General features: G+C 56.3%; 100 protein-coding genes (2 of these 100 cut by a window edge). 60 read left to right on the top strand and 40 right to left on the bottom strand.

Translation table 11 applies throughout. The features are described 5' to 3' along the window. On the bottom strand, positions 1-44 hold the 5' portion of the coding sequence (gene rhtA / locus SB719_RS09340) for a threonine/homoserine exporter RhtA (protein WP_314686518.1). 847 nt of this gene lie to the left of the window's left edge; only the first 44 of its 891 coding nucleotides appear in the window; its start codon is at positions 42-44; its stop codon lies beyond the left edge, outside the window. Positions 45-414: 370 nt separating this feature from the next. Between rhtA and ompX the strand changes: the two genes are divergently transcribed. Continuing rightward, the gene (ompX, locus tag SB719_RS09345; protein WP_065649761.1) at positions 415-927 is read left to right on the top strand and encodes an outer membrane protein OmpX; all 513 of its coding nucleotides are present in this window, start codon (positions 415-417) and stop codon (positions 925-927) included. A gap of 140 nt (positions 928-1,067) precedes the next feature. Here the strand turns inward: ompX and SB719_RS09350 are convergent, their stop codons facing one another. After that, positions 1,068-1,259, bottom strand: a complete 192-nt coding sequence (locus SB719_RS09350; protein WP_412159163.1) for a hypothetical protein — start codon at positions 1,257-1,259, stop codon at positions 1,068-1,070. A 224-nt stretch (positions 1,260-1,483) separates the two neighbouring features. Between SB719_RS09350 and mntR the strand changes: the two genes are divergently transcribed. The 8 genes from mntR to SB719_RS09390 all read left to right on the top strand — a co-directional run bounded on the left by mntR (position 1,484) and on the right by SB719_RS09390 (position 11,895). Then, complete coding sequence (mntR, locus tag SB719_RS09355; protein WP_065649759.1) at positions 1,484-1,942, top strand: manganese-binding transcriptional regulator MntR; 459 nt, start codon at positions 1,484-1,486, stop codon at positions 1,940-1,942. Positions 1,943-1,963: 21 nt separating this feature from the next. Further along, the gene (locus SB719_RS09360) at positions 1,964-3,073 is read left to right on the top strand and encodes an SLC13 family permease (protein ID WP_304233674.1); all 1,110 of its coding nucleotides are present in this window, start codon (positions 1,964-1,966) and stop codon (positions 3,071-3,073) included. Positions 3,074-3,245: 172 nt separating this feature from the next. Next, positions 3,246-4,403, top strand: coding sequence for an HlyD family secretion protein (locus SB719_RS09365; protein WP_065649757.1), 1,158 nt, complete (start codon positions 3,246-3,248; stop codon positions 4,401-4,403). Continuing rightward, positions 4,400-5,968, top strand: coding sequence for a DHA2 family efflux MFS transporter permease subunit (locus SB719_RS09370; protein ID WP_065649756.1), 1,569 nt, complete (start codon positions 4,400-4,402; stop codon positions 5,966-5,968). Before SB719_RS09365 ends, SB719_RS09370 begins: the two co-directional genes overlap by 4 nt. A 1-nt stretch (position 5,969) precedes the next feature. Beyond that, positions 5,970-7,490: an efflux transporter outer membrane subunit gene (locus tag SB719_RS09375; RefSeq protein ID WP_065649755.1), complete on the top strand. Its 1,521-nt coding sequence runs from the start codon at positions 5,970-5,972 to the stop codon at positions 7,488-7,490. 243 nt (positions 7,491-7,733) lie between these two features. Continuing rightward, positions 7,734-9,212 carry a sugar porter family MFS transporter gene (locus tag SB719_RS09380; protein ID WP_065649754.1) on the top strand — a complete coding sequence of 493 codons (1,479 nt, stop codon included), beginning with the start codon at positions 7,734-7,736 and terminating at the stop codon, positions 9,210-9,212. Positions 9,213-9,617: 405 nt separating this feature from the next. Next, positions 9,618-10,019: an H-NS family nucleoid-associated regulatory protein gene (locus SB719_RS09385; RefSeq protein WP_065649753.1), complete on the top strand. Its 402-nt coding sequence runs from the start codon at positions 9,618-9,620 to the stop codon at positions 10,017-10,019. 283 nt (positions 10,020-10,302) lie between these two features. Further along, on the top strand, positions 10,303-11,895 hold the full coding sequence (locus SB719_RS09390; RefSeq protein ID WP_039383434.1) for an ABC-F family ATPase: 1,593 nt from the start codon (positions 10,303-10,305) through the stop codon (positions 11,893-11,895). Positions 11,896-11,949: 54 nt separating this feature from the next. Here SB719_RS09390 and moeB read toward each other — a convergent pair whose 3' ends face one another. Then, entirely contained in the window at positions 11,950-12,705 is a 756-nt protein-coding gene (moeB, locus tag SB719_RS09395; protein ID WP_412159164.1) for a molybdopterin-synthase adenylyltransferase MoeB, read from the bottom strand. Beyond that, positions 12,705-13,940 (bottom strand): molybdopterin molybdotransferase MoeA, encoded by a 1,236-nt coding sequence (moeA, locus tag SB719_RS09400; RefSeq protein WP_412159165.1) that lies wholly within the window; start codon positions 13,938-13,940, stop codon positions 12,705-12,707. The genes moeB and moeA overlap by 1 nt, the downstream gene beginning before the upstream one ends. A 284-nt stretch (positions 13,941-14,224) precedes the next feature. On the opposite strand from moeA, the gene SB719_RS09405 reads away from it, so the two are divergent. The 6 genes from SB719_RS09405 to SB719_RS09430 all read left to right on the top strand — a co-directional run bounded on the left by SB719_RS09405 (position 14,225) and on the right by SB719_RS09430 (position 21,121). Continuing rightward, complete coding sequence (locus tag SB719_RS09405) at positions 14,225-15,175, top strand: isoaspartyl peptidase/L-asparaginase family protein (protein ID WP_292969826.1); 951 nt, start codon at positions 14,225-14,227, stop codon at positions 15,173-15,175. A gap of 12 nt (positions 15,176-15,187) precedes the next feature. Continuing rightward, positions 15,188-17,023, top strand: coding sequence for a dipeptide ABC transporter ATP-binding protein (locus tag SB719_RS09410; RefSeq protein ID WP_065649749.1), 1,836 nt, complete (start codon positions 15,188-15,190; stop codon positions 17,021-17,023). A 61-nt stretch (positions 17,024-17,084) separates the two neighbouring features. Then, complete coding sequence (gsiB, locus tag SB719_RS09415; RefSeq protein ID WP_293006525.1) at positions 17,085-18,620, top strand: glutathione ABC transporter substrate-binding protein GsiB; 1,536 nt, start codon at positions 17,085-17,087, stop codon at positions 18,618-18,620. A gap of 48 nt (positions 18,621-18,668) precedes the next feature. After that, the gene (gene gsiC / locus SB719_RS09420) at positions 18,669-19,589 is read left to right on the top strand and encodes a glutathione ABC transporter permease GsiC (RefSeq protein WP_304233653.1); all 921 of its coding nucleotides are present in this window, start codon (positions 18,669-18,671) and stop codon (positions 19,587-19,589) included. Positions 19,590-19,599: 10 nt separating this feature from the next. Then, positions 19,600-20,505 (top strand): glutathione ABC transporter permease GsiD, encoded by a 906-nt coding sequence (gene gsiD / locus SB719_RS09425; RefSeq protein WP_065649746.1) that lies wholly within the window; start codon positions 19,600-19,602, stop codon positions 20,503-20,505. 166 nt (positions 20,506-20,671) lie between these two features. Continuing rightward, positions 20,672-21,121 (top strand): DUF4385 domain-containing protein, encoded by a 450-nt coding sequence (locus tag SB719_RS09430; protein WP_065649745.1) that lies wholly within the window; start codon positions 20,672-20,674, stop codon positions 21,119-21,121. On the opposite strand, the gene rimO is transcribed toward SB719_RS09430, so the two are convergent. Beyond that, positions 21,118-22,443 carry a 30S ribosomal protein S12 methylthiotransferase RimO gene (gene rimO / locus SB719_RS09435; protein ID WP_065649744.1) on the bottom strand — a complete coding sequence of 442 codons (1,326 nt, stop codon included), beginning with the start codon at positions 22,441-22,443 and terminating at the stop codon, positions 21,118-21,120. The genes SB719_RS09430 and rimO overlap by 4 nt on opposite strands. A 305-nt stretch (positions 22,444-22,748) precedes the next feature. Between rimO and SB719_RS09440 the strand changes: the two genes are divergently transcribed. Beyond that, positions 22,749-23,384: a carbonic anhydrase gene (locus SB719_RS09440; RefSeq protein ID WP_065649743.1), complete on the top strand. Its 636-nt coding sequence runs from the start codon at positions 22,749-22,751 to the stop codon at positions 23,382-23,384. Between the two features lie 105 nt (positions 23,385-23,489). After that, complete coding sequence (locus SB719_RS09445) at positions 23,490-24,623, top strand: PQQ-dependent sugar dehydrogenase (RefSeq protein WP_065649742.1); 1,134 nt, start codon at positions 23,490-23,492, stop codon at positions 24,621-24,623. On the opposite strand, the gene SB719_RS09450 is transcribed toward SB719_RS09445, so the two are convergent. Next, a complete protein-coding gene (locus SB719_RS09450) occupies positions 24,624-25,280 on the bottom strand; it encodes an HAD family hydrolase (protein ID WP_065649741.1) in 657 nt (218 codons plus the stop codon). 272 nt (positions 25,281-25,552) lie between these two features. On the opposite strand from SB719_RS09450, the gene SB719_RS09455 reads away from it, so the two are divergent. Next, positions 25,553-26,755 (top strand): serine hydrolase, encoded by a 1,203-nt coding sequence (locus tag SB719_RS09455; protein WP_075050747.1) that lies wholly within the window; start codon positions 25,553-25,555, stop codon positions 26,753-26,755. A gap of 800 nt (positions 26,756-27,555) precedes the next feature. Here SB719_RS09455 and ybjG read toward each other — a convergent pair. The 3 genes from ybjG to SB719_RS09470 form a co-directional block, all read right to left on the bottom strand. Continuing rightward, a complete protein-coding gene (ybjG, locus tag SB719_RS09460; RefSeq protein ID WP_065649740.1) occupies positions 27,556-28,161 on the bottom strand; it encodes an undecaprenyl-diphosphate phosphatase in 606 nt (201 codons plus the stop codon). After that, positions 28,148-28,903, bottom strand: a complete 756-nt coding sequence (locus SB719_RS09465; RefSeq protein ID WP_412159166.1) for a phosphatase PAP2 family protein — start codon at positions 28,901-28,903, stop codon at positions 28,148-28,150. The genes ybjG and SB719_RS09465 overlap by 14 nt, the downstream gene beginning before the upstream one ends. 202 nt (positions 28,904-29,105) lie before the next feature. Further along, positions 29,106-30,794, bottom strand: coding sequence for an aspartate:alanine antiporter (locus SB719_RS09470; protein ID WP_065649738.1), 1,689 nt, complete (start codon positions 30,792-30,794; stop codon positions 29,106-29,108). A gap of 251 nt (positions 30,795-31,045) precedes the next feature. On the opposite strand from SB719_RS09470, the gene ybjM reads away from it, so the two are divergent. Further along, a complete protein-coding gene (ybjM, locus tag SB719_RS09475) occupies positions 31,046-31,414 on the top strand; it encodes an inner membrane protein YbjM (RefSeq protein ID WP_065649737.1) in 369 nt (122 codons plus the stop codon). Between the two features lie 26 nt (positions 31,415-31,440). On the opposite strand, the gene SB719_RS09480 is transcribed toward ybjM, so the two are convergent. Then, positions 31,441-31,704: a GrxA family glutaredoxin gene (locus SB719_RS09480; protein WP_065649736.1), complete on the bottom strand. Its 264-nt coding sequence runs from the start codon at positions 31,702-31,704 to the stop codon at positions 31,441-31,443. A gap of 196 nt (positions 31,705-31,900) precedes the next feature. Here SB719_RS09480 and SB719_RS09485 point away from each other — a divergent pair, with 196 nt between their 5' ends. The 10 genes from SB719_RS09485 (at position 31,901) to rlmC (ending at position 40,722) form a co-directional block, all read left to right on the top strand. Next, positions 31,901-32,152: a DUF1418 family protein gene (locus SB719_RS09485; RefSeq protein ID WP_065649735.1), complete on the top strand. Its 252-nt coding sequence runs from the start codon at positions 31,901-31,903 to the stop codon at positions 32,150-32,152. A gap of 12 nt (positions 32,153-32,164) precedes the next feature. Next, positions 32,165-32,887, top strand: a complete 723-nt coding sequence (nfsA, locus tag SB719_RS09490; protein ID WP_065649734.1) for an oxygen-insensitive NADPH nitroreductase — start codon at positions 32,165-32,167, stop codon at positions 32,885-32,887. Positions 32,888-32,904: 17 nt separating this feature from the next. After that, positions 32,905-33,807 carry a 30S ribosomal protein S6--L-glutamate ligase gene (gene rimK / locus SB719_RS09495; RefSeq protein WP_304233626.1) on the top strand — a complete coding sequence of 301 codons (903 nt, stop codon included), beginning with the start codon at positions 32,905-32,907 and terminating at the stop codon, positions 33,805-33,807. Positions 33,808-33,894: 87 nt separating this feature from the next. Next, positions 33,895-34,374, top strand: a complete 480-nt coding sequence (locus SB719_RS09500; protein ID WP_065649732.1) for a YbjN domain-containing protein — start codon at positions 33,895-33,897, stop codon at positions 34,372-34,374. A gap of 460 nt (positions 34,375-34,834) precedes the next feature. Further along, positions 34,835-35,944, top strand: a complete 1,110-nt coding sequence (gene potF, locus SB719_RS09505) for a spermidine/putrescine ABC transporter substrate-binding protein PotF (protein WP_412159167.1) — start codon at positions 34,835-34,837, stop codon at positions 35,942-35,944. Between the two features lie 120 nt (positions 35,945-36,064). Further along, positions 36,065-37,198, top strand: a complete 1,134-nt coding sequence (gene potG / locus SB719_RS09510) for a putrescine ABC transporter ATP-binding subunit PotG (RefSeq protein ID WP_065649730.1) — start codon at positions 36,065-36,067, stop codon at positions 37,196-37,198. 10 nt (positions 37,199-37,208) lie between these two features. Next, the gene (potH, locus tag SB719_RS09515; RefSeq protein ID WP_065649729.1) at positions 37,209-38,165 is read left to right on the top strand and encodes a putrescine ABC transporter permease PotH; all 957 of its coding nucleotides are present in this window, start codon (positions 37,209-37,211) and stop codon (positions 38,163-38,165) included. After that, complete coding sequence (potI, locus tag SB719_RS09520) at positions 38,162-39,007, top strand: putrescine ABC transporter permease PotI (protein ID WP_065649728.1); 846 nt, start codon at positions 38,162-38,164, stop codon at positions 39,005-39,007. The genes potH and potI overlap by 4 nt, the downstream gene beginning before the upstream one ends. A 66-nt stretch (positions 39,008-39,073) precedes the next feature. After that, positions 39,074-39,538: a YbjO family protein gene (locus SB719_RS09525; protein ID WP_065649727.1), complete on the top strand. Its 465-nt coding sequence runs from the start codon at positions 39,074-39,076 to the stop codon at positions 39,536-39,538. A gap of 41 nt (positions 39,539-39,579) precedes the next feature. Then, entirely contained in the window at positions 39,580-40,722 is a 1,143-nt protein-coding gene (gene rlmC / locus SB719_RS09530; RefSeq protein WP_304233617.1) for a 23S rRNA (uracil(747)-C(5))-methyltransferase RlmC, read from the top strand. Between the two features lie 24 nt (positions 40,723-40,746). On the opposite strand, the gene artJ (SB719_RS09535) is transcribed toward rlmC, so the two are convergent. The 6 genes from artJ (SB719_RS09535) to SB719_RS09560 form a co-directional block, all read right to left on the bottom strand. Next, positions 40,747-41,478: an arginine ABC transporter substrate-binding protein gene (gene artJ / locus SB719_RS09535; protein WP_304233806.1), complete on the bottom strand. Its 732-nt coding sequence runs from the start codon at positions 41,476-41,478 to the stop codon at positions 40,747-40,749. Between the two features lie 150 nt (positions 41,479-41,628). After that, the gene (artM, locus tag SB719_RS09540) at positions 41,629-42,297 is read right to left on the bottom strand and encodes an arginine ABC transporter permease ArtM (RefSeq protein WP_065649725.1); all 669 of its coding nucleotides are present in this window, start codon (positions 42,295-42,297) and stop codon (positions 41,629-41,631) included. 3 nt (positions 42,298-42,300) lie between these two features. Beyond that, positions 42,301-43,014 (bottom strand): arginine ABC transporter permease ArtQ, encoded by a 714-nt coding sequence (gene artQ / locus SB719_RS09545; RefSeq protein ID WP_065649724.1) that lies wholly within the window; start codon positions 43,012-43,014, stop codon positions 42,301-42,303. Between the two features lie 6 nt (positions 43,015-43,020). Beyond that, on the bottom strand, positions 43,021-43,752 hold the full coding sequence (artJ, locus tag SB719_RS09550; RefSeq protein WP_304233612.1) for an arginine ABC transporter substrate-binding protein: 732 nt from the start codon (positions 43,750-43,752) through the stop codon (positions 43,021-43,023). A 15-nt stretch (positions 43,753-43,767) separates the two neighbouring features. Beyond that, positions 43,768-44,496 (bottom strand): arginine ABC transporter ATP-binding protein ArtP, encoded by a 729-nt coding sequence (gene artP, locus SB719_RS09555; RefSeq protein ID WP_293004870.1) that lies wholly within the window; start codon positions 44,494-44,496, stop codon positions 43,768-43,770. A 235-nt stretch (positions 44,497-44,731) separates the two neighbouring features. Next, positions 44,732-45,271 carry a lipoprotein gene (locus tag SB719_RS09560; RefSeq protein WP_412159168.1) on the bottom strand — a complete coding sequence of 180 codons (540 nt, stop codon included), beginning with the start codon at positions 45,269-45,271 and terminating at the stop codon, positions 44,732-44,734. A gap of 109 nt (positions 45,272-45,380) precedes the next feature. Between SB719_RS09560 and SB719_RS09565 the strand changes: the two genes are divergently transcribed. Together SB719_RS09565 and SB719_RS09570 are read left to right on the top strand one after the other, a co-directional pair. Continuing rightward, complete coding sequence (locus SB719_RS09565; protein ID WP_039383506.1) at positions 45,381-45,701, top strand: heavy metal-binding domain-containing protein; 321 nt, start codon at positions 45,381-45,383, stop codon at positions 45,699-45,701. Then, positions 45,701-46,525 carry an N-acetylmuramoyl-L-alanine amidase gene (locus SB719_RS09570; protein ID WP_313065767.1) on the top strand — a complete coding sequence of 275 codons (825 nt, stop codon included), beginning with the start codon at positions 45,701-45,703 and terminating at the stop codon, positions 46,523-46,525. The genes SB719_RS09565 and SB719_RS09570 overlap by 1 nt, the downstream gene beginning before the upstream one ends. Before the next feature lie 3 nt (positions 46,526-46,528). On the opposite strand, the gene ltaE is transcribed toward SB719_RS09570, so the two are convergent. The 3 genes from ltaE to SB719_RS09585 form a co-directional block, all read right to left on the bottom strand. Continuing rightward, the gene (gene ltaE / locus SB719_RS09575) at positions 46,529-47,536 is read right to left on the bottom strand and encodes a low-specificity L-threonine aldolase (RefSeq protein WP_065649719.1); all 1,008 of its coding nucleotides are present in this window, start codon (positions 47,534-47,536) and stop codon (positions 46,529-46,531) included. Between the two features lie 68 nt (positions 47,537-47,604). Next, on the bottom strand, positions 47,605-49,326 hold the full coding sequence (gene poxB / locus SB719_RS09580) for a ubiquinone-dependent pyruvate dehydrogenase (protein WP_065649718.1): 1,722 nt from the start codon (positions 49,324-49,326) through the stop codon (positions 47,605-47,607). Positions 49,327-49,438: 112 nt separating this feature from the next. Next, the gene (locus SB719_RS09585) at positions 49,439-50,335 is read right to left on the bottom strand and encodes a lysine exporter LysO family protein (protein WP_292972345.1); all 897 of its coding nucleotides are present in this window, start codon (positions 50,333-50,335) and stop codon (positions 49,439-49,441) included. Between the two features lie 141 nt (positions 50,336-50,476). Between SB719_RS09585 and SB719_RS09590 the strand changes: the two genes are divergently transcribed. Further along, positions 50,477-52,105, top strand: coding sequence for a DUF2813 domain-containing protein (locus SB719_RS09590; protein ID WP_412159169.1), 1,629 nt, complete (start codon positions 50,477-50,479; stop codon positions 52,103-52,105). A 75-nt stretch (positions 52,106-52,180) separates the two neighbouring features. Here SB719_RS09590 and cspD read toward each other — a convergent pair whose 3' ends face one another. Further along, positions 52,181-52,402 carry a cold shock-like protein CspD gene (gene cspD, locus SB719_RS09595; RefSeq protein ID WP_065649715.1) on the bottom strand — a complete coding sequence of 74 codons (222 nt, stop codon included), beginning with the start codon at positions 52,400-52,402 and terminating at the stop codon, positions 52,181-52,183. 323 nt (positions 52,403-52,725) lie between these two features. Between cspD and clpS the strand changes: the two genes are divergently transcribed. Both clpS and clpA read left to right on the top strand, forming a co-directional pair. Next, on the top strand, positions 52,726-53,046 hold the full coding sequence (gene clpS / locus SB719_RS09600) for an ATP-dependent Clp protease adapter ClpS (protein WP_039385772.1): 321 nt from the start codon (positions 52,726-52,728) through the stop codon (positions 53,044-53,046). Positions 53,047-53,101: 55 nt separating this feature from the next. After that, positions 53,102-55,381, top strand: coding sequence for an ATP-dependent Clp protease ATP-binding subunit ClpA (gene clpA, locus SB719_RS09605; RefSeq protein WP_065649714.1), 2,280 nt, complete (start codon positions 53,102-53,104; stop codon positions 55,379-55,381). Positions 55,382-55,470: 89 nt separating this feature from the next. On the opposite strand, the gene infA is transcribed toward clpA, so the two are convergent. From infA to trxB, 5 genes are all read right to left on the bottom strand, one after another. Continuing rightward, positions 55,471-55,689, bottom strand: a complete 219-nt coding sequence (gene infA, locus SB719_RS09610) for a translation initiation factor IF-1 (RefSeq protein ID WP_002211347.1) — start codon at positions 55,687-55,689, stop codon at positions 55,471-55,473. A gap of 345 nt (positions 55,690-56,034) precedes the next feature. Then, positions 56,035-56,727 (bottom strand): leucyl/phenylalanyl-tRNA--protein transferase, encoded by a 693-nt coding sequence (gene aat / locus SB719_RS09615; RefSeq protein ID WP_293005049.1) that lies wholly within the window; start codon positions 56,725-56,727, stop codon positions 56,035-56,037. Positions 56,728-56,759: 32 nt separating this feature from the next. After that, entirely contained in the window at positions 56,760-58,475 is a 1,716-nt protein-coding gene (gene cydC / locus SB719_RS09620; protein ID WP_412159170.1) for a heme ABC transporter ATP-binding protein/permease CydC, read from the bottom strand. Then, positions 58,463-60,244, bottom strand: coding sequence for a heme ABC transporter permease/ATP-binding protein CydD (gene cydD, locus SB719_RS09625; protein ID WP_412159171.1), 1,782 nt, complete (start codon positions 60,242-60,244; stop codon positions 58,463-58,465). The genes cydC and cydD overlap by 13 nt, the downstream gene beginning before the upstream one ends. Before the next feature lie 143 nt (positions 60,245-60,387). Beyond that, positions 60,388-61,353: a thioredoxin-disulfide reductase gene (gene trxB / locus SB719_RS09630; protein WP_065649710.1), complete on the bottom strand. Its 966-nt coding sequence runs from the start codon at positions 61,351-61,353 to the stop codon at positions 60,388-60,390. A 519-nt stretch (positions 61,354-61,872) separates the two neighbouring features. Here trxB and lrp point away from each other — a divergent pair. The 5 genes from lrp to serS all read left to right on the top strand — a co-directional run bounded on the left by lrp (position 61,873) and on the right by serS (position 69,551). Further along, a complete protein-coding gene (gene lrp / locus SB719_RS09635; RefSeq protein WP_006118610.1) occupies positions 61,873-62,367 on the top strand; it encodes a leucine-responsive transcriptional regulator Lrp in 495 nt (164 codons plus the stop codon). A 119-nt stretch (positions 62,368-62,486) separates the two neighbouring features. Then, on the top strand, positions 62,487-66,017 hold the full coding sequence (locus tag SB719_RS09640; protein ID WP_412159172.1) for a DNA translocase FtsK 4TM domain-containing protein: 3,531 nt from the start codon (positions 62,487-62,489) through the stop codon (positions 66,015-66,017). A 178-nt stretch (positions 66,018-66,195) separates the two neighbouring features. After that, the gene (gene lolA / locus SB719_RS09645; RefSeq protein WP_065649708.1) at positions 66,196-66,807 is read left to right on the top strand and encodes an outer membrane lipoprotein chaperone LolA; all 612 of its coding nucleotides are present in this window, start codon (positions 66,196-66,198) and stop codon (positions 66,805-66,807) included. 7 nt (positions 66,808-66,814) lie between these two features. Beyond that, on the top strand, positions 66,815-68,161 hold the full coding sequence (locus SB719_RS09650) for a replication-associated recombination protein A (protein WP_412159173.1): 1,347 nt from the start codon (positions 66,815-66,817) through the stop codon (positions 68,159-68,161). A 97-nt stretch (positions 68,162-68,258) separates the two neighbouring features. Next, positions 68,259-69,551 (top strand): serine--tRNA ligase, encoded by a 1,293-nt coding sequence (serS, locus tag SB719_RS09655; RefSeq protein ID WP_293005059.1) that lies wholly within the window; start codon positions 68,259-68,261, stop codon positions 69,549-69,551. 175 nt (positions 69,552-69,726) lie between these two features. Here serS and SB719_RS09660 read toward each other — a convergent pair whose 3' ends face one another. Continuing rightward, positions 69,727-69,855 (bottom strand): hypothetical protein, encoded by a 129-nt coding sequence (locus SB719_RS09660; protein WP_292972300.1) that lies wholly within the window; start codon positions 69,853-69,855, stop codon positions 69,727-69,729. Between the two features lie 13 nt (positions 69,856-69,868). On the opposite strand from SB719_RS09660, the gene SB719_RS09665 reads away from it, so the two are divergent. After that, positions 69,869-71,020, top strand: coding sequence for an MFS transporter (locus tag SB719_RS09665; RefSeq protein WP_292972297.1), 1,152 nt, complete (start codon positions 69,869-69,871; stop codon positions 71,018-71,020). 42 nt (positions 71,021-71,062) lie between these two features. On the opposite strand, the gene pflA is transcribed toward SB719_RS09665, so the two are convergent. From pflA to ycaO, 4 genes are all read right to left on the bottom strand, one after another. Continuing rightward, the gene (gene pflA / locus SB719_RS09670) at positions 71,063-71,803 is read right to left on the bottom strand and encodes a pyruvate formate lyase 1-activating protein (RefSeq protein ID WP_304233570.1); all 741 of its coding nucleotides are present in this window, start codon (positions 71,801-71,803) and stop codon (positions 71,063-71,065) included. Positions 71,804-71,949: 146 nt separating this feature from the next. Further along, positions 71,950-74,232: a formate C-acetyltransferase gene (gene pflB, locus SB719_RS09675; protein WP_065649703.1), complete on the bottom strand. Its 2,283-nt coding sequence runs from the start codon at positions 74,230-74,232 to the stop codon at positions 71,950-71,952. A gap of 61 nt (positions 74,233-74,293) precedes the next feature. After that, entirely contained in the window at positions 74,294-75,154 is an 861-nt protein-coding gene (gene focA / locus SB719_RS09680) for a formate transporter FocA (protein WP_065649702.1), read from the bottom strand. Positions 75,155-75,411: 257 nt separating this feature from the next. Beyond that, positions 75,412-77,175: a 30S ribosomal protein S12 methylthiotransferase accessory factor YcaO gene (ycaO, locus tag SB719_RS09685; RefSeq protein WP_304233566.1), complete on the bottom strand. Its 1,764-nt coding sequence runs from the start codon at positions 77,173-77,175 to the stop codon at positions 75,412-75,414. Positions 77,176-77,487: 312 nt separating this feature from the next. On the opposite strand from ycaO, the gene serC reads away from it, so the two are divergent. From serC to kdsB, 10 genes are all read left to right on the top strand, one after another. Further along, complete coding sequence (gene serC, locus SB719_RS09690) at positions 77,488-78,573, top strand: 3-phosphoserine/phosphohydroxythreonine transaminase (RefSeq protein WP_065649700.1); 1,086 nt, start codon at positions 77,488-77,490, stop codon at positions 78,571-78,573. Between the two features lie 79 nt (positions 78,574-78,652). Continuing rightward, the gene (gene aroA, locus SB719_RS09695) at positions 78,653-79,939 is read left to right on the top strand and encodes a 3-phosphoshikimate 1-carboxyvinyltransferase (RefSeq protein ID WP_065649699.1); all 1,287 of its coding nucleotides are present in this window, start codon (positions 78,653-78,655) and stop codon (positions 79,937-79,939) included. A gap of 197 nt (positions 79,940-80,136) precedes the next feature. Further along, positions 80,137-80,817 carry a (d)CMP kinase gene (gene cmk / locus SB719_RS09700; protein WP_065649698.1) on the top strand — a complete coding sequence of 227 codons (681 nt, stop codon included), beginning with the start codon at positions 80,137-80,139 and terminating at the stop codon, positions 80,815-80,817. A gap of 121 nt (positions 80,818-80,938) precedes the next feature. After that, the gene (gene rpsA, locus SB719_RS09705; RefSeq protein ID WP_052246478.1) at positions 80,939-82,612 is read left to right on the top strand and encodes a 30S ribosomal protein S1; all 1,674 of its coding nucleotides are present in this window, start codon (positions 80,939-80,941) and stop codon (positions 82,610-82,612) included. Positions 82,613-82,700: 88 nt separating this feature from the next. Then, positions 82,701-82,985, top strand: coding sequence for an integration host factor subunit beta (ihfB, locus tag SB719_RS09710; protein ID WP_010618275.1), 285 nt, complete (start codon positions 82,701-82,703; stop codon positions 82,983-82,985). Between the two features lie 202 nt (positions 82,986-83,187). After that, the gene (locus SB719_RS09715; protein ID WP_412159174.1) at positions 83,188-85,446 is read left to right on the top strand and encodes a DNA internalization-related competence protein ComEC/Rec2; all 2,259 of its coding nucleotides are present in this window, start codon (positions 83,188-83,190) and stop codon (positions 85,444-85,446) included. Positions 85,447-85,480: 34 nt separating this feature from the next. Next, the gene (msbA, locus tag SB719_RS09720) at positions 85,481-87,229 is read left to right on the top strand and encodes a lipid A ABC transporter ATP-binding protein/permease MsbA (RefSeq protein ID WP_065649696.1); all 1,749 of its coding nucleotides are present in this window, start codon (positions 85,481-85,483) and stop codon (positions 87,227-87,229) included. Next, positions 87,226-88,209 carry a tetraacyldisaccharide 4'-kinase gene (gene lpxK / locus SB719_RS09725; RefSeq protein WP_304233554.1) on the top strand — a complete coding sequence of 328 codons (984 nt, stop codon included), beginning with the start codon at positions 87,226-87,228 and terminating at the stop codon, positions 88,207-88,209. The genes msbA and lpxK overlap by 4 nt, the downstream gene beginning before the upstream one ends. Positions 88,210-88,271: 62 nt before the next feature. After that, on the top strand, positions 88,272-88,454 hold the full coding sequence (locus SB719_RS09730) for a Trm112 family protein (protein ID WP_039383570.1): 183 nt from the start codon (positions 88,272-88,274) through the stop codon (positions 88,452-88,454). Beyond that, the gene (kdsB, locus tag SB719_RS09735) at positions 88,451-89,200 is read left to right on the top strand and encodes a 3-deoxy-manno-octulosonate cytidylyltransferase (protein WP_304233550.1); all 750 of its coding nucleotides are present in this window, start codon (positions 88,451-88,453) and stop codon (positions 89,198-89,200) included. Before SB719_RS09730 ends, kdsB begins: the two co-directional genes overlap by 4 nt. Positions 89,201-89,263: 63 nt before the next feature. Here the strand turns inward: kdsB and elyC are convergent, their stop codons facing one another. Further along, complete coding sequence (gene elyC, locus SB719_RS09740; RefSeq protein WP_304233548.1) at positions 89,264-90,049, bottom strand: envelope biogenesis factor ElyC; 786 nt, start codon at positions 90,047-90,049, stop codon at positions 89,264-89,266. Positions 90,050-90,173: 124 nt separating this feature from the next. On the opposite strand from elyC, the gene cmoM reads away from it, so the two are divergent. The 7 genes from cmoM to SB719_RS09775 all read left to right on the top strand — a co-directional run bounded on the left by cmoM (position 90,174) and on the right by SB719_RS09775 (position 100,837). After that, entirely contained in the window at positions 90,174-90,944 is a 771-nt protein-coding gene (gene cmoM / locus SB719_RS09745) for a tRNA uridine 5-oxyacetic acid(34) methyltransferase CmoM (protein WP_292972261.1), read from the top strand. An 11-nt stretch (positions 90,945-90,955) separates the two neighbouring features. Beyond that, on the top strand, positions 90,956-92,278 hold the full coding sequence (gene mukF / locus SB719_RS09750; protein WP_065649691.1) for a chromosome partition protein MukF: 1,323 nt from the start codon (positions 90,956-90,958) through the stop codon (positions 92,276-92,278). Then, positions 92,259-92,999 (top strand): chromosome partition protein MukE, encoded by a 741-nt coding sequence (gene mukE, locus SB719_RS09755; RefSeq protein WP_065649690.1) that lies wholly within the window; start codon positions 92,259-92,261, stop codon positions 92,997-92,999. The genes mukF and mukE overlap by 20 nt, the downstream gene beginning before the upstream one ends. Then, on the top strand, positions 92,996-97,462 hold the full coding sequence (mukB, locus tag SB719_RS09760; protein WP_412159175.1) for a chromosome partition protein MukB: 4,467 nt from the start codon (positions 92,996-92,998) through the stop codon (positions 97,460-97,462). Before mukE ends, mukB begins: the two co-directional genes overlap by 4 nt. A 155-nt stretch (positions 97,463-97,617) precedes the next feature. Beyond that, a complete protein-coding gene (gene ldtD, locus SB719_RS09765; RefSeq protein ID WP_065649688.1) occupies positions 97,618-99,432 on the top strand; it encodes a L,D-transpeptidase in 1,815 nt (604 codons plus the stop codon). 187 nt (positions 99,433-99,619) lie between these two features. Further along, positions 99,620-100,171 (top strand): YcbK family protein, encoded by a 552-nt coding sequence (locus SB719_RS09770; protein ID WP_039383591.1) that lies wholly within the window; start codon positions 99,620-99,622, stop codon positions 100,169-100,171. Positions 100,172-100,207: 36 nt separating this feature from the next. Beyond that, entirely contained in the window at positions 100,208-100,837 is a 630-nt protein-coding gene (locus tag SB719_RS09775) for an MBL fold metallo-hydrolase (RefSeq protein ID WP_314689526.1), read from the top strand. A gap of 54 nt (positions 100,838-100,891) precedes the next feature. On the opposite strand, the gene SB719_RS09780 is transcribed toward SB719_RS09775, so the two are convergent. The 4 genes from SB719_RS09780 to pncB form a co-directional block, all read right to left on the bottom strand. Then, complete coding sequence (locus SB719_RS09780) at positions 100,892-102,082, bottom strand: amino acid aminotransferase (RefSeq protein ID WP_304233537.1); 1,191 nt, start codon at positions 102,080-102,082, stop codon at positions 100,892-100,894. 201 nt (positions 102,083-102,283) lie between these two features. Beyond that, positions 102,284-103,393, bottom strand: coding sequence for a porin OmpC (ompC, locus tag SB719_RS09785; RefSeq protein WP_065649685.1), 1,110 nt, complete (start codon positions 103,391-103,393; stop codon positions 102,284-102,286). Positions 103,394-103,693: 300 nt separating this feature from the next. Next, on the bottom strand, positions 103,694-105,094 hold the full coding sequence (asnS, locus tag SB719_RS09790; RefSeq protein ID WP_412159176.1) for an asparagine--tRNA ligase: 1,401 nt from the start codon (positions 105,092-105,094) through the stop codon (positions 103,694-103,696). 212 nt (positions 105,095-105,306) lie between these two features. Next, positions 105,307-106,512 carry a nicotinate phosphoribosyltransferase gene (pncB, locus tag SB719_RS09795; protein ID WP_412159208.1) on the bottom strand — a complete coding sequence of 402 codons (1,206 nt, stop codon included), beginning with the start codon at positions 106,510-106,512 and terminating at the stop codon, positions 105,307-105,309. A gap of 270 nt (positions 106,513-106,782) precedes the next feature. Here pncB and pepN point away from each other — a divergent pair, with 270 nt between their 5' ends. Beyond that, positions 106,783-109,398 carry an aminopeptidase N gene (gene pepN, locus SB719_RS09800; RefSeq protein WP_412159177.1) on the top strand — a complete coding sequence of 872 codons (2,616 nt, stop codon included), beginning with the start codon at positions 106,783-106,785 and terminating at the stop codon, positions 109,396-109,398. 179 nt (positions 109,399-109,577) lie between these two features. Then, the gene (gene zinT, locus SB719_RS09805) at positions 109,578-110,219 is read left to right on the top strand and encodes a metal-binding protein ZinT (protein ID WP_314686617.1); all 642 of its coding nucleotides are present in this window, start codon (positions 109,578-109,580) and stop codon (positions 110,217-110,219) included. A gap of 44 nt (positions 110,220-110,263) precedes the next feature. On the opposite strand, the gene ssuB is transcribed toward zinT, so the two are convergent. From ssuB to ssuE, 5 genes are read right to left on the bottom strand one after another with little or no spacing between them, the layout of a single operon-like run. Continuing rightward, positions 110,264-111,055 (bottom strand): aliphatic sulfonates ABC transporter ATP-binding protein, encoded by a 792-nt coding sequence (gene ssuB / locus SB719_RS09810; protein ID WP_412159178.1) that lies wholly within the window; start codon positions 111,053-111,055, stop codon positions 110,264-110,266. Beyond that, on the bottom strand, positions 111,052-111,843 hold the full coding sequence (gene ssuC, locus SB719_RS09815) for an aliphatic sulfonate ABC transporter permease SsuC (protein ID WP_065649680.1): 792 nt from the start codon (positions 111,841-111,843) through the stop codon (positions 111,052-111,054). The genes ssuB and ssuC overlap by 4 nt, the downstream gene beginning before the upstream one ends. A gap of 9 nt (positions 111,844-111,852) precedes the next feature. Beyond that, on the bottom strand, positions 111,853-112,998 hold the full coding sequence (ssuD, locus tag SB719_RS09820; RefSeq protein ID WP_292972237.1) for an FMNH2-dependent alkanesulfonate monooxygenase: 1,146 nt from the start codon (positions 112,996-112,998) through the stop codon (positions 111,853-111,855). Positions 112,999-113,012: 14 nt separating this feature from the next. Then, positions 113,013-113,963: a sulfonate ABC transporter substrate-binding protein gene (locus tag SB719_RS09825; RefSeq protein WP_065649678.1), complete on the bottom strand. Its 951-nt coding sequence runs from the start codon at positions 113,961-113,963 to the stop codon at positions 113,013-113,015. A gap of 12 nt (positions 113,964-113,975) precedes the next feature. Next, positions 113,976-114,527 carry an NADPH-dependent FMN reductase gene (ssuE, locus tag SB719_RS09830; protein ID WP_304233521.1) on the bottom strand — a complete coding sequence of 184 codons (552 nt, stop codon included), beginning with the start codon at positions 114,525-114,527 and terminating at the stop codon, positions 113,976-113,978. Between the two features lie 333 nt (positions 114,528-114,860). Here ssuE and SB719_RS09835 point away from each other — a divergent pair, with 333 nt between their 5' ends. After that, positions 114,861-115,343, top strand: the beginning of a protein-coding gene (locus SB719_RS09835; RefSeq protein WP_065649676.1) for a lipopolysaccharide biosynthesis protein. It continues 1,038 nt past the right edge of the window; 483 of the gene's 1,521 nt are visible here — the first part of the coding sequence; the start codon lies at positions 114,861-114,863; its stop codon lies off the right edge, out of view.

Below are 115,343 nucleotides of genomic sequence, written 5' to 3' on the forward strand. Positions count from 1 at the left end.
AGCCATACGGGAAAGCTATTTTTGCGAGAAAGAGGCGCAGACATCCTGTTGTCGATTCCGGAAATAAGGGGTGAGCGAAGGGGAGTAGCTTAAAGCAAATACTGGCGGACAGGGAGAAAATAAGGCCAGTTACGCTTCAGAAAATGGCTAAAAAAGAGCCATTTGCAGGGCCAATTTTGTAAAGAATTGTCAGATTACTTTAGGAATTTACTTAAAGGCATTTTTTGTTTGCAGAATTATTGAACTAAATAACTGCGTATTTTATAAGTAAAATGAATGACATAGGAAACTTCATTAACTTTCTGTTACACCAAACAATCTCTTGGACAACAAAATCCGGGCAGAGTTTCTCCCTAACTTTTGTTATATTTTTAGCGTTGTCAGGAGAGAAGTATTTTCACATTTGAGGTGGTTATGAAAAAAATTGCATGTCTTTCAGCACTGGCTTGTGTACTGGCAGTTTCTGCTGGTTCAGCCATGGCACAGAGCACCGTTTCTGGCGGTTACGCACAGAGCGATTATCAGGGCGTTGCTAACAAAGCTAACGGCTTCAACCTGAAATACCGCTACGAAGACGGTTCCAACCCACTGGGCTGGATCGGTTCTTTCACCTACACCGAAAAAGATCGTACTGAAGATGGTGTTTACAACAAAGGCCAGTACTACGGCTTCACCGGTGGTCCGGCTTACCGTCTGAATGACTGGGCGAGCATCTACGGTGTTGTAGGTATCGGCTACGGTAAATTCCAGCAGAACGAAACTGCCGGTCAGTCTAAATCTGACAGCAGCGACGTAGGCTTCTCTTACGGCGCAGGTCTGCAGTTTAACCCAATTGAAAACGTTGCGCTGGACGTGGGCTACGAGCAGAGCCGCATCCGCAACGTTGACGTAGGCACCTGGATCGCTGGCGTCGGTTACAGCTTCTAAGTTTAGCTTAGACCAGAGTTGCACATGAAACGGTCCCGCAGGGGGCCGTTTTTTTTTGCCTGCATGTTGAGTTGCAGCAGAGCAGGGCAGAAAAACAAAAACCCGCCATTGGGCGGGTTAAGCAGTAGCCTTGCGGACGTTCAGCCGCGCCAGATAATCTGCTCGCACGGGCGTTCACACTTTTTGCCTGCGAGCTTTTCCAGCAGCATCAGACGGAGCGCAAAAGGCGAGCGGCTGAACAGGCAGAGCAGCGATTTGATATCAAAAGCGGGCTTGCGCTGAGCGGCTTGCGGGCATTTGCCACAATCAATGCAGTTTTTCAGGGTGCTCATCTTCACCTCCCCATGAATAACAGATGATGCGTAAGCGCGGCTGCGTACCGGACACTGCTGCCTTTTCACGCTTTTCGCTTACATCATGTACAAAGATAGCATTGGCTATACTCTTTAGCCAACACTATTCATGAAAAATTTGTGCTTATTTGCGCCTGGTTTACAATGAGCGCAGCCAGTCCGCACGGCAGGTAAGGTGCGGCAGATAATAAAGAGGAAGCTTAATGAGTCGTCGTGCGAAAAATGCCATCAATACCCCTCAGGGGCCGCTTAAGGATATTGAGGAGCATGTTGAAGGCTTTCGTCAGGTGCGCGAAGCTCATCGTCGTGAATTGATTGATGATTACGTCGAGCTGATTTCCGATCTCATTCGTGAATTTGGTGAGGCGCGTCAGGTGGATATGGCGGCGCGTCTTGGCGTATCGCAACCCACTGTGGCAAAAATGCTGAAGCGTCTGAGCACGACAGGCCTGGTAGAGCAGGTACCCTATCGTGGCGTCTTCCTGACGCCTGAAGGCGAAAAACTCGCGGAGGCAAGCCGCGTTCGCCACCATATCGTTGAAACATTTTTGCTGGCATTAGGCGTCAGCCCGGAGACCGCACGACGCGACTCTGAAGGGCTGGAGCATCACGTCAGTGACGAAACCCTGGCTGTCTTTCAGAAATTTTATGAGAGTCGTTAACTTATAAGGCCTGCCGCTATCATGCCCATTGTGCTTCGATCCTTAATGCGTGACCGTATTTTGCATTTGTTGTTACTGTTGGGTGTGATACTGCTGCCGCTGGCAGAGTATCGCTGGCCACAGCTGCCGGCTTCCGTAGACTGGCAGACCATTATGACGCTGACCGGCCTGCTGATGCTGACGAAAGGGCTGGAAAACAGCGGCTATTTTGACGTCCTGGGCGCACGACTGATTCAGCGCTTTCAGCATGAACGCGCGCTGGCGCTGTTTATGGTCTGCGCTGCCGCGCTGCTTTCAACCTTCCTGACCAATGATGTCGCACTGTTTATCCTGGTCCCGCTGACGCTGACGCTGCGTAAATTCTCCCATCTGCCGGTTTCGCGGCTCATTATCTTTGAAGCGCTGGCGGTCAATGCCGGATCGCTGCTGACGCCGGTCGGGAATCCGCAAAATATCCTGCTGTGGAGTCACGGTTCGCTGAGCGTGGGTGGATTTGTCCTGCAGATGCTGCCGCTGGCGGCCGTGCTGATGATAACGCTGATCGCGCTGACCTGGTGGAGCTTCCCGGCGCAGCATATAGACAAGCACAGCGATGCTGCTGCGCAACAGTGGAGCCGGCGTCTGTTCAGCGTAAGTCTGCTGCTCTATATCGTATTTATCGTGGCGCTGGAGCTGAAGATGACTGGCTGGGCGCTGCTGCTGGTCGCGGTCTGTTTCCTGATGATGGCGCGAGGCGTACTGGCCGCAATTGACTGGAGTCTGCTGCTGGTCTTTGTCGCGATGTTTATCGACGTTTTTCTGCTCATGCATCTGCCTGCACTGCAGCCGTGGTTCGCCCGCATCGGGCAGCTGGGGGAGGGCGGTATCTATTTACTGGCTATCGGCCTGTCGCAGTTTATCAGTAATGTTCCGGCCACTATTCTGCTGCTGCAAAAAACCGATCCCTCTATGGTGCTCGCCTGGGCGGTCAATATAGGCGGCTTTGGGCTGCTGCCGGGATCGCTGGCAAACCTGATTGCGCTGCGCATGGCGCAGGACAAAGCAGTCTGGTGGCGTTTTCATCTCTACTCACTGCCGATGCTGGCATGGTCAATGCTCTGCGGCTGGCTACTGCTGCAGTGGCTTCACTAGGTTTCTCTCGTCTGCGGGCGCTCTCTGTTTAGCGCCTTTTCAGCAACTGTGGCAGAACGTGCCGCCTGTCTCTGCTTATGTAAAGTTACACTGGAATTTGTCAATTTATTATCTAATGTTAAGTTGACCGTTTGTGCCCGGGGAACGGGCTTTCAGCCAGTGATGACAAATTATGAGCGAAAATCAGCAGCAGGATCCGCAAAAACCGTCAGAAAACGACAACGAATCGCAGCAGGATAAGAACCAGCCGCAGCAGCAGGATAAAGATAACCAGGATGAAGAGCAGCCGCGCAAGCGTCCCGGTAAAAAGCCGCTCATCATTCTCGCGATTGTTGTGGTGATTATGCTGATAGTGGGTTTCTGGTTCTGGTTTACCACCCGCAATATTGAAACCACCGATGACGCCTTTACGGAAGGCAATGCGGTCACCGTGGCACCTAAAGCCTCGGGCTATGTGGTGCAGCTGCTGGTTAAAGATAATCAGCGGGTGAAGAAAGGCGATCTGCTGGTGGTGATCGACCCGCGCGATAGCGCTGCACAGCGCGATCAGGCTAAAGCGCAGCTGGGTCTGGCGCAGGCGCAGCTGCATCAGGCGCAGGCGCAGCTGGCACTCTCGCGCGTGCAGTATCCGGCGCAGCGCGACCAGGCGCTGGCGCAGCAGGCGAGCGCGCAGGCCAGCTTACTGAATGCGCAGGCGGATTATCGCCGTCAGCGCGGTGTGGATCCCCGGGCAACGTCCCAGCGTAATATCGATACCGCGGCGGCGCAGCTGCGTTCGGCTGAAGCACAGCTGCAGAGCGCTAAAGCGCAGGTTGAAGTCGCCTCGCAGGTAAAACTGCAGATCCGGCAACAGGAAACGAACGTTGAAGCGCGCCAGCAGCAGGTAGAGCAGGCGCAGGCGCAGCTCAATACTGCAGAGCTGAACCTCTCTTATACCGAAGTGCGTGCGCCTTACGACGGGTTTGTCACCAAACGTAACGTGCAGCTCGGTACGCTGGTGCAGGCGGGGTCAGCCCTGTTTTCGCTGGTGTCACCCGACATCTGGATCACCGCTAATTTCAAAGAGTCGCAGCTGGCGCGCATGAACCCGGGTGACAAAGTGGAAATCAGCGTGGACGCATGGCCTGATATGAAACTGCATGGCCACGTCGACAGTATTCAGATGGGGTCAGGCTCACGTTTCTCTGCCTTCCCGTCGGAGAACGCCACCGGTAACTATGTGAAAATTGTGCAGCGCGTTCCGGTTAAAATCGTAATCGATAGCGGACTGGATCCCGAGCATCCGCTGCCGCTTGGGCTCTCGGTAGAGCCTGAGGTGACGGTAGAATGAGTGCAGGCGAGAGCTGGCGCCCGGCCAGCAACCCCTGGCTGGTCGCCATCACAGTAACGCTGGCGGTGTTCATGGAGATTCTGGACACCACTATCGTTAACGTTGCGCTACCGCATATTGCGGGTTCACTCTCTTCCAGCTATGACGAATCCACCTGGGTGCTGACCTCCTATCTGGTGGCAAACGGTATTGTATTGCCGATATCTGCTTTTTTCAGTCGCCTGTTTGGCCGCAAGCAGTTCTTCCTGATCTGTATTGTGATGTTCACTATCTGTTCATTTCTCTGCGGCATTGCCACCGAGCTGTGGCAAATCATCCTGTTTCGCGTGCTGCAGGGCTTTTTTGGCGGTGGCCTGCAGCCGGTGCAGCAATCAGTGCTGCTGGACTACTTCAAGCCTGCCGATCGCGGTAAAGCCTTTGGCCTCTCCTCTATTGCAATTATTGTGGCGCCGGTGATCGGCCCCACGCTGGGCGGCTGGATCACCGATAACTACAGCTGGCGCTGGGTCTTCTTTATTAATATCCCGGTGGGCATTTTAACGGTGCTGGCGATTTACCAGCTGCTTGAAGATCCGCCGTGGGAGCGCAAGTGGGCCAAAGGCCGGCTGAAAATTGACTATATCGGCATCAGCCTGATCACACTTGGCCTGGGCTGTCTGCAGGTGTTTCTCGATCGCGGTGAAGATGAAGACTGGTTCGCTTCCCATTTTATCCGTCTGTTCGCCATGCTGGCAGCGGTGGGGCTGGTGGGCGCCGTCTACTGGCTGCTCTATGCGCGTAAGCCGGTGGTGGATATTCGCGTGATGAAAGATCGCAACTTCTGGGTTGCCGGTCTGCTGATGGCCGGTATGGCCATGATCCTCTACGGCAGCTCAGTGGTGCTGCCGCAGCTGGCGCAGCAGGACCTGGGCTATACCGCCACCTGGTCAGGACTGGTGCTGTCGCCTGGTGCAATACTGATAGTCCTGACTATTCCACTGGTGCTCAAGCTGATGCCAATAGTGCAGACGCGCTATATTATCGCCTTTGGCTTCAGCTGCCTGGCGCTGGCCTTTTTCTACTCCAGTACGCTGACGCCGGACGTTGACTTTAAAACCCTGGTTATGATGCGCAGCGCGCAGTCTATCGGACTGGGCTTTCTGTTTGTTCCGCTTACCACCATTGCGTTTGTCACAATTCCGCAGAAGCTCAACGCCGATGCGTCCGCGCTGTTTACCATGTTTCGTAACGTGGCCGGCTCGATCGGTATCTCACTGGCCACCGCCGGCATCACCGAGCGCGAACAGGTGCGGTCTGCGCACATGGTGCACAACATGTCGCCACTGAACGAACAGTTCAACCTGACATTGCAGCAGTGGGCTCAGGCGATCCGCGATTTTACGCAGGTAGCTGGCGATCCGCTGCAGCTTGCCGCGGGCCAGCTCTATCAGGAGATGATCGCTCAGGCGCGCATTCTGGCCTATATCGACGTGTTCACGGGACTGAGCATTGTCGCGATGATATTGATCCCTCTATGTTGGTTACTTTCGCCGATCAAGAGCGAAGGCAGTGCAGGAGCACACTAAAATGAGAACCTTTTCACGCGTTGCGCTGCCGCTGACGCTGACGACGCTGCTGGCGGGCTGTGCCGTTGGCCCCGACTATCAGCCCCCGCGTCCGCAGACGCCCGGCAGCTTTCACGCACTGTCATCACAGGAAACCTCTAAGCCACTGGCTGCCGCACCCAACCCTCTCTGGTGGCGCAGCTTTAACGATCCGCAGCTCAATAGCCTGATCGATCGCGCAATCAGCGGTAATCTCTCACTGCAGCAGGCGGTATTACGTATCGCCGGTGCACGCGAGCAGCTGGCGCAGGCGCGCGGGGGGCTGTTTCCCGCTCTGAATGGCTCAGCCAAAGTCACGCGCCAGCAGCTGGGTCTGAAAGGCCTGCTTAAATCCAATGGCGTATACGATCGGGTGGATAATGATATCGCCGGACAGCTGGATGGACTGAATCACTCTGTAACGCTCTATCAGGGCAGCTTCGATGCCAGCTGGGAGCTGGATATCTGGGGCAAGGTACGCCGGCAGATGGAAGCCGCCGATGCGCAGCAGCAGGCGGCTGTTGCACAGCGTGACGACGTGCTGATTTCAGTGGAAGCTGAAGTGGCGCGTGCCTATCTGCAGCTGCGCGGAGCGCAGGCGGTGCTGGCGACGCTGCAGACGCAGATCAACGTTGCGCAGGAGACCTGGGAACTGACACAAAGCCAGCAGCAAAACGGTCTGGCACCGGCAACAAATGTGGAAAATGCCCGGGCGCAGCTCGCCTCGCTTAATGCACAGCTGCCACAGTATGAGGCGCAGGCGCGGCAGGCGATGAACGGTCTGGCGGTGCTGCTCGGCAAAACGCCCGGCGCGCTGGATAATGAGCTGATGCCGGTAAAAGCGCTGCCGGCCTTGCCAGGCCTGGTACCGGTAGGGATCCCGGCGACGCTGGCGCGCCGGCGGCCCGATATTCGTCAGGCTGAAGCCACGCTGCATGCGCAGACCGCCAATATTGGCGTCTCAGTTGCCAGCCTCTTTCCGGATCTCTCCCTGACCGGTCAGCTCGGCGTCCGTAACACCGATGCCAGCTATCTTGACGACTGGAGCAGCCATTTCTTCAGCATTGGTCCGTCACTCTCTATTCCGATCTTCCAGGGCGGGCGGCTGGTGTCCAGCGTGAAGCTGGCCCGGGCTCAGCAGGCCAGCGCTGCGCTGGATTACCGGCAGACAGTGCTGACGGCGCTGCAGGATGTAGAGAATGCGCTGGTCAGCTACCGGGCAGATCAGCAGCAGGTTACCGCACTGGATGAAACCACCGGCGCGCTGCAGCGGACATTTGATCTGGCCAGCGACAGCTATAAGCAGGGTCTGACCACCTTTCTTGACGTTCTGGATGCGCAGCGGCAGCTGGCGCAGGCGAAAGCACAGTCGGTACAGGCCCGTACGCAAAGCGCGCTCGATCTGGTGGCGCTCTACAAAGCACTGGGCGGCGGATGGGAAAATTATCAGCAGGTTACCCTGCCAGATTATGCGGTATTTGGCCCGGCCACGCAGGCAAACTGACCGTCAGGTCGTCCTGTCACCGGGGCGACCTGATAATTGAAATAAATATTCCTTTTTATATAAGAATTTAAATTTACGCTTTCCGCAGCTGACATAAACAGACAAGCGGGCTGGTTTTATGTGATCGGTATCTAATTTCCTGTCATCAGTTATGATGAACACGGCAAAACTAAAATTTCATATTTAATTTTTATGGCAAAAATACTCTATTTTTGATGCATCTTTTCAGAAATGGAGTTAGTTATGCCTCGTGAAACCTGGCTTACCCTCAATAAAGCCTCAGGACCGAACAGTAATACGCGTACAGAACCCTTCGTTAAAGTGATTGCGGCCGTTGCCACGCTGGGCGGACTGCTTTTCGGCTATGACACCGGCGTCATCTCCGGGGCGCTGCTGTTTATGGGGGATGATATACATCTGACGCCTTTAACCACCGGTCTCGTTACCAGTAGCCTGCTGCTGGGCGCGGCATTTGGCGCACTGATATCGGGGCATTTTGCCGCGGCGGTCGGGCGGAGAAAAATCATTCTGGTACTGGCAACCATTTTTGCTGCCGGCGCGCTGGGAACGGCGCTGGCGCCAGACGCTGAGTGGATGATTTTCTTCCGCCTGGTCCTCGGGGTCGCCGTCGGCGGTGCTTCCGCTACTGTTCCGGTCTACATTGCGGAAATGGCACCCGCCAATAAACGCGGTCAGCTGGTGACGATGCAGGAGCTGATGATCGTCTCCGGCCAGATGCTGGCCTACATCTCTAATGCCGGATTCCATGCCGCCTGGGGCGGTGAGAGTACCTGGCGCTGGATGCTGGCGGTGGCGACGCTGCCTGCTGTCCTGCTCTGGTTTGGCATGATGTTTATGCCGGATACGCCGCGCTGGTATGCGATGAAAGGACGTCTGGCTGAAGCCCGCAAAGTCCTGGAGCGGACCCGCGCACGTGAAGACGTAGAGTGGGAAATGACCGAAATCACCGAGACGCTGGAAGAGGAGCAGCAGCAGCGTCCGCGTCTGCGCGAGTTGCGTCAGCCCTGGCTGCTTAAGCTCTTTTTTATCGGCACAGGTATAGCAGCAATCCAGCAGCTTACCGGCGTCAACACCATCATGTACTATGCGCCGGTGATGCTGAAGGCGGTAGGCATGGATGATAATGCCGCGTTGTTTGCCACTATCGCCAATGGGGTTATCTCAGTACTGATGACATTTGCCGGGATCTGGCTGCTTGGACGTATTGGCCGCCGTACCCTCACGCTTATCGGACAAATAGGGTGCACTGCCTGCCTGGTCTTTATCGGATCCGTCAGCTACTTTATGCCGGACACGTTAAACGGTCAGCCTGATATGCTGCGCAGCTATATGGTCCTGCTGGGTATGCTGCTGTTTTTAAGTTTTCAGCAGGGGGCGTTATCACCGGTCACCTGGCTGCTATTATCCGAAATTTTCCCGACGCGGCTGCGCGGTATATTTATGGGCGGGGCGGTATTTGCCATGTGGCTGACGAATTTTACTATCTCATTACTGTTTCCGTTGCTGCTCGCATGGGTGGGTTTGTCAGGTGCCTTTTTTATTTTTGCGGCAGCCGGCCTGTTCGGTACGCTGTTTGTTTTCTGCTGTGTACCGGAAACCCGTAATCGTTCACTGGAACAGATTGAGCATTATCTGCGCGACTGGCTGACGGAAACATCACCGCGTCAGGTAATGAGGCCATCAGCCCAGAAAAGCGGATAAAAAATAGATTTCTCTGATAAAACCGGCGCTCGCCGGTTTTTCTTTTTAGGCGATAGTCAGGCTGACTTCCACATCAATAAAAAAGTACAATAAATGTGAATAAGAGCGACATGATTAATTATTTTTACGCTTCGCCTGCAGGATGTCACAAACTAAAATTTTGCTAACTACTTGTTTCACTCGTGGGATCGGCAAATGAAATCGATATCAATGCAACAAGTGGCGGGAAACTTTATCAGTTTATTAACGCTTAATGTTAACCGATACGGCTTATCCTGACTGAACAATAACAATAAGCGAACCTGTTAAGAATAATCCGGTCTGCAAAATTAATTTATTTTTTTATTTGAATTGGGTAATCTTGCCGCTACAGTTTATTAATACCCCTTAAACAAGGACATTGTGATGAGTGACGCATTTAAAGTACTGAACAACATTCGCACATTACGTGCGCAGGCGCGTGAACTGCCGCTGACCGATCTGGAAGAAATTCTGGAAAAATTAACTGTCGTTGTGACAGAACGTCGTGAAGAAGTTGAAGCCGAAGAAGCGCAAAATCGCGAAAAAGAAGAGAAGCTGTCTAAATATCGCGAAATGCTGCTGGCTGACGGTATCGATCCTAACGAATTACTGGGCGCACTTGAAACCGGTAAAAAACGCGCCAAGCGTGCACCGCGTCCGGCTAAATATACCTATACCGACGAAAACGGTGATGAAAAATCCTGGACCGGCCAGGGACGCACGCCAGCAGCGATTAAAAAAGCGCTGGATGCCGGCAAGAGCCTGGACAGTTTCCTGATTAAATAAGCGACGCAATCCTTGTATATGGGAGCCGGGGACATATTGTCCCCGGCTTTTTTATTGGCTGATGTTTTTATCTTATGTAACAAACTGCGCTAACTGATAACGATGACGTAACGTCAGCAGGGCAGAATCGCCTGATACGGATGCTGTTAACACTATTTTGCATCTGCTAACAGCCTGTTTGCGGAAAAGCTGCGCCATTGCCCGGCGCAGACTGGCTCATATAGCCCATCTCTGGCATAATGCCCGCTGTTTTTTCATCCACCGTGTAACAAAGGTCAATGCCGTGTTAGTTTCCAGCAATATCACTATGCAGTTCGGCAGCAAGCCGCTGTTTGAGAATATCTCCGTTAAGTTTGGCGGAGGTAACCGTTACGGTTTAATCGGTGCAAACGGCAGCGGTAAATCGACCTTTATGAAAATACTGGGCGGCGATCTCGTGCCTACCAACGGCAATGTCTCACTCGATCCCAATGAGCGTATTGGTAAGCTTCGTCAGGATCAGTTTGCCTTTGAACAATATAGTGTGCTGGATACGGTCATAATGGGGCATCAGGAACTCTGGGCCGTAAAAGAAGAGCGCGACCGTATTTACGCTCTGCCAGAAATGAGTGAAGCAGAAGGCTACAAAGTTGCCGATCTCGAAGTCGCCTACGGTGAAATGGATGGATATAGCGCGGAATCACGTGCGGGCGAGTTATTGCTGGGCGTGGGTATTCCGGTTGAACAACATTACGGGCCAATGAGCGAAATTGCACCGGGCTGGAAACTGCGTGTACTGCTTGCGCAGGCGCTGTTCTCTAATCCCGATATTCTGCTGCTTGATGAGCCGACGAACAACCTGGATATTGATACCATCCGCTGGCTTGAACAGGTACTGAACGATCGTAACAGTACGATGATCATCATTTCGCATGACCGTCACTTTTTGAATATGGTCTGCACGCATATGGCGGATCTCGATTATGGCGAGCTGCGCGTTTATCCGGGCAATTACGATGAGTACATGACCGCAGCAACGCAGGCGCGCGAACGTCTGCTGGCTGATAACGCGAAAAAGAAAGCGCAGATTGCTGACCTGCAATCTTTTGTCAGCCGCTTTAGTGCCAACGCCTCTAAATCCCGTCAGGCAACATCGCGTGCGAAACAGATTGATAAAATCAAACTGGATGAAGTTAAAGCGTCCAGTCGTCAGAACCCTTATATTCGCTTTGAGCAGGATAAGAAATTATTCCGTAATGCGCTGGAAGTGGAAGCGCTGACGAAAGGATTTGATAACGGCCCACTCTTTAATAAGCTGAATCTGATGCTGGAAGTGGGCGAGAAGCTGGCAATTCTGGGTGCCAACGGTATTGGTAAATCCACGCTGCTGAAAACGCTGGTGGGCGAATTAACTCCGGACAGCGGCAGCGTTAAATGGTCTGAAAATGCGCGCATCGGCTATTACGCGCAGGATCATGCCGAAGATTTTGCCGAAGACCTGAGCGTGTTCGACTGGATGAGCCAGTGGAAGCAGGATGGCGATGATGAACAGGCCGTACGCAGCGTACTGGGCCGTTTACTGTTCAGCCATGACGACATCAAAAAACCGGCCAAAGTGCTGTCGGGCGGTGAGAAAGGGCGGATGCTGTTTGGCAAGCTGATGATGCAGAAGCCTAACATTCTGATTATGGATGAGCCGACCAACCACCTGGATATGGAATCGATCGAATCACTCAACATGGCGCTGGAGATGTATGAAGGCACGCTGATCTTTGTTTCACATGACCGTGAATTTGTCAGCTCGCTGGCCACGCGCGTGATGGAGATGAAAGGCGAGCGCATCGTTGACTTCACCGGTAACTACGAAGATTACCTGCGCAGCCAGGGTATTTCATAACCCTGATCTTTCTGTCTGCTTAACAGGCCGCCCGACCGGGCGGCCTGTTTGCATTCAGGGGGCACCACACACGTCACACTGTGCGTCCTGCACTACTTTCATACTGCGGAATTCAGCACGCATTGCGTCATACATCAGCAGGCGTGAGCGGGGGGGTTCACCAAACGCGGTAAGCAGTTTCAGCGTCTCCATCGCCTGCATTGCGCCAATGACGCCCACCAGCGGGGCCATCACGCCGGCTTCCACGCAGCTCAGCATCTGTTCTCCGAACAAACGGCTGATACAGCGGTAACAGGGCTCGCCAGGCTGCCAGGTAAAAACGCTCAGCTGGCCTTCCATGCGGATCGCTGCACCGGAAATCAGCGGGACTTTTTGCCGGAAGCAGAGGCGGTTCAGCTGTTCACGTGTAGCCACATTATCTGTGCAGTCCAGCACCGCATCATGCCGCGCAATCAGCGCACTCAGGGCTGCGTCATCAGTCTGCATGTCACAGGTTTCAATCACGCAGTGCGGATTCATGGCGGCTAACTGCGCGCGCGCAGAGTCGACTTTGGGCTGGCCAATCGTTTCATCGCGATGCAGGATCTGCCGCTGCAGATTGCTCAGGCTGACGGTATCAAAGTCGAGCAGCGTCAGATGTCCGACGCCAGCGGAGGCGAGCCAGGGTGCGGCCGCGCATCCCAGCCCCCCCAGGCCCGTTATCAGCACGCGTGACTCTGCGAGCTGCTCCTGAGCGGCGAAGTCGAAGCCGCGCAGTACAATCTGCCGGTTATAGCGCAGCATCTCTTCATGCGTAAGTTCGCGTGTCATTACCCCTCCAGCAGAGGGTTAAAAGGCTCAACTTCAACCCATTCACCCGCTTCTGCCGTACCGCGTTCGCGCTCCAGCACAATAAAGCAGTCGGCCTGCGCAAACGAACTGAAAACGTGAGAGCCCTGTGCACCGGTGGAGCGAACTTCCAGCACACCTTCGCTGCTGCGGCTGAGCACCCCGCGCTGAAAATCGAGGCGTCCCGGTGATTTTTTCAGACGGTCCAGCGTCCGCGCACGCTGGCGCAGCGGCATTGCCGGTGTTGTCTGACCGCTCAGCCTGACCAGCAGCGGCTGGACCAGCTGATAAAAGGTCACGGCGGCAGAGACCGGGTTGCCCGGCAGCCCGCAGAACAGACTATTGGCCAGCTGGCCAAACGCGAAAGGTTTGCCCGGCTTGATCGCCAGTTTCCAGAAGCCTATGGTGCCGAGTTCGTCGAGGATCTCCCGGGTAAAATCCGCTTCACCCACTGAGACGCCCCCGGTGCTGATAACCACATCGGCCTGACTGTCTGCTGCCATAAAGGCCTGACGCAGCGCGAGCGGGTCATCAGCGATAACGCCGAGATCGATAACCTCGCAGCCCAGCTTGCTGAGCATCAGCGAGACGGTAAGGCGATTGGTGTCATAAATCTGGCCCTCTGCCAGCGGTTCCCCCACGGCCTGCAGCTCATCTCCGGTCGAGAATATTGCCACCCGCAGCCTGCGCCGCACCGATACCCGGGCAATACCCAGCGAGGCGAGCAGCGGCAGCTCAGCGGCACCCAGCCGCACACCCGCTGCCAGAACCTGATGTCCGGCGCGAATATCTTCACCGATGCGGCGGATATTCTGACCCGCGTTTACCGGTGCGGTGATCGCGATACCGTCTGCGTGCGGTTCCGTTTGCTCCTGCATGACCACCGCGTCACAGCCTGCCGGTACCGGGGCACCGGTCATGATGCGGATAACGCTGCCTGCCGGCCATGCGCCCCGCCAGGGGGCACCGGCAAAGGCTTTGCCCGCGACGGCGAGCTGCCCGTCAGCACTGAGATCGCTCAGCCGCACCGCATAGCCATCCATTGCAGAGTTATCGAATGAGGGCACATCCAGCGGTGAGATCACCGCCTCTGCGGTAATGCGTCCGGCAGCATCAGCGAGGGTAACCTGTTCGGTTCCGCTCACAGGTTGCAGCGTTTGCAGCATCATCTGCTGCGCCTCTTCCAGCGAAATTAAGCCAGCGGTATTGGGTTCCATATCTCTCCCGGACGGATAAATGTCAGATGTAACCTATTATGGGTTAAGGCGCTGGCGTAAGGCCAGACCCGTTTGATCCGGCCGCACAGATCGCGCGGTGGGCATTTAACAAGGTCTGTCGCGAAAGGAAAAAGCTATAAAGCCTGAGAAGAGGTTATGAGGGCAGATGCACTTTCTGCTTTACAAGCTGCCGGGTGCTTCCTATAGTCGAAAATTGTCTGAAAATGATGAAAACCATTCTAAATCAGTGTTTTTTCTGCTGATAATCCTGACAGGTGCAGCTAATGACGAAAGCAGTAATCGCTATCCATGGCGGAGCAGGCGCGCTTTCCCGCACGACTATGAGCGCGGCGCGCGAGCAGCATTACCGGCAGCAGCTGCACGACATTATCGCAGCGGGGCAGCAGATTCTGGCTGCCGGCGGAAGCGCACTGGATGCGGTGACTGACGCAGTGCGACGGCTGGAGGCGTGTCCGCTATTCAATGCCGGGCGGGGCGCAGTTTTCACCCATCAGGGCACACACGAGCTGGATGCCAGCATCATGGATGGTCGTACGCTGCAGGCGGGCGCAGTAGCAGGCGTCAGTCATATTGAACATCCGATCCTTGCCGCGCGTAAAGTACTGGAGGCGAGTCCTCACGTGCTGCTGATCGGTGCCGGCGCAGAAGCTTTTGCCGTGGCACAGGGGCTGGAGCCCGTTGCCGCTGACTTTTTCTCAACGCCAGAACGTCTGGCGCAGCTGCTGCGCGTGCGCGACAGCGACGCTACGCCGCTGGATCACGATGTGGCCGCGACGCCGCTGGATGAGGATCGCAAACTGGGTACCGTGGGTGCGGTCGCGCTGGATCTGCACGGCAATCTTGCCGCGGCGACCTCCACCGGGGGCATGACCAACAAGCAGGCTGGCCGCGTGGGCGACTCGCCGCTGATTGGCGCCGGCTGCTATGCCAGCAACGACAGCGCTGCGGTCTCCTGTACCGGCACCGGTGAAGTCTTTATGCGTACGCTGGCGGCTTATGATGTCGCCGCACAGATGAAATATGGCGGACGCTCGCTGCAGCAGGCGACCGCCAGCGTCATCCACGATACGGTATCGGAGCTGGAAGGCAGCGGCGGTCTGATTGCGGTTGACGCACACGGCAATCTTGCACTGCCGTTTAACAGCGAAGGCATGTACCGGGGCTTTGCTTACGTTGAGGGTCCGGTTGAGGTAGCCATTTACCGCGACAGCTAAGGAGCAGGCAGAATGGAACAGCAGCAGGTGCTGGCGGTACGCGATCTGTGCGTCACTTTTCAGCATGAAGAGAGCAAAACTGAAGCGGTCCGGCATCTTTCGCTCGATCTGTTGCGGGGTGAAACCCTGGCGCTGGTTGGCGAATCCGGCTCAGGTAAATCAGTGACGTCACTGGCGCTGATGCGCCTGATTCAGCAGGCGGGCAGCGAGATAAGCGGTGAGATAAAGCTGCGCCGCAGAAACGGGGAGATCCTGGACGTGATGCGTGCGTCAGCCGGTGAGATGCGGCAGGTGCGCGGCGCTGACATGGCGATGATCTTCCAGGAACCGATGACCTCGCTGAACCCGGTGTTTACCGTGGGCGAACAGATTGCTGAATCCGTGCGCTTACATCAGAAAATGAGTCACCAGCAGGCGCTGGCTGAAGCGCGTCGCATGCTGGACCTGGTACGCATTCCGGATGCGCACGCTATTCTGTCGCGCTATCCGCATCAGCTCTCTGGCGGCATGCGCCAGCGCGTGATGATTGCGATGGCGCTCTCCTGCCGGCCGGCGCTGCTGATTGCCGATGAGCCGACTACGGCTCTGGATGTCACTATTCAGGCGCAGATCCTGCAGCTCATCCGCGTGCTGCAAAAAGAGATGCAGATGGGCGTGATTTTTATCACGCACGATATGGGCGTCGTTGCTGAGATGGCCGATCGGGTACAGGTGATGTATCGCGGCGATGTTATCGAACAGGCGCCGGTGCAGCAGCTGTTTAACGCACCGGTTCAGCCCTATACCCGCGCGCTGCTGGCGGCCGTACCCCGGCTGGGTGCAATGAGCGGGCAGCCACTGCCGGCAAAATTTCCGCTGCTCCACCCCGGCGGGCAAGAGGTGCCGGCTCTGCCGCAGGATACCGTGCGCCGCGATCGGCCTCCGGTGCTGCAGGTGCGCGACCTGGTCACCCGCTTCGATCTGCGTGGCGGTCTCTTTAACCGGGTCACGCGCCGGGTGCACGCGGTAGAGAAGGTGAGCTTTGATCTCTATGCCGGTGAGACGCTGGCACTGGTTGGTGAGTCGGGATGCGGTAAATCGACCACCGGTCGTTCACTGCTGCGGCTGGTCGCCAGTCAGGGCGGCAGCATTACCTTTGACGGCCAGCGCATCGACGCGCTGCAGGGTGCCGCCCTGGCGGCGCTGCGGCGCGATATTCAGTTTATTTTTCAGGACCCTTACGCCTCACTCGATCCGCGCCTTACCGTGGGCTTTTCTGTGATGGAGCCGCTGCTGGTGCACCGGGTGATGAGTCGTGCGCAGGCAGAGAAGCGCGTTGCCTGGCTGCTGGAGCGGGTAGGGCTGCAGCCGGAGCATGCGCAGCGCTATCCGCATGAGTTTTCAGGCGGGCAGCGCCAGCGCATCTGTATTGCGCGTGCGCTGGCGCTGAATCCCAAAGTGGTGATTGCGGATGAATCGGTGTCAGCGCTGGATGTATCGGTCCAGGCGCAGATTATCAATCTGATGCTTGATCTGCAGCGGGAAACCGGCATCGCGTTTCTGTTCATTTCCCATGATATGGCAGTGGTGGAGCGGATCAGCCATCGTGTAGCCGTGATGTATCTGGGACAGATCGTTGAGATAGGACCACGCCAGGCGGTGTTTGAGCAGCCACGTCATCCTTATACCCGCAAGCTGATGGCGGCGGTACCGGTGGCCGATCCGGCACACCGGCACCGTGAACGGGCGTTAATGGTTGATGAGATCCCCAGCGCCGTACGTCCGCTGGGAGATGAGCCGGAAATCGCGCCGCTGCTGGAGGTCGCGCCGGGACACTTTGTGGCACGCCACGCGATCAGCGGCGCCTGACAAAAACAGAGCGTCCTGAACCCAGGACGCAGCAGACAGGGACTACAGGAGAACCACCATCATGCACCAGATTATGCGTAACGGAATTATGACGGCTGGCGTGCTGAGCGCTGCGCTGTCGCTGCCCGCCTGGGCGGCAAAAGATGCGGTCATTGCCGTGGGCTCGACCTTTACCACGCTGGATCCTTATGACGCCAACGATACGCTATCGCAGGCGGTTGCCAAATCCTTCTATCAGGGGCTGTTCAGCTTTGATAAGGAGATGAAGCTGGTTAACGTGCTCGCCGAAAGCTCTCAGGCCAGCGATGACGGGCTCACCTACACCATCAAACTGCGTTCCGGCATCAAATTTCAGGATGGTACCGATTTCAACGCTGAGGCGGTGAAGGTCAACCTCGATCGCGCCAGTAATCCCGACAACCATCTCAAACGCTATAACCTGTTCAAATATATTGCGACCACGGAAGTGGTCGATCCGCTTACGGTAAAAATTACGCTGAAGCAGCCGTTCTCGGCGTTTATCAACAATCTGGCGCATCCGGCGGCGGCGATGATTTCGCCCACCGCGCTGAAAAAATATGGCAAAGAGATTGGCTTCCATCCGGTCGGCACCGGACCCTATCAGTTTGACACCTGGAACCAGACCGATTTTGTCAAAGTGAAAAAGTGGCCGGGCTACTGGAAGCCGGGCTATCCAAAACTCGATACCATCACCTGGCGGCCAGTCGTGGATAACAACACCCGCGCGGCCATGCTGCAGACCGGTGAGGCGACGTTTGCGTTTCCGGTTCCTTTTGAGCAGGCCAAACGCCTTGAAAGCAACGGTAAGCTGAACGTAGTGACCACGCCTTCTATCATGCAGCGTTACATCAGCCTCAACGTGACGCAAAAGCCGTTTGATAACCCGAAAGTGCGTGAAGCGCTGGAATATGCCATTAACCGCGAGGCGCTGGCAAAAGTGGCGTTTGCCGGTTATGCCACCCCCGCTACCGGTATCGTGCCGCCCTCTATCGATTTCGCTCAGCGTTATCCGGCTATCAAATATGATCCGGCAAAAGCGCGCGCGCTGCTGAAAGAAGCGGGCTACGCCAGCGGTTTTGAGACCACGCTCTGGTCCTCGCATAACCACAGTACGGCGCAGAAGGTGCTGCAGTTTACCCAGCAGCAGCTGGCTCAGGTAGGCGTGAAGGTAAAAGTCACCGCCATGGATGCCGGACAGCGGGCCGCGGAAGTGGAAAGCAAGGGGCAGAAAGAGAGCGGTGTGCGCATGTTCTACACCGGCTGGTCCGCCTCTACCGGTGAAGCCGACTGGGCGCTGACGCCGCTGTTCGCCACCACCTCATGGCCGCCAGCGATCTTCAATACTGCGTTTTACAGTAACCCGCAGGTGGATAAAGATCTGGCTGATGCGTTAAAGACCACCGACCGTGAACGCAAAGCGCAGCTGTATAAAGATGCGCAGGATCGCATCTGGAACGATCGCCCGTGGATCCCGCTGGTGGTAGAGCAGCTGCTCTCTGCCAGTAACAAAAACCTGACCGGGTTTTATGTCATGCCGGATACCTCGTTTAATTTCGACGAAGCGGATCTGAAGTAACCAGACTGGCCAGCCGTTCAGGCTGGCCACTGCTGCGCAGGATGTTGCATGCTCAACTACTTTTTTAAACGATTGCTGGGGCTGATCCCCACGCTACTGATTGTTGCCGTACTGGTGTTCCTGTTCGTGCATCTGCTGCCCGGCGATCCGGCACGTCTGATTGCCGGACCCGAAGCCGATGCGTCCGTTGTTGCGCTGGTACGCAGCGAGCTGGGGCTGGATCAGCCTCTCATCCGGCAGTTCGGGCACTTTATTTTCAACGCGCTGCAGGGCGATTTCGGCCAGTCGCTGGTCTCCAGACGCCCGGTCGCGGATGAAATTGCGATGCGCTTCTATCCGACGCTGTGGCTGACGCTGGCCAGTATGGCGTGGTCAGTGCTGCTGGGTATGGCGCTGGGGATTGTTTCTGCCGTATGGCGCAATCGCTGGCCCGATCGTATCGGCATGACGCTGGCGGTTTCCGGCATCTCGTTTCCGGCCTTTGCGCTGGGCATGCTGCTGATGCAGATTTTCTCCGTGGAGCTGAGCTGGCTGCCCACCGTCGGCGCGGATAGCTGGCAGCACTATATTCTGCCCTCTGTCACGCTGGGCGCTGCCGTCGCGGCGATCATGGCGCGCTTTACCCGCGCCTCCTTTATAGAGGTTTTGCAGGAAGATTACATGCGCACCGCCCGGGCCAAAGGCGTACGCGAATCGGTGGTGGTGGTAAAACATGGGCTGCGTAACGCTCTGATCCCGGTGGTCACGATGATGGGCCTGCAGTTTGGTTTCCTGCTGGGGGGATCTATCGTCGTGGAGGTGGTGTTTAACTGGCCTGGTCTGGGTCGCCTGCTGGTGGACTCCGTGGAGATGCGTGACTATCCGGTGATTCAGGCGGAAGTCCTGCTGTTTTCGCTGGAGTTTATTCTGATCAACCTGATTGTCGATATGCTTTACGCGGCGATTAATCCGGCTATTCGCTACAAATAAGGAGTCGCAATTGAACAACTGGCGACGCGATGCGGCGGTGAAACAGCTGCCGCACCTGACGGAAAACCGGGTGCGTACCCCGTGGCGTGAGTTCTGGCGCCGTTTTCGCCGGCAGCATGTGGCGCTGCTGGCAGGCAGTTTTGTCCTGCTGCTGATTGTGGTGGCCTGTATTGCACCGTGGATCGCGCCTTTCGATGCGGAAAACTATTTCGACTACGATCGCCTGAATGAAGGGCCATCCTGGCTGCATCTGTTTGGCGTGGACTCGCTGGGGCGCGACATATTCAGCCGGGTGCTGGCTGGTACCCGTATCTCGCTGATGGCGGGCTTTTTCTCTGTGATTATCGGTGCGTTTATCGGTACGCTGCTGGGTCTGCTGGCGGGTTACTATGAGGGCTGGTGGGATCGCCTGATTATGCGCATCTGCGACGTACTGTTCGCGTTTCCCGGTATTCTGCTGGCGATTGCGGTCGTCGCCATTATGGGCAGCGGGATGAGCAATGTCATTGTGGCGGTAGCGATTTTCAGCATACCCGCGTTCGCCCGGCTGGTGCGGGGTAACACGCTGGTGCTGAAGCAGCAGACTTATATCGAATCGGCGCGCAGTATCGGTGCTTCAGACCGGACCATTATTTTACGGCATATTCTGCCCGGCACGATCTCATCAATCATGGTCTATTTCACGATGCGGATTGGCACCTCAATTATTACTGCCGCCAGCCTCTCTTTTCTGGGGCTCGGTGCACAGCCACCCACGCCGGAGTGGGGAGCGATGCTGAATGAAGCGCGGGCAGATATGGTGATGGCACCCCACGTGGCTATTTTTCCCAGTCTGGCGATTTTCCTGACCGTACTGGCATTTAACCTGCTGGGTGATGGTCTGCGCGATGCGCTGGATCCAAAACTGAAAAGCTGAGCAGCGGACCGGTCCGGGCCACTAAATGTGTCTAATATTAAAGGAGCAGCAATAACGCTTTCACAGATTTCCCCCGGCCCGTTTCGCAGGACGTTGCTCCGCCGGTAAGCATGCTGCCGGCGCAAAGCAGTTCCGGTCACAGGTCAGGGCGCAAAGGAGAAAAGAGATGGAACCGTTTGACTATCAGCAGGATTATAAAAATCTCGATTTGCGACAGCATCCTGAACTCTATCGCGTAGGGCGGGGTGAGCAGGGCGTACTGATGGTAGAGCCTTACAAAAGCGAGATTCTGCCCTGGTGGCGTTTTCGCACCGTCGAGGTGGCGAAAGAGTCGTCTGAAAAAATCATGCAGCTGTTTGAAGACTATCGCGAGAAAGATGATTTTGTCGGTATGGATATGGCACGCAAATTTATTCAGATGGGATATACGCGCGCCCGACGCTACAGCAATCATCAGGGCGGACGTAAATATGATGCTGATGGCAAAGAGCTGCCGCGGACGGTAGAGAAAGAGAAGGCCGCCGCGGCGGCCATCTTTAAAGCGTGCTGGGATAAATTACGCGCTGATGAAGATTATCTGGCGCGTAAAAAAGCGCATCAGAAGAAATATGGTTAGATGCGGCTGCCCCACAGATCGTATTCGTCGGCGTGTTCCACTTTCACCCGCACCACATCACCTGCTTTTACCTGCCGGTCGCCGTTGAGATAGACGGCACCGTCGATTTCCGGTGCGTCTGCCATGCTGCGTCCGACGGCACCTTCTTCATCTACTTCATCGATGATCACCAGTATTTCGCGGCCGACTTTCTCCTGCAGACGTTCGCTGGAGATCTGCTGCTGCAGCTGCATAAAGCGGTCAAAGCGCGCCTGTTTTACCTCTTCCGGAACCGGATCCGGCAGCTGATTAGCGGTAGCGCCTTCTACCGGGCTGTACTGGAAGCAGCCTACGCGATCGAGGCGCGCTTCTTTCAGGAAGTCGAGCAGCATCTGGAAATCTTCTTCGGTTTCACCGGGGAAGCCCACGATAAACGTAGAGCGCAGCGTCAGCTCCGGGCAGATCTCGCGCCAGCGCTTGATGCGCTCCAGCGTACGTTCCACAGCGCCCGGGCGCTTCATCAGCTTCAGAATACGCGGGCTGGCGTGCTGCAGCGGAATGTCGAGGTAGGGCAATATTTTGCCTTCTGCCATCAGCGGGATGACATCATCCACGTGCGGATAGGGATAAACATAGTGCAGACGCACCCAGACGCCGAGCTTCGCGAGCTGTTCGCACAGGCTCACCATGCTGGTTTTTACCGGCGCGCCGTTCCAGAAACCGGTACGATGTTTCACATCAACGCCGTAAGCCGAGGTGTCCTGTGAGATCACCAGCAACTCTTTCACGCCCGACTCAGCCAGACGCTTCGCCTCATCCAGCACGCTGCCAATCGGGCGGCTGTCGAGATCGCCACGCATGGACGGAATAATGCAGAACGTACAGCGGTGGTTGCAGCCTTCTGAGATCTTCAGATAGGCGTAGTGGCGCGGCGTCAGTTTCACGCCCTGCTCAGGCACCAGGCTCAGAAACGGGTTATGCACAGGTTTAGGCACGTAGGTATGCACGTGCTCAAGTACCTGCTCATAGCTGTGCGGACCGGTGATCTCCAGTACTTTCGGGTGCACTTCGCGGATCTGATCCACTTTGGCACCCAGACAGCCGGTGACGATCACTTTGCCGTTCTCATTCAGCGCTTCACCAATCGCTTCCAGAGATTCCTGAACCGCGCTGTCAATAAATCCGCAGGTGTTAACGATAACGATCTCCGCGTCATCGTAGCGTGGTACCACGTCATAGCCTTCAGTACGCAGTTCCGTCAGGATACGTTCTGAGTCAACGAGGTTTTTAGGACAACCGAGTGAGACGAAGCCCACGCGTGGCGGATTAGTGACATGGCTCATAAGGATAAAAATTCATCATAATTAGTATGGACAGGAGCGCGATTGTACAGAGGTTGCAGCGGAAAATGTATAGCTGAAGCGATAATCTGCCTGACAGCAAAATATGAATGCAGCGCTATGCTTAGAGTGCGCGGCGCCGCCTGACGCCGGGTATTTCAGCCTGTAGCGGGTTGTGCGGTGGCTGCGATTTTGCTTAAATGACGGGTTGTTGAAGGTAACTTATTCTCAACGCTGAAGAATTTAAACGCATGCGCTGGCAGGCTACGAGATGACAGCGCAGCAGTGCATAGAGTGAGAGCAGACAAATGCAAGAGATCGTCAAAGGTTTTCTGAATTTTCAACAGAACGTATTCCCTGAAAGGAAGGATCTTTTCAAGAGTCTGGCTTCCAACCAGAATCCTAAAGCGCTGTTTATCTCCTGTTCAGACAGCCGTCTGGTACCGGAGCTGGTCACCCAGCAGGAGCCGGGTCAGCTGTTTGTGATCCGCAACGCCGGCAACATTGTGCCGCCCTTTGGCCCGGAGCCAGGCGGCGTCTCTGCCACTATCGAGTATGCGGTACTGGCGCTGGGCGTAACGGAAATTATCATTTGCGGCCACTCTAACTGTGGCGCGATGAACGCTATCGCTTCTAATGCCGATCTGGAAAACATGCCGGCGGTCGATCACTGGCTGCACTACGCTAACGCCGCGAAATCTGTGGTTGATGAACGTAACTACGATTCTGTTGAGGTGCGCCTTAATGAGATGGTGAAAGAGAACGTTATTGCGCAGCTGAACAATATCAAAACGCATCCTTCTGTCTCTGTCGCGCTGCGTAAAGGCAAGCTGCGTCTGCACGGCTGGGTTTACGATATCGAAACGGGCAAAATCAACGCCCTGACGAAAGGCGGCGCAGAGTTTATCTGCCTGTCTGATAACCCTGAAACCTGCTTCGAATAATTCCCTCCAGCCCGGCTTCCGCCGGGCTTAATGTTTTGTAAATTTCATCCGCTGCTGCGCGCGCGCTGTCTACCCTTAACGGCAGAGTGAACACAGGAGCAACCTATGCATATCTGGCGAACAGCGCTGATTTCCGGCGCACTAAGCGGTTCTTCCCTGGCGCTGGCCGCGGATGTGACGGTACAGGTGCTGCAGGATAAACTCTCTCATCCCTGGGCCGTGGCCTTTTTACCGGATAATCGCACGCTGCTTATCACTGAGCGCACCGGTCAGCTGCGCAGCTGGCAACCTGAAAGCGGTCTGTCGCAGCCGATCCAGGGCGTGCCGCAGGTCTGGGCTGAGCGGCAGGGTGGATTACTGGATGTGGTTCTGGCGCCTGACTTCGCGCAAAGCCGCCGCGTCTGGCTGAGTTATACCACGGCTGACGCCAGCGGGCGCGCCGGCGGGGTCGTGGGGTATGGCCAGCTGAGTGAGGACAGGCAGAAGCTTAACGGATTTCGCGTGGTGCTGGAGCAGACGCCAAAACTCTCCGGCGGTGCGAATCTGGGTACCCGGCTGGCGTTTGACCGGCAGGGCTTTCTCTATGTGGCGTTTGGCGACAATTTTGTCAGCAGCAGCGCCCGGCAGCTGGATAAACTGTCAGGCAAAATTGTTCGGCTGACGCAGGAGGGAAGGGTGCCGCAGGATAACCCGTTTGTCCGCAAAGAGGGTGCCCGTCCGGAGATCTGGAGCTATGGCGTGCGTAACCCTCAGGGGCTGGCGCTGAATCCCTGGACACAGCAGATGTGGGAAAGCGAACACGGGCCCCGCGGTGGCGATGAGGTAAACCGGCTGGAGAAGGGCCACAACTACGGCTGGCCGCTCGCCACCTGGGGCATAGATTACAGCGGGCAGCCGGTACCGGAAGCGCAAGGCACCCATGTAGCCGGAACCGATCAGCCGCTGTTCTGGTGGAAAGTGTCACCGGCTATCAGCGGCATGGCGTTCTACAACAGCACGCGCTTCCCGCAGTGGAAAAATGCGCTGTTTATCGGTGCGTTAAAAGAGAAAAGCCTCATCCGTCTGCGCGTTGAGGGCGATCGGGTTACGGAGGAAGAGCGCCTGCTGACCGATCGCAACGAACGCATCCGTGATGTGCGTCAGGGGCCGGATGGCTGGCTCTATGTACTGACTGATGAGGCCAGCGGTAAACTGCTTCGGGTGGGACCGGAGCCGGAGCAGGCTGCAACACGTAACTAGTCAGCGCGCCCAGCGGCAAATCTGCCAGCCGCGCTGCTCCGCTTCATGCTGCAGACGCGCATCCGGATTGACTGCCCAGGCGTGATCGGCCCAGGTCAGCAGCGGCAGATCGTTAAACGAGTCGCTGTAGGCCCAGGTCCGTGTAAAACTGAGCGCCTGCTGACGGGTCTGCCAGTCGCGCAGGCGCACCACTTTGCCTTCGCGATAGGTTGCGGTGCCGAGAATAGATCCGCTGTAGCGCGCATCAACCACTTCAGCATGGATGGCCAGCGCACCGTCCACGCCCAGACGCTCAGCAATAGGAATGGCAAGGTGGTCGCCGCTGGCGGTAACGATTAGCACCTTATCGCCGCGCTGCTGATGCCACTGAATACGCTCCCGCGCGGCAGGAAAGACACGCGGCAGGATGTCGCGGTGGATAAAGCGTCTTATCCAGCCAGCCACGGTCGGCGTGGCCATGCCAGCCAGCGGCGCCAGCGTGGTGTGCATATACTCTTCAATGGGCAGCTCACCGGCGTGATAACGCTGCATCAGCCTGCGATCCTCATCAATCACTGTTTCAGGCGCAAATCCCTGTGAGACAAGCCAGCGTAACCAGAGGCTGGTGCTGTCTTCGCTTATCAGGGTTTCATCGAGATCGAACACGGCAAGATCCATAACGCTCTCCTCAGGCTGGCTGGTTTCAGCGTAGCGGAGTTTTGTGACAGGCTTAGCTTTTTCAGTCAAATTCAGAATTGTGCGCAGTTTTTTTACCGCCGGTGACGGCTTACACTGGGCCTGACAGGAGGCTCGCCTGGATTAATATAAGAAAACTTAATTAACTTTACGATTCAACGGTTTTTTTCGCCCGCGTGAACCGTTAGCGTTTTACACGAGATCTCCCCCGCCCGCGAAAGCCCCGATTTTACAAGGACAATCTGGTTACGCCCATGAAACTACACCTTTGCGCATCGTTATTACGGCCCCTGGCTGCTTCCTCGCTGTTGTTTATTTTTCCTGCGGTTTCTCAGGCCGTTGACGCCCCGGCCGCCCCGCAAATCGAGGCTAAAGCCTGGGTGCTGATGGATTACAACAGTGGCAAAGTGCTGGCTGAGTCGAATGCCGATCAGCGGCTCGATCCCGCCAGTCTGACCAAGATGATGACCAGCTATGTGGTAGGGCAGGCGCTGAAATCCGGAAAGATTAACAACGGGGATATGGTAACGATCGGCCAGGACGCCTGGGCAACCGGTAATCCTAAGCTGCGCGGCTCATCGCTGATGTTTCTCAAGCCTGGCGACCGCATTCCGGTATCAGAATTAAATAAAGGCATTGTTATTCAGTCCGGTAACGATGCCTGTATTGCGCTGGCAGATTACGTTGCCGGCAGTCAGGATGCGTTTATCGGACTGATGAATAACTATGTGAAAGCCTTTGGCCTGCAAAATACCCATTTTATGACGGTGCACGGGCTGGACGCGGAAGGGCAATACAGCACTGCCCGCGATATGGCGATTATCGGCCAGCGGCTGATAAGCGATGTGCCGGACGAGTATGCGCTGAACAGCGAGAAAGAGTTCACGTTTAACAATATTAAACAGCGCAACCGCAACCGGCTGCTCTGGAGCTCTAACCTGAAAGTGGACGGCATTAAAACCGGACATACTTCAGGCGCAGGCAACAATCTGGTCGCGTCTGCCGTTGATGGCGATATGCGACTGGTCTCCGTAGTGCTGGGTGCGCAAACCGATGCCATTCGGTTTCGTGAGAGTGAAAAGCTGCTGACCTGGGGGTTCCGTTTTTATGAGACGGTAACGCCTATCAAGGCCGATAAGCCATTTGCCCGCCAGCGCGTCTGGTTTGGTGACAAGGGAGAGGTAAATCTTGGCGTAGCGAAAGATGCCGCCATTACCGTGCCTAAGGGGCAGATGAAAAATCTGAAAGCGAGCTTTACCCTCAATACGCCGCAGCTGGAAGCACCCATCGCCAAAAATCAGGTTGTCGGCACTATCGATTTTCAGCTGGACGGGAAAACCATTGAGCAACGCCCGCTGGTGGCAATGGAAGCCGTGCCGGAAGGCGGCTTTGTCGGGCGTATCTGGGATTTTATTATGATGAAATTCCACGGCTGGTTCGGGAAGTGGTTTAGTTAGGACGCAGGCGCAGGCGCAGGCGCTGGTTCCGGGTTAAGCGCTGGTTCCGGGTTAAGCGCTGGTTCCGGGTTAAGCGCTGGTTCCGGGTTAAGCGCGGGTTCCGGGTTAAGCGCTGGTTCCGTTCGCCGTCAGCGGCGGCAGCTGCCTTTGCCCCGGCGCGGCGACCGGGCAGAGGACGCCAGGCCGCGCCCTCTGCACTCCCCGGCCCTGCGCCAGCCCCGTCCGCCGCTGCGCGGTTCCCTCGCTCACGCCCGCTTCCCGGGGACCGGCCGCCATTCGCTCCTGCTCACCGCGCCCTTTCGCCGACGTCCTGTCGGCTCATCCCGGAACCGCGCCTTCCCTCGGCGGACCCGGGATGGCGCTTCCCGCCGCTGCTGCTTTTTTCTCTTCAATAAGTGTCTTATGGCTGAAGGTTCTGTAGAGAAGCTTCAGCGCACACCAAATCAATTTTAAAAAAGAAACGAAGAATGTGCAGGCGGGGAGGGGGCGCTATCCGCAGCGCCGGGCGCAGCGTGACGGCCAGGACGAGCCGGCAGGACGCCGGCGAGAGCGCGGGGTGAGCAGGAGCGAATCCGCGCGGTCCGTTAAGGCCGGAGGGATAAGCCCGGGAATTCGCGAGGACGGCGCGGGGCGGGGATTGCTAAGGGGCGCGCCCACCCGCCCCATAGCCCGTCCGCGTGCGGCAATGCCGCTGAAACTGCCAGAAGTCTGGCGGGCGGAATTCCCTTAGAGTCCCGCGCTGCTGAGCCACCCAGCCCCGCGGCGCTGCTCAGCGCCCAGCCCCGCGCTGCTCAGCGCGCTTATTCCCTGATCCAGCCCTTACGAATTGGCATAGCAAACAGCACGCGATAAACCTGATGCGTCATCGCCAGCAGGCGATCGCCATAGAGCTGCCAGGCCATCTGCGAGGCCAGGCAACCCAGCATACCTACCAGGAAACCCCCGATCATATCCAGCGGCCAGTGAACGCCCAGGTAGACGCGTGACCAGGCGATGGCGCTGCCGATGGCCAGCAGCAGGATACCGGACCAGAGCCGGTGCCAGAAAATAAAGGCAAGAGCAAAGGTAAAAATGGTTGTGCCGTGATCGCTCGGGTAGGAGTCGTCTGCGGCGTGCATCAGAAACTGGTGGCCAAAGCCAATGGCAAAGGGGCGCGGATGGGGCAGCAGCTGGCCGGTACACCAGGAGATCAGCAGCGCATAGATAAGCGCCATACCGGTTTTCAGAACCAGAGCACGCTGGGACTGCACCTGCTCACGCGGCCCCCACAGCCAGAGGGCTACGATCAGCAGCGGCACAATCGCAATAAGATCCTTCGCGATAAACGTGGCCAGGTTCAGCAGCCAGAGCGGTGACGCTGGCGTGGCATTAATCCATAAAAAAAGGGTGTGGTTAATCGCTTCCATCCCGTTTAGCTATCCTCGTTTTGTTAACCCAAAAAGAAATACCGGCTACTGTCAGCAGCTGTGCCAGCCAGACCCACCAGCCGGCCCATAAATTGTGTGAAAAAAAGTGCGCACCGCGCATCACCTGACCAAACCCCATCAGCAATCCCAGAGTGACGCCTGCAGACAGCGCCAGCAGCGCGCGGCGTGGATGCTCCGGCCACCAGAGAAAGAACAGCGCCATCACCGCAAAGCCACTCGACGCATGTCCGCCCGGGAAACAGCCGCCGGGTCCGCTGCCGGCGGGGACGCTGCTCAGCAACGGAAAGGAGAGCGCCTTACCGCCAAACATCGCCAGATCCCAGGGGCAGGAGTGCGCGCTATGCGCTTTGATGATCCCCACCACCAGCGGGCCCAGACCAAACAGCAGCGCAACCAGCATCTGTCGCGCATTAAGGGTCCGTATTCCCTGAAACAGCAGCAGCACGGCTCCGGCAATGATCGCATCCTTGGCGATGCGATGATTAATGACATCCAGCCAGCGGCTGTGCTGCCAGGGAAAGCGCTGCGTAAGCGGGTCAAACCAGTACTGACTGATAGCGATATCCAGCTGCTCATCGCGTGAGAAGTAAATAAACAGCGCTGCCAGAATAGCCAGTAAAATGAGGTTGATAGCGTAGAAGCGGGTGGAAAAAGAATAAATAGTCCCGCTCCGATTCCGGTAGCAGGTTGTGGAAGTGTTTAACTTTGATGACAGTTGCATGAAGAGTGATCGCTAAAAAAGTCAGGATCACAGCATGGCGCGATTCGCTTAGCGCAACCTTAAGGCACCACCGGCAGAAATAAAAAAACCCGTCAGTCATAAAAAGACTGGCGGGCTCCTCAATCCGGGGATTTCAAAGAAAAGCAGTGGCACTTATTCAGACGCTGGCGGCCGGTAAAGGTTCCGGGCCGGCAAAAATAATTTATCCCGCCAGCACCGGCCAGATAATCACAATCAGCGTGCCGGCCAGCGTCAGCAGCACATTGGCAATCGCATAGGTGCCGGCATAGCCCAGCGCCGGAATATTACTGCGCGCGGTATCGCTGATAATCTCCATCGCTGGCGCGCAGGTGCGCGCGCCCATAATGGCACCAAACAGCAACGCGCGGTTCATGCGCAGTACGTAAGCGCCAAACAGATAGCAGATAACCACCGGCACCAGGCTGACCAGCAGCCCGCTCAGCAGCATCAGTGCTCCGGCATTACCGAGGCCGTGCTGCAGTCCACTGCCGGCGCTGAGCCCGACGCCTGCCATAAAAACCATTAATCCGAACTCTTTCAGCATGGTCAGAGCGCCCTGCGGAATATAGCCAAAGGTCGGATGGTTCGCGCGCAGGAAGCCCAGCATAATACCGGCAAACAGTAAGCCTGCGGCATTGCCGATACCAAAACTGAAATTGCTGAACTGAAATGTGATCATCCCTATCATCAGGCCGATGATAAAGAAAGCACAGAAAGCCAGCAGGTCAGTTATCTGACTGTGAATGGCGATAAAACCAATGCGATCGGCCAGACTTTTCACACGGCGCGCTTCGCCGCTGACCTGCAGCACATCCCCTTTATTCAGCATAATGCTGTCATCAATCGGCATTTCAATCTGACTGCGGATCACCCGATTCAGAAAGCAGCCGTGATCGGTGAGTTTCAGATGGCTGAGCCGCTTATTTACCGCATTGTGGTTCTTTACCACGATCTCCTCGGTGACGATGCGCATATCGAGCAGATCGCGATCGAACACCTCTTTACCGTTGCGGAAGCTGGCATCAAGCCGCGCGTGAGCGTCAGGGTAACCAACCAGGGAAATCTCATCACCCAGCTGCAGCATGGCATCACCGTCCGGGCTGGCGAGAATGCCGTTACGCCGCAGACGCTCTATGTAGCAGCCGGTCTGGCGATGAATGCCCAGCTCGCGCAGGTTTTTGCCGCCGCTCCAGGCGACCAGCTCCGGGCCGACGCGATAGGCGCGGATCACCGGTAAAAAAACCTTGCGCTGGCTGTCGGCATCCAGCCCGCGCTCGCGGGCGATTTGCTGGGCGCAGGTAGGCAGATCCTGATGCTGCAAACGGGGCAGGTATCGGGCGCCGAAAATCAGGCTGACCAGCCCTACCAGGTAGGTCAGGGCGTAGCCGAGGCTCAGGTTATCCTGCATCATACTCAGCTGACGCGGATCGCTGATGCTCTGCCGCAGCGTATCACCCGCCCCCACCAGCACCGGCGTTGAGGTCATTGAACCGGCCAGCATGCCTGCCGTCAGGCCGATATCCCAGCCAAACAGATTGCCAAGCATTAACGCGACCAGCAGCGCGCTGACCACCATCACAATGGCTAAGAAAAAATAATTTTTGCCGTCGCGGAAAAAGATAGAAAAGAAGTTAGGTCCCGCCTCCACGCCGACACAAAAAATAAACAGCATAAAGCCCAGGCTCAGGGCATCGGTATTTATCGCAAAATGCTGCTGGCCTAAAATCAGGGAGACAACCAGTACACCAATTGAATTACCCAGCTGGACAGAACCAAGACGCAGTTTTCCCAGACACAGGCCGAGTGCGAGTACGACAAATAATAACAGAACGTCATTTTTGCTTAACAATTCTGCGACGTTAATGTTCACAGTTTTAACTTCTTATTCACGTGTAACAGGTTGATAGGAAGAGAATTTTTAGCTATCTTGAACGGAGCGGTCAACACCGGGACTGGCATTTTTGTCCCGCCTGATTCTGAAGCGGCATTATTCTAAACATTATTATTTGCTTCAGCTATCCGCATCGCTCACTCTTTCTGTTTGTAGCTGTTTCTATTTATTTCCACGCAGGTGCGCCAGGCATTAAAAGTTCTGTTTTAACGTTAACGTTGAGGATTGTTATGTTGCAGCGCAGCCATCGCTGGTCCGCATTCGCGTCAGGCGCGACGCTTTATACGCTGGTGTTTATTTTTGCCCACCATTTCTGGAGCGTGCCGCTCCATATGCGGCATGGTCAGCCAGAACTCCTGCTGTTTTTATTACCTGGTGTGGTCATCGCGCTGCTACAGCCCGCCAGTCCGATGGTGTCAACGCTGTGGTCAGCGATAGCGGGAACGCTGCTGGGAATGAGTTGGGTAGTGGTGACAGAGCAGGTCACTCATACGCCGCTGCTGGGTGTGGCCTGGAGTCTGAGCGCGTTGTTCTGGGCAGGATGTGGTGCGCTACTGATCCGTCTGCTGCGTATCATGCTGGCCATGCGTATTAATTAAAAAAAACGGGCCCTGCGGCCCGTTTTTTATGCCTCAATGCCCAGATTTTCTTTGGTCCAGGCGGCAAATTCGGTGTAACCACCAATGTGCCGATCGTCGAGAAAAATCTGCGGCACCGTTGTTACCGGTTTACCGGCACGCGCTTCCAGATCGGCTTTAGTAATGCCGGTGGCCTGGATATCAACATACTGATAGTTGAAACTATCCTGTTCGCTGGTCAGCTTAGCGGCTAACTCTTTAGCGCGTACGCAATAAGGGCAACCTGAACGGCCAAAAATCACTGCAATCATTGCTTTTCTCCTTCCGCTGCTGTTTTGTGAGCAAAATCACAGCACAGCGTGAATAATGGTTCACATCATGCCCGCTCGTGCTGCTTAAGAGAAGCAGAAAATACCTGTTACTCTGATGGACGCACGCTATCCCTGACGGGCTATGCTGGCAGTAGCGATATGCTGAACCAGACCCATAAACAGCAGAGGTATACCCATGCGCAACCTTGCCAGACTACCTAAGTCCATTCTGTTGCTGGAAGCCCTGGGCGCCTGCGCAGTAGCCGCCGCGCTTTTGCTGTTGAATAACTGGCTGCCAGCGCCTGCCATGATTGGGCAAAAGCCGCTGGCTACGCTACTTTTTTTGCTGGGCATTGCGCTGATGCTGCCTGCGGCATGGCTAATCATGTGGCGCACCGCAAAAGTGATGGCCCCGCACCTTTTTGATCATACTCACACCAGGAAATAACCGGAGAACATAATGACGCCGACAATCGATCTGCTATGCAGCCACCGTTCCATTCGTGCTTTTACTGAGCAGGGTATTGATGACGCTCAGCGCCGCGCGATTATTGCTGCAGCGCAGGCGGCCTCTACCTCCAGTTTTCTGCAGTGCTCATCCATTGTACGCATCACCGATCGTGAAAAGCGCACTGCGCTGGCGGAACTGGCGGGAGGTCAGTCGTGGGTCACCGATGCCCCGGAGTTTTGGGTCTTCTGTGCCGACTTTAACCGCCATCTGCAAATCTGTCCGGATGCGCAGCTGGGACGGGCTGAACAGCTGCTGCTGGGCTGTGTGGATACCGCGCTAATGGCGCAAAATGCGATGGTGGCCGCTGAGTCGCTTGGGCTGGGCGGCGTATTTATCGGCGGGATCCGCAATAACATTGCCGACGTCACCGCGCTGCTGGATCTGCCAAAATTTGTGCTGCCGCTGTTTGGCTTCTGTATCGGTTATCCGTCTGCCTCTCCGGATGTGAAACCACGCATGCCGCAGGCGATGCTGGTACATGAAAACAGCTATCATCAGGTTGATAAAGCGCTGCTGGCAGAGTACGACCAGCAAATCACAGATTACTACATGCAGCGCGACAGTAATCAGCGATCTGAAACCTGGAGCGATCTGATCCAGCGCCTGATCATTAAAGAGACGCGTCCGTTTATGCTCGACTATCTGCACAGTCAGGGCTGGGCCACGCGTTAAGTCAGGAGTATGGCCGCATGAAAATGGCGCTTCTCACCCGTGACAGCACGCTTTACTCCAGCCGGCGGCTGCGTGCGGCCGCTGAGGCGCGCGGGCATCAGATTGCGATAATCGATCCGCTCTCCTGCTACGTGAACATTAATGCAGCGCTGCCGGCCGTGCATTATCAGGGTGAAATACTCGGCCATTTTGATGCAGTGATCCCGCGTATCGGCACCGCGACAACCTTTTATGGTACCGCGGTGCTGCGTCAGTTTGAGCTGCTCGGCAGCTATCCGCTCAATGAATCGGTGGCCATTACCCGCGCCCGTGACAAGCTGCGCTCGCTGCAGCTGCTGGCACGCGAGGGCATCGATATGCCGGTTACCGGTATCGCTTCATCGCCGGATGATACCGGCGATCTGATCCGCATGGTGGGCGGTGCGCCGCTGGTGGTCAAACTGGTTGAAGGCACGCAGGGTATTGGCGTCGTGCTGGCAGAGACGCGTCAGGCTGCCGAAAGCGTGATTGATGCGTTTCGGGGACTTAACGCCCATATTCTGGTGCAGGAGTTTATTAAAGAAGCGCGGGGCCGCGATATTCGCTGCCTGGTGATTGGCGATCGCGTGGTGGCTGCCATAGAGCGTGAGGCAAAAGAAGGGGAGTTTCGCTCTAACCTGCATCGGGGCGGCACCGCGCATCCTGTTACCATCAGCGAGCGGGAGCGCAACATCGCCATTAACGCTGCGGCGACGCTGGGCCTGGCCGTGGCGGGCGTTGATATTCTGCGTGCCAGCCGCGGACCGCTGGTCATGGAGGTCAATGCGTCACCCGGTCTGGAAGGTATTGAGGCGTGCACGGGGCTCGATATTGCCGCTATGATGATCGACTGGATTGAGCAGCACGCCTGCCCCGGCTATCGTCCTAAAACCGGTGGCTAGATAGCGTTTTCCGGTGGTTTTCGTGGCATCTGCCCACATTTTTCCGTAAGCTAAGGCGCTTATTTATTCACCCCACAGGAAATAGCGATGGATTCACTGGTCGTTCCTGACATCGACATGCTACGTCGCTGGCTGGATCAACAAAATATCACCTGGTTCGAATGTGATGCCTGTCAGGCGTTACATCTGCCGCACATGCAGAATTTTGACGGGGTGTTTGACGCAAAAATTGACCTGGTGGATAACGTTATTCTGTTTTCTGCGCTGGCTGAAGTGAAACCCACGGCGCTTATTCCGCTGGTCGGCGATCTGTCACAAATTAACGCCAGCTCACTGACCATTAAAGCATTCATCGATATTCAGGATGATAATCTGCCAAAGCTGATTGTCTGCCAGTCGCTGAGTATTACCGCCGGCATTACCTTCAGTCAGTTCACGCACTTTATGAAGCAGAGTGAAGAAGGGGTTTCCATGGTGATTATGGAAGCCTTCGCGAACCATCTGCTGATGATGGGTGAAGAGGAAGAGCGCGCTTCCGGGGTAAGCAGTTCAGGTGTTTTACATTAATTCCGCTCGTTATTAACTGCCGCACACTGCGGCAGTTTTCTTTCTCGCTTTATCCTGCCATTTTTTATTCTGTTATTTGCCCGCTAACACCAGATTTTAGTCATGCTTTATGCCGTAACTGCCAGACCACATAGCAGAAAAGTGCATAAAGTATCGTAAAAAGGCGTTTTTTACGCTGAGGTCTGGTACGCAGAGATCAGGGGGGCTATTCTTGCGGAGCTGTGCAGGGCAGGCCATCGCTCAGCAGCGCTATACTGATTTCAGGGAAAGCCCGCCGTTATCTGTCTGCATAGCTACCCATTTGCAGGTTGCCGGCTCACCACCCCGATACCGGTTATAGGTATTTACTATTTAACGTCCGCTGAAGAGTGATTCATTGTATGTCTGGCTACTTTCAGACAGGAAATCATCGGATCGGCTGTATGCAGCGTTTGTTGACCCGTTCAGGAGAAAATAACAGATGAACAACCAGGCAAAAAAATGGTTGCCAGCCGCAGTTGCTGGTGTGGTGATGGCATCGGCTGTTGCTGCTCAGGCAGAAGATAAAACGCTGCACGTCTATAACTGGTCCGATTATATTGCGGCCGATACGGTACCTGACTTTGAAAAGCAGACCGGTATTAAAGTCGTTTATGACGTCTTTGATTCCAATGAAGTGCTGGAAGGCAAACTGATGGCGGGCAGCACCGGCTATGATGTTGTGGTGCCCTCATCCAGTTTTCTGGCGCGCCAGCTGCAGTCGGGCGTGTTTCAGGAACTCGACAAAAGTAAACTGCCGAACTACAAAAACCTCGATCCGGACCTGATGGCCAAAGTGGCACAGCACGATCCTGGCAATAAATACTCGATTCCTTATCTGTGGGGCACCACCGGCATCGGTTATAACGTTGAGAAAGTCAAAGCCGCGCTCGGTGCGGACGCGCCGGTTAACAGCTGGGATCTGGTGCTGAAACCGGAAAACCTCGAAAAACTGAAAAGCTGCGGTGTCTCTTTCCTGGACGCGCCGGAAGAGATATTTGCCACCGTACTGAACTATCTTGGCAAAGACCCAAACAGCACCGATGCCAAAGATTACACCGGGGCGGCGACCGATCTGCTGATGAAGCTGCGGCCAAACATTCGCTATTTTCACTCGTCGCAATATATTAACGATCTGGCAAACGGTAACACCTGTGTAGCGATAGGCTGGTCTGGCGATATTCTGCAGGCAAAAGATCGGGCTGAAAAAGCCAATAATGGTGTTCATCTGGGTTACAGCGTGCCGAAAGAGGGCGCCCTGGCGTTCTTTGACATGATGGCGATCCCGAAAGATGCGAAAAATATGGATGCTGCCTATCAGTGGCTGAACTACATCATGGAGCCGAAAGTGATCGCTGAGGTATCCAGCAAAATCAATTATGCCAACGGCAATAAAGCGTCGCTGCCGCTGATTAACGCCGACGTCCGCAACAATCCGGGCATCTTCCCGACGCCGGACGCGATGGCGAAGCTGTTTGTGCTCAAGGTCCAGGATCCGAAACTGGATCGCGCACGCACCCGCGCATGGACTAAAGTAAAAAGTGGTAAGTGATTCGTTCTGAACGATATCCCTGACCGGTAACCACAGCAGAGGCGCAGTACGGGCCTCTGCTGTGCCATTCCAGCGGCTGGCCGTGCCGCGCTACCCCCGCTTAGCGCCGGAGAAATGTGAGTGAACGACGCGATTTCCCGTTCTCAGAGTAAATCAGCAAAGGCCTTAACGCCGCTGCTGGAGATCCGTAACCTGACCAAATCGTTTGAAGGTCAGCACGCCGTAGATGATGTCAGCCTGACTATCTACAAAGGTGAAATCTTTGCCCTGCTGGGTGCATCTGGCTGCGGCAAATCAACGCTGCTGCGCATGCTGGCAGGATTTGAGATCCCCAGCAGCGGCCAGATTGTGCTGGATGGTCAGGATCTCTCTCACGTGCCGCCCTATCAGCGCCCTATCAATATGATGTTTCAGTCCTACGCGCTGTTTCCGCATATGACAGTGGAGCAAAACATCGCCTTTGGCCTGAAGCAGGATAAATTATCCAAAGCAGAAATCGCCAGCCGCGTGGCGGAGATGCTGGCGCTGGTGCATATGCAGGAGTTCGCCAGCCGCAAACCGCATCAGCTTTCAGGCGGGCAGCGTCAGCGCGTGGCGCTGGCACGCAGCCTGGCAAAACGGCCTAAACTGCTGCTGCTGGATGAGCCGATGGGTGCACTGGATAAAAAACTGCGCGATCGCATGCAGCATGAGGTGGTGGATATCCTGGAGCGCGTGGGCGCCACCTGCGTTATGGTCACGCACGATCAGGAAGAGGCGATGACCATGGCCGGACGCATTGCCATCATGAATCGCGGTAAGTTTGTGCAGATTGGCGAGCCGGAAGAGATTTATGAGCATCCTACCAGCCGTTACAGCGCGGAGTTTATCGGCTCGGTCAACGTGTTCGAGGGGCTGCTGCGCGAACGGCGCGATGAGGGCGTGGTCATCGACAGCCCTGGCCTGATGCATCCGCTGAAGGTCCAGACGGATGTCTCTATTGTTGACAACGTACCGGTCCACATTGCGCTGCGCCCCGAAAAAGTCATGCTGTGCGACACGGTTCCGGCTGACGGCTGCAACTTTGCCGTGGGCGAAGTGGTGCATATCGCCTATCTGGGTGATTTGTCGATTTACCATGTGCGCCTGCACAGTGGCCAGATGATCAGCGCGCAGCTGCAAAACGCGCATCGTTTTCGCAAAGGTGCGCCCGTCTGGGGAGATGAAGTGCGTCTCTGCTGGGATGCGGACAGCTGTGTGGTTCTGACGGTCTAGGGGGACGTTTATGAGTCAGATTTCTCCGCGGCCTCAGCCGGTACTGGCGGGCACGCCACTGCAGCGCTGGGCAACACGTATGAAGATGCAGCACGGGCGCAAGCTGGTGATTGCGCTGCCTTACCTGTGGCTGATCCTGCTGTTCCTGCTGCCGTTTCTGATTGTGCTTAAAATCAGCTTTGCCGATATCGCCCGCGCCATCCCGCCCTATACGGATCTGGTCAGCTGGGCGGATGACCAGCTGAATGTGGTGCTGAACCTCGGCAACTATTTTACGCTCACTGACGATCCGCTTTACGCTGAGGCCTATCTGACCTCACTGAAAGTGGCGGCGATCTCCACGGTAATTTGCCTGCTTATCGCTTATCCGCTCGCCTGGGCGGTCGCGCACAGCAAGCCGTCGATGCGAACCATACTGCTGCTGCTGGTGATCCTGCCCTCCTGGACCTCATTTCTGGTGCGCGTTTATGCCTGGATGGGACTGCTGAACAACAACGGCATTCTGAATCGTTTTCTGCTGTGGCTTGGCGTTATCGATCATCCGCTGGTGATCCTCTACACCAATACGGCGGTCTATATCGGTATTGTTTACTGCTATCTGCCCTTTATGGTGCTGCCGATCTATACCGCGCTGACGCGCATTGACTATTCGCTGGTGGAAGCGTCGCTGGATTTAGGCGCGCGTCCGCTGAAGACCTTTTTCAGCGTGATTGTGCCGCTGACCAAAGGCGGCATTATCGCCGGGTCGATGCTGGTGTTCATACCGGCGGTAGGGGAGTATGTCATTCCGGAACTGCTGGGTGGCCCGGACAGTATTATGATTGGCCGCATTCTCTGGCAGGAGTTTTTTAATAACCGCGACTGGCCGGTGGCTTCAGCGCTGGCGGTAACCATTCTGTTGATCCTGATCCTGCCGATTATCTGGTTCCACAAGCATCAAAATCGCGCTGCGGGGGAGAAAGCATGAGTCAGCTACCGGTTATTCGCTCACCGTGGCGTACTGCTATTCTGGTACTCTGCTTTCTGTTTCTCTATGCCCCCATGCTGCTGCTGGTGGTCTACTCCTTTAACAGTTCGCAGCTGGTTACGGTGTGGGAGAGTTTCTCTTTTCACTGGTATCGCGTGCTGTTTCAGGATGAGGCGATGCTCGATGCCGTCGGGCTGAGTCTGACCATCGCGGGGCTTTCGGCTACCATGGCTGTGATACTGGGCACCCTGGCCGCGGTGATCATTGTGCGCTTCGGCCGCTTTCGCGGCCACAGCGGTTTCGCGTTTATGCTGACCGCGCCGCTGGTCATGCCCGATGTTATTACCGGGCTGTCGCTGCTGCTGCTGTTTGTGGCGATGGCAAACACGCTAGGCTGGCCGGGCGATCGTGGCATGCTGACTATCTGGCTGGCGCACGTCACATTCTGTACCGCCTATGTTGCGGTGGTGATCAACGCCCGCCTGCGCGAGCTGGATCGCTCCATCGAAGAGGCCGCCATGGATCTGGGCGCCACGCCGCTGAAGGTGTTCTTTGTGATCACCGTTCCCATGATTGCACCCGCCATCGTCACGGGCTGGCTGCTGGCCTTTACGCTGTCGCTTGATGACCTCGTGATTGCCAGCTTTGTTACCGGGCCGGGGGCGACCACGCTGCCCATGGCGATCTTCGCCACCGTACGACGTGGGGTGAATCCGGAGATCAACGCGCTGGCCTCTATTATTCTGTTTGTGGTCGGGCTGGTCGGTTTCATCGCCTGGCGCTTTATGGCGCATGAAGAAAAACAGCGTTTGCGCGATATTCAGAAAGCAAAACGTGGCTGAAACCCTGTGAGTTTGCCACTATAAGCAAGGCTGGCGTTGCCAGCCTTTTCTTATGGAGCCTGGGTGATGTCGGAAACGCTGAAAAACGCTGTGTTAAACTCAACGCCGGTGCCGGTGACCATTGCCGGTATTGCGATTATTGTCACGCGCTGCCTCAGCGTGATCATGATGGCTGGCGAGCTGGGCTATGAGGAGATTGCCAACTTTGTGCACCGCAGCGCACAGGCATGGGATTCAACCCTGATATTTATCGCCAGTCAGCTGATTTTCCTGTTTGAACTGCGCTGTGCTTTTACGTTCATGCGCGGCAGCAATCGGGGTCGCTGGGGTTATCTGATCAGTCAGGTGGTGGTATTGCTCTATATGCTGATGGCGTCGGTAGGCTGGATCTATCCGGAAATATTCAGTATTTCAGGTGATAACAATCTGCAGATTATCCACCATACGCTGCAGCAAAAATTACCGGACGTACTGGTAGCGCTGCTGCTGTTTGTGCCGGCCAGCAGTCGCGCATTTTTCCGCGCCCGGTGATACAATCGCTCCCCGTTTTTTCTCCGAGTACAGGTTGTTCCATGCATTGCGCGCTTTATGACGCTGGCCGCTGCCGTTCATGTCAGTGGCTGGAAAAACCCTATCCGCAGCAGGTCAGCGATAAGCAGACGCAGCTTGCTCAGCTGCTTGCAGCGATGCCGGTCAGCGACTGGCGGCTTCCGGTGACATCAGCAGAGCAGGGGTTTCGCAATAAGGCCAAAATGGTCGTCAGCGGCAGCGTGGAGCGCCCTGTTTTTGGTCTGGTGGCGTCTGACGGCGACCCGGTTGATCTCTGCGCCTGTCCGCTCTATCCCGCCAGCTTTGCGCCGGTGTTTGCGCTGCTTAAACCCTTTATCGCACGCGCCGGTCTGACGCCTTACAATGTGACGCGCAGGCGTGGCGAGCTGAAGTTTTTGCTGCTGACAGAGAGCAGTGAGGGCGGCATGATGCTGCGTTTTGTACTGCGCTCAGCCAGTAAGGTGCCGCAGCTGCAGGCGGCACTGCCGTGGCTGCAGCAGCTGCTGCCGCAGCTGCAGGTTATCTCCGCCAATATTCAGCCGGTACATATGGCGATTCTGGAAGGCGACGAAGAGATCGCGCTGACCGCGCAGCAGGCGCTGCCGGAACGCGTTAATCAGGTTCCGCTTTATATCCGGCCGCAGAGTTTCTTCCAGACCAATCCGCAAGTGGCGGCCGCGCTCTACGCCACCGCACGCGACTGGGTTGCAGAGCTGAACGTGACCAGCATGTGGGATCTCTTTTGTGGCGTAGGTGGATTTGGTCTGCACTGCGCAACGCCAGAGATGACGCTGACGGGGATTGAAATCAGCCCTGAAGCGATCGCCTGTGCGCAACAATCGGCGCAGCAGCTGGGGCTGGAAAAGGTGCACTTTGCCGCTCTGGATTCCACCCGTTTCGCTACCTCGCGGGCAGACATACCGCAGCTGGTACTGGTGAACCCGCCGCGTCGCGGCATTGGCAGCGAGCTGTGCGACTATTTAAGCGATATGGCTCCGGCTTTTATCCTCTACTCCAGCTGCAATCCTGCCACCCTGGCGCAGGATATTGCCCGGCTTAGTGATTACAACATACAAAGAGTGCAGCTGTTTGATATGTTCCCGCACACCGCGCATTTTGAAGTGTTATGTCTGCTGACGCGGAACGATCGGCCGCGTGCTGCATAACGCAGCACGCGCTGTTGAAAGAATTTACTCAGGAAACCACTTCTGGTTGATCTGCTGCCAGCTGCCGTCAGCTTTCAGGGCCGCCAGCGCACTATTGAACTCATTCAGCAGTGCGCTGTTACCTTTACGCACGGCGATGCCAAGCCCGGTGCCAAAGTAATCCGTATCCCTGACATGATCGCCCACGGTACCGAGATCGTCATTGGCTTTCAGCCACTGACTGACCACGGCGCTGTCGCCAAATACGCCATTGAGGCGGCCGTTTTTCAGGTCGAGAATCGCATTCTGATAGCTGTCATACGCGACCGCTACCACGTCCGGATGCTTTTCAGTCAGATATTTCTGGTGAGTGGTGCCATTCTCTACGCCGATACGCTTGCCTTTCAGCTGGCTGAAATCGCTGAACTCGCCTTTCCGGGCGATCACGATAGCTGAATTGGCGTAGTAAGGCTGGCTGAAATCGACCTGCTTACTGCGCTCGGCGGTGATGTCCATACCGGAGATTACCGCATCATAGCGGCGGAATTTCAGCGACGGGATCAGGCTGTCAAACGCATTATTCGTGAATGTACATTCGGCTTTAATCTGCGCACACAGCGCTTTCGCCAGATCGATATCAAAGCCTACAATCTGATTGTTGTGATCCAGTGATTCAAACGGCGGATAGGTAGCTGAAACGGCAAAACGTATTTTTTCAGCTGCATAAGCATTCACCGTAACCGCAGCGAGCGCTGCGGCGATAATCCATTTTTTCATCATGTCATTCTCATAAGCAAGCCAGAAGTGGAATGCGTGACACAATGCCATTGAATGAATTTTTATGCAATTATTTTGGATAAGTAAGACTTTGTAATGGGCGGCTGCTCTGACGCCGGCGTGGCGCAAAAGCAACCGTCCCGGAGACACTCAGCTGCGCTGCTCAAATGTCAGTGCACGTTTCTCTATCAGCCGCATCAGCAGCGTCAGCGCGCCGTTAACCACCAGATAGATCAGGCCTGCCGCCGCATACACCGTCACGTCATAGGTGCGTCCGTAGAGCATCTGACCGTGCCCCATCACTTCCATCAGCGTAATGGTGTAGGCCAGCGAGGTGCTTTTAAACACCAGCACAACTTCGTTGGAATAGGAGGAGAGGGCGCGCTTAAACGCGTAGGGCAGCAAAATACGCAGCGTATCCTTGCGGTTCATGCCCAGCGCGGCGCATGACTGCCACTGACCCGCCGGAATTGCGCGTACCGCGCCATAAAATAGCTGGGTGGTATAGGCTGCGCTGTTGAGCGACAGCGCCAGCATCGCGCACAGCCAGGGCTGAGACAGCAGATGCCAGAGCCACGGCACATTCTGAATGGCAGGGAACTGACCCGGGCCGTAGTAGATCAGGAAGATCTGCACCAGCAGCGGAGTGCCGGTAAACAGCGTGATGTAGCCTTTTGCCAGCAGGCTGGCGACCGGTACTTTCAGTGCCAGCACAATAGTACAGAGCAGCGACAGCAGCAGCGCGGCCACCAGTGAGGCCAGCGTCAGCGTTAAGCTGGTATGCAGGCCTTTCAGCAGTTCAGGTAAATAATCGAGCATGCGTCAGGCTCCCCGCTCAAAACGCGTGGTGCGTAATTCAATGCGGCGCAAAATCGCCTGACTGAACAGCGTAATCACCAGATAGATAGCGGCAGCCACCAGATACCAGGTAAACGGTTCCTGCGTGCGCGTAGCGATACTTTTCGTCTGCAGCATCAGGTCGTTGACACTGATCAGCGACACCAGCGCCGTATCTTTCAGCAGCACCAGCCACTGGTTGCCGAGGCCCGGCAGCGCATGGCGCCACATTTGCGGCATAATCAGCCGGAAAAAGATCGCAGATTTTTTCATGCCCAGCGCCTGTCCCGACTCCCACTGGCCTGCCGGCACCGCTTTCAGTGCACCGCGCAGCGTCTGTGACGCATAGGCGGAGTAGAGCATAGCCAGCGCAATCACTCCGCAGAGAAACGGGCTGACGTCAAAATTCTCAATCTGCAGCTGAACCGGAAGGGTAAACAGGCCCAGGTTAAGGCTGAAACCGTCAGACAGCGTCAGCAGCAGCTGCGAAGCACCGAAATAGATAAAGAGTACGACCAGAATTTCCGGCAGACCCCGAATCAGCGTGACCAGCACGGTGCCGACCCACGCCAGCGGTTTTATGCGCAGCGACTCCCAGCCAGCAAACAGCATCGCCAGCACAAGGCCGGCGATCAGCGCACAAACAGCAAGGCCGACGGTTATCCCGGCGGCGCTTGCAAGAGAGATCATTTCATTCATCAGAGATTACTGCTGGAACCATTTGCTGTAGATAGTTTTATACGTGCCGTCAGCTTTGATCTTATCCAGCGCCGCGTTGAACTTACTCTGCAGCTCAGCGTTACCCTGACGTACGGCGATGCCCAGACCGGTTCCGAAGTAATCTTTATCCGTGACTTTTTCACCCAGCGGCGCCAGCGTTGCGTTCTGCTTCAGCCACTCATTGACCACGGCAGTATCCCCAAAGACAGCGTCAATACGGCCATTTTTCAGATCCAGTACGGCGTTCTGATAGCTGTCGTAAGGCACGATAGTGATATCGCTATGCTTGTCGGTCAGGAACTTCTGATGAGTAGTGCCGTTCTGCACGCCAACGCGCTTGCCTTTCAGGGCAGCCACATCAGCCAGTTTGCCTTTCTGCGCAATAAAGGTGGCAGAGTTGTCATAGTAAGGCTTGCTGAACAGCACCTGCTTTTCACGTTCTGGTGTGATATCCATGCCGGCCATCACCGCGTCGAAACGGCGGAATTTCAGGCTGGGGATCAGGCTATCGAAAGCCTGATTAGTAAATGTGCAGGTTGCATCCATCTCTTTACACAGCGCATTGGCCAGATCGACGTCAAATCCCTGAATTTTGTTTTCAGCGTCAACGAACTCAAACGGCGGGTAAGAGGCTTCAGTAGCGAAACGCAGCGTCTGTGCAGCAGAAGCGCTCAGGCTCAGCGTGGTGAGCAGGGCAGCAAGTACAACTTTTTTCATTATTAGCATCCTGACTTAGTGCGAAAGATAGTGTGCAAACGCGTCGGTTTGCGGCTGTGTAAAGCGGCTGGCATCACCCTGTTCAATGATGTGACCATTCTCCATATAAACCACGCGGCTGGCCGTTTTGCGCGCCACTTCAACCTCATGGGTCACAATAACCTGCGTGATTTGCGTTTGTGCCAGTTCGCGAATAATCGTCACGATCTGCGCGGTAATTTCCGGATCGAGCGCGGCGGTAGGTTCATCAAACAGCAGCACCTGCGGCTCCATCATCAGCGCACGGGCGATCGCCACGCGCTGCTGCTGACCACCGGAGAGATGCAGCGGAAAACGATCGGCATAAGGCGTCAGGCGCAGACGCTCCAGCAGCTTATCGGCACGTGCGCGCGCCGCCTCTTTTGAGAGACCCAGTACGCGACACGGGGCTTCAGTGAGGTTCTGCATAACCGTAAGGTGCGGCCAGAGATTGTATTGCTGAAATACCATACCCACGTTCTGACGCAGCTCGCGAATGGCGCTGTCAGTGGGGGGCCTGGTAAAGTCAAACTGGTTGCCGGCAATCTGCAGCGTGCCGGAACGCGGCAGCTCCAGCAGATTGAGCACGCGCAGGAGTGAGCTTTTCCCGGCACCGCTGGGACCAAGCAGCACCAGCGTCTCTCCCTGCGGACACTCCAGGTTAATGTCAGACAGCGCCTGATGGGCACCGTAAAAGCAGTTAATAGCGTTTAATTGAATACTCATGCGCGGAAAATAGAGAGCAAATAATGCCGCGAATCTTAACGTTCCCGGCATAGTTATGCAAATCAAGTGACTTAAAATTTATTAAACAGCGCGTTATCCGGTCCGGTGCAGCAGAAAATTGTGCGGCCTGCGTCAGACGGGGGTTGCACTACGGTTACGCCCGACGTTAACACCGGTCAGGGGCTCTATACCGATGCGGCGCCCTAATGTGTGAACAGGATAACAAAAAAACGCGCTATTTTTTCTGCTCCAGCAGCTGGCTGAGTGAGCCACCGCCGGCGTGCGGCCACGCTGCCATATAGCGCACATCCTGCACCACCCAGCACTCTCCTTCACGGATCATCAGCACTTCATCGCGCCACTGTTTATCGCCGCGCGTTAGCGTGACGCGCAACGGAATATTTCGCGCATCGCGATTGGGGATTGAAGAAGCGCTCTCTACATTAGCGGCGGCCGGCCCCTGAGCCAGACTGGAAAAGAGATCGCCCTGACGCCACTCTGCCGGCTGATTGCGCTTTTCCCGCGCCTGTAGCAGCGTCTGATAAAGATGATCGCTCAGATAAGGGCGATATCTGGCCAGCAGCGCGCGATCGGGCAGGCCCGCTGAAGGAGCATTTACGCGCAAATCGTAAAACTGCTGCGCCACGCTATCCGGCCCGCCATCAATACAGGCCGCACTGCGCGGGCCATTATCCCTGATAACCGGCTCTACAGTGGTACAGGCGCTCAGCAGCGTTACTGCTGATGCCAGCAGTGCAAGGGCTTTGATTCTCATCTCCGGTTCCTTATTGTTCTGTGGCAAAGCATGGGTTTTAGCATAGAGTATAGTCGTGCTTTTTCAGCACCATGCGTGCGGGTCCCATCGACATCTTCAGGAGATAACTATGAAATTTTCGACGACACCAACTCTGGAAGGCCACAGCATTACCGAATACTGCGGCGTGGTTACCGGCGAGGCGATTTTAGGTGCCAATATTTTTCGTGATTTCTTTGCCGGCATCCGCGATATCGTAGGCGGACGTTCGGGGGCCTATGAAAAAGAGCTGCGCAAGGCGCGTGAGATTGCGTTTAAAGAGCTGGGCGATCAGGCGAAAGCGCTGGGCGCTAATGCGGTAGTGGGGATCGATATTGACTACGAAACCGTCGGCAAAGACAGCAGCATGCTGATGGTCAGCGTCTCCGGCACTGCGGTGATCGTGCGCTGATGCGATTCCTGCTGATCGTGGTCATGGCGCTGCTGCTCAGCGCCTGTCACTCTTCAATGGAAGCGCGTCAGGGGTACTGGGCCGATACAGCGCATCCGGCGCAGGGCGCGCGACCGCGCATCAAAGTCGTGGTGATCCACTACACCGCAGACGATTTCTCTTCTTCGCTGGCAACCCTGACCGATCGGCAGGTCAGTGCACACTACCTTATTCCGCGTCAGCCGCCACAGAAAGCGGGCAGGGGAGTAGTCTGGCAGCTGGTGCCGGAGCAGCAGCTTGCCTGGCATGCCGGACCCAGTTTCTGGCGCGGGGCTACCCGCATTAATGACACCTCAGTGGGCATTGAGATAGTCAATGCGGGCTATCAGCGTACGCTGACCGGGCTAACGTGGCAGCCTTATACACCCGATCAAATTACCGTGCTGACAGCGCTGCTGCGCGATCTGCAGCAGCGTTACGGTATTGCGCCCGAAAATATCGTGGGCCACAGCGATATTGCGCCGCAGCGCAAGCAGGACCCGGGTCCGCTCTTTCCCTGGCAGCAGCTGGCCGCCCGGGGGATAGGTGCCTGGCCCGATCCGGCGATTACGGCCCGCTATCTGGCGGGGCAGTCCGCCAGCACCGTTGTGGATCCGCAGCCGCTGCTGGCAGCGCTGCAGCGGTATGGCTATGACGTGGCGGGCGCGACAACGCCTGAGAAGCAGCGCCGGCTGATTGCAGCCTTTCAGATGCACTTCCGGCCGCACGACTATCGCGGTATTGCTGACGCAGAGACGCTGGCGATAGCCCGGGCGCTGCTGGCACAGTACGGTGCGGCGCGCTAGCTGTCAGGCCGCTGACTGAAGAAACGCCTGCCAGCGTGCGACCACCTGCTGCAGATCGGCACGGGATACATCCAGGTGAGTCACCATGCGCGTCCGGGGGCCGATGCTAATCAGGATATTCGCGGCGTGCATCCAGCGCTGCAGCGCATCTGTCTGCCCGGGCGGAACCTGCACAAACAGCATATTTGTCTGCTGGCTTATGACTTCCACGCCCAGCGCACGCAGCTGGTCCGCCAGCCACGCGGCGTTATCATGATCGTCCTGCAGCCGGGTCACGTTGTGCTGCAGCGCATAACGCCCGGCCGCCGCCAGAATACCCGCCTGGCGCATCCCGCCACCGGTCATTTTACGCCAGCGCCGCGCCTGCTCAATATAAGCGCTGTCGCCGCACAGCAGTGAGCCTACCGGGGTGCCCAGCCCTTTTGACAGGCAGATAGTCAGCGTATCGCAGTAGCGTGCAATTTCTGCCAGCGTCACCTGCTGTGCCACCACGGCATTAAAGATACGCGCACCATCAATGTGCAGCGCCAGCCCGCGTTCACGGGTGAAGTGCCACGCCTGCTCCAGATAGCTGAGCGGCAGTACCCTGCCGTGATGCGTGTTTTCCAGACTCAGCAGGCGGGTACGGGCAAAATGGATATCATCCGGCTTGATCGCAGCGGCAACGTCCGCCAGCGGCAGTGTGCCATCGTCCGCAGCAAGGATCGGCTGAGGCTGAATGCTGCCCAGCACCGCCGCGCCGCCCGCTTCATATTTATAGTTGTGCGCCTGCTGGCCCACAATATACTCATCGCCGCGCTGGCAGTGGCACAGCAGCGCCACCAGATTTGCCTGGGTACCGGTAGGAAAGAACAGCGCGGCTGCTTTGCCGCTCATCGCCGCCGCCTCTGCTTCCAGTGCGTTGACCGTAGGATCGTCACGATAGACGTCATCTCCGGTTGCGGCGTTCATCATGGCGTCCAGCATCGCCGCACTCGGGCGGGTTACGGTATCACTGCGCAAATCGATCACGGGGCTCTCCTGAAAGAAAAAGCGGGCTGCTCGCCCGCATCATTGCCTGTCCGGCAGGAGCCTTGTTTTTACCGCAGCCAGTTGGTTTTCGCCAGCTCGGTGATCTCATTGCCGCGTCCGTTGAGGATAGCGCGCAGCATATAGAGACTGAACCCTTTTGCCTGTTCGGCTTTGATCTGCGGTGGCATCGACAGCTCCTCTTTAGCCGTGTGCACATCCACCAGAACCGGACCATCATGCGCAAAAGCCTGTTCCAGCGCCGCATTGAGTTCTGACGCTTTTTCAACCCGGATACCTTTAATGCCGCAGGCGGCGGCAATCGCAGCAAAATCAGGATTTTCCAGGTCGGTGCCGTCGGTAAGGTAACCGCCTGCTTTCATCTCCATTGCCACAAAACCCAGCACGCTGTTGTTGAAAATCACCAGCTTCACCGGCAGTTTCAGCTGCGCTACCGAGATAAAGTCTCCCATCAGCATACTGAAGCCCCCGTCGCCGCACAGCGCCACCACCTGACGTTCTCTGTCGATAGCCTGGGCACCCAGCGCCTGCGGCATCGCATTGGCCATAGAGCCGTGATTAAACGATCCCAGCAGGCGTCGCTTACCGTTCATCTGCAGGTAACGTGCAGCCCAGACGGTGGGCGTGCCGACGTCGCAGGTAAAGATGGCATCGTCAGCGGCGTAGCGGCTGATCTGCTGTGCCAGATACTGGGGATGAATCGCCTGGTTGTCGTTTGCGGTTGCCAGATCGTCAAGACTCTTGCGGGCGTCAGCGTAGTGCTCCAGCGCACGGTCAAGGTGATGGCGATCGTCATGCACCTCAAGCTGCGGCAGCAGTGCCTGGATCGTGGCTTTAACGTCACCCACCAGCGGCATATCCACGTGGCTGTGCGCGCCCAGGCTGCCGGGGTTGATATCGATCTGAATGATACGCGCGCTGGCAGGGTAGAAGGCACGATAGGGGAATTTCGTGCCGAGCAGGATCAGGGTGTCGGCATTCATCATGGCGTGATAGCCGGAAGAGAAACCAATCAGCCCGGTCATGCCAACATCGTACGGGTTGTCATATTCAATATGTTCTTTGCCACGCAGCGCATGCACTACCGGCGCCTTAAGCCGTTCCGCCAGGGCGACAACTTCAGCATGGGCACCGGCGCAGCCGCTGCCGCACATCAGCGTAATATTGCCTGCGCCGTTGAGCGTTTCCGCCAGGGTGGCAAGCTCCGCTGCGGCGGGCACAACCTGCGGCAGCTGCGGCGGATACCATTCGCTGCGCGCACTCTTCGGGGCGGGCTGCAGCGCCACGTCACCCGGTAGTACGATCACAGAGACGCCGCGGTTGAGGATCGCTTTGCGCATGGCAATGCCCAGCACCTGCGGCAGCTGCTCAGGATTAGAAACCAGCTCACAGTAGTGGCTGCATTCACGAAACAGCTCCTGCGGGTGCGTCTCCTGAAAATAGCCGCTGCCGATTTCGCTGGAAGGGATATGAGCAGCAATGGCCAGTACCGGTACGTTGTTACGATGACAGTCAAACAACCCGTTAATCAGGTGCAGGTTACCAGGACCGCAGGAGCCGGCGCAGACCGCCAGTTCGCCGCTGATTTGCGCTTCCGCACCGGCGGCAAACGCGGCGACCTCTTCATGCCGCGTCGGCATCCATTCAATGGTGCCCATGCGGTTCAGGCTGTCACTCAGGCCGTTAAGCGAATCACCGGTTACACCCCAGATACGTTTTACGCCTGCGCTCTCCAGCGTGTGTGCCAGCAGGGCGGCCACAGTTTGTTTCATCGTTTGCTCCTTTCTGATGGGGGCCATCTATGCTGATGGCAAAAATCTTTCCGTCAGAAAGCGTAGACGACGCCGCTGCACGCCTGCCGTGAAAAAGTGCGCTGCAGACCGGTCAGGCGGAAAAAAAAGCGATCAGCACCGGCGCGAGCAGGCTCATGATAAACCCGTGCACAATGGCCGCAGGAACAATCTCCATGCCGCCGGCGCGCTGCAGAATTGGCAGGGTAAAATCCATGGAGGTGGCGCCGCTCAGGCCCAGCGTCATGCTGCGATGCCGGGTGATAAGCAGCGGGATCAGCATAATTGTGATCAGTTCACGCAGCAGGTCGTTAAAGAACGCCGCGCTGCCGATAACCGGACCAAATGCGTCCGTCATCAGAATGCCGGAAAGCGAATACCAGCCAAAGCCGCTGGCCAGCGCGAGGCCGGTTTTCAGCGGCAATCCAAGGCAGACAGCGGCCAGCGCGCCTCCGGCGAGCGCCCCAGCCAGTGACACGCCCGCCACCAGCGCACCACGCCGGTTAAGCGTAATCTGCCGCAGCGTCATGCCGCTGCTGCGCAGCTGAACGCCCACCAGAAACAGCATCAGGATCAGGGCATATTCGCTGACGGTGGCCGCATGGCGCAGCGGAGCCCATTGCGACAATCCGAGCAGAAACCCGCCCAGCACCGAGCCACAGAGTTTGAGTGAATCCAGTGCCATCGCAAGACGCGAGGGCAGCGCCTGCGCTTTATGCGGATGCCGCCACGGCAGACGCTGCTCAAGCAGCCAGAATGCCAGCAGCGAACAGGCGAGAATCGAGAGGGTACAGATAAAAGCGGTGTAGAAGATGGTGAGCAAATTCGCGCTGAGATTATCCAGAAATGCCAGGCTTACACCCATGAAAAACAGAATGATATAGACCAGCGCACTCAGCAACCGCGCCACCGTGCGTAACAGTGCTGGCTGCTGCAGATGCAGCAAATAACCGGCAATCAGCGGCAGCAAAATAATCATCAGACCATACATAGCGAACATCCGTCCGTGGGAAAAGGACGCCACGCTAATCAAAAAAGCACACGCTGTAAATCACCCTTTGCCGATAATCTGCGCCTTGACCCCTGTGCAACCGTACACCATGCTCAGGCAATCTCTGAACAGGATAATCCCATGATTCTGGATCATATTGATATCAGCGGCTTTCGTGGCATTAATCAGCTCTCACTGCCGCTTACCATGACGAATCTTCTGATCGGCGAAAACGCCTGGGGCAAGTCAAGCCTGCTTGATGCGTTTTCACTTATGCTGGATCCGTGCGGCGGGCAGGCGGCCCTCAGCGAAGACGATTTCCATTTTCCGCCTGCAAATCCGGCGGCACGCTGGCGCACATTACAGATAGTGGTGCGCTTTCGCGCCAGCGAAGCAGAGCGGGAAAATACCCTGCTGCAGCCTTTCTGGCAGCGCGATGAGCAGGGATATTATCTGCGCTTCAGTTTGCGGGCCACCTGTAAAGCGGACGGCGTAAAAAGCAGCTGGCGCTTTATCGACGTGCATAATCAGCTGCTGGCGCAGGAGCCGACAAAGGCGGCGATAGGCTGGCTGCGGCAGCATCATCCGGTGCTGCGTTTACGCGACGCGCGGTTCGGTCAGCGTCACCGGACGCGCGAACCCGGCGGTGACGGGCGGGATCCGGGTCTGCAGGCGCTGCAGGCGGTGTTACAGCAGCTCAATCGCGCAGCTGGCGGGCAGGCACTGAGCGATGAGGTACTGCGGCAGGGGGTACAGACAATGCAGCAGCTTATGGCGCACTATTTTCTTGTTCAGCAACCCGGCGTCAGTCACCCACGAATGGCACCGGAGCTGCGCGATGGCAGCGCAGGCTGGCAGGCGCTGGATGCGGTTAACCGGCTGCTGGCAGGGGCCAGTGCTGAGCATCGTCGCGAGGTGCAGCTGCGACTGCTGGCACTGCTCCCTGGCAGCAGTGCGCTGCCAGCCGGCGCACAGCCTGTTCTGCTGGTCGAAGATCCTGAAACGCGGCTGCATCCGATAATGCTTTCAGTGACCTGGAATTTACTGACGCTGCTGCCGCTACAGCGACTGGTTACCACTAATTCAGGTGAACTGGTCTCCCAGACGCCGCTGGAAAATCTCTGTCGTCTGGTGCGCGAAGCGAGCCGCGTGGTGGCATGGCGTATCGGTGAAGCGGGACTGAGCGCGGAGGATCACCGGCGTATCGCGTTTCATATTCGCGTCAATCGACCTGCTGCACTGTTTGCCCGCTGCTGGTTACTGGTGGAGGGCGAGACTGAGGTATGGATCGTTAATGAACTGGCGCGGCAGCAGGGCGATCATTTTGCAGCAGAAGGGATCCGGGTGATCGAGTTTGCCCAGGCCGGCCTGAAGCCGCTGCTGAAGTTTGCCCGGCGTATGGGAATTGCCTGGCATGTATTGACCGATGGCGATGAGGCAGGAAAGAAATATGCGGCCGCGACCCGCAGCCAGCTGCTGATCCACGAAAAGGCGGAGGTGCATCTGACGCAGTTTCCGGCAGCCGACATTGAACATTTCCTCTATCAGCACGGATTTCGCGCGGTCTATCACCAAATGGCGCACCTGCCGTTAAACATTGCGATGACGCCACGGCGTATTATTACTCAGGCGATCCATCATAGCTCCAAGCCTGAGCTGGCTATCGCCGTGGCGCTGGCGGCCGGTGAGCGCGGCCCGCAGGCCATCCCGTCGCTGTTCAGGGAGCTGTTTAGTCAGGTAAAACTGCTGGCACAGCGACGTGCAGGGTAGGGGAAAAAGTAAAATGCCAGCGTTACCGGCTGGCATTTCAGGCGCGGAGTGGTCACAATAACCGCGCTGCACAGGTCAGGAAAGCAACGCCGCCTCACAGGGAACAATCAGACTGGCATGGTTGCCTTTTGGTCCTTCGTGAACGTCAAACTGAACGTGCTGACCCGCTTTAAGCGTTCTGTAACCCTCCATCTGAATGGTAGAGTAGTGCGCAAAGATGTCATCGCCACCGCCAACCGGACAAATAAAGCCGAAGCCCTTGGCGTTGTTGAACCATTTAACAGTACCCGTCTCCATGCTTTTACTTCCCTCGCAAGACATTCTGATAAGTAGGTGAGGTCATCGCAGCTGTGAGTCGAGGTTGTTTAAAACTCAATCAGCTTGTGCATGTAGAATGTAGAGAAACGGACCTTATCGTCAAGCAATCGGCCCGGATGCGTGGGCAGAAATTCATCAAAATTTGAGGCAGTTAACGCTATTGAGAATTTTGTGATACAAGTCGCGCATCTGCTTTTCGTACCGATAGCAGCGATAGCAAACCCGTCTTGACAGACGTGTTAAACTTCAGGTTACTGCAGGCTAAAATGCATGACCGCAACGCAGAATTCCAATGGATGATTATGGCAAACACAAACGACTGGCTTAATTTTGAACACCTGGCCGAAGACAAAGTACGTGAAGGGTTAAAGCCGCCTTCAATGTATAAAGTCATCCTGAATAATGACGATTATACACCTATGGAATTTGTTATTGACGTTCTGCAAAAGTTCTTTTCTTATGATATTGAACGCGCCACGCAACTGATGCTGAAAGTTCACTATCATGGAAAGGCAGTCTGCGGTGTTTTCACCGCTGAAGTAGCAGAAACAAAAGCTGCGCAGGTGAACAACTATGCCAGAGAGAATCAACATCCTTTGCTGTGTACGCTGGAAAAAGCCTGAACCTGTCTCCATATAGGAAACAGGCAGTCAGAGCGATAATTGGGGGAGGTGCCAAATGCTCAATCAAGAACTGGAACTCAGTTTAAACATGGCTTTCGCCAGAGCGCGCGAGCACCGTCACGAGTTTATGACCGTCGAACATCTGTTGCTGGCGCTGCTCAGCAACCCGTCGGCCAGAGAGGCACTGGAAGCCTGTACGGTGGATATTGTGGCTCTGCGTCAGGAACTCGAAGCCTTCATCGAACAAACCACACCGGTGCTGCCGGCAGGCGAAGCGGAGCGCGATACGCAACCTACGCTCAGCTTCCAGCGCGTACTGCAGCGTGCGGTATTCCACGTTCAGTCTTCCGGTCGCAGCGAAGTAGCAGGCGCTAACGTTCTGGTCGCTATTTTCAGCGAGCAGGAGTCGCAGGCGGCATATCTGCTGCGCAAACATGAAATCAGCCGTCTTGATGTGGTGAATTTCATCTCTCACGGCACGCGTAAAGATGAGCCCGGTCAGTCGCAGAGTAATGCGGATAACCCGGTCAATGAAGAGCAGGCAGGCGGGGAGGAGCGTATGGAAAACTTCACCACCAATCTTAATCAGCTTGCTCGCGTTGGCGGCATTGACCCGCTTATTGGTCGCGACAAAGAGCTGGAGCGCGCCGTGCAGGTGCTGTGTCGCCGGCGTAAAAACAATCCGCTGCTGGTGGGGGAATCCGGCGTGGGTAAAACCGCTATTGCCGAAGGGCTCGCCTGGCGTATTGTGCAGGGTGACGTACCGGAAGTAATGAAAGAGTGCACTATCTATTCACTGGATATCGGCTCTCTGCTGGCGGGCACCAAATATCGCGGCGATTTTGAAAAGCGGTTTAAAGCGCTGCTCAAACAGCTGGAACAGGATAACAACAGCATCCTGTTTATTGATGAAATTCATACCATCATCGGTGCCGGTGCGGCGTCGGGCGGGCAGGTGGATGCCGCTAACCTGATTAAGCCACTGCTCTCCAGCGGCAAAATCCGCGTGATGGGTTCCACAACTTATCAGGAGTTCAGCAATATTTTCGAGAAAGATCGCGCACTGGCGCGCCGCTTCCAGAAAATTGATATTACTGAACCCTCGGTCGAAGAGACCGTGCAGATCCTCAATGGACTGAAGCCGAAATATGAAGCGCATCACGACGTGCGTTATACCGCTAAGGCCGTGCGCGCAGCAGTCGAGCTGGCGGTGAAATATATCAACGACCGTCATCTGCCGGATAAGGCGATTGATGTGATTGATGAAGCGGGTGCGCGGGCACGTCTGGTGCCGGTGAGCAAGCGTAAGAAAACCGTTAATGTTTCTGACATTGAATCGGTAGTGGCGCGAATTGCACGTATTCCGGAACAGAGCGTGTCGGCCACCGATCGTGATACGCTGAAAAATCTGGGCGACCGTCTGAAAATGCTGGTGTTTGGTCAGGATAATGCAATTGAGGCGCTGACCGAAGCGATTAAAATGAGCCGCGCTGGCCTGGGTCAGGATCGCAAGCCGGTAGGCTCTTTCCTGTTCGCCGGTCCGACCGGGGTAGGTAAAACAGAAGTCACCGTACAGCTGGCTAAAGCGCTGGGCATTGAGCTGCTGCGTTTCGATATGTCGGAATACATGGAGCGCCATACGGTCAGCCGCCTGATTGGTGCACCTCCAGGCTACGTGGGCTTTGACCAGGGCGGTCTGTTAACGGATGCGGTTATCAAGCATCCGCACGCGGTTGTGCTGCTGGATGAAATTGAGAAAGCGCACCCGGATGTCTTCAACCTGCTGCTGCAGGTTATGGATAACGGTATGCTGACCGACAACAACGGGCGTAAAGCGGACTTCCGCAATGTGGTGCTGGTCATGACCACCAATGCTGGCGTACGCGAAACCGAACGTAAGTCGATCGGCCTGATTCAGCAGGATAACAGTACGGATGCGATGGAAGAGATTAAAAAGATCTTTACGCCAGAGTTCCGCAACCGTCTCGACAACATTATCTGGTTCCGTCATCTCTCTGCTGAGGTGATCCATCAGGTAGTCGATAAGTTTATTGTTGAACTGCAGGCGCAGCTGGACGCAAAAGGTGTTTCACTGGAAGTGAGCGATGACGCGCGCGACTGGCTGGCAGAAAAAGGCTACGATAAAGCAATGGGTGCGCGTCCGATGGCGCGTACAGTGCAGGAAAGCCTGAAAAAACCGCTGGCCAATGAACTGCTGTTTGGTTCACTGGTGGATGGGGGCTCGGTGTCGGTGGGGCTGGATAAAGATAAAAACCAGCTTACTTATCACTTCCTGAGCGCTGAAAAGCGTAAAACGGAAGGGACTGTGCACTAACGCCTGACCAGGAAAACAAAAGGCCGGATAATTATCCGGCCTTTTTTTTGCGGCTGGAAACTTAACCAGCCCGCGACGTGTGCAGCAGCTTAGCGACTGCGGAAGACAATGCGGCCTTTGCTCAGGTCGTACGGGGTCAACTCAACAGTGACTTTGTCACCCGTCAGGATGCGGATATAGTTTTTGCGCATTTTACCGGAGATATGAGCGGTAACCACGTGCCCGTTTTCAAGCTCTACGCGGAACATGGTGTTAGGTAACGTATCCAGTACGGTACCCTGCATTTCAATATTGTCTTCTTTGGCCATCGAATCCTCTGGGTGAACTACCAAACTGTTGAACCGGCAAGATAATGCCGAATTCCATGATTTATGTAAAGAAACGTTGGCTGTTTTTGCCAACGCTTCGCCGTGCGTCGCGCTATAGCGCGTGCAGTACGGATAAATTCGGGTGTTGTTGACGTCTGCGGGGGATTAGCGGGCTAAGAATCTGCAGCAACCGGCCCGGCAGGCACGGATGAAACAGTTTCAGGAACAGGTGAGATTCCCAGCCTGGCAATTCCGGCTCGCCACAGCGAAGCGCGGACGACATACCAAACTCGCTTATTGTATCACTTTTATGTAGATTTGTGTGCAAAACATCTGCGGGCAGGGCTAAAAAAGGGTCTGCGTTTGCCAGCATCCCTCAGTAACCGGCTGCCACGCCAGTTTTTTTAGCGCCTGCAGATAGTCAGCACGCGGGATTTCTGTTGCCCCAAGTGATGCGGTGTGGGGATTCAGCACCTGGCAATCAATGAGTTTTCCCTGGTGGGCACGGAAGTGTTGTGAAAAGACCCATAACGCGGTTTTAGACGCGTTTTCCTGTCGGCTGAACATCGATTCTCCGCAAAACATCTGTCCGAGCGCCAGACCATACATGCCGCCAGCCAGGCTATTTTCATGCCACACTTCGATAGAGTGCGCATGGCCCAGCTCATATAGCCGCAGCCAGGCACGCTTGACTTCGAAGGTGATCCACGTTCCCTCCTGACGCCCGGTGGCGCAGCCTTCAAGCACCTGCGCAAACGCGTGATTCATGGTAACGCGATAGGGAGAGCGCCGGTGAAAACGCGCCATGCTCCGGCTGAGATGAAACGCATCTGGCATCAGCACGGCTCGCGGATCGGGCGACCACCAGAGGATCGGGTCGCCGGGCGAAAACCAGGGAAAAATACCGTGCTGGTACGCATTAATCAAACGCGCAGGCGAGAGATCTCCGCCCATAGCCAGCAAACCATTTGGTTCGCGCAGCGCCATTTCCGGCGGTGGAAAGTGCAGTGAATCACGTGAAAGTTGTACCAGTCTCATGGCATCAGCTACCCAAAAGCGTCATCTCCAGACTATAACGCAAAGCGCTGCCGGAAACGCCAGTAGCGACCCGCTTTTGAGATTAATTCGTCATGCGAACCCGATTCCACAATGGTGCCCTGATCCATCACGCAGATGCGGTCCATCCTTTCCAGGCCCTGCAGGCGATGGGTTACCACGATCAGCGTCTTACCCTCGCTGACCCGCAGCAGTAACTGCAGGATCTGCTGCTCAGTCGTGGCATCCAGCCCTTCGGTAGGCTCATCCAGCAGCCAGAGGTCGCCGTTATGCAGCAGGGCACGCGCGATGGCCAGGCGCCGCAGTTCGCCGCCGGACAGCGGCCTGCCGCCTTCACCCATCCAGCTATCCAGTCCGTCAGGCTGCTCGGCCAGAAAGCCGAGTCCAGCCTGAACCAGCGCGGCAGTCAGCTCGCTATCGCTGGCCGCCGGGCGCGCCAGTAACAGGTTATCGCGCAGCGTCTGGCTGAAAAGATGCACGCGCTGTGTTACCACGCTGATACGCTGCCGCAGGCTGCGCTCATCCCACTCTGAGAGCAGAATATCATTAAGACAGATATGACCCGCGGTGGCTTCCCGGCTGCGGGTGATAAGCGCCAGCAGGGTCGATTTGCCACAGCCGGTCGGGCCGAGCAGGGCAATACGTTCGCCCGGCTGCAGCCGCAGTGAAAAATGCTGTAATACCGGCTCCGGGCGTTGCGGATAGCTAAATGAGATGTCATCCAGTACCAGACGCATTTCCGGCCCTGCGTCCTGCATACGCGGCGGAAAATGGATGGCCGGCGGCTGGTCAATGATTTCCTGCACGCGCTGTGCGGCGCTGCTGACCTGCGCCAGCGGCAGAAACGCGCCGGCAACCGGTGCCAGCGCTTCAAACGCCGCCAGACCGCAAAACAGAAACAGCGCAATCGTTGCGCCCCCGACAGTGTCAGCTGAAACCCACAGCAGCAGCGTTACGGTCAGACCGGCTATCAGCAGCAGCAGGCTCTGTGCAAACGCCTGCAGGTGATGCTGCTGTTGCTGCGCGTGCTGCCACTGCCGCTCTTCACTGTCCAGCCGCTGACGCCAGGCCGTTGCCGCACCATAGATCTGCAGTTCAGCCTGTGCCATGAGCCAGCAGGCAAGCTGCAGGCGCCAGCTCGCCTGCGAACGGGCGATGCGCGCGCCGGCAGTCTGACCAAAATAGCAGAACGCGGCGGGCAGTATCAGCAGGGTCAGCAGCATGCTGCCCCCTAAAATCAGCGCCAGGGGCAGGTTGAGCAGGGACAGACCGCCGGTTACAACGATAATAACCACCGCTGCACCGGCCAGAGGCGAAATAACGCGCAGATAGAGATGGTCGAGCGTATCAACATCGCTGACAAAGCGGTTCAGCAGCTCGCCGTGGCGAAAGCGCGACAGCTGCTCAGGCGCCAGTGCCATCAGGCGCCTGAAAGTATATACACGCAGATGCTGCAGCACCCGAAAGGTGGCATCATGACTGACAAGACGCTCAAAATAACGCGCTGCGGTACGTATAATCGCGGCACCGCGCACGCCTGCTGCCGGCAGCATATAGTTGAAGGTGTAGAGCCCGGCCATACCTGCCAGCGAGGAGGCAGCAAGAAACCAGCCGGAGAGCGTAAGCAGGCTCACACTAGCCAGCAGGGTAAAGATAGCCAGCGCGATCCCTAATCCCAGGCGCCAGGGATGCTGCCGGAACAGACGCAAAAAAGGCATTAATGAACGCACAGTGAATCCTCCTGCTGACGTTGCCGTATCATCTCCTGCAGCAGCCCGGGCTGAGTGCTGAGCTGCTGCCAGCTTCCCTGCTGTACCAGTGCACCCTGCTGCATAACCCACACCGCATCCCACTGCGCCAGATCGTGCAGCTGATGCGTGATCATCAGCGTCGTCTGCTGCCGTGCCGCCTGGTTAAGCGCCTGCATAACATGGTATTCACTGGTACTATCCAGACCTGAACCGGGCTCATCCAGCAGCAGCAGTTTTGCCGGCTTCAGCAGCGCACGGGCAACCGCAATCCGCTGTGCCTGACCGACGGAAAGTCCGACCCCATCATCGCCGGTCGGCGTATCCAGCCCCAGCGGGAGGCCAGCCAGAAAGTCGCTCACGCCTGCCTGTGCCAATACAGCCTGCAGCCTGCTCTCATCAGCGGATTGCTCCGGCATCAGGTTATCGCGCAGCGTTCTTGCGGGCAGCTGTGGGTTTTGCCCCACCCAGGCAAGTTGTCGCTGCCAGCTTGCACGCTCGATATAGCGCAGATCCACGCCGTTAGCCCGTAGCGTCCCCTGCCAGGGCAGGAAACCAAGCAGCGCATTCATCAGCACGGTTTTACCTGCGCCACTTTCACCAACCAGTGCAATCCGGCAGCCTGCGTGCAAAGTGAAATTAAGCGGCTGCGTCAGCGCATGGCCGCTGGCACTCATCACCACCAGATTTTCTGCGGTCAGCGTCAGAGGGGCGTTTTCACACCATGGACGAACCGCCTCCGGTTGCGGAACGTCCGGCGACGCATGCAGGAACGTTTCCAGCGCATCTGCCGCGCCTGTCGCCTGCGCTTTAGCGTGATAAAAGGTGCCCAGATCGCGCAGCGGCTGGAAAAACTCCGGTGCAAGGATCAGCGCAAGAAAGCCGGCAAACAGCGTTACGCCGGTGCCGTAATGGCCGAAATCAAATTCGCCAAGGTAAGAGAAGCCAAAGTAGACGGCAACAACGGCAATGGCCAGCGAGGCAAAAAACTCCAGTACCGCTGAAGAGAGAAACGCGAGACGCAGCACTTCCATCGTCCGCTGACGAAAACTAGCGGTGCTGGCAGCAATAGCCTGTTCTTCAGCCGCCGCATGGTGGAACAAACGCAGCGTTTCGCGTCCGCGCAGACGGTCGTAAAAATCACCGCTCAGCCGCGATAGCGCGAGAAAGTTACGCCGGCTGGCATCCGCTGCACCCATGCCAACCAGCGCCATAAACAGCGGGATCAGCGGTGCGGTAACCAGCAGAATCAACCCTGCAGCCCAGTTGACGGGAAATATGGCAATCAGAATTGCACAGGGAATAACCACTGCCAGCGTCATTTGTGGCAGATAGCGTGCATAGTAATCCTGCATTTGCTCAATCTGTTCAAGCAGCAGCGTTGACCAGCTGCCCGCAGGTTTGCCCTGTATCCAGGCAGGCCCAAGCGCATCAAGACGATCAAGCAGTTGCCGCCGCAGCGCCCGCCGGATAGCAAGACCGGCGCGGAATCCCGCCATCTCCCGTCCATAGTTAAAACCGGCGCGCAACAGAAAGCAGAGCAGCAATAGCAGAAACTGAGCAACCAGCGCCGAACGGGGCTGATGAGACACGATGAGCTGGTGCAGTAGCGTAGCCATCAGCCACGCCTGCGCAATAAGGATGATTGCGGAGGCAAAACCGCATAGTGCAGCCAGCCGCAGGGCATTTGCGCCAGAAGCTCGCTGCTGCCGTAACCAGCTCAGCACTGTCTGTTGCCGTGATCTGTTCATACTGTCGTCTGCTCTTCTGAATCAGGGCGAAACCCGGATAAAGTATCAGGTTATTGCGATCGGCAGCACTTTAGCACGCTGTATATAAAAAAGGCGACCTGAACAGGTCGCCTTTATATAATTATGATCAGATTATTAACAACTTACCGATCGTTTTTAACCAGACCATCGAGATAGCGCTCTGCATCCAGCGCAGCCATACAGCCGGTGCCGGCTGATGTAATCGCCTGACGATAGGTATGATCCATGACATCACCTGCGGCAAAGACGCCCGGAATACTGGTTTGGGTCGCGTTACCGTGCAGGCCGGACTGTACTTTAATGTAGCCATTCTCCAGCGCCAGCTGGCCCTCGAAAATGGCGGTGTTTGGGCTATGACCAATCGCCACAAACAGGCCTGCTACCTCAAGTGATTCTGCAGGCTCACCGTTAGTTGCCAGCAGCTTCACGCCAGTCACACCCATCTGGTCACCGGTCACTTCTTCCAGCGTACGGTGCGTATGCAGCACAATATTGCCACTGCGCACTTTTTCCATCAGCCGGTCGATCAGAATCTTCTCTGCGCGGAAGGTGTCACGGCGGTGGATCAGGTGCACCTCAGACGCGATGTTGGCAAGGTACAGCGCCTCTTCAACAGCAGTATTGCCTCCGCCGATTACCGCAACTTTCTGGTTGCGATAGAAAAATCCGTCGCAGGTTGCACAGGCAGAGACGCCCCGGCCCTTAAACGCCTCTTCAGAAGGCAGACCCAGATAGCGTGCCGATGCGCCCGTCGCAATAATCAGAGCGTCCGCCGTATATTCGCCGCTGTCACCGGTCAGGCGAAAAGGGCGCTGCTGCAGATCAACGGTATGAATATGATCGAACAGGATTTCGGTATTGAATTTTTCGGCATGCGCATGCATACGCTCCATCAGCGACGGCCCGGTCAGGTCGTGCGGGTCGCCTGGCCAGTTTTCAACTTCGGTGGTCGTCGTAAGCTGGCCGCCCTTTTCCAGACCGGTAACCAGCACCGGATTCAGGTTAGCGCGTGCCGCATAAACTGCAGCGGTATAACCGGCTGGGCCTGAGCCCAGGATAAGCAGTTTGCTGTGTTTGGCCGTACTCATGCATTCCTCAGTGTGTTTCTGACAACAGTGATTTTGATTGTAGGGAAATTAGGACAGCAAAAAAAGCTTTGCACCATTTTGTTAGCAATTGCTGCAAGCGGCGTAGACGATGAAACGTATCTTTGCTGCAGCGTTGCGCTAAAAGAGTGCATTCTGAGTAAATAAATGACATCACTGCCCTGAAAATATCATTTAAAAACAGGGCTCCAGCACGGTATCTGGCATCTTGTACTGAATTTAGATGTTTTACTTTGACAATCGCCTGCGCATTTGCGAAAACATTGGAAGAAGCAGAGAGTCTCTGACGGTTCAGAATGGTAATTCATCACTGTTTTGCGCGGCGGCGTCAGAAAATCTCAGCCTGACATTGGTAATGACGCATGATGTGGACAGACAGCATGCGTCATACGGATGGTGCGTGACTGCACAGGCTTATGGTCTTCAATTCAGTAAGGCTCTGAAATACGCATTTTTCAGGGTGTGGCAGGCATAGGGAAGGAATTAAGAGAGACAATAATAATGGTAGACAATAAAAAGCGCCCCGGAAAAGATCTGGATCGTATCGACAGAAATATCCTGAATGAACTGCAAAAAGATGGCCGTATCTCCAATGTTGAGCTTTCCAAGCGCGTAGGCCTTTCGCCAACGCCATGCCTTGAGCGTGTTCGCCGTCTGGAGCGACAGGGCTTTATCCTGGGCTACACCGCGCAGCTCAACCCCCACTATCTTGATGCATCCCTGCTGGTGTTTGTTGAGATTACTCTGAATCGCGGTGCCCCTGACGTGTTTGAGCAATTTAACGCCGCAGTGCAAAAACTTGAGGAAACTCAAGAGTGTCACCTCGTTTCCGGTGACTTTGACTATCTGCTGAAAACCCGCGTGCCTGATATGTCTGCCTATCGCAAACTGCTGGGAGAAACCTTGCTGCGCCTGCCAGGCGTAAACGACACCCGTACCTATGTCGTGATGGAAGAGGTTAAACAGAGTAACCGGCTGGTCATTAAAACCCGCTAACGCAGGGAAGGTGCAAAGCGTGCAGGATTTAGGTACACTCCTGTGAATTCATACAGGACCAGCGTCGGGCTCTTCCGGCGCTGTTGCCTTCTTATTTTACAGGCACCTGGAGAGTTCTCTTGAGCCAGGAATACACAGAAGATAAAGATGTTTCGTTACAACCGCTGAGCAGTGGACGTCGTCTGCTCGAGGCGTTGCTCATCCTTGTAGCCCTGTTCGCCATCTATCTGATGGTGTCACTGGTGAGTTTTAACCCTTCCGATCCCAGCTGGTCTCAGACCGCATGGCATGAACCTATCCATAATATCGGGGGTAGCGTTGGCGCCTGGCTGGCAGATACTTTGCTGTTTATCTTTGGCGTGATGGCCTATGCCATTCCACCCGTTATCCTGGGCCTGTGCTGGATCACTTTTCGTCAGCGCGATCGGCAGGATTATATCGACTATTTTGCCGTTGGATTACGTCTGATAGGCGTGCTGGCGCTGGTGGTGACTACCTGCGGCCTGGCTGCGCTGAATGTGGATGATATCTGGTACTTCGCCTCAGGCGGTGTTATCGGCAGTCTGGTCAGCAATGCTATGGCGCCGTGGCTTCATGGTGCAACCGGCACGCTGACGCTGCTCTGTATCTGGGCTGCAGGTATCACGCTCTATACTGGCTGGTCATGGCTCGCTATCGCTGAAAAAATCGGGAGCGTGGTAATGGGCGTGCTGACGTTCGCCAGTAACCGCTCTCGTCATGACGATCGCTGGGAAGAAGATGAGTATGATGAGGACGCGGATGTTCCAGCGCGTCCGGCTGTAGCGCTTCAGGCTGCTGACGAAGAGGACGTGCTGCTGGCTGCGCCGCGAACGCCCGCGCCTGCACTTGCTGCTGAGCTGGCCAGTGAACCCCTGCTGGCCAAAGCGTCCAGCGCAACCGCTGCGGCACTTTCTGCAGTGAGTGAAGCTGCCCGTCAGGCGCCGCCCGCTCCGGCTCCTGTAGCAGAACCTGCACTGACGGCGGAGCCAGCAGTTACGCAGGCTGCCGTGCCGCAGCCGGTCACATCGCAACCAGTTGTGACCGCCACGCCAGCACCACAGACGCCACCCCTCTATCATTTTGAACTGCCGGAAGAGCCTGTCGCGTCACCTGCTGTACAGGATGAAGATGGCCCGCGTATGGGCGACTGGCAAAGTGCCGATCGCTTTTCTGCTGTTGCCCCTGCATTTACGGCCGCTGCGGCCACAGGTGCTGCCACTGCTGCCGTACAGCGTGCGGAAGAGTCGCTGTCGCCTGTTTTTGACATTGTGCCTGAGCGCGATCGTAACCCGCAGGTAAAGCAGGGTATTGGTCCGGAGCTGCCGCGACCCAACAAAGTTAAACTGCCGACCCGACGTGAACTTGCCTCTTATGGAATTAAACTGCCTTCACAGCGTATGGCAGAAGAGAAAGCGCGTGAAGAAGCAGAGCAGCAGCAGCCGGATGTGAGTGCCACGCTGCATCAGCCGCAGTATGAAGAAGACGCTGCGCTTCAGGAAGCGCAGTTGCGTGATGCATTTCAGTCACAGCAGCAGCAGCGCTATGGTGAAAGCTGGGAGTCGCATACTGAAGAGGATGATCAAGAGGCGCAGCATCAGGCGCAGCTGGCAAGCCAGTTTGCGGCACAGCAGCAGCAGCGCTACAGCGCGCCACAGGAAGAAAAAGCGCCGGTGTTCAATCTGGATACCTCGGCTGCTTTTGACTTCTCACCCATGAAAGATCTGGTTGATGATACGCCGAGCGAACCGCTGTTTACTATCGCGGCCACGCCGGAACCTGAAGCGCAGTGGCAGCAGCCAGCCGTACCGGCAGCAGAACCTGTGGCGCCGCGGCAGCAGCCAGTTGCACCAGCAGCGGAACCCGCTATTCAGTGGCAGCAGCCAGCTGTACCGGCCGCGGAACCGGCGGTGCAGCAGCAGCCAGTCGCACCGGCAGCGGAACCAGCGGTTCAATGGCAGCAGCCCGCCGTGCCGGTAGCGGAACCGGCTGTGCCCGCACAACCCGTTCCACCGCCTTCATACAGTGAAGCGGGCAGTACAGGATTTGCAGCAGAGCCAGAGCCTGCAGTCGCACCGGCTACTCCGGCGCAGGATAGTCTGTTTCACCCTTTCCTGGTGCGTCATGAACGACCACTGGAGAAACCTTCGACGCCGCTTCCGGTACTTGAGCTGCTGACAGCTCCGCCGGAAGAAGAAGAGCCCGTGGATATGTTTGCGCTGGAACAGACGGCGCGCCTGGTAGAAGCACGCCTGGCGGACTATCGGGTAAAAGCTGAAGTGGTAGGGATCTCTCCGGGCCCGGTGATTACCCGTTTTGAACTCGACCTGGCTCCGGGCGTTAAAGCAGCAAGGATCTCTAACCTCTCCCGCGATCTGGCGCGTTCGCTGTCAGCCGTGGCGGTGCGCGTGGTGGAGGTCATCCCCGGTAAACCTTATGTCGGGCTTGAGCTGCCGAACAAACATCGCCAGACAGTCTATCTGCGTGAAGTGCTGGATTGCGACAAATTCCGCGATAACCCCTCTCCTCTGTCAGTGGTGCTGGGTAAAGATATTTCCGGACAGCCTGTTGTTGCCGATCTGGCAAAAATGCCACACCTGCTGGTAGCCGGTACCACCGGTTCCGGTAAGTCGGTTGGCGTTAACACCATGATCATCAGCATGCTCTATAAAGCGACACCGGAAGAAGTGCGCTTTATTATGATCGACCCGAAAATGCTTGAGCTGTCAGTTTATGAAGGGATCCCACATCTGCTTACCGAGGTGGTAACCGACATGAAAGACGCGGCTAACGCGCTCCGCTGGAGCGTGGTAGAGATGGAGCGTCGCTACAAACTGATGTCTGCACTGGGCGTACGTAACCTTGCCGGTTATAACGAAAAAATCGAGCAGGCTGCGGCGATGGGCCGTCCGATTCCGGATCCGTTCTGGAAGCCGGGAGACAGCATGGACATGACACCGCCCGTGCTGGAGAAACTGCCTTACATCGTGGTGCTGGTAGATGAATTTGCCGACCTGATGATGGCCGTGGGTAAAAAGGTAGAAGAGCTGATAGCGCGTTTGGCGCAAAAAGCGCGTGCTGCCGGTATTCACCTGGTGCTGGCAACTCAGCGTCCGTCGGTTGACGTTATTACCGGTCTGATTAAAGCCAACATTCCTACCCGTATCGCTTTTACGGTATCAAGTAAAATTGACTCGCGTACTATTCTCGATCAGGGCGGCGCAGAATCGCTGCTGGGAATGGGTGATATGCTCTACATGCCGCCTAACTCCTCGATGCCGGTACGCGTGCATGGCGCATTCGTGCGCGATCAGGAAGTTCATGCTGTTGTGCAGGACTGGAAAGCGCGCGGACGCCCGCAGTATATTGACAGCATCACAGCGGGTGAGGAGAGCGAAGGCGGCGCAGGGGGTATGGATGGTGATGAAGAGCTCGATCCGCTATTCGATCAGGCAGTCTCCTTTGTGGTTGAGAAACGTCGTGCCTCTATCTCTGGCGTGCAGCGTCAGTTCCGCATCGGCTACAACCGTGCGGCACGTATCATTGAGCAGATGGAAGCACAGGGTATTGTTTCTGAGCCGGGCCATAACGGTAACCGCGAGGTGCTTTCACCGCCACCACATGAAATGTAACGCCGGCTGACAGCACTATTTTCCTCATGGGCCAGTTATTAACTGGCCCATTGTTTATCTGTTGCGCAATCTCCATATCTTTGGGACCTTTCGGCTTTTTCTTCTGTCGAAGAGACAATACGGCAACTACGTTTAATAGCAGTGAGTATCAGGAACAGTGAATAAGGAATCGAATCAGATGAAATTACGCGTTATTGCCTGTGGCCTGCTGGCCGGTTTTGTTTCAGCATCTGCACTGGCAGATGCCTCTGGCGATCTGCAGCAGCGCCTGAACAAAGTAAACAGCTTCCATGCCAGTTTTAGCCAGAAAGTGACCGACGGCAGCGGCGCTAATGTTCAGGATGGTGAAGGGGAGTTATGGGTTAAGCGTCCCAGCCTGTTTAACTGGCATATGACGGCACCAGATGAGAGCGTTATTGTCTCTGACGGTAAAAACCTGTGGTTCTATAACCCGTTTGTCGAACAGGCCAGCGTCAGCCTGTTGCAGAATGCCACCAGCAATACGCCCTTTATGCTTATCGCGCGCAATCAGCCCAGCGACTGGCAGCAGTACAATATCAAACAGCAGGGGGACAGCTTTGAGCTGACGCCAAAAAACAGCGACGGCAATCTGAAGCAGTTCACCATCAACGTCTCATCATCGGGCACCATCAATCAGTTCAGCGCGATTGAGCAGGATGGCCAGCGCAGCAGCTACCAGCTGAAGAGCCAGAAAAATGGTGCCATCAGTCCCGATAAATTTACCTTTACGCCACCAAAAGGGGTAACGGTAGACGACCAGCGTCAGTGAGGTTGAGTTGAGTAATCTCTCTCTGGATTTTGCCCCTTCAAATGCGTTTAAACCGCTGGCCGCCAGAATGCGGCCCGCCACGCTTCAGCAGTATACCGGCCAGCAGCATCTGCTCGCCCTGGGTAAACCGCTGCCGCGGGCGATTGAAGCCGGACAGCTGCACTCAATGATCCTGTGGGGCCCGCCGGGCACCGGAAAAACCACGCTGGCGGAGATCATCGCGCACTACGGCAACGCTGATGTGGAACGCATTTCAGCGGTGACGTCAGGCGTAAAGGATATTCGTGAAGCGATTGAACGTGCCCGGCAAAACCGCCATGCCGGTCGGCGTACTATCCTGTTTGTGGATGAGGTCCATCGCTTTAACAAAAGCCAGCAGGATGCCTTTCTGCCGCACATTGAAGACGGCACCATTACGTTTATTGGCGCGACTACGGAAAATCCTTCGTTTGAACTCAATTCTGCGCTGCTGTCGCGCGCGCGCGTTTATCTGCTCAAATCACTGACCACAGAAGATATTGAGCAGGTGCTGACGCAGGCGATGGAGGATAACACCCGTGGTTATGGCGACAGCGACATTGTGCTGCCTGATGCCACTCGCCGGATGATCGCCGAATTGGTAAGCGGTGATGCACGCCGGGCGCTTAATACGCTGGAAATGATGGCGGATATGGCAGATGTTAACGCAGAGGGTAAACGGGAGCTGACGCCGCAGTTGCTCACTGAAGTCGCCGGCGAGCGCGCGGCGCGCTTTGATAATCAGGGCGATCGCTTTTACGATCTTATCTCGGCGCTGCACAAATCGGTGCGCGGCTCTGCGCCCGACGCGGCGCTCTACTGGTATGCCAGAATCATAACCGCAGGCGGGGATCCGCTCTACGTCGCACGGCGCCTGCTGGCTATCGCCTCGGAAGATGTCGGCAATGCCGATCCGCGTGCAATGCAGGTAGCCATCTCAGCCTGGGACTGCTTTACGCGCGTCGGGCCGGCAGAAGGCGAGCGCGCGATTGCGCAGGCGATTGTCTATCTGGCGTGTGCGCCGAAAAGCAACGCAGTGTACACGGCTTTCAAAGCGGCGCTGCGCGATGCGCGCGAGCATCCAGACTATGATGTGCCGGACCATCTGCGTAATGCGCCGACAAAACTGATGAAAGAGATGGGGCTGGGCAAAAGCTATCGCTATGCGCATGACGAGCCCAACGCTTATGCGGCCGGCGAAGTCTTTTTTCCGCCGGAAATGCGCGACGTCCGTTATTACCATCCTGTGCCGCGCGGACTGGAAGGGAAGATCGGTGAAAAACTCGCCTGGCTGGCTGAGCAGGATCAAAATAGCCCGATAAAACGCTACCGCTGATAAACGCGTTACGGTAAGGTGAGCAAGGAATTCATTGCATTCCAGTGGGATGCAACCCCTCTTTTTTTCAATTAACCTTTTATTACACAGGATAAGCATGCTCGATCCCAATCTGCTGCGTAACGAGCCAGACGCAGTCGCAGAAAAACTGGCACGCCGGGGATTTAAACTGGATGTGGATACGCTGCGCTCCTTAGAAGAGCGTCGTAAAGTACTGCAGGTAGAGACAGAAAATCTGCAGGCTGAGCGTAATGCCCGATCCAAATCCATCGGTCAGGCAAAAGCCCGTGGGGAAGATATCGAGCCGCTGCGTCAGGAAGTGAATACGCTGGGTGAACGTCTGGATGCGGCTAAAGCTGAACTGGATGTGCTGCAAAATGCGATCCGCGATTTTGCGCTGGCGCTGCCAAACCTCCCGGCTGATGACGTTCCTCTGGGTAAAGATGACAGTGAGAACCTGGAAATCAGTCGCTGGGGGGAACCGCGCCAGTTTGACTTCCCGGTTAAAGATCACGTGGAGCTGGGTGAATCGGTCAGGGGGCTGGATTTTGCCGCCGCCGTTAAACTGACCGGTTCCCGCTTTATCGTAATGCAGGGGCAGATTGCCCGCCTGCATCGCGCCCTGAGTCAGTTTATGATCGATCTGCACACGCAGGAGCACGGCTACCTGGAAACCTATGTGCCGTATCTGGTTAACCACGATACGCTGTATGGCACCGGGCAGCTGCCAAAATTTGGCGAAGACCTGTTTCACACCAAACCGCTGGGTGAAGAGGCGGGCAGCAGTAACTATGCGCTGATCCCTACCGCTGAAGTGCCGCTGACTAATCTGGTGCGTGATGAAATCGTCGAAGAAGAGAGTCTGCCAATCAGACTGACGGCGCATACGCCATGTTTCCGCTCTGAGGCAGGTTCGTACGGGCGCGATACGCGCGGGCTGATCCGTATGCACCAGTTCGACAAAGTTGAGATGGTGCAGATCGTTGCGCCGGAAACCTCTATGGATGCACTTGAAGCGCTGACCGGACATGCGGAGAAAGTGCTGCAACTGCTTAATCTTCCCTACCGTAAAGTGCTGCTCTGCACCGGTGATATGGGCTTTGGCGCAGTGAAAACCTACGATCTCGAAGTCTGGCTGCCGGCGCAGGATACCTACCGTGAAATCTCCTCCTGCTCCAACATGTGGGATTTCCAGGCGCGTCGTATGCAGGCACGCTGCCGCAGCAAAAGTGATAAAAAGCCGCGCCTGCTGCATACGCTGAACGGATCGGGGCTGGCGGTAGGTCGTACGCTGGTTGCAGTACTGGAAAACTATCAGCAGGCCGATGGCCGGATTGCCGTCCCGGACGTGCTGCGTCCTTATATGGGCGGTCTGGAGTATATTGGCTGATCGTACCCTGATTAAAGAACCCGGCGCTGGCCGGGTTTTTTTATGGGCAATATCGTTCGCAGCAATGCCTTTTCCCTGCAAAGTTATCACAAATAAACGTTATCGAAGAACGCCGGCAGTTAAGCGCTAAAAATCTGTAAATTCATAGTGATAGATTTTAATCCGGCTTTGTTTATTATGCTTCTAACCGCCTGAAGATAAAAAAAATAAATTGTTCAGCAGCAAATTGTGCGGTGCCTTTTTTCTCTTCGTTGACTTTCCGTTTTCCAGTGGCAAACTGCGCGCAATTCTCGCTTCTTTCCATTGGTTTTATCCTTATGCTTACCTGGTCGCGCCCCGTCCTGCTGCTGCTCTGCGGCTTAATGCTGATGACGGTTTCTATCGCTGTGCTTAATACGCTGGTGCCGCTCTGGCTTGCTCATGAGCAGCTGCCTACCTGGCAGGTAGGCATGGCGAGTTCCGCCTATTACACCGGCAATCTGGCGGGCACGCTGCTGGCTGGCTGGCTGATTGCGCGCTACGGTTTTAATCGTTGCTTTTATTTTGCCAGCGTGCTGTTTGCTCTGGCGACGATGGGAATGGTGCTGCTGGAAGGGTTCTCCAGCTGGACGCTGCTGCGCTTCAGCGCTGGCGTAGGCTGTGCGCTGATCTGGGTGGTAGTGGAAAGCGCGCTGCTCTGCAGCGGTACGGTGCGTAACCGCGGTCAGCTGCTGGCTGCCTATATGATTGTCTATTATCTTGGTACGGTGGCCGGGCAGCTGCTGGTCAGCAGCGTCTCCACTGAACTGCTGCACGTTATCCCCTGGGTGACGGCGCTGATTGTCTGCGCGATACTGCCACTGCTTTTTGTACAGGTGAGTATGGTAGCGGAGAGCGAAGAGGCCTCCACCACCCGCATCTGGAGCATGCTGCGCCGCCGCAGTTCACGCCTCGGGATCAACGGCTGCATTATTTCCGGCATTGTACTGGGATCACTCTATGGTCTGATGCCGCTCTATCTGTCGCATCGCGGTATGAGCGATGCTTCAGTAGGCTACTGGATGGCGCTGCTGGTGAGTTCCGGTATTATCGGACAGTGGCCTGTCGGGCGTCTGGCCGATCGCTTTGGCCGTCTGATGGTCCTGCGCGTGCAGGTGTTTGTTGTGATCCTCGGCGCCATGGCGATGCTGGGTGATACGGCAATGGCGCCGGCGCTGTTTGTGCTGGGGCTGGCAGGCTTTACGCTCTACCCGGTTGCTATGTCATGGGCCTGTGAGACCGTTGCACACCACGAACTGGTGGCGATGAATCAGGCGCTGCTGTTCAGTTATACCGTAGGCAGCCTGGTGGGACCGGCAATGACCTCAATGCTGATGCAGCATTACTCTGACCAGCTGCTGTTTGTAATGATCGCTGCGGTGGCGCTGGTCTATCTGGTAATGCTGCTGCGCAAAGCCGATCATCATGCGACGCCGGTGGCGCACGCCTGACAGGTTCAAACATCAGAGAGAGCATGCCGCTCTCTCTGGTTTTTAATACATGACGTTGTGGCCGTAGCCCGCCAGAATTCCTTTGATGCGCTCCATCGTCTCTTTTGCTGGCGGCCTGACGCCCTCCAGCTGATACGTTTCCCCCATAGCCTGCCATTTATGCTTGCCCAGCTCGTGATAGGGAAGCAGCTCTATTTTTTCCACATTCTGCATCTCCGCAGTAAACCGGCCGAGCCGGTGCGCGGAGTCATCGTCATCTGAATAGCCCGGCACCACCACATAGCGGATCCAGGTGCGTTTATTGATTTTCTGCAGATAGCGGGCAAAATCGAGCGTGCGATGATTAGAAACGCCGGCCAGAATTTCATGGATCTCATCATTAATCTGTTTCAGATCCAGCATCACCAGGTCGGTTACCTCCAGCAGCTCATCGATTACCGGCTCATAGCGCCGCACAAAACCGTTGGTATCGAGGCAGGTGTGAATGCCCGCCTGTTTACAGGCGCGGAACCAGTCACGCACAAACTCCGCCTGCAGGATCGCCTCGCCGCCGGAGGCAGTTACCCCTCCGCCGGACGCCGTTATAAAATGACGGTAGGCAAGCACATCCTGCATCAGCTCATCAACCGTCACCGTTTTGCCGCCGTGGGTATCCCAGGTGTCGCGGTTATGGCAGTAGAGACAGCGCATCAGGCAGCCCTGGAAAAATGTGATGAAACGAATGCCGGGACCGTCAACGGTTCCGCAGGATTCAATAGAGTGAATACGACCGACAGCAGACATAGCGATGGTTCTCCGGATTAGCCTGTTTCAGGCAACGCAATCTTTGTTGCGCTCAGCAGGGAAGTCAGTTTTGCCAGCGTGCCCGCGTCAGCACGCTGCCAAAACGGACTCTGAAACAGGGCCCCCTCAGGGAGCCCTGTTTATCATCAGAGTGAGGCAGTAAAGGTGCGGGTGATCACATCCTGCTGCTGCTCACGGGTCAGCGAATTGAAGCGCACTGCATAACCCGAAACGCGTATGGTGAGCTGCGGATAATTTTCCGGATGCGCCATCGCGTCCAGCAGCATATCGCGATTCATGACGTTGACATTCAGATGCTGGCCGCCTTCCAGGTCCGCTTCATGATGGAAATAACCATCCATCAGGCCCGCAAGGTTTGATTTCCGCACCTCATCATCTTTGCCGAGCGCATTGGGCACGATGGAGAAGGTGTAGGAGATGCCATCTTTTGCATAGGCAAACGGCAATTTAGCCACTGAGGTCAGCGAGGCTACGGCCCCTTTCTGATCGCGTCCGTGCATCGGATTGGCACCCGGGCCGAACGGCGCACCGGCGCGGCGACCATCCGGAGTATTACCGGTCTTTTTGCCATATACCACGTTTGAGGTAATGGTCAGCACGGACTGGGTTGGCACGGCGTTGCGATAGGTCCGGAGCTGCTGAATCTTTTTCATAAAGCGTTCAACCAGATCGCAGGCCAGATCGTCGACGCGCGGGTCATTATTACCGAACTGCGGATAATCGCCCTCAATGTCAAAGTCGGTGGCCAGCCCGTCAGCATCACGTATGGGTTTCACCCGGGCATACTTGATGGCAGAGAGAGAGTCCGCTGCCACTGAGAGCCCGGCAATCCCGCATGCCATGGTGCGATAAACGTCGCGATCGTGCAGCGCCATCAGCGCAGCTTCATAGCTATATTTATCGTGCATATAGTGGATGATGTTCAGCGCGGTGACATACTGCTGCGCCAGCCAGTCCATAAAGTGATCCATGCGTGCCATGACTGTCTCAAAGTCGAGCACTTCATCGGTAATAGGCGCCTCTTTTGGCCCGACCTGCATTTTGAGTTTTTCATCCATCCCGCCATTGATGGCGTACAGCAGCGTTTTGGCCAGGTTGGCACGCGCGCCGAAGAACTGCATCTGTTTGCCGACAATCATCGGACTGACGCAGCAGGCGATAGCGTAGTCGTCATTATCAAAGTCAGGACGCATCAGGTCATCATTTTCATACTGCAGTGACGAGGTATCGATGGAGACTTTAGCCGCATATTTTTTAAAGTTGAGCGGCAGCTTTTCGGACCAGAGAATGGTCATGTTAGGCTCAGGGGAGGGGCCCATGGTATAGAGCGTATTCAGGAAGCGGAACGTGGTTTTTGTCACCAGCGTGCGTCCGTCGACGCCCATTCCGGCGAGTGATTCCGTCGCCCAGATAGGATCGCCTGAGAACAGCTCGTCATATTCCGGCGTGCGCAGGAAACGCACCATGCGCAGTTTCATGACCAGATGGTCAATCAGCTCCTGCGCCTGCTCTTCAGTGAGCCTGCCAGCCTGCATATCGCGTTCAATATAAATATCCAGGAAAGTAGATACGCGACCAAATGACATTGCGGCGCCGTTTTGCGATTTTACGGCCGCCAGATAACCAAAATAGGTCCACTGTACCGCTTCCTGCGCGGTGGTGGCCGGCAGAGAGATATCACAGCCATATTTTGCCGCCATCGCTTTGATCTGGCCCAGCGCACGGTGCTGTTCAGCGATCTCTTCGCGCAGGCGAATGGTGGCTTCCAGATCCACGCCGTTTTCCATATCGTGCTGCAGCGACGTGAACTGTGCGACTTTGTCCTGCATCAGATAGTCAATGCCGTAGAGCGCAACGCGACGGTAATCACCAATAATACGACCACGGCCGTAGGCGTCAGGCAGCCCGGTCAGTACGCCTGATTTACGGCAGCGCAGAATATCCGGCGTATAGACGTCAAATACGCCCTGGTTATGGGTTTTACGATAATCCGTAAAGATTTTTTTTAGCGCCGGATCGAGCTCGCGTCCATAGACTTTACAGGAGCCTTCCACCATTTTGATGCCGCCAAACGGAATAATGGCGCGTTTCAGTGGCGCGTCAGTCTGCAGACCAACGATAGTTTCCAGAGATTTGTCGATATAGCCTGCATCATGCGAGGTAATGGTGGAGGCCAGATCGGTATCAAAATCTACCGGCGCATGCGTACGGTTCTCGATTTTGATCCCTTCCAGTACGCGGTTCCACAGTGCCGTTGTCGCGGGGGTGGCACCGGCGAGAAACGATTCGTCGCCTTCATACGGCGTATAGTTATTCTGGATAAAGTCGCGTACGTTAACGCAGCTTTGCCACTCCCCGGCCTTGAATCCTTCCCAGGCTGTTGCCATTTTTTCATTCAGTTCGGACATGATATACCTGCCTTGTTTAAGGAGACTCTCTTGCCGGACGCATTGCTGCCCCCGGACACAATTACGCTGCCGGCGCAGAACCGCGCAGATAGATAACCCAGTAAGTCAATCCAACCAGTACACCGCCGCCGATAATATTGCCGAGCGTGACCGGGATCAGATTGTTGAAAATGAAATCGCTGAAATTGAGTGCCGGAAATTGAGCGGCAGTGGTACCGGTCAGCTGCCAGAACTCCGGTGCGGCAAAATCGCGGATCAGGATGGCCATCGGGATCAGAAACATATTGGCGATGCTGTGTTCAAAGCCGCTGGCAACAAACATCGCCACCGGCAGAATCATGGCAATCATCTTGTCAGTCAGGCTGCGTCCGGAATAGCTCATCCAGACGGCCAGACAGACCAGCAGATTAGCCAGCGTGCCTAGTGCTACGGCCTCTGCAAAGCTGTGATGCATCTTGTGATCGGCGGTTTGCAGCAGATTAAGTCCCCACGCACCCCCAGCCACCATATGCTCACCGGCCAGCCAGATCAGCATGACGAAAAAGAGCGCGCCGCACAGGTTGCCGACGTAGACATTCAGCCAGTGGCGGGCCAGCTGCAGCCAGCTGATACGCCCGCTGGCTTTGGCCACGACAATAAGAACAGTTGAGGTAAAGAGATCGGCACCGCATACCACCACCAGCATCAGACCCAGCGAAAAGCAGATGCCCCCTATGAGTCTGGCCACGCCCCACGGCAGCAGTGTGCTGCCAGTGGTCGCGGTGATATAGAACACAAAGGCGATCGAGATAAAGACGCCGGCGGTAATGGCAAGGAAAAAGGTCGTAAGGGGATGTTTAGTTGCTTTATAGACGCCCGCCTCTTCAGCAACTTTAGCCATTGCCGCAGGCAATAAAGCATTAAAGGGGTTGTCAGCTTTCACGCTTACGCTCTCCGTAACAGGTCTGAGGAGATGCTAACAAAGCCGGTAAGCAGCGGACTTGATATGGATCATCTTTAGTCAGGAGAAGAAAGAGGGAATAGCATTAAATTCATTCAAGTTATTGAATTTAAATAAATAAAATAATTTTAAAATATGCAGATTTATTTTAATGGCAGGTGTAACGCGGTAAAAAAACAGGTACAGCCGTCTGGCCATACCTGTTTCACTGGCGTCAGTAAACAACGCCCACGCAGTGCTTACACCGCGGACCAGTAGCGGCGTTTTGCTGCCTGCAGTTTTTCATACGCCGCCAGCAGCGCCTGATGAGCAGGTAGCGCATGCAGATCTTCATCGATGGCCTGCAGACCATAAAATGGCGCTTCACCGCTAAGGGCAGCAGACGCGGCGTCAACCGCCGCCTGACCATACATCCGGACAAACGCACGATGATACTGCACCGGTTCGCGCTCATCTTCCATAGCCAGCAGCAGCAGCGTCTGCAGACAGCGATAATAATTAGCACGCTCTGCGCTGAAAATTGACTGGTTGAACTCCATGGTCCACTCCGTCCAGATCAGCGCCTGATCGAGATCGCCTCCCGCCAGCGCCAGCATCGCTTTCAGCTCGCCGATACGCAGTGTATACCAGCCATTATCTTTGCCGGTTGCAAGACCCAGCAGCTCACGCACGCGGGTGAAGTCATCATGGCCCTCTTCATCCAGCTGTTCAATGAGCGCCAGATAGGCCTCAGGCTGCCACTCGCTGGCCGGCAGTGCCAGCAGCGTTTCACGCAGTGAAGCGCCCATATTGTTATTAGCCAGCAGCAGATCTTCCGCCGGATAGATGTCGGACATACCCGGTACGATAATGCGGCAGGCATACACGCCCAGATGTTCATAATCTGCGATATAAACTTCTTTATCTTCTGCAGCAAAGATGGCCATCAGCGTAGCGAACTCTTCCTGGGTCGTGCCGGCAAAGCTCCAGTCCACAAACGGATAGTCTGCTTCATCTTTAAACATATCCCAGGAGATCAGACCGCTGGAATCGATAAAGTGTGTCTCCAGGTTTGCATGCTCAGCCACTTCTTCATCGTCAAAGGTCGGCGGCGTAAAGACATCCAGATCTTTAAGACCCCGGCCCTGCAGAAGTTCAGTAACGGTGCGTTCCAGCGCCACGCCAAAGTCAGGATGGGCACCAAATGAGGCAAAGCAGGTACCATTGGCCGGGTTGAACAGCACTACGCAGATAACCGGATAGTTGCCGCCCAGGGAGGCGTCGTAAGCGAAGATAGGAAAGCCTTCCGCTTCCAGTCGCCCGATAGCTTCAATTACATCGGGATAACGCTGCATCACCTCAGCCGGAATTTCAGGCAGGCTGATGGATTCAGCGATAATACGGTTTTTAATATGACGCTCAAAAACCTCAGACAGCCCCTGTACGCGTGCTTCATTCGCGGTATTGCCTGCGGACATGCCGTTAGAGACATAAAGGTTGCCGATAATATTCATCGGGATATACACAGTCTGCTGATCGGACTGACGCGTGAACGGCAGGCCACAAATGCCGCGCGCGGTATTGCCGGACTGCAGATCGATTAAATCCGCCGCGCTCAGGCTGGCGTCTGGATCGTAAAACTGATGCAGGCGTGCATCAAGAATGCCTTCAGGCAGGCTTTCGTCATCCGGCAGTGCAAACCACTTCTCATTCGGATAGTGAACAAAATCGCCGTTCGCGATGGTTTTACCCAGCCAGAAATCCGCAAAAAAGTAGTTGGTTGAGAGGCGTTCAAAATATTCACCCAGCGCTGAAGCCAGTGCCGCTTTTTTACTGGCACCCTTGCCGTTGGTAAAGCAGAGCGGGCAATCGCGATCGCGAATATGTACGGACCAGACGTGCGGAACCGGATTCAGCCATGAAGCCTCTTCAATATTAAAACCCAGATCCTGCAGTTTTTGCTGGAAGCGGGCGATGGAGTCTTCCAGCGCGGCATCTTTTCCTGGAATAAACGTTTGCGTCATAGTGGCGCTCTCTCAAGTCGATAAGGTGGGCGTAAAGCGCGCAATAATACGGGTTTTACCGCAGTGGCGCTATCATCCCCGGCATTTTCTCCCGGCGTAACGCCGACAGAGCCAACAGCCGGCCACGGCCGGGCAGGCCTGGTGCAGCCCGCCTCACAATATCCCGCAGTGCGTTACATTTGTAATATAAGCTGCGGCCAGGTGTGCCTCAGAAATGTGATCGCGGCCGGATAAATGATTGCAGCCGCCCGGAGGCAATGATAAAACCGGAGAGAGATTCATAACCGTTCAAGCAGAGAGTGGTGAGGGGACATGACGCAGGTTTACAATTTTAGCTCCGGCCCGGCAATGCTGCCGGTGGAAGTACTTCGTCGCGCAGAGCAGGAGCTGACCAACTGGCATGGTTTAGGCACGTCAGTGATGGAGATTAGCCACCGCAGTAAAGAGTTTATGGCCGTGGCAGAAGCGGCGGAACAGGATTTTCGCGATCTGCTTAAAATCCCGGCCAATTACAAAGTTTTATTCTGTCATGGTGGTGCCCGTGCGCAGTTCGCGGCGATCCCGGGGAACCTGCTGGGTGAGGCGACAACGGCTGATTACATCGATGGCGGTTACTGGGCACACAGTGCAATTAAAGAAGCAGAAAAATATTGCACGCCAAACGCGATTGATATCAAAACCACGCTGGACGGCAAGCGCGCGCTGCTGCCTATGCGCGACTGGCAGCTAAGCGACAATGCCGCTTATGTGCATTTCTGTCCTAATGAAACCATTGATGGTCTGGCGATTGATGAAGAGCCCGATTTCGGCAATAAAACCGTGGTGGCCGATCTATCTTCTACCATTCTCTCCCGGCCTATCGATGTCAGCCGCTATGGTCTGATTTATGCCGGTGCGCAGAAAAATATTGGCCCGGCGGGGCTGACGCTGGTTGTAGTACGTGAGGATCTGCTGGGCAAAGCCCAGCGCTACGTACCTTCTATTCTTGACTACAGCGTGCTGGCAGAAAACGACTCAATGTTTAATACGCCGCCTACTTTCGCCTGGTATCTTTCTGGTCTGGTCTTCAAATGGCTGAAAGAGAAAGGCGGCATCAGTGAGATGGATAAGCTGAATCAGGCAAAAGCTGAACTGCTCTATGGCACCATTGATAACAGCAGTTTTTATCGTAATGAGGTTGCCAGCGCAAACCGCTCACGTATGAATGTTCCGTTCCAGCTGGCAGATGACTCACTGGATAAGTTATTCCTGGAAGAGTCGCTGAAGGCAGGTTTGCATGCGCTGAAGGGCCACCGTGTTGTGGGCGGTATGCGTGCATCTATCTACAACGCCATGCCGCTGGAAGGCGTTAAAGCGCTGACCGAATTTATGACAGAGTTCGAGCGTCGTCACGGCTGATCTGTGTTTCACGCCAGCTTGTCTGGTATCAGACCCCGTCAACAGACGGGGTTTCGTATTTTTGGAGATTTCGTTTCACATGCAGGACTCCCTGACTCTTCAACCGATTGCCCGCATCGACGGCACGGTCAACCTGCCGGGTTCAAAAAGCGTTTCAAACCGTGCACTGCTGCTGGCCGCGCTGGCTAACGGCACGACGCGCCTGACTAACCTGCTTGACAGCGATGATGTAAAACATATGCTCACTGCGCTGCAGGCGCTGGGCGTTAGCTACACGCTTTCCGCTGACCGCACCGTATGCGAAGTTACAGGCAACGGTGGCGCCCTTCATGCGGAGCAGCCGCTGGAACTGTTTCTTGGTAATGCGGGCACCGCAATGCGCCCGCTGGCTGCTGCACTCTGCCTGGGCGACCACGCCGTGGTGTTAACCGGTGAGCCGCGCATGAAAGAGCGTCCTATCGGTCACCTGGTCGATGCGCTGCGTCAGGGTGGGGCCAGTATTGATTATCTGGAACAGCGTGATTATCCGCCGCTGCGCCTGAACGGTGGTTTCACCGGCGGTGACGTCAGCGTTGATGGCAGCGTATCCAGCCAGTTTCTGACTGCGCTGCTGATGACTGCGCCGCTGGCGCAGCAGGATACCTGTATCACGATCGCAGGCGATCTGGTTTCTAAACCTTATATTGATATCACGCTGCATCTGATGCGCTGCTTTGGCGTAGAAGTTGAAAACCAGCATTATCAGCGGTTTATTGTTAAAGGTCAGCAGCAGTATCAGTCACCGGGCGAATACCTGGTGGAAGGGGACGCCTCTTCAGCTTCCTATTTCCTCGCTGCAGCGGCCATTCGCGGCGGCACCGTACGGGTTACCGGCATTGGCCGTAATAGCGTGCAGGGCGATATCCGCTTTGCTGACGTACTGGAAAAAATGGGCGCGGTGATCGAGTGGGGGGATAACTACATCGCCTGTACACGCGGTGAACTGAACGCCATCGACATGGACATGAACCATATCCCGGACGCAGCGATGACTATCGCAACGACGGCGCTGTTTGCACAGGGCACTACGCTGATGCGTAATATTTACAACTGGCGCGTGAAAGAAACCGATCGTCTGGCGGCCATGGCAACTGAACTACGTAAAGTGGGCGCAGAAGTCGAAGAGGGCCACGATTTTATCCGGATTACGCCACCTGCGCAGCTGCAGCACGCAGATATCGGCACCTATAACGATCACCGTATGGCGATGTGCTTTTCTCTGGTTGCACTGTCCGATACGCCGGTAACGATCCTCGATCCAGGCTGTACAGCCAAAACCTTCCCGGACTATTTCCGGCAGCTGGCAAAAGTCAGCCACGCTTCCTGATAGCCCGATCCGGCGTATGTGCGCCGGATCGCTTTGCACTCCACTGGTCTTTCTGCACAGAAAATCATCTGAAAAAGCGCAAACTGTCACCGTTGTCGACGTGCAGGGGTAACTAACCGGCTGCAGGCAGCGTATACTACTGCGCAATTCAGACAGTCCCTGGACTGTTAATAAGCAGGCTGTAACAGGAGAGAACAATGACGGTAATCGCCCCGGTAATTACTATCGATGGCCCAAGCGGCGCAGGGAAAGGGACGTTATGCAAAGCGATGGCAGAGTCATTGCGGTGGCATCTGCTCGACTCTGGCGCGATCTACCGCGTGCTGGCGCTCGCCGCGCTGCATCACCAGGTGGATATTGAATCGGAAGAGGCGCTGGTGCCGATGGCCGCCCATCTTGACGTTCGTTTTCTTTCGGCTGACGGCGAAATGCAGGTGGTGCTGGAAGGTGAGGATGTGACCAGCGAGATCCGCACGCAGGAGGTAAGCAATACCGCTTCACGTGTTGCAGCCTTCCCGCGCGTGCGCGAAGCGCTGCTGCGTCGCCAGCGCGCTTTTCGTGAAGAGCCTGGCCTGATTGCCGACGGGCGCGATATGGGCACGGTGGTTTTTCCCGATGCGCCAGTGAAGATTTTCCTTGATGCCAGCCCGGAAGAACGCGCTCAGCGACGTATGCTGCAGTTGCAGAAAAGCGGCATTGATGTTAACTTTGAGCGCCTTTTATCCGAGATAAAGGAACGCGACGACCGCGATCGTAATCGCGCTATCGCCCCTTTGGTGCCTGCCGCTGATGCTCTGGTGCTGGATTCAACCAGCATGTCGATTGAGCAGGTGATTGAGCAGGCACTTGATTACGCCCGGCAAAAACTGGGTGTATAATCTTTCGGTGACAGAATTGCTGTAACCCTGTACCACGGAACCGGTGCCGGGCATGTGAAACAACCCCATCCGACAGTGACGTCAGGTGGACGTTAAATTGAAGAATCCTAAGATTATCAATATGACTGAATCTTTTGCTCAACTCTTTGAAGAGTCCCTGAAAGAAATCGAAACCCGTCCGGGTTCCATTGTTCGTGGCGTTGTTGTCTCTATCGACAAAGACGTCGTGCTGGTTGATGCGGGTCTGAAATCTGAATCTGCAATTCCTGCAGAGCAGTTCAAGAACGCAGCTGGCGAACTGGAAATCCAGGTGGGCGACGAAGTTGACGTTGCTCTGGACGCAGTAGAAGACGGCTTCGGTGAAACCCTGCTGTCCCGTGAGAAAGCTAAACGTCATGAAGCTTGGATCACGCTGGAAAAAGCTTACGAAGACGCTGAAACTGTTACCGGTGTTATCAACGGCAAAGTTAAAGGTGGCTTCACAGTTGAGCTGAACGGTATTCGTGCGTTCCTGCCAGGTTCACTGGTTGACGTGCGTCCGGTTCGCGATACTCTGCATCTGGAAGGCAAAGAGCTTGAATTCAAAGTAATCAAGCTTGATCAGAAACGTAACAACGTCGTGGTTTCACGTCGTGCTGTTATCGAATCTGAAAACAGCGCTGAGCGCGATCAGCTGCTGGAAAACCTGCAGGAAGGCATGGAAGTCAAAGGTATCGTTAAGAACCTCACTGACTACGGCGCATTCGTTGACCTGGGTGGCGTTGACGGCCTGCTGCACATCACTGACATGGCATGGAAACGCGTTAAGCATCCAAGCGAAATTGTCAACGTGGGCGACGAAATCACTGTTAAAGTGCTGAAGTTCGACCGCGAGCGTACCCGCGTATCTCTGGGCCTGAAACAGCTGGGCGAAGATCCATGGGTTGCTATCGCTAAGCGCTATCCGGAAGGCACTCGCCTGACCGGTCGTGTAACCAACCTGACTGATTACGGCTGCTTCGTAGAAATCGAAGAAGGCGTTGAAGGTCTGGTACACGTTTCTGAAATGGACTGGACCAACAAGAACATTCACCCATCTAAAGTTGTTAACGTGGGCGATGTTGTTGAAGTTATGGTTCTGGACATCGACGAAGAGCGTCGTCGTATCTCCCTGGGTCTGAAGCAGTGCAAATCTAACCCATGGCAGCAGTTCGCAGAGACCCACAACAAAGGCGATCGCGTTGAAGGTAAAATCAAGTCAATCACTGACTTCGGTATCTTCATCGGCCTGGACGGTGGCATCGACGGTCTGGTTCACCTGTCTGACATCTCCTGGAACGCTACCGGCGAAGAAGCCGTACGCGAGTACAAGAAAGGCGACGAAATCGCTGCCGTTGTACTGCAGGTTGATGCAGAGCGCGAGCGCATCTCTCTGGGCGTGAAGCAGTTGGCTGAAGATCCATTCAACAACTACATCACCCTGAACAAGAAAGGCGCTATCGTGACCGGTAAAGTCACTGCAGTTGACGCGAAAGGTGCTACAGTAGAATTAGCTGATGGCGTAGAGGGTTACCTGCGCGCTTCTGAAGCTTCACTGGATCGCATCGAAGACGCGACTCAGGTTCTGAGCGTAGGCGACGACGTTGAAGCTAAATTCACCGGCGTTGACCGTAAGAACCGCGTTGTGAGCCTGTCTGTACGTGCTAAAGACCAGGCTGATGAGAAAGAAGCTATCAACACTGTTAACACCAAACAGGATGAAAGCAACTTCTCTAACGCAATGGCTGAAGCGTTCAAAGCGGCTAAAGGCGAGTAATCGACCCGAAGCACCGGACGATAGTATTATCGTCCGGTTTCGGTAAAAGCTGTCATACCTTTCCAAACAGGGATTAACCGGAGGATTCATGACCAAGTCAGAACTGATTGAAAGACTTGCTGGCCAGCATACTCATATTCCGGCGAAAGTCGTTGAGGATGCGGTCAAAGAGATGCTTGAGCACATGGCCACTACGCTGGCACAGGGTGAGCGCATCGAAATCCGGGGATTCGGCAGCTTTTCTTTGCACTACCGCGCACCGCGCACTGGTCGTAACCCGAAAACGGGTGACAAAGTGGAACTGGAAGGTAAATACGTTCCCCACTTCAAACCAGGCAAAGAACTGCGTGACCGTGCAAATATCTACGGCTAAGCCGTTACCGAACCATAAAGCGACACCTCCGGGTGTCGTTTTTTTTTGCCGCTTCTCTGCGGTTTGCGAGCGCGATCCCGGCGCGCTGTAATTTATATCAACGTATCCGAAAAAGTGCCGATGCGCTGACGCAAATTCATTTCTTGCTACCTCCTCTCTTTTCCTGACTGCCGCACTATAGTGCTGTCTGACGGAGAGAAATATGCCTATTACATGGACCACCGGCGCAGGGATCGCCATTCTTGCCACGCTGCCTCTGCTGCTGTTGCCGCAGATCCCATCCGGCACCACGCTGGTCATACTGGCTGTTGTCGCTCTTCTTTTGCTGCATCTGCCACATAAAACTGCTGCGCTGGCAGGTTTGTCTCTGCTGGTGGCGTGCTGGGCACAGGGTGAAGCACGCAGTCTGCTGAATGCAATGGAGCAGCTCACACTGCGGCCGGTTGACGCCACGGTGACTATTAATGCAGCTGACCCACAGCAAAATCAGCTGCTGGTCAGGCTTATCCGCGTTGACGGACGGCTGCAGTTTCCGCCGCTGTTTGTACAGATCAGCAATGTGAGTAAAGCAGAAAACTGGTGCGTGGGGCAGCGCTGGCACATGCGGCTGCGGCTGCGGGCAGTACATGGTCGCCTGAATGAAGGAGGATACGATCTGCAGCGCGTTCGGGTTGCAAATCATATGCCGCTGCAGGGGCGTATTATGCATCAGCAGCAGATTTCAGAACGCTGCAGCCTGCGGGCCACACGGGTGGCTCGCTATCAGGCTGCGTTTGGTGAGCTAAAGCAGCCGGCAATTCTGCAGGCGCTGGCGTTTGGCGATCGATCGCAGATGCAGGCGCCGCTGCGCCAGCTTCTGCGTGAGACCGGCACCGCGCACCTGATGGCCATTTCCGGCATGCATATTGCGCTGGCAGCCAGTATTGGCTGGCTGCTGGCACGCGCCGTCCAGTTTCCGTTACCTGCCCGCCATATCAGCTGGCGGTTTCCGCTGATTGTCAGCTGGCTGACCGCTGCTCTCTACTGCTGGATTGCCGGCAGTCATGTGCCCGCGCAGCGTGCGATGCTGGCGCTGACGCTCTGGAGCGCTATACGTGCAGCGGGCTGGCAGCTTAGCGCGTGGCAAATCTGGCTGCTATGCGCAGGGGCACTGCTTGTATTCGATCCGCTGGCAGTTCTGTCGGAAAGCTTCTGGCTCTCAGTGCTGGCAGTGGCGATGCTGATTATCTGGTTCAGCTGGTTTGCGCTGCCAAATCCTTATCGGACGCAGCGCCGCTGGCTGCCGCTGCAGCTACTGCACCTGCAGCTCGGTATGATGGTTCTGATGGCACCGCTGCAGATTTTTCTGTTTCAGGGCATCAGCCTGACTGCGCTGCTGGCTAATCTGCTGGCCGTGCCGGTTATCTCATTTATTACGGTGCCGCTGCTATTGCTGGCGCTGCTTGTGCCACTGCAACAGGCGGCACAGCCACTGTGGTGGTTAGCCGATCGCTCGGTGGACTATCTGGTACTGAGCCTTCAGTGGCTGCCCGCCGGCTGGCTGAGCCTGCATCAGACGCTGCCTGCTGTCGTAGTGATCTGGGGAGGATTACTGCTGTGGCGCAGCGGGCTGATTGCCCGCACGTCGGCCCGCTTCGCCAGCCTGTTACTGGCGCTGCTGCTGGGACGTACCGATGCAGAGCAGAGCGAGTGGCAAGTCGATTTTCTCGACATAGGTTATGGTCTGGCGGTCGCGATTACGCAGGGAAAGGAGGTGGTACTCTATGATACCGGGCCGGCGTGGCAGCAGGGCGATGCGGGGGAGCGCACGATTTTACCCTGGCTGAACTACACCGGGCGCACGCTGCAGGGCGTCATAATGAGCCACCGGCATCTCGACCACCGTGGCGGGCTGAACGCGCTGCTACGCGCCCGGCCTGGGCTGACAATCCGCAGCGCGCTTGGGGAGCCCGGGCATCTGCCGTGCGTGCGCGGCCAGCAGTGGCAGTGGGGGCGCCTGCGTTTTACCGCCTTGTGGCCACCAGCCCTGCCGGTAGCCGGGCACAATAATGATTCGTGCGTGGTGCGGGTGGATGATGGCCGCGTAAGCCTGCTGCTGACTGGCGATCTGGAGCAGGCGGGAGAGCGCAAACTGGCGGCACTGGAAAAGCGTCAGCTGCAGGCTACACTGCTTCAGGTGCCGCACCACGGCAGCCGGACCTCCTCTACGTCCCTGTTTCTGCGACATATAGCGGGCGAAGCGGCGGTGGCTTCAGTGGCGCGCTACAACGCCTGGCGTATGCCGGCTCAGTCGGTGGTAAAGCGTTACCGGGAGCAGGGCTATCTCTGGGCAGATACTGCACGCTCTGGGCAAATCCGTATTCGTGTCAGCCAGGGTCGCTGGCAGATGCAGGGGCTGCGCGAGCAAATAAAGCCACGCTGGTATCATCAGTGGTTTGGCGTCAAAGATGATTCCAGGTAGAATGAGCGGCTATTTCAAACAGCGTGAATAAATAATGCATCAAGACAAAGATCTCTCAACCTGGCAGACATTCCGCCGGCTCTGGCCAATGATTGCGCCGCATAAAGCTGGCCTTATCGTCTCCGCCGTGGCACTGGTGCTTAATGCGGCAGGCGACACCCTAATGCTCTCCCTGTTGAAACCTTTACTGGATGATGGTTTCGGTAAAGCGGACAAATCTGTTCTGTTGTGGATGCCACTGGCTGTTATGGGCCTGATGCTGATACGTGGCGTCACCAGCTATATCTCCAGCTACTGCATCTCCTGGGTCTCCGGTAATGTAGTGATGAATATGCGTCGCCGTCTGTTCGGGCACATGATGGGAATGCCGGTGGCATTCTTTGATCAGCAGTCCACCGGCACGCTATTGTCGCGTATCACCTATGACTCAGAACAGGTGGCTTCCTCCTCATCCAGTGCCCTGGTAACCGTGGTGCGCGAAGGCGCCTCGATCATCGGCCTGTTTATCATGATGTTCTACTACAGCTGGCAGCTCTCACTGATTTTGATCCTGCTGGCACCGCTGGTCTCGTTCGCTATCCGCACCGTTTCAAAGCGCTTTCGCAACATCAGCCGAAACATGCAGAACACCATGGGCCAGGTCACTACCAGCGCAGAACAGATGCTGAAAGGGCATAAAGAAGTGCTGATTTTTGGCGGTCAGGAAGTGGAAGCGGAACGTTTCTCTCAGGTCAGCAACAAAATGCGTCAGCAGGGAATGAAGCTGGTATCTGCCTCCTCCATCTCCGATCCGGTGATCCAGCTTATCGCCTCCCTGGCGCTGGCATTTGTGCTCTATGCCGCCAGTTTTCCCAGCGTGATGGAAACGCTGACCGCCGGGACCATTACCGTGGTTTTCTCTTCGATGATTGCCCTGATGCGGCCGCTGAAATCGCTGACGAACGTCAACGCTCAGTTCCAGCGCGGTATGGCAGCCTGCCAGACGCTGTTCTCCATCCTCGACAGTGAGCAGGAAGTGGATAACGGCACGCGCACGATTGAGCGGGCTAAAGGCGACGTTGAGTTCCGCAACGTGACCTTTACCTACCCGGGGCGTGAGATCCCGGCGCTGCGTGATATCAACCTGACGCTGCCAGCGGGTAAAACGGTCGCACTGGTGGGCCGTTCCGGCTCGGGTAAATCCACCATGGCCAGCCTGCTGACGCGCTTTTATGATATCGATTCCGGCGAAATTCTGCTGGATGGGCACGATCTGCGCGAATACACCCTGCGCTCGCTGCGTAATCAGGTGGCGCTGGTATCGCAGAATGTGCATCTGTTTAATGACACCATCGCGAACAACATTGCTTATGCGCGCAACGGTGACTATAGCCGGGCACAGATTGAACAGGCCGCCACCATGGCGCATGCCATGGACTTCATTAACAAAATGGATAAAGGCCTGGATACGGTGATTGGTGAAAACGGCGTGCTGCTTTCAGGCGGTCAGCGCCAGCGTATTGCGATTGCGCGCGCGCTGCTGCGTGACTGCCCGATTCTGATTCTGGATGAGGCGACATCTGCGCTGGATACGGAGTCAGAACGCGCCATTCAGTCGGCGCTGGATGAGCTGCAGAAAAACCGGACCTCGCTGGTAATTGCACACCGCCTCTCTACGATTGAAAAAGCGGATGAGATCGTTGTGGTCGAAGATGGCCGTATTGTTGAACGCGGTACGCACGAACTGCTGCTGGCAGAGAAAGGGGCTTATGCGCAGCTGCATAAGTTACAGTTCGGTCAATGATTGAACGCATCTGGAGCGGGCGCTCGCCGCTGTGGCTGCTTTTATGGCCATTCAGTCTGCTGTATGGTGCCATCACCTGGCTGATTCGCCTGAGCTATCAGCGTGGCTGGCAAAAAAGCTGGCGGGCACCGCGTCCGGTGATTGTGGTAGGCAACCTGACGGCAGGGGGCAACGGCAAAACGCCGGTAGTGATCTGGCTGGTGGAAGCGCTGCAGGCGCGCGGTCTGCGTCCGGGTGTGGTGTCACGCGGTTACGGCGGTAAAGCGGCACACTATCCGCTGCTGGTAACAGAGAAAACCTCAACGGCAGAAGCAGGGGATGAACCCGTACTGATTGCGCAGCGCACCGGCGTACCGGTGGCCGTAGCGCCCCGGCGCCGTCAGGCCATTGAAGCGCTGCTGACGGCGCATTCGCTGGATATCATCATTACAGATGATGGTCTGCAGCACTATGCGCTGCAGCGCGATCGCGAAATTGTGGTGGTGGATGGTATGCGCCGCTTTGGCAACGGCTGGTGGTTACCCGCCGGACCCATGCGTGAGCGGGCGCACCGGCTGCAGCAGGTGGATGCGGTGATCGTTAATGGCGGCCACGCAACCGGGACGGAAATTGCCATGACGCTGCAGCCGGGGCTGGCGGTGAATCTGTTATCAGGCGAAACCGCTGCGCTGAGTGCATTGCCAGAGATCGTGGCGATGGCCGGCATCGGTCATCCACCGCGCTTTTTCGCCACGCTGCAGCAGCAGGGCGTTAAAACAGTGGCGGAGATCGCGTTTGCCGATCATCACGCTTACAGCGAGCCAGAGCTTGCCGGCCTGACGCTGAGCGGACAGTGTCTGCTGATGACCGAGAAAGATGCGGTGAAGTGCCGTGGATTTGCGCGCGACAACTGGTGGTATCTGCCGGTAGAGGCGCAGCTTTCCGGCGCGGCGCTGGCACCGCTGCTTGACGATATCACCCGGCTGGGCCGCGGCGCGTAATAGTGTCTGGCAACCGCTATGGTATGCTGGCTATCTGACCCCGATCCTGAAAGGAGAAAAATATGGATCACCGTTTACTTGAGATTGTGGCCTGTCCGGTGTGTAACGGAAAGCTCTACTTCAATAAGGCGCAGCAGGAACTTATCTGCAAACCTGACGGACTGGCATTCCCGGTCCGGGATGGCATTCCGGTGCTGCTGGAAACCGAAGCGCGGACGCTGACGGCTGAAGAGATCCATCCATGAGTTTTGTTGCCATTATTCCGGCGCGCTACGCCTCAACGCGTCTGCCGGGTAAACCGCTGGTCGATATTCATGGTAAGCCCATGGTCGTGCACGTTATGGAGCGCGCACGGGAGTCAGGAGCCGATCGCGTGATTGTCGCGACCGATCATCCTGAAGTAGCTGCGGCAGTGACTGCGGCCGGCGGGGAGGTCTGTATGACGCGGGCCGATCATCAGTCCGGTACCGAGCGGCTGGCGGAGGTCATTGAAGCCTGCAACTTTGACGATGACACTATCATTGTTAACGTACAGGGTGATGAACCGATGATCCCGGCCGGGATCGTACGTCAGGTGGCAGAGAACCTCGCTGCGGCAGAGGCCGGTATGGCTACGCTGGCGGTGCCGATCGCTGATGCCGATGAGGCGTTTAACCCGAACGCGGTTAAAGTAGTGACCGACCAGCAGGGCTATGCGCTCTATTTCTCGCGTGCCACCATTCCCTGGGATCGCGAGCGGTATGCGCAGTCGCGTGAGCATGCAGGGGATACGCTGCTGCGTCATATTGGCATTTATGCCTATCGCGCCGGCTTTATTCGCCGTTACGTTGCCTGGCAGCCCTGTGCGCTGGAGCAGATTGAACTACTGGAGCAGCTGCGCGTGCTCTGGTATGGCGAAAAAATCCATGTGGCCGTTGCCACAACGGTTCCGAGCGTGGGCGTGGATACACCAGACGATCTGGCGCGCGTCCGCGCGGCGATGCAGCGCTAATCTCACTATCAGGCCAGCAGGCGCAACGCCGCTGGCTCTGTCTGATACTTTCTCTTTCAGAAATCAGGGTGCAGCGTCGTCACGGCTGCCCGACTGACCGCGCAGGTGCTGCCAGATCTGTCCCAGCGTCTCATAGATGGCCCGTTCACTGTGGCTCAGCCAGAGTGGCGAGGGCAGCGCGCGCTCCCAGCTGTTAAGCGGCGAGACGATCGCCATCTGATTGGCCGGCGCCGGAATCGGTGCCAGCCCGGCGTGGTGGAAAAAAGCCATCGCGCGCGGCAGATGATTTGCAGAGGTGACCAGCAGAAATGCGCTGCTGCCCGTAATGTGTTTCACTGCCTGCGCCTCTTCGGCGGTATCTTTCGGCGAATCAAGCGTAATGATGGCGTTACGCGGCACGCCGAGACTTATCGCGACATCGGCAGCAACCGCTGCGTTGCTGCGCGGATTCCGGCCCGCCGCTGCACCGGTAAAGATCATCTTTGCCTGCGGATTACGTCGCCACTGCCTCACGCCCTCGGTCACGCGCGGCAGGCTGTTGCCTATCAGGTTAGAGCCTGGTGCCCAGTCAGGGTTCCAGGTATAGCCGCCGCCCAGCACCACAATCCAGGCCACCGGCGCCATGCCGTTCCACGTCGGGTAGCGGTTTTCCAGCGGCAGCAGCAAACGATCGGCCACCGGCTGCAGGCTCAGCAACAGCAGCAGCAGCCAGCTGACAGAGAGTAAAACTTTGGCGCTTTTCTGCCAGCGCGTAAGCCAGAGCAGTAAAAGTCCGGCACCCATGAGCAGTAACAGCAGCGGCAAAGGCAGAAGCAAACCGCCGATGATTTTTTTTAAGGCAAATAACATCCTTTTTTACTCCTTTTGTCTGAAAAAACAGCAGCCAGACAGTTACTGCAGCGTGAAAGGTTCATTCCTGGTGAGCCTGTGACAAAATAGCACAAGTTAACTGCCGCAAACCGGAGCGCACACCATGCAGGATCGTAATTTCGACGATCTGGCGGATAAATTCTCGCAAAACATTTACGGTACCCGCAAAGGGCTGGTGCGCCAGGCCATCCTGTGGGATGAGCTGGAGGCGCTGCTGCCGTCGCTGCCTGCCGGGCCGCTGTCAGTACTGGATGCCGGCGGCGGCGTGGGGCAAATCTCCAGCGGACTCGCTGCACGCGGGCATCAGGTTATGCTGTGCGATCTCTCCGCTGAGATGCTGAAACTGGCTGCGGCACATGCGCAGGAAGCCGGCGTCAGTCACAACATGCAGTTTCGGCAAATCAGCGCCCAGCAGGTGGGCGAGCATTTGGATACGCCAGTCGATCTGGTATTGTTTCACGCGGTGCTGGAGTGGGTCGCCGATCCGCAGGCCGTGCTGCAGGCGCTGTGGCAGACACTGAAGCCGGGCGGCGTACTTTCACTGATGTTTTATAACGCGCACGGGCTGACGTTCCGCACGCTTACGCTGGGCAATTTCGGCTACCTGCGCGCCAACATGACCAAACGCAAAAAGCGTACCCTGTCGCCCGATTTCCCGCGCGAGCCGCAGGATGTTTATCAGTGGCTGACACAGTGCGGTTTTGTGATTGAACAGCGCACCGGTATTCGTGTGTTCAGTGACTACATGAAGCCGCAGCCCGGTGCAGGTAAGAGCGTGGAAGAGATTATTGAAATGGAGCGGCGCTACTGTCGTCAGGAGCCCTTTTTAAGCTTAGGGCGTTATATCCATGTGACGGCGCGCAAACCCAGGTAAAAGGATCAACTATGAGCGATTTTTCCCAGACGGTGCCAGAACTGGTGGCCTGGGCACGCAAAAACGATTTTTCGCTTGCGCTGCCGGTAGAACGTCTGGCCTTTTTGCTGGCCATTGCCACCCTCAACGGTGAGCGCATGGACGGTGAGATGAGTGAAGGTGAACTGACTGACGCGTTTCGTCATGTCAGCAAAGCGTTTGAACAGACGCATGAAACCGTACAGGTGCGTGCGAACAATGCGATTAACGATCTGGTCCGGCAGCGGCTGATTAACCGGTTTACCAGCGAAGTGTCTGAAGGGCACGCTATCTACCGCCTGACGCCGCTGGGAATTGGCATCACTGACTACTATATCCGCCAGCGCGAATTCTCCACGCTGCGTCTCTCGATGCAGCTCTCAATTGTGGGGCAGGAACTGAAGCGCGCTGCGGATGCCGCTGAAGAAGATGGTGATGAATTTCACTGGCACCGCAACGTATTTGCCCCGCTGAAATATTCCGTTGCGGAGATTTTTGACAGCATTGATATGACGCAGCGTCTGATGGATGAGCAGCAGCAGACGGTAAAAAATGATATTGCCGCGCTGCTCAATAAAGACTGGCGCGCCGCGATCTCCAGCTGTGAACTGCTGCTCTCTGAAACCTCCGGCACGCTGCGTGAACTGCAGGATACGCTGGAGGCCGCAGGCGATAAGCTGCAGGCAAACCTGCTGCGCATTCAGGATGCCACGCTGAGCAGTCCCGATCTCGGCTTTGTCGATAAACTGGTTTATGACCTGCAGAACAAACTCGATCGCATCATCAGCTGGGGCCAGCAGGCGATTGACCTCTGGATCGGCTATGACCGTCACGTACACAAGTTTATCCGTACTGCGATTGATATGGATAAGAACCGGGTCTTTGCTCAGCGACTGCGTCAGTCGGTACAGAACTATTTTGATCGGCCGTGGATGCTGACTTACGCCAGCGCTGACCGCCTGCTCGATATGCGCGATGAAGAGATGACGCTGCGTAACGACGAGGTCATGGGCGAGCTTCCGCCGGAAATGGAGTATGAAGAGTTTAATGAGATCCGCGAGCAGCTGGCCGCCATGATTGAAGAGGCGCTGGCTGTGTATCGCCGCGAGCAAAAACCGCTGCACCTTGCCACCGTCATGCGTGAATACCTTGCGCAATATCCGCGTGCGCGCCATTTCGATCTGGCGCGTATCGTGATCGATCAGGCGGTGCGGCTGGGCGTTGCTGAAGCAGATTTAGCCGGTTTGCCAGCAGAATGGCAGACCATTAATGATTACGGAGCCAAGGTGCAGGCGCATGTCATCGACAAATATTGAACAAGTGATGCCGGTTAAACTGGCACTGGCGCTGGCCAACCCTCTTTTTCCGGCGCTCGACAGTCAGCTGCGCGCGGGCCGGCATATCGGTATCGAAGAGCTGGATAATCACGCTTTTCTGATGGATTACCAAAACTATCTCGAAGAGTTTTATGCCCGCTATAACGTGGAGCTGATCCGCGCGCCAGAAGGCTTTTTCTATCTGCGGCCGCGCTCAACCACGCTGATTCCACGCTCGGTGCTCTCCGAGCTGGATATGATGGTAGGCAAAATTCTCTGTTATCTCTATCTCAGCCCGGAGCGCCTGGCAAACGAGGGGATTTTTACCCAGCAGGAGCTCTATGATGAGCTGCTGTCGCTGGCGGATGAACACAAGCTGCTCAAGCTGGTTAATCAGCGTTCGACCGGTTCCGATCTCGATCGCACCCGTCTGCAGGAGAAGATGCGCGCCTCGCTGAGCCGTCTGCGCCGCCTGGGGATGGTGTGGTTTATGGGTAACGACAGCAGCAAATTTCGCATTATGGAATCAGTCTTTCGCTTTGGTGCTGACGTCCGCAGCGGCGACGATCCGCGCGAGGCGCAGCTGCGTCTGATCCGGGTCGGTGAAGCGATGACGCCCGAAGAGGCTGCCGTTTCTGCTACAGCCGATGAGGCGGATCAGGAGAATGAACATGCGGACACAGGTGATGCGACCGATAACGCGGAGGAGAAGCAGGCATGATTGAACGCGGTAAGTTTCGTTCGCTGACACTGATCAACTGGAATGGCTTTTTTGCCCGCACCTTTGATCTCGATGAGCTGGTCACCACGCTTTCCGGCGGTAACGGTGCCGGTAAATCCACCACCATGGCCGCATTTGTTACGGCGATGATCCCCGATTTAACCCTGCTGCACTTCCGTAATACAACGGAAGCGGGTGCTACTTCAGGCTCCCGCGACAAGGGGCTTCACGGCAAGCTGCGCGCCGGCGTCTGTTATTCGGTGCTGGATGTGGTCAATTCACGCCACCAGCGCGTTGTGGTCGGGGTGCGTCTGCAGCAGGTTGCCGGACGCGATAAGAAAGTGGATATCAAACCGTTCAGTATTCATGGTCTGCCCGCCGATGCGCTGCCCACAGACATGCTGACCGAGATTTTTAACAGCCGTCAGGCGCGCGTGCTGCCGCTGACCGAGGTTAAAGATCGCGTTGAGGCGCAGGAAGGGGTGCAGTTCCGTCAGTACAACTCCATTACTGACTATCACGCGATGCTGTTTGAACTCGGCGTGGTGCCGCGTCGCCTGCGTTCTGCCAGCGATCGCAGTAAATTCTACCGGCTGATTGAGGCGTCCCTCTACGGCGGTATCTCCAGCGCCATCACCCGTTCGCTGCGTGACTATCTGCTGCCGGAAAACGGCGGCGTGCGTAAAGCGTTTCAGGATATGGAAGCGGCACTGCGTGAAAACCGCATGACGCTGGAAGCGATTCGCGTCACCCAGTCCGATCGCGATCTGTTTAAACATCTGATCTCCGAAGCAACCAGCTACGTTTCAGCTGACTATATGCGCCATGCAAACGAACGGCGTGTGCATCTGGACGGGGCGCTGCAGCTGCGTAATGAGCTGTTCAGCAGCCGCAATCAGCTGGTGTCAGAGCAGTATCGTCACGTGGAAATGGCGCGTGAGCTGGCTGAGCACAGCGCCGCGGAAAGCGATCTGGAGATCGATTATCAGGCGGCCAGCGATCATCTCAATCTGGTACAGACCGCGATGCGCCAGCAGGAGAAAATCGCGCGTTATGATGCCGATCTGGAAGAGCTGAGCTACCGGCTGGAAGAGCAAAATGAGGTCGTTGCTGAAGCGCGTGAGCTTCAGGAAGAGAATGAGGCGCGCGCCGAAGCGGCAGAGATTGAAGTGGATGAGCTGAAAAGTCAGCTGGCTGATTTCCAGCAGGCGCTGGATGTTCAGCAGACGCGCTCTATTCAGTATCAGCAGGCGCTGCAGGCGCTGGAAAAAGCGCGTACGCGCTGTCAGCTGCCGGATCTGACCATTGATAACGCCGCTGACTGGCTGGAGACGTTCCAGGCACGCGACGAAGAGGCGACCAGCCAGCTGCTGCGTCTGGAGCAGAAACTGAGCATGGCGGAAGCCGCGCACAGCCAGTTTGAGCAGGCGCTGGCGCTGGTGACCAGTATTGCCGGTGATGTCAGCCGTCAGGACGCCTGGCAGGTGGGCCGTCAGCTGCTGCGCGACGCCGCGAATCAGCGCCACTATGCTGACCAGCTGGCGTCACTGCGCCTGCGCCTGAACGAATCCGAAGGCCGCCTGCGCGAGCAGCATGAGGCTGAACGCCTGCTGGCAGAGTTCTGCAAGCGTCAGGGCCAGCATTATGAAGCAGACGCGCTGGAAGGGCTTCAGCGCGAACTGGAAGCGCAGATTGAGCAGCTTAGCGCGACCGTTGCAGAAGCTGGTGAACAGCGTATGCAGATGCGTCAGGAGCTTGAGCAGCTGCGCGAACGTATCGCAACGCTGACGGCCCGCGCACCGCACTGGCTGGCCGCTCAGGAGATCCTGACGCAGCTCAGTGAACAGACCGGTGAGCAGCTGAGCAGCAGTCAGCAGGTGACCGCCTTTATGCAGCAGCTGCTGGAGCGCGAGCGTGAAACCACCGTCGAGCGCGATGAAGTTGCGGCGCGTAAACGCGAGATTGAACAGCAGATTGAACGCCTCAGTCAGCCTGGCGGCGCGGAAGATGCGCGTCTCACTCAGCTGGCAGAACGGTTTGGCGGCGTGCTGCTGTCAGAAATTTATGACGATGTCACGCTGGACGATGCACCCTATTTCTCTGCGCTCTATGGGCCTTCGCGCCACGCCATCGTGGTGCCGGATCTCGCGCTGATACGCGAGCAGCTGGAAGGGCTGGAAGAGTGCCCGGAAGATCTCTATCTGATTGAAGGCGATCCGCAATCCTTTGATGACAGCGTATTCAGCGTAGAGGAGCTGGATAAGGCCGTTGTGGTGAAAGTCGCAGAGCGTCAGTGGCGCTATTCGCGTTTTCCTAAGGTGCCGCTGTTTGGCCGTGCCGCGCGTGAAAATCAGCTTGAACTGCTGGGTATTGAACGCGACAGGCTGGCAGAACGCTACGCGACGCTCTCTTTTGACGTACAGAAAACGCAGCGTCTGCATCAGTCTTTCAGCCGCTTTATCGGCAGCCATCTGGCAGTTGCGTTTGATGACGATCCGGAAGCGCAAATCCGTCAGCTTAATAGCCGGCGCAGTGAGCTGGAGCGCGGGCTGGCGCAGCATGAGAGTAATAATCAGCAGCAGCGCGCGCAGTTTGAACAGGCGCGCGACGGCGTCGCCCAGCTTAACCGCCTGCTGCCGCGCGTAAACCTGCTGCTGGATGACACCCTGCCGGATCGCTGCGAAGAGATCCGCGAGCGGGTCGAAGAGGCGCAGGAGGCGGCACGCTTCCTGCACCAGCACGGCAGCAAACTCAGCAAGCTGGAGTCGCTGGTGGCGGTGCTGCAGAACGATCCGCAGCAGCACGACCAGCTGCAGCGCGACTACCAGCAGGCGCAGGCGCAGCAGCTCAGTGCACGCCAGCAGGCGTTTGCGCTGACGGAAGTGGTACAGCGCCGCGCCCACTTCAGCTATGCCGACTCAGCCGGTATGCTGACCGGCAACAGCGATCTCTCTGAGAAGCTGCGGCAGCGTCTGGAGCAGGCTGAAGGCGAGCGCAGCCGCGCCCGTGAACGCCTGCGTGAACATCAGGCGCAGCTGACGCAATACTCGCAGGTGCTGGCCTCGCTGCGCAGTTCGCACGATGCCAAACGCGACATGCTGAAAGAGCTGCAGCAGGAGATGCAGGATATCGGCGTTCACGCCGATGCCAGCGCGGAAGAGCGGGCGCGTATCCGGCGCGATGAGCTCTATACCGCGCTCAGTCATAACCGCGCCCGGCGTAACCAGCTGGAAAAACAGCTGACGTTCTGCGAAGCAGAAATGGACAGCCTGCAGAAAAAGCTGCGTAAGCTGGAACGCGATTACCGCATACTGCGTGAGCAGGTGGTCAGTGCCAAAGCGGGCTGGTGCTCCGTGCTGCGTCTGGTGAAAGACAACGGCGTGGAGCGACGGCTGCACCGGCGCGAGCTGGCCTATATGAGCGGTGACGAGCTGCGCTCGATGTCCGATAAAGCCCTGGGCGCGCTGCGTCTTGCGGTGGCGGATAATGAGCACCTGCGTGATGTTCTGCGTATGTCAGAAGATCCCAAACGTCCGGAGCGTAAAATTCAGTTCTTTATCGCCGTCTATCAGCATCTGCGCGAACGTATCCGTCAGGATATTATCCGCACCGACGATCCGGTCGAGGCGATTGAGCAGATGGAGATTGAACTCAACCGTCTGACCGAAGAGCTGACGGCGCGTGAGCAGACGCTGGCGATCAGCTCACGCAGTGCGGCCAACATTATTCGCAAGACTATTCAGCGCGAACAGAACCGCATCCGGCAGCTTAACCAGGGGCTGCAGACGGTGAGTTTTGGTCAGGTGAAAAGCGTGCGGCTTAACGTCAACGTACGCGAAACGCACGCCACGCTGCTGGACACGCTCTCCGAAGAGCACGAGCAGCATCAGGATCTCTTTACCAGTAACCGGCTGACATTCTCAGAAGCGCTGGCCAAACTCTATCAGCGTCTTAATCCGCAGATCGATATGGGCCAGCGTACGCCGCAGACCATTGGTGAGGAGCTGCTGGATTACCGCAACTATCTGGAGATGGAAGTGGAGGTAAACCGGGGTTCTGACGGCTGGCTGCGTGCGGAAAGCGGGGCGCTCTCAACCGGCGAGGCGATTGGTACCGGGATGTCGATTCTGGTAATGGTGGTGCAGAGCTGGGAAGAGGAGTCGCGTCGTCTGCGCGGCAAAGATATCTCACCGTGCCGCCTGCTGTTCCTTGATGAAGCGGCGCGTCTGGATGCCCGCTCAATCGCGACGCTGTTTGAACTCTGTGAGCGCCTGGAGATGCAGCTGGTGATCGCCGCCCCGGAAAATATCAGTCCGGAAAAGGGCACCACGTACAAACTGGTTCGTAAAGTATTTAACAATACGGAGCATGTCCACGTGGTAGGTCTGCGCGGTTTTTCCGCCGATCCGGCACCGGTAAAAACGGCGCAAAGCGAGCTGGGGCTGGAAACGCAAAATAGCTAAGCGCCTGTCTGGTTAAACCGCGCAACCAGCGTTAATCTGTAAACGGCATTGGCCCTGAGAGGCGAATGCCGTTTTTTCTTTATATACTCATCATGAAAGTCAGGTTGTACGCAGCGCACAGGGCAGGCTGCGTCTCAGGTAACAAGGGGGCAGGGATGTTGCTGAGTAAAATGTTCAGATTTAATCGCATGGCGCTGGTGTTTAGCGTTGTGCTGGCAGGCGTGCCGCTGGCCTCAGGGCAGGCTGCACAAACCGCCAGCATGACAGCCGGCGGGCACGGCACCACGTCAGTGGCGGCCAGCCAGCAGCAGATCCTGCAGGCATTCAGTGCCAGCGATCGCCCTTTTTACCTGCCGGGTCTGGCGGGTCTTTATGCAGCGCGCGGAATGGCGCCGCTCTGGCAGGACCGCGATGCGGTACAGGCGTTTCAGCAGCAGCTGGCTGAGGTCGCGCTTTCAGGCGTGCAGCCACAGTTCAGCCGCTGGGTTGAGCGGCTGACCGATCCGGACATTAAAGGCTTTGCGCGCGACGTGGTGCTGAGCGATGCCATGCTGGGTTACCTGCAGTTTGTGGCGGGCGTACCGGCGCAGGGTGAAACCTGGCTTTACAGCAATGTGCCCTACCGGCTCACCATGCCGTCGCTGTCAGCGATCAATCAGTGGCAGAACGCGGTCAACGCAGGCGGCAGCCGCGCGTTTGTGGCCTCACTGCAGCCGCAGCATCCGCAGTATCAGCCGATGCATGCGGCGCTGAAGACGCTGCTGACAGATAACCGTCCCTGGCCGCAGCTGCGCGATAAAGCGACGCTGCGTCCGGGGCAGGTCAGCGATGATGTGCCGGCGCTGCGGGAAATTCTCCAGCGAACCGGTATGCTGACCGCATCCGGTCACACCACCACCCCTGCGCCTGATGAGGATGCAGTACCGGCGGGCACCGTGCCGGTCAGTGAAAGCAACCAGCCGGTGGCAGTGAGTCCGTCCGCCACCAGCGTGACCGATCTCCCGACGCCGGCGCCGCAGCCGGCAGGAAATATTCTGGCCAATACGCCTCCTGCAGCCAGCAATGTTTATGACGCTGAACTGGTTGAAGGCGTCAAGCGCTTTCAGCACTGGCAGGGGCTGGCGGATGACGGCGCAATTGGTCCGCGCACCCGCGAGTGGCTGAATGTCTCACCGCAGATGCGCGCCTCACTGCTGGCGCTGAACATACAGCGCCTGCGGCTGCTGCCGGACGATATGCATAACGGAATAATGGTGAATATTCCCAACTATTCCCTGACCTACTATAACAACGGCAGCACGGTGCTCTCATCGCGGGTTATTGTCGGGCGACCCGATCGCAAAACGCCGCTGATGCGCAGCGCGCTGAACAATGTGGTGCTGAATCCACCGTGGAACGTGCCGACCACGCTGGTGCGTCAGGATATTGTACCGAAGGTGAAGCAGGATCCCGGTTACCTCTACCGGCACGGCTATACGCTGCTGTCGGGCTGGAGCGCTGACGCTGAAGTGATCGATCCGACCATGATCAACTGGCAGATGGTCTCTGCTGCCAGTTTCCCGTATCGCATCCGTCAGGCGCCGGGCGCCACCAATTCACTGGGGCGCTATAAATTTAATATGCCGAGCTCAGACGCCATCTATCTGCACGATACCCCTAATCATGGTCTGTTTCAGCGCGATATCCGTGCGCTCAGCTCCGGCTGCGTACGCGTGAATAAAGCGTCCGATCTGGCTAACCTGCTGCTGCAGGACGCCGGCTGGAACGACAGCCGCATCTCCAGCACGCTGAAACAGGGTGATACGCGCTATGTGCCGATTCGGCATCGTATTCCGGTAAATCTTTACTATCTGACCGCCTGGGTCAGCGATGACGGACAGGCGCAATATCGTACAGATATTTACAATTATGATAATACGGCGCGTTCCGGCAGCCAGGTACTGGCCAGAGCAGGGCAGCTCCTGCTGTAGCGTGCTGATTTTCGCCAGATTGTCGGGGCGTGAAACGCAAACCAGACCCGGCCAGAAATTTGCTTCTGGTCGGGTTTTGTACATTCTGAGACAGATTCCGGGTTGACTGATATTCACGCTGCCGTTACTGTGCGGCCTTGTGTACTTTTTACACATTCACTGTGTTTTATTCAGGTAACCTCGTTTCATGGCTAATATCGATTCTCAGCGTCGCCGCTTACTGCTGCTTGGCGGCGCAGCGGCAGGCCTCTCCCTGCTTCCCGGTTCAGCGCTGGCCTCTGTGTCAACGTCACGTCCGCGTATTCTGACGCTCAGCAACATGCATACCGGTGAAACCCTCAAAACCGAGTTTTTCAACGGCAAAAGCTACGACCGCGACGAGCTGGCGCGCCTTAATCACTTTTTCCGCGACTACCGCGCAAATAAAGTAAAAAGCATCGATCCGCATCTGTTTGACCAGCTCTATCGGCTGCAGGCGCTGCTGGATACCCGAAAACCGGTACAGCTCATCTCAGGCTATCGCACGCTGTCGACCAACAACATGCTGCGTGAATCAGGCCCCGGCGTGGCGAAGCATAGCTACCACACCAAAGGTCAGGCGATGGATTTCCATATTGAGGGCATTGCCCTGAGCAATGTGCGTAAAGCGGCGTTATCTATGCGCGCGGGTGGTGTAGGATATTATCCACGCAGCAACTTCGTACACATCGATACCGGGCCTGCAAGGCACTGGTCCTGACGCCGGCAGCGCTGCGTGTGCCGGCCATGGAGCGTTATGAATTATCACATTATTCCGGTTACCGCCTTTTCACAAAACTGCTCAGTGATCTGGGATGAAGAGACGGGGGTTGCAGCCCTGGTCGATCCCGGCGGCGACGCGGAAACCATCAAAGCGGTGCTGGCTGAGCGTGGCCTGAAGCCGGCGCAGATTTTACTGACGCATGGCCATCTCGACCATGCCGGCGCGGCGGCAGAGCTGGCGGCCCATTTTCAGATACCGGTGACGGGCCCGCATAAGCTGGACAAGATCTGGCTCGATAATCTGCCCACGCAGAGCCGGATGTTTGGTCTGCCGGAGTGCGCTCCGCTGACGCCGGATCGCTGGCTGGAAGAGGGTGAGGTGGTGGAACTGGGCAACGTGACGCTGGAGGTGCTGCACTGTCCGGGGCATACGCCGGGGCACATCGTGTTTTTTGATCGGGCCGGGAAGCTGCTGATCTCAGGAGACGTGATCTTCAGCGGCGGCGTCGGGCGAACCGACTTCCCGCAGGGCAGCCACAGCGATCTGATCAACGCGATCAAAACCAAACTGCTGCCGCTGGGCGACGGGATTGCTTTTGTGCCCGGGCACGGGCCGGTATCCACGCTGGGTCGTGAGCGTCTGAGCAATCCTTTCCTGCAGTAGCCATAAAAAAGCGGCGGGTGAGTACTTCGCCCGCCGCCTGTTCACGCATTCCGCTTACAGTACCGCGACTATCGCTTCACACAGCGCCGACATATTATCCGGCGTCATGCCTGCCACGTTGACGCGACCTGAGTTCACCGCGTACACGCCAAATTCGTCACGCAGACGCACTACCTGATCTTTGGTCAGACCGCTGAATGAGAACATGCCGTTCTGTTTAATAATGAAGCTGAAATCCTGGCGTGCGCCTTTCTCCGCCAGCGTGTTCACAAACAGCTGACGCATACGCTGAATGCGCTGACGCATATCGGTCAGCTCCTGCACCCAGATAGTACGCAGCGCCTCATTGCTGAGGATAGTGGCGACAACAGCAGCACCGTGCGACGGCGGATTAGAGTAGTTGGCACGAATGCTGTATTTTACCTGGCTGAACGCGGTTTTAGCCGTGTCGCTGCTGGCCGCCACCAGCGTCAGGGCACCGACGCGCTCGTTATAGAGGCCAAAGTTTTTAGAGTAAGAGCTGGCAACCAGCAGCTCCTGATGGGTGGCGGCGAAAATGCGCAGGCCTTCCGCATCTTCATCCAGTCCGCGTGCAAAGCCCTGATAGGCAAAGTCAAACAGCGGCAGCCAGCCTTTTTCCTGTGACAGCGCTGCAAGTTGCTGCCACTGCTCGCGGGTCGGGTCAATGCCGGTCGGGTTGTGGCAGCAGCCGTGGAACAGAACCACGTCGCCCGCCTGCGCCTGCTGCAGCGCCGCCAGCATGCCATCGAAATCCAGCGTATGGTTTGCAGCGTCGTAATACTGATATTCGCACACCTCAAGACCGGCAGCGTTAAACACGTTTTTGTGGTTTGGCCAGCTTGGGTTGCTCACCCAGACGCGTTTAACACCGGTCTGCGTGGCAAGAAAATCCGCTGCGACGCGCAGGGCGCCGGTGCCGCCTGGCGTCTGCGCCGTGCAGGCGCGGGCTGCGGCGATCAGCGGGCTGTCGTTGCCAAACAGCAGTGCCTGAGTGCAGCGGGCGAAGTCGGGCAGCCCGTCAATGCTCAGATAGTTTTTAGTCGTCTCATTTTCCAGCAGATACTGCTCAGCTTTTTTCACGCTGGTCAGCACCGGCGTTTTTCCGGTTTCATCTTTATATACGCCAATGCCCAGATTAATTTTATGCGGACGGTCATCAGCGCGAAACAGATCGGCCAGCCCCAGAATAGGGTCGGCAGGTGCGGCAGAGATAGATTCAAACATGAGTCAGTTCCGTTTGGGTGAACTTTAGCGAAATGAGCTATCAGGTTAACGTCAGACGCGGGGCTTGCCAACCGCCCATCTCAAAAAGAATTGTACCGGTGGCGTCTATAAGCGCCGCTAATTGAGAGGTGGATCACTGAAAAGCAAAACGGAGCCCTGAGGCTCCGTTTTAAGGGGGTTAAACCGTGCTGATCCGCAGGATCAGAACTGGTAAACCAGGCCTACGCCTACGGTGTCATCAGTGGTGATGCCAGCAGCGCGGGTAAAGTCGTTGTCATCCATCAGGTTGATCTGGTAGTCAACATAGGTAGACATGTTTTTGTTGAAGTAGTAGTAAGTACCCACTGAAACGTACTTATACAGGTCCTGATCGCCCCAGGTCTCGATGTCCTTGCCTTTAGACTGGACGTAAGCCAGGGATGGACGCAGACCGAAGTCAAACTGGTACTGAGCAACGGCTTCAAACTTCTGCTCTTTGTTGACTGCACCAGCAAGGGCCGGGGTCGCGCCGTTAGCAGCAGTGCTGATCCAGGTTGAGTTACGGCTCTCACCGTACATCGCAGCCAGGTATACGTTGTTCGCATCATATTTCAGCGCGGTTGACCAGGCGTCAGCTTTCTCGCTGCCGTTGCCATAGAAAGCGCCCTGCTGGCCGTTGGTACGGTCAGAAGAGGTATACGCAGCAGAGATGCCTACGCCGATGTCAGAGGTATAGGTTAAAGAAGTACCCCAGCCGTCGCCGTTTGCGCGTTCTGCGCTACGGCCATTGGCGGACTCTTCGTTTTTGCCCTGATACTGAGCAGCGAACGCCAGGCCATCAACCAGGCCAAAGAAGTTGCTGTTGCGGTAGGTCGCCAGACCGTTAGAACGACCCAGCATAAAGTTGTCAGAACGGCCAGAGTCGCCGCCGAAGACTGGCAGAACGTCGGTCCAAGCCAGTGGATCGTAGCCTACGCCGTAGTTACGGCCGTAGTCGAATGAGCCGTAGTCGCCAAATTTCAGACCGGCAAAGCCCAGACGGGTTTTGGAACCTTCAGTACCCTGAGATTCAGCAACGTTTGCCTGGATGTTATATTCCCACTGGCCGTAACCGGTCAGCTGGTCGGTAATCTGCGTTTCACCCTTGAAACCAAAGCGCACATAAGAGGCGTCGCCATCGTTGCCAGCATCGTCAGAGAATGTGTGGCGTGCGTCAACTTTTCCGTAGAGGTCCAGTTTGTTGCCATCTTTGTTATAGATTTCTGCTGCATTTGCTGCACCGGCAGCTAACAGAGCAGGGATAACCACTGCAAGAATGTTGCGCTTCATCATTATTTATTACCCTCATTGGAGTTATCTGGACACCTGCCACTGCCGTCAGGAAAACTTTACAGGAACCCTGAAAGAAGTTTGGTGTCTCATATGTCTGCACGCATCTTTTCACTCCGCAGTTGCTATTTCTAGCCCGAAAATGATTCAAATCTCCTAATTGAGTATCAAAAAGAAAAATTGTGTGACAATTTGTAATAATTACGGAACTTTGTGAGATATCTCAAAATTTACAAAAATAAAAAAAGGCCGGCAGTGCCGACCTCGTTATATATATGAATTTCTTATATTTAATGCCAGATATCAGAAATTCGCGTTGCGTGGGGTACGCGGGAAGGGGATAACGTCCCTTACATTTTGTACGCCGGTGACATAGGCGATCAAACGTTCAAACCCTAAACCAAAGCCGGCATGCGGTACGGTGCCGTAACGACGCAGGTCGCGATACCACCAGTAATCTTCTTTGTTCAGCCCCATTTCTGCCAGACGGGCATCCAGCACATCCAGTCGCTCTTCACGCTGTGATCCGCCAATGATTTCGCCAATGCCCGGTGCCAGGACATCCATTGCCGCCACGGTTTTACCGTCATCATTCATACGCATGTAGAACGCTTTAATATCTTTCGGGTAGTTCTTCACCACGACCGGCGCCTTAAAATGTTTCTCGGCCAGATAACGCTCATGTTCAGAAGAGAGATCCACACCCCATGAAACCGGGTTTTCGAAGCTCTGACCGCTCTTCAGCAGAATGTCAACTGCATCGGTATAGTCTACCTGGGCAAAATCGGTGGTAACAAAACGCTCAAGGCGGGCCACGGCGTCTTTATCCACGCGCTCAGCAAAGAACGCCATGTCATCGGCACGTTCGTTCAGTACCGCTTTAAAGACATATTTCAGCATCGCTTCAGCCAGCGCTGCAGCGTCATCCAGCGTGGCAAACGCCACTTCCGGCTCCAGCATCCAGAATTCTGCCAGGTGACGGCTGGTGTTGGAGTTTTCCGCACGGAACGTCGGGCCAAAAGTGTAGACTTTTGACAGCGCACAGGCGTAGGTTTCAGCATTCAGCTGACCCGATACGGTCAGAAACGCCTCTTTGCCAAAGAAATCTTTGTCATAGTCCACCTTGCCCTGCGGATCGCGCGGCAGGTTTTCCATATCCAGCGTTGATACGCGGAACATCTCGCCGGCGCCTTCAGTATCTGACGCGGTGATCAGCGGCGTGGAAACCCAGAAATAGCCGTTCTCATGGAAAAAGCGATGCAGCGCCTGCGCCAGAGTATGACGTACGCGCGCGACGGCGCCTACCAGGTTAGTGCGCGGGCGCAGATGAGCCACTTCGCGCAGATATTCAATGCTGTGACGCTTGGCGGCCATCGGATAAGTGTCGGGATCGTCAACCCAGCCGGTCACTTCAATACGGGTGGCCTGCAGCTCAAATGCCTGACCCTGGCCCGGTGATTCCACCACGGTGCCGGTGACAATGACCGAGCAGCCGGTGGTCAGACGCAGCACTTCATCCTGATAATTATTCAGAGAATTATTGACGACAGCCTGAACGGGATTAAAGCAGGAACCGTCATAAACGGCGATAAAGGAAAGACCGGCTTTGGAATCTCTTCGGGTACGCACCCAGCCGCGTACGGTGACTTCACTGTCAACCGCGACCCGGCCGTGCAGTACATCCGCTACAGGCACTACGCTCATAAAAATCTCTCTATATATAGATGAAATAACAGGTGTCCCGCCGCACTTTGCTATCGTCACAGGTGACACACAGTGCTGGCAGAAACAGCCAATTCTCCCACGTTCAGGGGTGTTGCTATGTTACTTGTGAGCCATCAGGAAACAAGCAAAATTGCGGGAAGCGAGTGATTTTAATGGCGGCGGGCAGGGTAGCAGACCCTGCCCGGGGCAGGTCAGCTGGCGCGTTTCACCAGCGGCAGGTCAAATGCTTTGCGCAGCGCACGGACAAAGGCTTTATCCTGACAAATCGTTTTACCCGGGCTGTCAGAGAGTTTAGCCACCGGTTTGCCGTTGCAGCTGACCAGTTTGATCACGATATTAAGCGGCGTTACGCCCGGAATATCGCAGGTCAGGCGCGTGCCAATACCAAACACCACGTTGGCACGCTGGCCAAAATGACGATAAAGCGCCAGCGCTTTATCCAGGTTGAGATTGTCAGAGAACACCAGCGTTTTGCTGCGCGGATCAATGCCGAGCCGCTCATAGTGCGCAACGGCTTTTTCACCCCACTCAACCGGATCGCCGGAGTCGTGGCGCAGCCCCTGATAGCGATGCGCAAAGCCGGGACCAAAGTCGCGTAAAAAGGCGTCCATAGTGATGCAGTCAGTGAGCGCAATGCCCAGCTGGTCATCATATTCATCCAGCCACGACTGCAGCGCCGCGCGCTGGCTGTTGGCCAGTACCGGGCTGATCTGCTGATGTGCCTGGAACCACTCGTGTGCCTGAGTGCCAACCGGCGTCAGCTGCAGGCGACGCGCCAGATCGTAATTACTGGTGCCAACCAGCCACGGAAAGTCTGCTTTTAGCGTACTGACAATCGTCTCCTGCACTTCCTGCGAATAGCGGCGGCGCGTGCCGAAATCCATCAGCTGAAAGCGGGACATATCGAGATCGGTCACCTGAGCCCGAAACGCCGAGAGCTTTTGCTGCAGATGTGCGACCGCCTGCTCTGCGGCGATCTGCGGCGTGCGGTGGCGGTGTACCACTTCACTGATCAGCGCCAGCAGCGGCACTTCCCACAGAATAACCTCGCGCCACGGGCCGCGGATCTGAATGCGCAGCTGGCCGCGTTCGTCCTGCACCTCAACCTGCGCCGGGTTGAAGCGAAAGGCGCGTAGCCAGGTCAGATAGTCGTGCTGGAAAAAAGGCAGGTTACTGAGCCAGGCAAATTCATCATCGCTCAGGGTTAACTCTTGCAGGGTATCAATTTGCGCGCGAATCTCGCCGGCATACTGGCCAAGCTGTTCATCGCTGCGACAGCGAAATTCTGCGGTAACCGGGACATCGTAGTAACGATGATATACGGCCTGCTGCATATGAAGCTTGTACGCATCGGTATCAAGCAGCGTGGTCAAAATCGGGGAAGCGTGTCCAGTCATGGTGCGTTTCAGCATCCTCTTCCGCGGAGCAGAGCCCGGTGTTTAACAAAATCCTAAAGACGCAGGAGTATAAAACAGTAATCTCTGCGATCACACCACATTTGCAGGTGGCGGGTCGAGGGTCAATTGTGCCATTGTTACTGAATTGTAGCCTTTTCTGCGCCGGCGCGCATTGCGCATGGCAACTCTCCGCCAGGCCGCTTAGACTTTGAGATATTTGCGCCACCGCAACAGGATGGCCTCAACATAACAACGATGTGAGAAGGATATATGACGCAACAGCCGCACATTAAATATCGCCACGACTACCGGGCGCCTGATTACACCATTACAGACATCGACCTGACATTTGATCTGGATGCCACAGAAACACGCGTGACGGCCATCAGCCAGGTGAAACGTCTCGGCACCGCCGACGCCAGTCTGCATCTTGATGGCGAAGCGCTGACGCTGGTTGAGCTGACGGTAGATGACGCGCCCTGGCCGCACTATCGCGAAGAGGCGGGTACGCTGATCCTCAGCCAGCTGCCTGACAATTTTACGCTGCGCATTGTAAACCTGATCCATCCGGCGAAAAACAGCGCGCTGGAAGGACTGTATCAGTCAGGAGAAGCGCTCTGCACCCAGTGTGAGGCGGAAGGTTTCCGGCACATTACCTGGTATCTGGATCGTCCCGATGTGCTGGCGCGCTTTACCACCACGCTCCGGGCCGATCCGGTGCGCTACCCGTATCTGCTCTCCAACGGTAACAAGCTAAAGAACGGCGAGCTGGACGACGGGCGTCACTGGGTAACGTGGCAGGATCCGTTCCCGAAACCCTGCTATCTGTTTGCGCTGGTGGCAGGCGACTTCGATGTGCTGCGCGACAGTTTTACCACCCGTTCAGGACGCGACGTCGCGCTGGAGATCTTTGTTGACCGCGGGAACCTCGATCGGGCCGACTGGGCGATGACCTCCCTGAAAGCCAGCATGAAATGGGATGAGGAGCGCTTCGGTCTCGAATATGACCTCGATATCTTTATGATTGTCGCGGTGGATTTTTTCAATATGGGCGCAATGGAGAATAAAGGCCTTAACGTCTTCAACTCCAAATATGTGCTGGCAAAAGCGGAAACCGCGACCGATAAAGATTATCTCGGCATTGAGGCGGTGATTGGTCATGAGTATTTCCATAACTGGACCGGTAACCGCGTGACCTGTCGCGACTGGTTCCAGCTCAGCCTGAAAGAAGGTCTGACGGTGTTCCGCGATCAGGAGTTCAGCTCCGATCTCGGCTCCCGCGCGGTGAACCGTATTGATAACGTGCGGGTGATGCGCGGTGCGCAGTTTGCCGAAGATGCCAGCCCGATGGCGCATCCGATCCGTCCGGATCAGGTGATTGAGATGAACAACTTCTATACCCTGACGGTGTATGAGAAGGGATCGGAAGTGATCCGCATGATGCATACGCTGCTGGGTGAAGAGAAGTTTCAGCAGGGCATGCAGTGCTACTTTGAACGTCACGACGGCAGTGCGGCAACCTGCGATGATTTTGTCCAGGCGATGGAAGATGCCTCTGGCGTCGACTTAACGCAGTTCCGCCGCTGGTACAGCCAGTCAGGTACGCCGGTAGTGAGCGTGCGCGATGATTATAATCCGGAGCTGGAGCAGTATACCCTGCATGTCACCCAGCATACGCCGCCAACCGCAGATGGTCAGGAGAAGCTGCCGCTGCACATTCCGCTGGATATTGAACTCTACGATAACGAAGGCAAAGTGATCCCGCTGCAGCATAACGGCCAGCCGGTACATCATGTGCTGAACGTGACGCAGGCGTTTCAGACCTTTGTCTTTGATAACGTCTATTTTCAGCCGGTGCCATCGCTGCTGCGGGAATTCTCTGCACCGGTAAAACTGGACTATAAGTGGAGCGACGCACAGCTTACCTTCCTGATGCGTCACGCGCGCAATGAATTCTCCCGCTGGGATGCGGCGCAGAGTCTGCTGGCAACCTATATACGTCTCAACGTTGCGCGTTACCAGCAGGGCCAGCCGCTGTCGCTGCCTCTGCACGTCGCTGACGCTTTCCGGGCGGTGCTGCTGGATGAGCAGGGCGATCCGGCGCTGATGGCGCTGATCCTGACTCTGCCATCAGAAAATGAGATGGCAGAGCTGTTCGACATCATCGATCCACAGGCGATTGCCGCCGTACGCCATGCGCTGATGCGCACGCTGGCAAACGAGCTGAACGATGAGTGCTATGCGCTCTATCTGGCCAGCCAGAGCAGTGAATATCGCGTTGAGCATGCAGAAATTGGCCGGCGCGCGCTGAAAAATGTCTGCCTGAGCTATCTGGCGCTGGGCGATACGACGCAGGCCGATCGGCTGGTTCAGGCGCAGTATGCGCACGCCACGAATATGACCGATGCGCTGGCAGCACTTTCGGCTGCGGTGATGGCGCAGCTGCCGTGCCGCGATGCGCTGCTGGCTGCCTGGGATGAGCGCTGGCATCAGGACGGTCTGGTAATGGATAAATGGTTTATGCTGCAGGCGACCAGCCCGGCGCCAGAGGTGTTACGCAACGTACGGGCGCTGCTGAACCATCGCTCCTTTACCATGGGTAACCCTAACCGCATCCGGGCGCTGATTGGCGCATTCGCGGCGGGTAACCCGGCGGCGTTTCATGCACAGGATGGCAGCGGCTATCAGTTCCTGGTTGAGATGCTGACCGATCTCAACACGCGTAACCCGCAGGTGGCCGCACGCATGATTGAGCCCCTGATCCGCCTGAAACGCTACGATGCGGGACGTCAGGCGCTCATGCGTCAGGCGCTGCAGCAGCTAAAAGCGCTGGATAATCTCTCCGGCGATCTCTATGAGAAAATCACCAAAGCGCTGAACGCGTAATCCTCAGCCGCCGCGATCGTCACCGATCGCGGCGGCCCATTCTGTGGCTCCGCGGGCATGAATTCTGGCAAGACGCCCACGCTTAAACAGCTGCTTTTGCCAGCCATCTGTCAGGGTGTACTGTGCTGATTTATGTGTTATGTTATAACATCAATAAAACAGGATGTGAGTAGAGTAAGATGAAAGTAGCGTATTGGACACTATTTCTGGGAATAGCCTGCAGTTCACCGGTGTTTGCACACGGTGGTCATTCGCACGGGGCTCCGTTAAGTGCAAAAGAAGTCAGTGCGGCAAACGGCATTTTTGCCGATGCCGACATCAAAGATCGACCGCTTTCTGACTGGGAAGGCGTATGGCAGTCAGTGTATCCGTATGCCAAAGATGGCGCGCTGGATCCGGTATTTCGTAAAAAGGCGGCAGCTGATAAAACGCGCTCATTCAGCGACATTAAACACTATTATCTCACCGGCTATGCCAGCGATATCACTGACATCGGCATTGAAAACGACGTCATGGAGTTTACCGAAAAAGGCGAAGTCAGCAGCTGTAAATATGCGTACAAAGGCTACAAGGTGCTCAACTACGTTTCCGGTAAAAGAGGCGTGCGCTATCTGTTTGAGTGCACCGATAAAGCCAGTAAAGCGCCGCATTTTGTGCAGTTCAGCGACCATATTATCAGCCCGCGAAAATCGTCGCATTTTCACATTTTTACAGGCAACGTATCGCAGGCCGCACTGTTTGATGAACTGGAAAACTGGCCCACTTTCTTTCCTTACCAGCTGACCAAAGCACAGGTGGTGGATGACCTGCTGCATCACTGATGTCGCCGCCCGCTGGCGAATCTGACGGCCAGCGGGCAGGGCGTTTAGCGCTGCCGGGCAAAGCGCAGCGGCTGTTCAGCGGCGCTGCGCTTCATTATCCGATCCAGCACGCCTGCTTCCAGCTCAGCCAGCCGTGCTGACCCTTTGCGGCGCGGGCGCGGCACATCAACCGTCAGATCAAGGCCAATTTTACCCTCTTCAATCAGTAAGACCCGATCGGCGAGTGCCACCGCCTCGCTGACATCATGCGTCACCAGCAGTACCGTAAAGTTATGCTGATGCCAGAGTGATTCAATCAGCCCCTGCATCTCAATACGGGTTAAGGCATCCAGCGCGCCCAGCGGCTCATCCAGCAGCAGTAAGCCAGGACGGTGGATCAGCGCCCGCGCCAGCGCCACGCGCTGCTTCTGTCCGCCCGAAAGGGCAGCAGGCCATTCATTTGCGCGATCGGCAAGGCCTACCGCCTCAAGTGCCGCCTGCGCAGCGCTGCGCCATTCACGACCACGTAAGCCGAGTCCGACGTTATCGATCACTTTCTTCCACGGCAGCAGGCGCGCATCCTGAAACATCAGTCGCGTATCGTCGCGCGCCGCGGCCAGCGGCGCGTGACCCGCCAGCAGCTCGCCCTGGCTGGCCACTTCCAGTCCGGCCAGCAGCCGCAGCAGAGTGCTTTTGCCGCAGCCGCTGCGTCCGACCACGGCAACAAACTGCCCGGCCGGAATATGCAGACTGACCTGGTCGAGAATAGTACGGTTGCCATAATGCTTAGACAGATTACTGATGGCGACCGGCGTGCCGCTGATCAGGCGCGGCGGGTGCTGTACGGCATTGCTCATGCGTTGCTCTCCTTCAGTTGCCAGGCCGGGTGCCAGCGCAGCCAGATACGCTCCAGCAGCTGCGCCGCCACGTCTGCCAGTTTACCCAGCAGGGCATACAGAATAATGGCCACCACGACCACGTCAGTTTGCAGAAATTCGCGCGCGTTCATCGCCAGATAGCCGATGCCGGAGTTAGCTGAAATTGTTTCAGCCACAATCAGCGTCAGCCACATCAGACCCAGCGCAAAGCGCACGCCGACCATGATGCCGGGCAGGGCACCTGGCAGGATAACCTGCGTGAACAGCGACCAGCCGGAGAGGCCATAGCTGCGCGCCATCTCTATCAGGCCGCGATCGATATTTCGGATCCCGTGATAGGTATTGAGATAGATCGGAAACAGCGTACCAAGCGCGACCAGGAAAATTTTGGCCGATTCATCAATGCCGAACCAGAGGATCACCAGCGGGATCAGCGCCAGATGCGGCACATTGCGCAGCATCTGAAGTGAGGTATCCAGCAGGCGCTCACCGGTACGCGATGTGCCGGTGATAAGCCCCAGCACCAGCCCGAGCGAGCCGCCGATAGCAAAACCCAGCAGCGCGCGCCAGCTGCTGATCGCCAGGTGCTGCCACAGTTCGCCGCTGGCGGTCAGCTGCCAGAAGGTGGTCACAATTTTCTCCGGCGCCGGTAAAATCCGCGTGGAGAGCCAGCCCTGTGATGATGAAAGCTGCCATACCGCAATCACTCCCACCGGCAGCAGCCAGGGCAGCAGCGCATTGCGCAGCCTTTTTATCTGCTCAGACATCGTGTCCCCTTAGCTCTGCGCAACTTTCTGCGGCGTAAAATCATTGGCCACGGCCTCGCCGTGCGCCTGCACGACGCGGGGTTTGGGCACCTCCGGCACGGCCAAGTCAAGATGGGGAAACAGCAGCTCGCCAACGCGATACGCTTCCTCCAGATGCGGATAGCCAGAGAGAATAAAGGTTTCAATGCCCAGCGCCTGATATTCGCGCATGCGCTCTGCAACAGTAGGCCCGTCGCCCACCAGCGCGGTACCGGCTCCGCCGCGTACCAGGCCGACCCCTGCCCAGAGGTTTGGACTGATCTCCAGCTTATCGCGCTGGCCGCCGTGCAGCGCAGCCATCCGCTGCTGCCCGACCGAATCAGTGCGGGCAAACGCCGCCTGTGCTTTGGCAATCGTGGCGTCATCCAGATGTGAAATGAGCCGATCCGCTGCCTGCCACGCCTCTTCATTGGTTTCGCGCACAATCACATGCAGACGAATACCGAAGCGCACTGTGCGCCCCTGCGCTGCGGCTTTGGCGCGAACCTGCTCAATTTTCTCTTTGACCAGCGCGGGCGGTTCGCCCCAGGTGAGATAAACATCAACCTGTTCAGCAGCCAGATCCTGCGCAGCATCAGAAGAGCCACCGAACCAGAGTGGCGGGCGCGGTTGCTGTACCGAACGGAACATCAGGCGGGCACCGCGCACTTTGACGTGTTTGCCCTCATAGTCCACCGTTTCGCCTTCAGAAACGCGTCGCCAGATGCGGGTAAACTCCGCCGATTCTGCGTAGCGCTCGCGATGGTCGAGAAACACGCCATCGCCCGCCAGCTCTTCCGGATCGCCCCCGGTCACCAGGTTAAACAGCGCGCGGCCGTTAGAGAGGCGATCCAGCGTTGCCGCCTGACGTGCGGCCTGGGTCGGCGAGATCACGCCGGGACGCAGTGCCACCAGAAAGCGCAGGCGCTGCGTAACCGGGATCAGCGAGGCTGCGACCAGCCAGGCATCTTCGCAGGAGCGTCCGGTCGGGATCAGGACGCCGCCAAAACCCAGCCGGTCAGCGGCCTGTGCTATCTGCTGCAGATAACCGTGATCAACCGGTCGGGCGCCATCAGCGGTCCCCAGATAGTGTCCATCGCCGTGCGTGGGAAGAAACCAGAAAACAGATACGCTCATTGTGTTATTCCTTATTAGTGGGCCGTACGGGGCTGCCAGATGCGATCGGCGATGGTGAGTTTGACCGGCAACAGATGGCTGCTATAAAACAGATCGGCAGTTTGCTGCTGGGCGGCGGCGGTGCGTTCACTGACGGGTGTGATCGTGGTGGGCGGGCGATGGTCGAGATAGCTCGCCAGCACCGGTTCTGGCAGGCCCATCGCCTGCGCCAGCAGGTCGATACTCTGCGCGCGCTGGCTCTGCGTCAGCGCATCCGCCTCGCTGAAGGTGGCCAGCACCTGGCTGAGGGTGTCGGGGCTGGCTTCAGCAAACTGTCGGGTCGCCAGATAGAAAGAGCCGGTCAGGTTCAGCGTGCTGCCGTCAGTGAGGACGCGTACGTTGCCCTGCTGCAGGGCGGCTGAGTAATAGGGATCCCAGATCGCCCAGGCGTCAACGTTACCCTGCTGAAACGCCGCGCGGGCATCGGCTGGCGTCAGATAGACCGGCTGAATATCGGTGAAACTCAGACCCGCCTGCTGCAGCGCGCGCAGCAGCAGATTGTGCGAGCTGGAGCCTTTCTGAAAGGCAACTTTGCGGCCTTTCAGGTCGGCCACGCTGTGGATGGGGCTGTTCTGCGGCACCAGGATCACTTCTGCTTTAGGTTTTGCGGGTTCCGATCCGACATAAAGCAAATCGGCACCGGCGGCCTGCGCAAACAGCGGAGGAATATCCCCGGTGCTGCCTAAATCGATACTGCCGATATTAAGCGCTTCCAGCATCTGCGGGCCGGCAGGAAATTCAATCCACTTAATTGCCATTGCCGGAAAACGCTGCTCCAGCAGCCGATGCGATTTTGCCAGCACCATGCTGACCGAACCTTTCTGATAGCCGATGCGGATTTGAGCAGGCGCGTCCGCTGCGCTGGCCGTCATGGTAAACAGGGCAGCCAGCGCCGGCAGCAGCAGAGCCGTTATAAGTCGTTTCACGATAGTGTCTCCTCAGACAGCCCGGGCAAAGGGCAGATGACGGCGCTGCAGCGCGAGCCAGAAGCTCTCCAGCGCATCATCAATGCGGGAGGTGAGATCGCCGGCAAACTCCGGCTGGCGGTCGTAGTGCGTAATCTGCAGATCCTGCGCAAATACCCCCTGTAACACTTCCTGCGCTTTCAGCGCACTCAGTACCGGTTTGAGCCCGTAATCCAGCGCCAGCATATGTGCCACACTGCCGCCACTTGCCAGCGGCAGCACGACTTTCTCTTCCAGCGCCCGCTCCGGCAGCAGGTCCAGCACGGTTTTTAACGCACCTGAAAATGACGCTTTATAAACAGGCGTGGAAACGATGATGCCGGTTGCGCTGGCGACGTCAGCGCTGAACGCCTTCAGCGCCGGTGAGTCAAAACGGGCATGGATCAGCTCATCTGGCGGAAAATTGTGAATATTCCATGCAACAACGTCCGCCCCCCGGGCTTCGAGCTTGCGCTGGCAGTGCGTCAGCAGCGCCGTGGAACGTGAAGGAAAACGGGGGCTGCCCGCCAGCGTAAGAATCCGCATACCTGCTCCTTATATCAAAAAGTTATCGATTTTAGGTAATTGAGAACTGATTGAGTTAATCCTGCCAGAGCAGCGGAAAAGGGGTAAATGATTTATCCGGCAATCAAAAGCATTAAAACGGCAAATGAATCCCGCCCTGCATATGTTGTACACAGGGAGAGGAGATGAACGGCGGCAGATAAAATGGCCCGATTTCTGTTTTTTATTAATGAAAATAAGAAAAAGCGGCGGCATTGACGCCGGCGGTTTTTAAGAATTACTCCTGTGGGCGCTGTCACATTTTTGTGTCACGCTTGAAGACATTGAGAAAAATACCCAGACCCCCTTACTTTTATGTCTATCAAACGTAATGCGATTGCCAACTATGTCGGGCAGATCTACCTGACGCTGTCAGGTATTTTAGTGGTGCCGCTCTATATTCAGCATCTGGGTATGGAAGCGTATGGCCTGGTTGGCTTCTTTTCTATTTTACTGACCTGGCTGCAGCTGCTGGATGCGGGCGTTTCCACCACGCTGATGCGGGAAGCCGCACGCTACCGCGCCAATCAGGCGGAATTTGTCTGGTTTCCGGCGCTGTTTACCACGCTGACGCGCTTTTTCCTTTTTTCCACGCTGGTCCTGGTGGTGCTGGGCTGGCTGGCAACGCCGTGGATAGCAACCCACTGGCTGGATGCACGTCATCTGCCGGCCGGCGATGTGGTTATCGCCGTGGCCATTATGGTGATCACCGCAGCCATTCGCTGGCGCACCAGCCCCTATCGCAGCGTGATCATCGGCTTCGAACATCAGGTCTGGCTGAATGGCGTTAACCTGACT

The sequence above is a fragment of the Pantoea sp. SIMBA_079 genome (genome assembly GCF_046940275.1).
Taxonomy (GTDB): Bacteria; Pseudomonadota; Gammaproteobacteria; order Enterobacterales; family Enterobacteriaceae; genus Pantoea; species Pantoea borealis.

Bases quoted from the DNA above. Each gene is read 5' to 3' on its own strand.
- SB719_RS09485 (WP_065649735.1), top strand. From the start codon at position 31,901: ATGCGCAACCTTGCCAGACTACCTAAGTCCATTCTGTTGCTGGAAGCC.
- cspD (WP_065649715.1), bottom strand. From the start codon at position 52,402: ATGGAGACGGGTACTGTTAAATGGTTCAACAACGCCAAGGGCTTCGGC.
- SB719_RS09380 (WP_065649754.1), top strand. From the start codon at position 7,734: ATGCCTCGTGAAACCTGGCTTACCCTCAATAAAGCCTCAGGACCGAAC.
- ihfB (WP_010618275.1), top strand. From the start codon at position 82,701: ATGACCAAGTCAGAACTGATTGAAAGACTTGCTGGCCAGCATACTCAT.
- aat (WP_293005049.1), bottom strand. From the start codon at position 56,727: ATGAGACTGGTACAACTTTCACGTGATTCACTGCACTTTCCACCGCCG.
- SB719_RS09370 (WP_065649756.1), top strand. From the start codon at position 4,400: ATGAGTGCAGGCGAGAGCTGGCGCCCGGCCAGCAACCCCTGGCTGGTC.
- artQ (WP_065649724.1), bottom strand. From the start codon at position 43,014: ATGAATGAAATGATCTCTCTTGCAAGCGCCGCCGGGATAACCGTCGGC.
- SB719_RS09465 (WP_412159166.1), bottom strand. From the start codon at position 28,903: ATGCAACTGTCATCAAAGTTAAACACTTCCACAACCTGCTACCGGAAT.
- SB719_RS09730 (WP_039383570.1), top strand. From the start codon at position 88,272: ATGGATCACCGTTTACTTGAGATTGTGGCCTGTCCGGTGTGTAACGGA.
- ssuB (WP_412159178.1), bottom strand. From the start codon at position 111,055: ATGAGCAATGCCGTACAGCACCCGCCGCGCCTGATCAGCGGCACGCCG.
- mukE (WP_065649690.1), top strand. From the start codon at position 92,259: ATGTCATCGACAAATATTGAACAAGTGATGCCGGTTAAACTGGCACTG.
- SB719_RS09410 (WP_065649749.1), top strand. From the start codon at position 15,188: ATGGAACAGCAGCAGGTGCTGGCGGTACGCGATCTGTGCGTCACTTTT.
- ybjG (WP_065649740.1), bottom strand. From the start codon at position 28,161: ATGGAAGCGATTAACCACACCCTTTTTTTATGGATTAATGCCACGCCA.
- asnS (WP_412159176.1), bottom strand. From the start codon at position 105,094: ATGAGCGTAGTGCCTGTAGCGGATGTACTGCACGGCCGGGTCGCGGTT.
- artP (WP_293004870.1), bottom strand. From the start codon at position 44,496: ATGAGTATTCAATTAAACGCTATTAACTGCTTTTACGGTGCCCATCAG.
- SB719_RS09715 (WP_412159174.1), top strand. From the start codon at position 83,188: ATGCCTATTACATGGACCACCGGCGCAGGGATCGCCATTCTTGCCACG.
- SB719_RS09775 (WP_314689526.1), top strand. From the start codon at position 100,208: ATGAATTATCACATTATTCCGGTTACCGCCTTTTCACAAAACTGCTCA.
- lolA (WP_065649708.1), top strand. From the start codon at position 66,196: ATGAAATTACGCGTTATTGCCTGTGGCCTGCTGGCCGGTTTTGTTTCA.
- pflA (WP_304233570.1), bottom strand. From the start codon at position 71,803: ATGTCTGCTGTCGGTCGTATTCACTCTATTGAATCCTGCGGAACCGTT.
- potH (WP_065649729.1), top strand. From the start codon at position 37,209: ATGAGTCAGATTTCTCCGCGGCCTCAGCCGGTACTGGCGGGCACGCCA.
- pflB (WP_065649703.1), bottom strand. From the start codon at position 74,232: ATGTCCGAACTGAATGAAAAAATGGCAACAGCCTGGGAAGGATTCAAG.
- SB719_RS09385 (WP_065649753.1), top strand. From the start codon at position 9,618: ATGAGTGACGCATTTAAAGTACTGAACAACATTCGCACATTACGTGCG.
- lpxK (WP_304233554.1), top strand. From the start codon at position 87,226: ATGATTGAACGCATCTGGAGCGGGCGCTCGCCGCTGTGGCTGCTTTTA.
- pepN (WP_412159177.1), top strand. From the start codon at position 106,783: ATGACGCAACAGCCGCACATTAAATATCGCCACGACTACCGGGCGCCT.
- pncB (WP_412159208.1), bottom strand. From the start codon at position 106,512: ATGACTGGACACGCTTCCCCGATTTTGACCACGCTGCTTGATACCGAT.
- gsiB (WP_293006525.1), top strand. From the start codon at position 17,085: ATGCACCAGATTATGCGTAACGGAATTATGACGGCTGGCGTGCTGAGC.
- poxB (WP_065649718.1), bottom strand. From the start codon at position 49,326: ATGAAACAAACTGTGGCCGCCCTGCTGGCACACACGCTGGAGAGCGCA.
- rimK (WP_304233626.1), top strand. From the start codon at position 32,905: ATGAAAATGGCGCTTCTCACCCGTGACAGCACGCTTTACTCCAGCCGG.
- gsiC (WP_304233653.1), top strand. From the start codon at position 18,669: ATGCTCAACTACTTTTTTAAACGATTGCTGGGGCTGATCCCCACGCTA.
- kdsB (WP_304233550.1), top strand. From the start codon at position 88,451: ATGAGTTTTGTTGCCATTATTCCGGCGCGCTACGCCTCAACGCGTCTG.
- rpsA (WP_052246478.1), top strand. From the start codon at position 80,939: ATGACTGAATCTTTTGCTCAACTCTTTGAAGAGTCCCTGAAAGAAATC.
- SB719_RS09375 (WP_065649755.1), top strand. From the start codon at position 5,970: ATGAGAACCTTTTCACGCGTTGCGCTGCCGCTGACGCTGACGACGCTG.
- ssuE (WP_304233521.1), bottom strand. From the start codon at position 114,527: ATGCGGATTCTTACGCTGGCGGGCAGCCCCCGTTTTCCTTCACGTTCC.
- nfsA (WP_065649734.1), top strand. From the start codon at position 32,165: ATGACGCCGACAATCGATCTGCTATGCAGCCACCGTTCCATTCGTGCT.
- SB719_RS09430 (WP_065649745.1), top strand. From the start codon at position 20,672: ATGGAACCGTTTGACTATCAGCAGGATTATAAAAATCTCGATTTGCGA.
- cmoM (WP_292972261.1), top strand. From the start codon at position 90,174: ATGCAGGATCGTAATTTCGACGATCTGGCGGATAAATTCTCGCAAAAC.
- moeB (WP_412159164.1), bottom strand. From the start codon at position 12,705: ATGACACGCGAACTTACGCATGAAGAGATGCTGCGCTATAACCGGCAG.
- SB719_RS09780 (WP_304233537.1), bottom strand. From the start codon at position 102,082: ATGTTTGAATCTATCTCTGCCGCACCTGCCGACCCTATTCTGGGGCTG.
- ybjM (WP_065649737.1), top strand. From the start codon at position 31,046: ATGTTGCAGCGCAGCCATCGCTGGTCCGCATTCGCGTCAGGCGCGACG.
- cydD (WP_412159171.1), bottom strand. From the start codon at position 60,244: ATGAACAGATCACGGCAACAGACAGTGCTGAGCTGGTTACGGCAGCAG.
- potF (WP_412159167.1), top strand. From the start codon at position 34,835: ATGAACAACCAGGCAAAAAAATGGTTGCCAGCCGCAGTTGCTGGTGTG.
- ldtD (WP_065649688.1), top strand. From the start codon at position 97,618: ATGTTGCTGAGTAAAATGTTCAGATTTAATCGCATGGCGCTGGTGTTT.
- aroA (WP_065649699.1), top strand. From the start codon at position 78,653: ATGCAGGACTCCCTGACTCTTCAACCGATTGCCCGCATCGACGGCACG.
- moeA (WP_412159165.1), bottom strand. From the start codon at position 13,940: ATGGAACCCAATACCGCTGGCTTAATTTCGCTGGAAGAGGCGCAGCAG.
- SB719_RS09360 (WP_304233674.1), top strand. From the start codon at position 1,964: ATGCCCATTGTGCTTCGATCCTTAATGCGTGACCGTATTTTGCATTTG.
- SB719_RS09350 (WP_412159163.1), bottom strand. From the start codon at position 1,259: ATGAGCACCCTGAAAAACTGCATTGATTGTGGCAAATGCCCGCAAGCC.
- SB719_RS09585 (WP_292972345.1), bottom strand. From the start codon at position 50,335: ATGTATGGTCTGATGATTATTTTGCTGCCGCTGATTGCCGGTTATTTG.
- rimO (WP_065649744.1), bottom strand. From the start codon at position 22,443: ATGAGCCATGTCACTAATCCGCCACGCGTGGGCTTCGTCTCACTCGGT.
- lrp (WP_006118610.1), top strand. From the start codon at position 61,873: ATGGTAGACAATAAAAAGCGCCCCGGAAAAGATCTGGATCGTATCGAC.
- SB719_RS09525 (WP_065649727.1), top strand. From the start codon at position 39,074: ATGTCGGAAACGCTGAAAAACGCTGTGTTAAACTCAACGCCGGTGCCG.
- artJ (WP_304233612.1), bottom strand. From the start codon at position 43,752: ATGAAAAAAGTTGTACTTGCTGCCCTGCTCACCACGCTGAGCCTGAGC.
- infA (WP_002211347.1), bottom strand. From the start codon at position 55,689: ATGGCCAAAGAAGACAATATTGAAATGCAGGGTACCGTACTGGATACG.
- elyC (WP_304233548.1), bottom strand. From the start codon at position 90,049: ATGTTATTTGCCTTAAAAAAAATCATCGGCGGTTTGCTTCTGCCTTTG.
- msbA (WP_065649696.1), top strand. From the start codon at position 85,481: ATGCATCAAGACAAAGATCTCTCAACCTGGCAGACATTCCGCCGGCTC.
- clpA (WP_065649714.1), top strand. From the start codon at position 53,102: ATGCTCAATCAAGAACTGGAACTCAGTTTAAACATGGCTTTCGCCAGA.
- SB719_RS09480 (WP_065649736.1), bottom strand. From the start codon at position 31,704: ATGATTGCAGTGATTTTTGGCCGTTCAGGTTGCCCTTATTGCGTACGC.
- cmk (WP_065649698.1), top strand. From the start codon at position 80,137: ATGACGGTAATCGCCCCGGTAATTACTATCGATGGCCCAAGCGGCGCA.
- SB719_RS09590 (WP_412159169.1), top strand. From the start codon at position 50,477: ATGATTCTGGATCATATTGATATCAGCGGCTTTCGTGGCATTAATCAG.
- mukB (WP_412159175.1), top strand. From the start codon at position 92,996: ATGATTGAACGCGGTAAGTTTCGTTCGCTGACACTGATCAACTGGAAT.
- potI (WP_065649728.1), top strand. From the start codon at position 38,162: ATGAGTCAGCTACCGGTTATTCGCTCACCGTGGCGTACTGCTATTCTG.
- SB719_RS09560 (WP_412159168.1), bottom strand. From the start codon at position 45,271: ATGAGAATCAAAGCCCTTGCACTGCTGGCATCAGCAGTAACGCTGCTG.
- ssuD (WP_292972237.1), bottom strand. From the start codon at position 112,998: ATGAGCGTATCTGTTTTCTGGTTTCTTCCCACGCACGGCGATGGACAC.
- ssuC (WP_065649680.1), bottom strand. From the start codon at position 111,843: ATGTCTGAGCAGATAAAAAGGCTGCGCAATGCGCTGCTGCCCTGGCTG.
- clpS (WP_039385772.1), top strand. From the start codon at position 52,726: ATGGCAAACACAAACGACTGGCTTAATTTTGAACACCTGGCCGAAGAC.
- SB719_RS09500 (WP_065649732.1), top strand. From the start codon at position 33,895: ATGGATTCACTGGTCGTTCCTGACATCGACATGCTACGTCGCTGGCTG.
- ycaO (WP_304233566.1), bottom strand. From the start codon at position 77,175: ATGACGCAAACGTTTATTCCAGGAAAAGATGCCGCGCTGGAAGACTCC.
- zinT (WP_314686617.1), top strand. From the start codon at position 109,578: ATGAAAGTAGCGTATTGGACACTATTTCTGGGAATAGCCTGCAGTTCA.
- SB719_RS09660 (WP_292972300.1), bottom strand. From the start codon at position 69,855: ATGGAAAGAAGCGAGAATTGCGCGCAGTTTGCCACTGGAAAACGGAAA.
- mntR (WP_065649759.1), top strand. From the start codon at position 1,484: ATGAGTCGTCGTGCGAAAAATGCCATCAATACCCCTCAGGGGCCGCTT.
- ompC (WP_065649685.1), bottom strand. From the start codon at position 103,393: ATGATGAAGCGCAACATTCTTGCAGTGGTTATCCCTGCTCTGTTAGCT.
- mukF (WP_065649691.1), top strand. From the start codon at position 90,956: ATGAGCGATTTTTCCCAGACGGTGCCAGAACTGGTGGCCTGGGCACGC.
- trxB (WP_065649710.1), bottom strand. From the start codon at position 61,353: ATGAGTACGGCCAAACACAGCAAACTGCTTATCCTGGGCTCAGGCCCA.
- rlmC (WP_304233617.1), top strand. From the start codon at position 39,580: ATGCATTGCGCGCTTTATGACGCTGGCCGCTGCCGTTCATGTCAGTGG.
- SB719_RS09405 (WP_292969826.1), top strand. From the start codon at position 14,225: ATGACGAAAGCAGTAATCGCTATCCATGGCGGAGCAGGCGCGCTTTCC.
- serS (WP_293005059.1), top strand. From the start codon at position 68,259: ATGCTCGATCCCAATCTGCTGCGTAACGAGCCAGACGCAGTCGCAGAA.
- SB719_RS09365 (WP_065649757.1), top strand. From the start codon at position 3,246: ATGAGCGAAAATCAGCAGCAGGATCCGCAAAAACCGTCAGAAAACGAC.
- SB719_RS09665 (WP_292972297.1), top strand. From the start codon at position 69,869: ATGCTTACCTGGTCGCGCCCCGTCCTGCTGCTGCTCTGCGGCTTAATG.
- SB719_RS09455 (WP_075050747.1), top strand. From the start codon at position 25,553: ATGAAACTACACCTTTGCGCATCGTTATTACGGCCCCTGGCTGCTTCC.
- artJ (WP_304233806.1), bottom strand. From the start codon at position 41,478: ATGAAAAAATGGATTATCGCCGCAGCGCTCGCTGCGGTTACGGTGAAT.
- SB719_RS09445 (WP_065649742.1), top strand. From the start codon at position 23,490: ATGCATATCTGGCGAACAGCGCTGATTTCCGGCGCACTAAGCGGTTCT.
- SB719_RS09450 (WP_065649741.1), bottom strand. From the start codon at position 25,280: ATGGATCTTGCCGTGTTCGATCTCGATGAAACCCTGATAAGCGAAGAC.
- ompX (WP_065649761.1), top strand. From the start codon at position 415: ATGAAAAAAATTGCATGTCTTTCAGCACTGGCTTGTGTACTGGCAGTT.
- artM (WP_065649725.1), bottom strand. From the start codon at position 42,297: ATGCTCGATTATTTACCTGAACTGCTGAAAGGCCTGCATACCAGCTTA.
- SB719_RS09565 (WP_039383506.1), top strand. From the start codon at position 45,381: ATGAAATTTTCGACGACACCAACTCTGGAAGGCCACAGCATTACCGAA.
- SB719_RS09570 (WP_313065767.1), top strand. From the start codon at position 45,701: ATGCGATTCCTGCTGATCGTGGTCATGGCGCTGCTGCTCAGCGCCTGT.
- serC (WP_065649700.1), top strand. From the start codon at position 77,488: ATGACGCAGGTTTACAATTTTAGCTCCGGCCCGGCAATGCTGCCGGTG.
- SB719_RS09770 (WP_039383591.1), top strand. From the start codon at position 99,620: ATGGCTAATATCGATTCTCAGCGTCGCCGCTTACTGCTGCTTGGCGGC.
- SB719_RS09440 (WP_065649743.1), top strand. From the start codon at position 22,749: ATGCAAGAGATCGTCAAAGGTTTTCTGAATTTTCAACAGAACGTATTC.